Annotated in this window: 94 protein-coding genes (1 of these 94 cut by a window edge); 26 read left to right on the top strand and 68 right to left on the bottom strand. The window is 42.9% G+C overall.

Annotated elements, in window-relative coordinates; genetic code table 11:
- The 13 genes from NSQ99_RS21125 to NSQ99_RS21065 form a co-directional block, all read right to left on the bottom strand.
- Positions 1-496: the 5' portion of an MBL fold metallo-hydrolase gene (locus NSQ99_RS21125; RefSeq protein ID WP_340839225.1), read on the bottom strand. It extends 338 nt beyond the left edge of the window; the window shows 496 of its 834 coding nt (coding positions 1-496); it begins with the start codon at positions 494-496; the stop codon falls past the left edge of the window.
- Positions 497-579: 83 nt separating this feature from the next.
- Positions 580-933: a DUF2512 family protein gene (locus tag NSQ99_RS21120; protein WP_340838988.1), complete on the bottom strand. Its 354-nt coding sequence runs from the start codon at positions 931-933 to the stop codon at positions 580-582.
- A gap of 77 nt (positions 934-1,010) precedes the next feature.
- The gene (locus NSQ99_RS21115; RefSeq protein WP_340838987.1) at positions 1,011-1,223 is read right to left on the bottom strand and encodes a DUF378 domain-containing protein; all 213 of its coding nucleotides are present in this window, start codon (positions 1,221-1,223) and stop codon (positions 1,011-1,013) included.
- Between the two features lie 115 nt (positions 1,224-1,338).
- Positions 1,339-2,016 (bottom strand): ABC transporter permease, encoded by a 678-nt coding sequence (locus NSQ99_RS21110; RefSeq protein WP_340838986.1) that lies wholly within the window; start codon positions 2,014-2,016, stop codon positions 1,339-1,341.
- On the bottom strand, positions 2,009-2,932 hold the full coding sequence (locus NSQ99_RS21105; protein WP_340838985.1) for an ATP-binding cassette domain-containing protein: 924 nt from the start codon (positions 2,930-2,932) through the stop codon (positions 2,009-2,011). Before NSQ99_RS21105 ends, NSQ99_RS21110 begins: the two co-directional genes overlap by 8 nt.
- 135 nt (positions 2,933-3,067) lie before the next feature.
- Positions 3,068-4,003, bottom strand: a complete 936-nt coding sequence (locus NSQ99_RS21100) for a sensor histidine kinase (protein ID WP_340838984.1) — start codon at positions 4,001-4,003, stop codon at positions 3,068-3,070.
- Positions 4,003-4,716, bottom strand: coding sequence for a response regulator transcription factor (locus NSQ99_RS21095; protein ID WP_340838983.1), 714 nt, complete (start codon positions 4,714-4,716; stop codon positions 4,003-4,005). Before NSQ99_RS21095 ends, NSQ99_RS21100 begins: the two co-directional genes overlap by 1 nt.
- Positions 4,717-4,786: 70 nt before the next feature.
- Positions 4,787-5,185 (bottom strand): 8-oxo-dGTP diphosphatase MutT, encoded by a 399-nt coding sequence (gene mutT / locus NSQ99_RS21090; RefSeq protein WP_340838982.1) that lies wholly within the window; start codon positions 5,183-5,185, stop codon positions 4,787-4,789.
- A 204-nt stretch (positions 5,186-5,389) separates the two neighbouring features.
- Positions 5,390-5,926, bottom strand: coding sequence for a nitroreductase family protein (locus tag NSQ99_RS21085; protein WP_340838981.1), 537 nt, complete (start codon positions 5,924-5,926; stop codon positions 5,390-5,392).
- Positions 5,927-5,973: 47 nt separating this feature from the next.
- Positions 5,974-6,864, bottom strand: coding sequence for a hypothetical protein (locus NSQ99_RS21080; protein ID WP_340838980.1), 891 nt, complete (start codon positions 6,862-6,864; stop codon positions 5,974-5,976).
- A gap of 189 nt (positions 6,865-7,053) precedes the next feature.
- Positions 7,054-8,325: a stalk domain-containing protein gene (locus NSQ99_RS21075; RefSeq protein WP_340838979.1), complete on the bottom strand. Its 1,272-nt coding sequence runs from the start codon at positions 8,323-8,325 to the stop codon at positions 7,054-7,056.
- Between the two features lie 185 nt (positions 8,326-8,510).
- Complete coding sequence (locus tag NSQ99_RS21070; protein WP_340838978.1) at positions 8,511-9,443, bottom strand: GGDEF domain-containing protein; 933 nt, start codon at positions 9,441-9,443, stop codon at positions 8,511-8,513.
- 59 nt (positions 9,444-9,502) lie between these two features.
- Positions 9,503-10,318, bottom strand: coding sequence for an EAL domain-containing protein (locus NSQ99_RS21065; protein WP_340838977.1), 816 nt, complete (start codon positions 10,316-10,318; stop codon positions 9,503-9,505).
- Between the two features lie 214 nt (positions 10,319-10,532).
- Here NSQ99_RS21065 and NSQ99_RS21060 point away from each other — a divergent pair, with 214 nt between their 5' ends.
- Positions 10,533-11,159: a spore coat protein gene (locus tag NSQ99_RS21060; RefSeq protein ID WP_340838976.1), complete on the top strand. Its 627-nt coding sequence runs from the start codon at positions 10,533-10,535 to the stop codon at positions 11,157-11,159.
- A gap of 67 nt (positions 11,160-11,226) precedes the next feature.
- On the opposite strand, the gene NSQ99_RS21055 is transcribed toward NSQ99_RS21060, so the two are convergent.
- Both NSQ99_RS21055 and NSQ99_RS21050 read right to left on the bottom strand, forming a co-directional pair.
- Positions 11,227-12,396: a DUF2974 domain-containing protein gene (locus NSQ99_RS21055; RefSeq protein ID WP_340838975.1), complete on the bottom strand. Its 1,170-nt coding sequence runs from the start codon at positions 12,394-12,396 to the stop codon at positions 11,227-11,229.
- Between the two features lie 28 nt (positions 12,397-12,424).
- Positions 12,425-13,297, bottom strand: coding sequence for a LysR family transcriptional regulator (locus NSQ99_RS21050; RefSeq protein WP_340838974.1), 873 nt, complete (start codon positions 13,295-13,297; stop codon positions 12,425-12,427).
- A 115-nt stretch (positions 13,298-13,412) separates the two neighbouring features.
- Here NSQ99_RS21050 and NSQ99_RS21045 point away from each other — a divergent pair, with 115 nt between their 5' ends.
- The gene (locus NSQ99_RS21045) at positions 13,413-15,038 is read left to right on the top strand and encodes a carboxylesterase family protein (RefSeq protein WP_340838973.1); all 1,626 of its coding nucleotides are present in this window, start codon (positions 13,413-13,415) and stop codon (positions 15,036-15,038) included.
- 53 nt (positions 15,039-15,091) lie between these two features.
- Complete coding sequence (locus NSQ99_RS21040; RefSeq protein ID WP_340838972.1) at positions 15,092-15,889, top strand: sulfite exporter TauE/SafE family protein; 798 nt, start codon at positions 15,092-15,094, stop codon at positions 15,887-15,889.
- A gap of 9 nt (positions 15,890-15,898) precedes the next feature.
- On the opposite strand, the gene NSQ99_RS21035 is transcribed toward NSQ99_RS21040, so the two are convergent.
- Positions 15,899-16,990 (bottom strand): sensor histidine kinase, encoded by a 1,092-nt coding sequence (locus NSQ99_RS21035; RefSeq protein ID WP_340838971.1) that lies wholly within the window; start codon positions 16,988-16,990, stop codon positions 15,899-15,901.
- A complete protein-coding gene (locus NSQ99_RS21030; RefSeq protein WP_251668239.1) occupies positions 16,987-17,682 on the bottom strand; it encodes a response regulator transcription factor in 696 nt (231 codons plus the stop codon). The genes NSQ99_RS21035 and NSQ99_RS21030 overlap by 4 nt, the downstream gene beginning before the upstream one ends.
- 199 nt (positions 17,683-17,881) lie before the next feature.
- On the opposite strand from NSQ99_RS21030, the gene NSQ99_RS21025 reads away from it, so the two are divergent.
- Both NSQ99_RS21025 and NSQ99_RS21020 read left to right on the top strand, forming a co-directional pair.
- Entirely contained in the window at positions 17,882-18,940 is a 1,059-nt protein-coding gene (locus tag NSQ99_RS21025; protein WP_251668399.1) for a DJ-1/PfpI family protein, read from the top strand.
- Positions 18,941-18,983: 43 nt separating this feature from the next.
- The gene (locus NSQ99_RS21020) at positions 18,984-19,616 is read left to right on the top strand and encodes a DUF2306 domain-containing protein (protein ID WP_340838970.1); all 633 of its coding nucleotides are present in this window, start codon (positions 18,984-18,986) and stop codon (positions 19,614-19,616) included.
- 142 nt (positions 19,617-19,758) lie between these two features.
- On the opposite strand, the gene NSQ99_RS21015 is transcribed toward NSQ99_RS21020, so the two are convergent.
- From NSQ99_RS21015 to NSQ99_RS20995, 5 genes are all read right to left on the bottom strand, one after another.
- Entirely contained in the window at positions 19,759-20,490 is a 732-nt protein-coding gene (locus NSQ99_RS21015) for a class I SAM-dependent methyltransferase (RefSeq protein WP_340838969.1), read from the bottom strand.
- A 13-nt stretch (positions 20,491-20,503) separates the two neighbouring features.
- Positions 20,504-22,114: a glycosyl hydrolase family 18 protein gene (locus NSQ99_RS21010; protein ID WP_340838968.1), complete on the bottom strand. Its 1,611-nt coding sequence runs from the start codon at positions 22,112-22,114 to the stop codon at positions 20,504-20,506.
- A gap of 198 nt (positions 22,115-22,312) precedes the next feature.
- Positions 22,313-23,128, bottom strand: a complete 816-nt coding sequence (locus NSQ99_RS21005; protein WP_340838967.1) for a DUF2935 domain-containing protein — start codon at positions 23,126-23,128, stop codon at positions 22,313-22,315.
- Positions 23,129-23,367: 239 nt separating this feature from the next.
- A complete protein-coding gene (locus NSQ99_RS21000; RefSeq protein ID WP_340838966.1) occupies positions 23,368-24,252 on the bottom strand; it encodes a sugar phosphate isomerase/epimerase family protein in 885 nt (294 codons plus the stop codon).
- Entirely contained in the window at positions 24,224-25,033 is an 810-nt protein-coding gene (locus tag NSQ99_RS20995) for a phytanoyl-CoA dioxygenase family protein (protein WP_340839224.1), read from the bottom strand. The genes NSQ99_RS21000 and NSQ99_RS20995 overlap by 29 nt, the downstream gene beginning before the upstream one ends.
- A 138-nt stretch (positions 25,034-25,171) precedes the next feature.
- Here NSQ99_RS20995 and NSQ99_RS20990 point away from each other — a divergent pair, with 138 nt between their 5' ends.
- Entirely contained in the window at positions 25,172-25,999 is an 828-nt protein-coding gene (locus NSQ99_RS20990; protein WP_340838965.1) for a helix-turn-helix domain-containing protein, read from the top strand.
- 43 nt (positions 26,000-26,042) lie between these two features.
- Here the strand turns inward: NSQ99_RS20990 and NSQ99_RS20985 are convergent, their stop codons facing one another.
- From NSQ99_RS20985 to NSQ99_RS20890, 20 genes are all read right to left on the bottom strand, one after another.
- Positions 26,043-27,344 (bottom strand): TIGR02679 family protein, encoded by a 1,302-nt coding sequence (locus NSQ99_RS20985; protein ID WP_340838964.1) that lies wholly within the window; start codon positions 27,342-27,344, stop codon positions 26,043-26,045.
- Position 27,345: 1 nt separating this feature from the next.
- Positions 27,346-31,443, bottom strand: coding sequence for a TIGR02680 family protein (locus tag NSQ99_RS20980; protein WP_340838963.1), 4,098 nt, complete (start codon positions 31,441-31,443; stop codon positions 27,346-27,348).
- Positions 31,443-32,609 (bottom strand): TIGR02678 family protein, encoded by a 1,167-nt coding sequence (locus NSQ99_RS20975; protein WP_340838962.1) that lies wholly within the window; start codon positions 32,607-32,609, stop codon positions 31,443-31,445. Before NSQ99_RS20975 ends, NSQ99_RS20980 begins: the two co-directional genes overlap by 1 nt.
- Positions 32,610-32,612: 3 nt before the next feature.
- Positions 32,613-34,091 carry a TIGR02677 family protein gene (locus NSQ99_RS20970; protein ID WP_340838961.1) on the bottom strand — a complete coding sequence of 493 codons (1,479 nt, stop codon included), beginning with the start codon at positions 34,089-34,091 and terminating at the stop codon, positions 32,613-32,615.
- Between the two features lie 545 nt (positions 34,092-34,636).
- Positions 34,637-35,764 (bottom strand): NAD(P)/FAD-dependent oxidoreductase, encoded by a 1,128-nt coding sequence (locus NSQ99_RS20965; RefSeq protein ID WP_340839223.1) that lies wholly within the window; start codon positions 35,762-35,764, stop codon positions 34,637-34,639.
- 139 nt (positions 35,765-35,903) lie between these two features.
- The gene (locus NSQ99_RS20960) at positions 35,904-36,470 is read right to left on the bottom strand and encodes a DUF4256 domain-containing protein (protein ID WP_340838960.1); all 567 of its coding nucleotides are present in this window, start codon (positions 36,468-36,470) and stop codon (positions 35,904-35,906) included.
- A gap of 152 nt (positions 36,471-36,622) precedes the next feature.
- Positions 36,623-44,443 carry an endo-1,4-beta-xylanase gene (locus NSQ99_RS20955; RefSeq protein ID WP_340838959.1) on the bottom strand — a complete coding sequence of 2,607 codons (7,821 nt, stop codon included), beginning with the start codon at positions 44,441-44,443 and terminating at the stop codon, positions 36,623-36,625.
- 535 nt (positions 44,444-44,978) lie between these two features.
- Positions 44,979-46,064: a Gfo/Idh/MocA family protein gene (locus NSQ99_RS20950; protein ID WP_340838958.1), complete on the bottom strand. Its 1,086-nt coding sequence runs from the start codon at positions 46,062-46,064 to the stop codon at positions 44,979-44,981.
- A gap of 160 nt (positions 46,065-46,224) precedes the next feature.
- Positions 46,225-46,959 (bottom strand): response regulator transcription factor, encoded by a 735-nt coding sequence (locus tag NSQ99_RS20945; protein WP_340838957.1) that lies wholly within the window; start codon positions 46,957-46,959, stop codon positions 46,225-46,227.
- Positions 46,956-48,695, bottom strand: coding sequence for a sensor histidine kinase (locus NSQ99_RS20940; RefSeq protein ID WP_340838956.1), 1,740 nt, complete (start codon positions 48,693-48,695; stop codon positions 46,956-46,958). The genes NSQ99_RS20945 and NSQ99_RS20940 overlap by 4 nt, the downstream gene beginning before the upstream one ends.
- An 86-nt stretch (positions 48,696-48,781) precedes the next feature.
- On the bottom strand, positions 48,782-50,206 hold the full coding sequence (locus NSQ99_RS20935; RefSeq protein WP_340838955.1) for a family 43 glycosylhydrolase: 1,425 nt from the start codon (positions 50,204-50,206) through the stop codon (positions 48,782-48,784).
- 177 nt (positions 50,207-50,383) lie between these two features.
- Entirely contained in the window at positions 50,384-51,736 is a 1,353-nt protein-coding gene (locus NSQ99_RS20930) for a transposase (protein ID WP_340835123.1), read from the bottom strand.
- Between the two features lie 111 nt (positions 51,737-51,847).
- On the bottom strand, positions 51,848-53,431 hold the full coding sequence (locus NSQ99_RS20925) for an extracellular solute-binding protein (RefSeq protein ID WP_340838954.1): 1,584 nt from the start codon (positions 53,429-53,431) through the stop codon (positions 51,848-51,850).
- Positions 53,432-53,504: 73 nt separating this feature from the next.
- Entirely contained in the window at positions 53,505-54,380 is an 876-nt protein-coding gene (locus NSQ99_RS20920; RefSeq protein ID WP_340838953.1) for a carbohydrate ABC transporter permease, read from the bottom strand.
- A 15-nt stretch (positions 54,381-54,395) separates the two neighbouring features.
- Positions 54,396-55,379 carry an ABC transporter permease gene (locus tag NSQ99_RS20915; protein WP_251668166.1) on the bottom strand — a complete coding sequence of 328 codons (984 nt, stop codon included), beginning with the start codon at positions 55,377-55,379 and terminating at the stop codon, positions 54,396-54,398.
- A gap of 288 nt (positions 55,380-55,667) precedes the next feature.
- Positions 55,668-56,711: a Gfo/Idh/MocA family protein gene (locus tag NSQ99_RS20910; RefSeq protein WP_340838952.1), complete on the bottom strand. Its 1,044-nt coding sequence runs from the start codon at positions 56,709-56,711 to the stop codon at positions 55,668-55,670.
- Positions 56,712-56,724: 13 nt separating this feature from the next.
- Positions 56,725-57,447, bottom strand: coding sequence for a ThuA domain-containing protein (locus NSQ99_RS20905; RefSeq protein ID WP_340838951.1), 723 nt, complete (start codon positions 57,445-57,447; stop codon positions 56,725-56,727).
- A gap of 585 nt (positions 57,448-58,032) precedes the next feature.
- Positions 58,033-59,628, bottom strand: coding sequence for an extracellular solute-binding protein (locus NSQ99_RS20900; RefSeq protein WP_340838950.1), 1,596 nt, complete (start codon positions 59,626-59,628; stop codon positions 58,033-58,035).
- A 62-nt stretch (positions 59,629-59,690) separates the two neighbouring features.
- The gene (locus tag NSQ99_RS20895; protein WP_340838949.1) at positions 59,691-60,605 is read right to left on the bottom strand and encodes a carbohydrate ABC transporter permease; all 915 of its coding nucleotides are present in this window, start codon (positions 60,603-60,605) and stop codon (positions 59,691-59,693) included.
- A gap of 16 nt (positions 60,606-60,621) precedes the next feature.
- Positions 60,622-61,524, bottom strand: coding sequence for an ABC transporter permease (locus NSQ99_RS20890; protein ID WP_340839222.1), 903 nt, complete (start codon positions 61,522-61,524; stop codon positions 60,622-60,624).
- 349 nt (positions 61,525-61,873) lie between these two features.
- Here NSQ99_RS20890 and NSQ99_RS20885 point away from each other — a divergent pair, with 349 nt between their 5' ends.
- The 4 genes from NSQ99_RS20885 to NSQ99_RS23295 all read left to right on the top strand — a co-directional run bounded on the left by NSQ99_RS20885 (position 61,874) and on the right by NSQ99_RS23295 (position 65,590).
- Positions 61,874-63,595 (top strand): sensor histidine kinase, encoded by a 1,722-nt coding sequence (locus tag NSQ99_RS20885; protein WP_340838948.1) that lies wholly within the window; start codon positions 61,874-61,876, stop codon positions 63,593-63,595.
- The gene (locus tag NSQ99_RS20880; RefSeq protein WP_340838947.1) at positions 63,573-65,168 is read left to right on the top strand and encodes a response regulator; all 1,596 of its coding nucleotides are present in this window, start codon (positions 63,573-63,575) and stop codon (positions 65,166-65,168) included. Before NSQ99_RS20885 ends, NSQ99_RS20880 begins: the two co-directional genes overlap by 23 nt.
- Positions 65,158-65,352 (top strand): hypothetical protein, encoded by a 195-nt coding sequence (locus tag NSQ99_RS20875; RefSeq protein WP_340838946.1) that lies wholly within the window; start codon positions 65,158-65,160, stop codon positions 65,350-65,352. The genes NSQ99_RS20880 and NSQ99_RS20875 overlap by 11 nt, the downstream gene beginning before the upstream one ends.
- 112 nt (positions 65,353-65,464) lie before the next feature.
- Positions 65,465-65,590, top strand: a complete 126-nt coding sequence (locus NSQ99_RS23295) for a helix-turn-helix transcriptional regulator (protein WP_445670575.1) — start codon at positions 65,465-65,467, stop codon at positions 65,588-65,590.
- 97 nt (positions 65,591-65,687) lie between these two features.
- Here NSQ99_RS23295 and NSQ99_RS20870 read toward each other — a convergent pair whose 3' ends face one another.
- From NSQ99_RS20870 to NSQ99_RS20860, 3 genes are all read right to left on the bottom strand, one after another.
- Positions 65,688-69,428, bottom strand: a complete 3,741-nt coding sequence (locus NSQ99_RS20870) for an S-layer homology domain-containing protein (RefSeq protein WP_340838945.1) — start codon at positions 69,426-69,428, stop codon at positions 65,688-65,690.
- Between the two features lie 275 nt (positions 69,429-69,703).
- Positions 69,704-70,948, bottom strand: coding sequence for an MFS transporter (locus NSQ99_RS20865; protein WP_340838944.1), 1,245 nt, complete (start codon positions 70,946-70,948; stop codon positions 69,704-69,706).
- Positions 70,949-71,149: 201 nt separating this feature from the next.
- Complete coding sequence (locus NSQ99_RS20860; protein ID WP_340838943.1) at positions 71,150-71,329, bottom strand: aspartyl-phosphate phosphatase Spo0E family protein; 180 nt, start codon at positions 71,327-71,329, stop codon at positions 71,150-71,152.
- Between the two features lie 164 nt (positions 71,330-71,493).
- Here NSQ99_RS20860 and NSQ99_RS20855 point away from each other — a divergent pair, with 164 nt between their 5' ends.
- The 7 genes from NSQ99_RS20855 (at position 71,494) to NSQ99_RS20825 (ending at position 80,879) form a co-directional block, all read left to right on the top strand.
- Complete coding sequence (locus NSQ99_RS20855) at positions 71,494-71,739, top strand: helix-turn-helix domain-containing protein (RefSeq protein ID WP_340838942.1); 246 nt, start codon at positions 71,494-71,496, stop codon at positions 71,737-71,739.
- 344 nt (positions 71,740-72,083) lie between these two features.
- Entirely contained in the window at positions 72,084-74,414 is a 2,331-nt protein-coding gene (dptF, locus tag NSQ99_RS20850) for a DNA phosphorothioation-dependent restriction protein DptF (RefSeq protein ID WP_340838941.1), read from the top strand.
- A complete protein-coding gene (dptG, locus tag NSQ99_RS20845; RefSeq protein WP_340838940.1) occupies positions 74,411-75,073 on the top strand; it encodes a DNA phosphorothioation-dependent restriction protein DptG in 663 nt (220 codons plus the stop codon). The genes dptF and dptG overlap by 4 nt, the downstream gene beginning before the upstream one ends.
- A 77-nt stretch (positions 75,074-75,150) precedes the next feature.
- Positions 75,151-76,335, top strand: coding sequence for an IS256 family transposase (locus tag NSQ99_RS20840; protein WP_210178541.1), 1,185 nt, complete (start codon positions 75,151-75,153; stop codon positions 76,333-76,335).
- 143 nt (positions 76,336-76,478) lie between these two features.
- The gene (locus NSQ99_RS20835; RefSeq protein ID WP_340839221.1) at positions 76,479-77,645 is read left to right on the top strand and encodes an iron-containing alcohol dehydrogenase; all 1,167 of its coding nucleotides are present in this window, start codon (positions 76,479-76,481) and stop codon (positions 77,643-77,645) included.
- Between the two features lie 126 nt (positions 77,646-77,771).
- On the top strand, positions 77,772-78,548 hold the full coding sequence (locus tag NSQ99_RS20830) for an aldo/keto reductase (RefSeq protein ID WP_340839220.1): 777 nt from the start codon (positions 77,772-77,774) through the stop codon (positions 78,546-78,548).
- A gap of 216 nt (positions 78,549-78,764) precedes the next feature.
- Positions 78,765-80,879: a hypothetical protein gene (locus NSQ99_RS20825; RefSeq protein WP_251670339.1), complete on the top strand. Its 2,115-nt coding sequence runs from the start codon at positions 78,765-78,767 to the stop codon at positions 80,877-80,879.
- Between the two features lie 169 nt (positions 80,880-81,048).
- Here the strand turns inward: NSQ99_RS20825 and NSQ99_RS20820 are convergent, their stop codons facing one another.
- A complete protein-coding gene (locus NSQ99_RS20820; RefSeq protein ID WP_251670337.1) occupies positions 81,049-81,336 on the bottom strand; it encodes a DUF6171 family protein in 288 nt (95 codons plus the stop codon).
- A gap of 18 nt (positions 81,337-81,354) precedes the next feature.
- Positions 81,355-82,842 (bottom strand): alpha-N-arabinofuranosidase, encoded by a 1,488-nt coding sequence (locus tag NSQ99_RS20815; protein WP_251670335.1) that lies wholly within the window; start codon positions 82,840-82,842, stop codon positions 81,355-81,357.
- 173 nt (positions 82,843-83,015) lie between these two features.
- On the opposite strand from NSQ99_RS20815, the gene NSQ99_RS20810 reads away from it, so the two are divergent.
- The 4 genes from NSQ99_RS20810 (at position 83,016) to NSQ99_RS20795 (ending at position 86,695) form a co-directional block, all read left to right on the top strand.
- Positions 83,016-84,002 carry an aldo/keto reductase gene (locus NSQ99_RS20810; protein ID WP_340838939.1) on the top strand — a complete coding sequence of 329 codons (987 nt, stop codon included), beginning with the start codon at positions 83,016-83,018 and terminating at the stop codon, positions 84,000-84,002.
- Positions 84,003-84,054: 52 nt separating this feature from the next.
- Positions 84,055-84,255: an alpha/beta-type small acid-soluble spore protein gene (locus NSQ99_RS20805; protein ID WP_251670332.1), complete on the top strand. Its 201-nt coding sequence runs from the start codon at positions 84,055-84,057 to the stop codon at positions 84,253-84,255.
- A 158-nt stretch (positions 84,256-84,413) separates the two neighbouring features.
- Positions 84,414-85,604: an enoyl-ACP reductase FabV gene (gene fabV, locus NSQ99_RS20800; RefSeq protein WP_251670330.1), complete on the top strand. Its 1,191-nt coding sequence runs from the start codon at positions 84,414-84,416 to the stop codon at positions 85,602-85,604.
- A 155-nt stretch (positions 85,605-85,759) separates the two neighbouring features.
- Positions 85,760-86,695: a ribose-phosphate diphosphokinase gene (locus NSQ99_RS20795; RefSeq protein WP_251670328.1), complete on the top strand. Its 936-nt coding sequence runs from the start codon at positions 85,760-85,762 to the stop codon at positions 86,693-86,695.
- Between the two features lie 148 nt (positions 86,696-86,843).
- Here the strand turns inward: NSQ99_RS20795 and NSQ99_RS20790 are convergent, their stop codons facing one another.
- Together NSQ99_RS20790 and NSQ99_RS20785 are read right to left on the bottom strand one after the other, a co-directional pair.
- Positions 86,844-87,767, bottom strand: coding sequence for an aldo/keto reductase (locus NSQ99_RS20790; protein WP_340838938.1), 924 nt, complete (start codon positions 87,765-87,767; stop codon positions 86,844-86,846).
- 22 nt (positions 87,768-87,789) lie between these two features.
- Positions 87,790-88,797: a Gfo/Idh/MocA family protein gene (locus NSQ99_RS20785; RefSeq protein WP_340838937.1), complete on the bottom strand. Its 1,008-nt coding sequence runs from the start codon at positions 88,795-88,797 to the stop codon at positions 87,790-87,792.
- Positions 88,798-88,922: 125 nt separating this feature from the next.
- On the opposite strand from NSQ99_RS20785, the gene nagZ reads away from it, so the two are divergent.
- A complete protein-coding gene (nagZ, locus tag NSQ99_RS20780; protein ID WP_340838936.1) occupies positions 88,923-90,173 on the top strand; it encodes a beta-N-acetylhexosaminidase in 1,251 nt (416 codons plus the stop codon).
- Positions 90,174-90,291: 118 nt separating this feature from the next.
- Here nagZ and NSQ99_RS20775 read toward each other — a convergent pair whose 3' ends face one another.
- The 5 genes from NSQ99_RS20775 to NSQ99_RS20755 all read right to left on the bottom strand — a co-directional run bounded on the left by NSQ99_RS20775 (position 90,292) and on the right by NSQ99_RS20755 (position 96,238).
- The gene (locus tag NSQ99_RS20775) at positions 90,292-92,601 is read right to left on the bottom strand and encodes a septation ring formation regulator EzrA (RefSeq protein WP_340838935.1); all 2,310 of its coding nucleotides are present in this window, start codon (positions 92,599-92,601) and stop codon (positions 90,292-90,294) included.
- Positions 92,602-92,685: 84 nt separating this feature from the next.
- Positions 92,686-93,366, bottom strand: a complete 681-nt coding sequence (locus NSQ99_RS20770; RefSeq protein ID WP_340838934.1) for a PspA/IM30 family protein — start codon at positions 93,364-93,366, stop codon at positions 92,686-92,688.
- Between the two features lie 102 nt (positions 93,367-93,468).
- Positions 93,469-94,350, bottom strand: a complete 882-nt coding sequence (locus tag NSQ99_RS20765; protein ID WP_340838933.1) for an ROK family protein — start codon at positions 94,348-94,350, stop codon at positions 93,469-93,471.
- A gap of 73 nt (positions 94,351-94,423) precedes the next feature.
- Positions 94,424-95,200, bottom strand: a complete 777-nt coding sequence (gene murI, locus NSQ99_RS20760; protein ID WP_251670315.1) for a glutamate racemase — start codon at positions 95,198-95,200, stop codon at positions 94,424-94,426.
- Between the two features lie 63 nt (positions 95,201-95,263).
- Positions 95,264-96,238 (bottom strand): 2-hydroxyacid dehydrogenase, encoded by a 975-nt coding sequence (locus tag NSQ99_RS20755; protein ID WP_340838932.1) that lies wholly within the window; start codon positions 96,236-96,238, stop codon positions 95,264-95,266.
- Between the two features lie 360 nt (positions 96,239-96,598).
- Between NSQ99_RS20755 and NSQ99_RS20750 the strand changes: the two genes are divergently transcribed.
- Positions 96,599-97,279, top strand: coding sequence for a Crp/Fnr family transcriptional regulator (locus tag NSQ99_RS20750; protein WP_340838931.1), 681 nt, complete (start codon positions 96,599-96,601; stop codon positions 97,277-97,279).
- 42 nt (positions 97,280-97,321) lie between these two features.
- Positions 97,322-97,795 carry a translation initiation factor IF-3 gene (gene infC, locus NSQ99_RS20745; protein ID WP_340838930.1) on the top strand — a complete coding sequence of 158 codons (474 nt, stop codon included), beginning with the start codon at positions 97,322-97,324 and terminating at the stop codon, positions 97,793-97,795.
- Positions 97,796-98,389: 594 nt separating this feature from the next.
- On the opposite strand, the gene nrdR is transcribed toward infC, so the two are convergent.
- The gene (nrdR, locus tag NSQ99_RS20740; RefSeq protein ID WP_251670307.1) at positions 98,390-98,866 is read right to left on the bottom strand and encodes a transcriptional regulator NrdR; all 477 of its coding nucleotides are present in this window, start codon (positions 98,864-98,866) and stop codon (positions 98,390-98,392) included.
- Positions 98,867-98,961: 95 nt separating this feature from the next.
- On the opposite strand from nrdR, the gene NSQ99_RS20735 reads away from it, so the two are divergent.
- Positions 98,962-99,174, top strand: coding sequence for an alpha/beta-type small acid-soluble spore protein (locus NSQ99_RS20735; RefSeq protein ID WP_251670305.1), 213 nt, complete (start codon positions 98,962-98,964; stop codon positions 99,172-99,174).
- A 123-nt stretch (positions 99,175-99,297) separates the two neighbouring features.
- Here NSQ99_RS20735 and NSQ99_RS20730 read toward each other — a convergent pair whose 3' ends face one another.
- From NSQ99_RS20730 to NSQ99_RS20680, 11 genes are all read right to left on the bottom strand, one after another.
- Positions 99,298-99,924 (bottom strand): lytic transglycosylase domain-containing protein, encoded by a 627-nt coding sequence (locus NSQ99_RS20730; RefSeq protein WP_251670304.1) that lies wholly within the window; start codon positions 99,922-99,924, stop codon positions 99,298-99,300.
- Positions 99,921-100,517: a dephospho-CoA kinase gene (coaE, locus tag NSQ99_RS20725; protein WP_251670303.1), complete on the bottom strand. Its 597-nt coding sequence runs from the start codon at positions 100,515-100,517 to the stop codon at positions 99,921-99,923. The genes NSQ99_RS20730 and coaE overlap by 4 nt, the downstream gene beginning before the upstream one ends.
- Positions 100,518-100,530: 13 nt before the next feature.
- On the bottom strand, positions 100,531-101,250 hold the full coding sequence (locus NSQ99_RS20720; RefSeq protein WP_251670301.1) for an MntP/YtaF family protein: 720 nt from the start codon (positions 101,248-101,250) through the stop codon (positions 100,531-100,533).
- Between the two features lie 95 nt (positions 101,251-101,345).
- Positions 101,346-102,179 carry a DNA-formamidopyrimidine glycosylase gene (mutM, locus tag NSQ99_RS20715; RefSeq protein ID WP_251670299.1) on the bottom strand — a complete coding sequence of 278 codons (834 nt, stop codon included), beginning with the start codon at positions 102,177-102,179 and terminating at the stop codon, positions 101,346-101,348.
- 20 nt (positions 102,180-102,199) lie between these two features.
- On the bottom strand, positions 102,200-104,875 hold the full coding sequence (polA, locus tag NSQ99_RS20710; protein ID WP_251670297.1) for a DNA polymerase I: 2,676 nt from the start codon (positions 104,873-104,875) through the stop codon (positions 102,200-102,202).
- Positions 104,876-105,649: 774 nt separating this feature from the next.
- Positions 105,650-106,309 carry a phosphate signaling complex protein PhoU gene (gene phoU, locus NSQ99_RS20705; RefSeq protein WP_340839219.1) on the bottom strand — a complete coding sequence of 220 codons (660 nt, stop codon included), beginning with the start codon at positions 106,307-106,309 and terminating at the stop codon, positions 105,650-105,652.
- Between the two features lie 37 nt (positions 106,310-106,346).
- Positions 106,347-107,102 (bottom strand): phosphate ABC transporter ATP-binding protein PstB, encoded by a 756-nt coding sequence (pstB, locus tag NSQ99_RS20700; RefSeq protein ID WP_340838929.1) that lies wholly within the window; start codon positions 107,100-107,102, stop codon positions 106,347-106,349.
- 33 nt (positions 107,103-107,135) lie between these two features.
- Entirely contained in the window at positions 107,136-108,011 is an 876-nt protein-coding gene (gene pstA, locus NSQ99_RS20695) for a phosphate ABC transporter permease PstA (RefSeq protein WP_251670294.1), read from the bottom strand.
- A gap of 1 nt (position 108,012) precedes the next feature.
- A complete protein-coding gene (pstC, locus tag NSQ99_RS20690) occupies positions 108,013-108,864 on the bottom strand; it encodes a phosphate ABC transporter permease subunit PstC (RefSeq protein WP_445670574.1) in 852 nt (283 codons plus the stop codon).
- A 200-nt stretch (positions 108,865-109,064) separates the two neighbouring features.
- The gene (locus NSQ99_RS20685; RefSeq protein WP_340839218.1) at positions 109,065-110,090 is read right to left on the bottom strand and encodes a PstS family phosphate ABC transporter substrate-binding protein; all 1,026 of its coding nucleotides are present in this window, start codon (positions 110,088-110,090) and stop codon (positions 109,065-109,067) included.
- 143 nt (positions 110,091-110,233) lie between these two features.
- The gene (locus NSQ99_RS20680) at positions 110,234-111,448 is read right to left on the bottom strand and encodes a methyl-accepting chemotaxis protein (protein WP_340838927.1); all 1,215 of its coding nucleotides are present in this window, start codon (positions 111,446-111,448) and stop codon (positions 110,234-110,236) included.
- A gap of 179 nt (positions 111,449-111,627) precedes the next feature.
- Between NSQ99_RS20680 and NSQ99_RS20675 the strand changes: the two genes are divergently transcribed.
- On the top strand, positions 111,628-112,497 hold the full coding sequence (locus tag NSQ99_RS20675) for an AraC family transcriptional regulator (RefSeq protein ID WP_340838926.1): 870 nt from the start codon (positions 111,628-111,630) through the stop codon (positions 112,495-112,497).
- A 70-nt stretch (positions 112,498-112,567) separates the two neighbouring features.
- On the opposite strand, the gene NSQ99_RS20670 is transcribed toward NSQ99_RS20675, so the two are convergent.
- Together NSQ99_RS20670 and pnpS are read right to left on the bottom strand one after the other, a co-directional pair.
- Positions 112,568-113,290 carry a response regulator transcription factor gene (locus tag NSQ99_RS20670; protein WP_251670287.1) on the bottom strand — a complete coding sequence of 241 codons (723 nt, stop codon included), beginning with the start codon at positions 113,288-113,290 and terminating at the stop codon, positions 112,568-112,570.
- A gap of 73 nt (positions 113,291-113,363) precedes the next feature.
- On the bottom strand, positions 113,364-115,142 hold the full coding sequence (gene pnpS / locus NSQ99_RS20665; protein WP_340838925.1) for a two-component system histidine kinase PnpS: 1,779 nt from the start codon (positions 115,140-115,142) through the stop codon (positions 113,364-113,366).
- Positions 115,143-115,343: the final 201 nt, after the last annotated feature.

Below are 115,343 nucleotides of genomic sequence, written 5' to 3'. Positions count from 1 at the left end.
ATCTCCACTCTGATAGATATGGAACGCTGCCATCAGTAGGGAGAACTTGAACCTGCTTCCCTAGCTGAATTGGCTCGATTGGAAAGGTAAAGCTTAGCTTAGCTACCAGCCCGCCTTCGACGGACGTATCTGGTGCAGGGTAGCTGCTTTTCCCCGTTAGGAACGGAAGCTCCAGCTCATGAGCATAGACAGGCACCTGCCAATGCTCGATGAGCTCAATAATCGCGCCGACATGGTCAAAATGCCCATGGGTTAATATAATACATTTCGGCTTATTGCCAGCTCCAAATTGTTCTTCACAGGCTGCAATAATTTGCTGAGAGGAGCCCGGCATACCGGCATCAACTAGCACCCAGTCCCCACTGTTCTCATCCTTAATTCCGCAAATATTGACGATTTGTATCGTTTTGCACCACACATTGTGTGCAACCTCTTGTTCAGCACCGCTCTTAACCGAGAGCATCGGCAGAGGATGGTAATCGCTACCGTACGACATAGATGCTTCTGTATCCAACTTTTTTTACCTCCAAACATAATTGGCCTTAGCCGTTACTGGTTCTCCGTAATCAATATTGATCATTATGCGTGTTTCTTCGTTAAGCCCTTTTCAATTAAGAAACGGTGCAGGAAATATTCCATAACAGTTAGCAGCACAGCTGTCCAGAAGGCACCCCAAATGCTGACATACGCAGTATTAAACATTAACGAAATCCCAAACACGATAACCCAGCTCACAATTAAATCTGAAAATGTGCTTAGCCATAATGTCTTTCTTCTTAATATGATAAACTCCATAATCAACCCTACGCCTGCAGCAATTAGACCAACGATTATGGGCTGATATAATCTGGTATATTCTACGTTTGGAAAGATCCATGAAGCTATTATTATTCCAATAGGTACGGAAAATAATTTAATAATTAAGCTTGTCATCTTCTAACCTCCAAAAAATAAGGGAGATCCTAATCGCACTTGAACCGATCAGGACATCCCTATTAATAAATATTGAATTATCTTGCGTGTTCTTCTGCTCTTTGATGTCCATAAAACTTGAACGAGTAAATCGCACACAGTCCTACAAGGACATAAATAATTCTAGATAGAACAGAATCTTGGCCACCAAAGATCCCAGCTACCAAGTCGAACTGGAACAGACCAACTAACAACCAGTTAAGTCCTCCTACGATCAGTAAAGTTAACGCGATAGCATCTAGAGTTCTCATCCTTATCAGCTCCTCATTAGAATTATTTATAATATTTCCAACTGGAACAATTTCATACCGTCAAAGGATAAGGTTATCGATATTTATTACTTACCTCATAATTCCAACTGAAACATTACACCTCTCCAAGCTTTTCTGCTGTTGCGATGGAAGCTGTCAGGCTAACTGCACCTAGTACGGCAAGTACGGCAACAACAGTCTCTGGATGAACATGAAGGAAAGAAGAGAAATTAGGTAACTGCATCGAACCAATCGAGCATACGATGGTAGGAACCACTGCTCTTTTCCATATTCCAAATAAAAATAAAGGAACGAAGCTAATGACCGTAATAAGCAAAGAACGGGTGAGCATTGTACCAGCATACTGGATAACATCTGCTGTGCTTAGTGGGCCTTCGATAAATGGAGCGAACAAGTTAATGACATAAGTTGAAAGACCAGATAATATGAAGGAAATAATCGAAGCGGCAAACACAGCAGCAGCTATGAACATGATTTTAGCAGCAAACAATGTTTTACGACTTATTGGGTAACCGAATGATAAGGCCATCGTTTTGTTTTTATATTGCTCGATGAAAACATGATTAATTAATGATCCGCCAAATAAAACAATCCCCATCTGAATATAACTGTTTAGCTCAATCGCTTGTGTAAAGCTTTGACCGTATTCTGGAAGAACCACGTTAATAAAAAATGTCGGTAAAAACATCATAATGATAAAGTAAATCGATAATTCAATCCATACATTTAATCGATCAAGCTTTCGCCATTCTAAACGCATATATTTAATCATGACTTCCACCCCCATGAATAAGCTTATAGAAATAATCCTCGAGCGAGCTATTCCGCTTTTGTATTTCTTCAAGCCCTATATTATGCTCAATGAGCATCCTTGAAATTTGCTGCTGTGTATAGGTCAGATCATATATACGAATACGATCCCCTTGAACAAGCTTCATATTCGAAATGCCGAGCTGATCCTCAAGCAAGTATACCGTTCGCTTGGCATCGGTGGTAAGCAGCTCAATATAATCGGTATGCTGCTTGCGTATTTCCTCCAGAGCAACCTGCTTAATAAGTCGACCTTGCTCAATCACACCAATTCGATCAACGACCTGTTCCATCTCACCTAATATGTGACTAGATAGCAGGAACGTAATGCCGTACTCCTTATTCAGCACTAGAATAAGATCACGAATATCTTTAATGCCAATAGGGTCGAGTCCATTGGTCGGCTCATCTAATATAATAAGCTCCGGCTTAGCAACCATTGCACGCGCTAGCCCGAGACGCTGCTTCATCCCAAGCGAAAACTCCTTGACCTTCTTATTCTCTATGCCCTTAAGCTGAACTAAATCTAATGCATGCTTTATCCCTTGATCATCGTAATATCCTAAATACTCACAGTGCAGCTGCAAGTTTTCCATTGCCGTCAAATGCTCATAAAAGGTTGGATATTCAATTAAGCTGCCTACTCTTCTTAACAATGACTTCGAATGCTCATTAAAGCTTTTTCCAAACAGTGCAATTTCACCGCTCGAAGGCGTAGTCATACCAACAAGCATCTTCATGATCGTCGTTTTTCCTGCCCCATTCTTTCCTAGCAAGCCGTATATTTCACCCTTGTATACATCAAGCTGAATTTTTTCAGCCAGTACTCTGTCCTTTGCACGCTTAGTAAGTCCTGTCGTTTTAATGATTTGATCCATGCGGAACCTCCTCCTTTTCCTTCATATTACAGCTCACTTTCAACATATTTCTTTCGCATTCCTTACAAATTTCTTAAGCTCAACTGAAATGACAAAAAGAGAGGCTGCTCCTATGAACAACCTCTCCTATAACAATTAGTACGTCATGCGCTGAAATGTGCATGTGAACGCTGTTTTTTCATATGGCTTGCTCGAGAGACGAATCGTTCCCTTCATTGCTTCGGTTAATTGCTTCGTAATGCTCAGACCAATCCCGCTCCCTTGAAAGTTAGGATTTCTTGCATCGTCCAGCGTGTAGAGACGATCAAACACACGGCTTTGATGAATCTCATCTATACCTTTGCCTCGATCCCACACTTCGATCTCTACTTGATCTCCCGCTTCCCTTAATGATAAACCAAATACACCGCCGTCACTTCCATAACGGATAGCATTCGATATCAAGTTACTTAAGATGCGTTGAAAGGCCGTCTCATTACCGAGCATGTACAAATTCTCCTCAGGTATGTCGATTTCTACTTTAAGTTGCTTCGACTGCAGCAGCTCATAATGCTCGAGCACACTCTTCCTGCAGACTTCGTTCATGCATAGTCTGCTTAAGGGCATCGTATAATCCTCTGATTCTAGCTTAACGAGCTCAAAAAACTGATTAAGTAGAACAATAATATTTTCGATCTTTCTATGTAACCGCCCGATAATCTCTTCCCTTTGCTCATCGGTCATTCCTTGATCATGCTTTAACCTCTCTACGTAGCCTAATATAACAGTTAGCGGGGTTCTCATATCATGCGACATATTCGATGTCATCTTCTTTAAGCTGTCTTTCGTTCGGTTATAGTCTGCAATTACCCGCTGATTATGATCAAGCAATCGATTGATTCCAATCAATAGCTTCTTAACCACTGTATGATCGGTATGGATTAGCAGCTTTTCCGCACTTTCATTCTCAACAATACGTGCAAGCTCCATCGACATCTGTGTGAGCTTCTTTTTTAAGGTCATGTGAGCTGTATATTGCAAGCCAATAATGATGAGCAGCGCAGCAATAATGATGATGAATACTGTCGTCATTATGAATCACCTAGCTTATAGCCAATTCCCCAGATCGTACGAATATATTGAGGGCTGGATGGGTCCTGCTCGATTTTTTCCCGAAGTCTGCGAATATGAACATTAATAACATTCTCATTACCGTAATAATCTTCTTCCCATATGAAATGAAATATTTGCTCCTTCGTGAAAACTCTTCGCGGATTCGTCATAAATAGCTTTAGAATTTGAAACTCCTTCGAGGTAAGCTGAACCGTTCGAGCCTCTACCTTTGCGGTAAACGTTGCCATATCCAGTGTAAGATCTTTATACTGAAGGCTGTCAACTGCTACTGACTCACGCTGCATTGGTTCAGCTGGTACAGCATATTGCGTAGCTCTGCGAATAGCTGCATGAACTCTTGCAACAAGCTCGATCAGTGAAAACGGCTTGCTTATATAATCATCAGCCCCAAAGCCCAGTCCTAGCGCTTTATCCAGCTCACTATCCTTCGCAGAGATGATAAGCACAGGGATATGCTTAGTGGAACGTATCTGCTTCAGTACTTCTAATCCATTAAGCTTGGGAAGCATTAGATCAAGCAATACTAAATCTATCTCATGCTGCTGCAGCAGGTGTAAGGCATCCTCACCGTTGTATGCTGTTACAACCTTAAATGCTTCCTGCTCCAGCTGACTCTTCACTAACTGATTAATCTCTCGATCATCTTCAACAAGAAGAATTAATTTTTCCACACTCGCACTTCCATTCTTAGGTAATTGCTAGGTATGGATTCATTATTCCAAACTTTTTTGTGATGCACAATCATTTTTCTTCACATTCACCACTTATAAGCTTTTTAACAAATGGAAGATCCGCTGGTGCCAGCTCAAACCTGCTAAGCTCCTGTCGAGCTACCCAAGCATATTGGTCATGATCATAAAGCTGTATATCACCACTCACATAGCTGGCTAGGTAGGCGATTAATGATATGTGGACAGTTCCATAGTTATGCGTATGCTCGCCGAGATATTGATATGGATCGATCACAATATTCATTTCCTCGAGTAGCTCGCGTATGAGACATACCTCAGCTGTCTCGCCCTTCTCTATTTTCCCACCTGGAAATTCCCAAAGCCCGGCTTGTGCTTTTCCTTCCTTACGTCTAGCAATTAATAGCTGGCCCTCATCATTTTCTATAATTGCAGCTGCTACATTTATCATCTGTAATATACCCTTTCATACGCTGACAGTAGATTCATCTTGATTAGTCTTTCTTAATTCATTGACCTTTAATATTTTATCGCTATATATCGATGCAACCTCTTGTATTAAACCAACGATACTTAACCGCTGCATTACACCCATCAGATGACTATACAGCGGTTATTATTTGCATAAAGATTGGACATGACCCTGTCGTTATGCTTACTCGTCTTTCATCTCGTATTGCTCATAGGACACGACTCGCTGTGGCGGATACATTTGCTTAGGGGCTGGCTCGTGTGCTGGATGTCCTACACCTATTATAGCTACCACGCGCAGCGACTCTGGTATGTTAAGCTGCTCACGCACATAGCTTTCTCTCTGCTTAGATTCTTCCGTGTCCTCCGAGTGATATACAGCTCCCCATGCTGCTCCTAGCTGTAAGGAGGTTGCCGCAAGCCATAGAAAGGAGCCTGCAATGGTCGCATCCTGTAGCCAATACTTGCTTAGCGCTGCATTGCCTACGATGACAAAGCCTGCAGCGGCCTGCTCGAGCCATTTCATATAAGGAGTCGTTGAACTAAGCTTACTAAGCATGTCTCGATCTGTAACGACAATCCATTCACGAGAAGGCAGGTTGTTGCCGCTTGGAGATAAGTACATTGCTCGTACTAGCTGCTCCAGCGTTTCTGTAGCTATTGCTTGATCCTTGAACGAAGTAATCTCTCTCCGTTGTTCAATTGCTGACATAACATCCATCTTATTTCCCCTCCATAACTCAACTTCCTTTTACTTCCTATTTTATATTAAAGGTAGCATAAAATCGATTGTTCTATCCAGTAGGTGTAGATCGTGCTTGGACTGAGCTTCTCATACGTCTTCATTTTTAGATACATATCTAAGCCGTCCGAAACATCATGCCATATATCTGCGAATACAACATCGTACCTGCCTTTAGCCATCTCCTGCTCTGCGTATTCAAAAGCATCTGCTTGAACAATGGTAATCTTATGCGCATGCTGAAACTGTGGCAATATATGTGTCTTGAACAGCGAAATGACGTCTTCGTTCATCTCCACGATCGTTACACGGTCAACATTCTCCTTCTCTGACACCATATAGGCATAATAACCAAGGCCAAGCCCATAGGTCAGTACATTGCCAAAGGCTTGCTCAATCGGCTCCTTCATTGTTTCAATCTCATTAGGAGTTACGGTCATCCATATTCGATCATGCTCTAATACTGCCGGGTATTGAAATGCTATATCGAAAAATCCGATCTGTGGAATCTGCCTTCCATTGTTGGTCCGTATAATATCGTTACAAACAAAGCCCTCATAGGGCTCGTAGCTCTCAACCTTCAATTCACTGCTCCCATGCATCACTGAAGGGAACGTGATGTTTTGGTAATAGGGATTATTTCTATACTGCTGCGTATCCAGCTTATGGATCATCGGTTCAAAGTAATCGTTGAACAACTGCTTATCTTCCTCGTTATCAACGATATCTAGGCCGAATGCTGACGCTAATATAACGGCAAATGCGTATTCCTCTGTAACACCTAATTGTACGATCTCCTCAATTTCTTCCTTCTGAATCAGATCAGGTGCATCATTGAGATATCTACTTACATAAGCAAATATTTTATAATTGTCAGCAGTTATTCTCTCGTCAATGCTATGCTGTTCGTTATGCATGAATCTATCATCACCTATCGTTCGTTATAGCTCTATCTTACTACAGAATCCAATGCAGCTCTAATATAGCTCTACAGGGATCATTCAATAAAAAAGCTGATGCTCACAGCATTAAACTGTAAGCACCAGCTGTCCGAGCTATACTGTGCTGCATCTATATCATCGTATTAAACAGTACTCATGAACTGACTAATCGTAGGACACATAATAATTGCGACTGCCGATTTGGATATCATCTGGGTTGTCTTTTAGACTCGTGTTATGAATAAAGAAAAGTCCTTTATATACTTTACCTGTATCTGAACGCAGTGTGATCGTATTGTTCTCGATCGTATAGGTGCCTGATTCTTCTTCATCACTCGTAGCTACATTTGTTTTCGGGTCAACGCCTAGCGAAGCCAGCGAGAATCCACTTTGCTCAAAGGTTCCATCCGCATTAAGCGTTAAATAATAGGTCCATGATTGCGAGGCAGGACTTATGCCAACTAAGCCTCTAAAGCCCATATAGACGAAATCATTGTCTATCTTTATGCCTTTCTTAACGGGGAGTACGGAATCTAGCTGCACACCATTAATGACAAGGAAGCCCTTACTATTCTTCTCTATATCGTATGAGTCGCCATTGCTTAAGTTTAGCTTCCCTTTACTGATCGTGTAGCTATAGCATTCATCTGTTTTACAATCAATTGTTTCTGGTCCACCATTTTCCGGCACGCCGAGAAAGATCTTGTTACCAGCTAAGAAGGTGTACATATCCCAGCATATACCGCCGCATTCATAGCCATCCATATCCATTCTGAAGCCGTAATACATCCCGTCCAGCTTGTTTAGATCGACAGGCTTGCTCGGCTCCTGTGGCTTAGCATTTTGTTCATCTTTTTTCTTTTTTGCTTCTTCCTTCTTCTTCTTTTCCTCTTCCTTCGCCCGCTCTTCTAAATATTCCTTTACTGCGTTTTCAACCTGCTCCTTCGTTAACTGATTGGCAGCTAGATAAGCTTGTGTGATGACCGTTACTTCATAATTATAAGGATCCCAGAAGACTAAAGCTCCCGTGGATTCACTAATAAACCGCAACGGGACAAGCGTTCTCCCTTGTACAACCTGAGCAGGCTCTAACAGTGTAATGGCTTTACCATTTACAATGGCTGTTTTCTCACCAATAGTAAGTGATATCGTTAAGCTGCTATTGCTGCCCGTTACTCTATTGTTAGCCTGATCCCATCGGACCTCCATATCAAGTGCTTCGAATAACGCTCGAAACGGAACAAGCGTGGTCCCTTTTTTAATCATTGGCGGTACTTCGAACGTTAATTCCTCTGTATCCAAGGACACCTTTATGTCAGATTTAGTGGACTGTGCACTTGCTTTTAGCTGCTGTACGCTTAGCACGATCATGATGACAGCGGCAAAGCATATAGCGATTCGCAAGCACTGCTTCAGCGACAAAGGCTGACTATTCATTCATCTACCTCCTTTTTTGTTACAAACAGAACCATTATATCCTTAAAATGTATGTACTATCGAGGGTTATAAGAATCATTTATACAGGGATAAAGCATTAAAAACGCAAAAAAAGCCCAATAGACTAGGACCTTACGTTAGAGCTTCGTCTGTGGGCTTTTCTATATGAGTCATTGTTAATTGCTTTAGGCCGTCACGTAGATACTACCTGATGCATTTTTAGCCTTCTTTTTGAGCTGTGCAGCCGTGATCGATATTGCAGATAAATCCGTATATTGGTTAATGCCAACATTAATAACCGCCATGGATATGCTGATAAACGGGAACTTCTTCAGTCGATGCTCTCGATCTAAGGATACAATATACTGCTTCATATAATCATCATGGGCATAAAACTGTTTTTTCTCAACCTCAAATCTTTCAATTGCTAGATCACAATAATCATGGACATAGGCCTCCGGAATAATCGTTACAAAGTCATCTCCACCAATATGACCGACAAACAGATCAGGTATGGAGAACGAGGTAAGGATTTTACCGACCCATTTGATGACATCATCACCGAATTTAAACCCGTAAACGTCGTTATAGGCTTTAAAGTGATCGATATCCGAATAGATAATTGAGAATGGCTGCTTCATCTCTAGCTTGTGACTAATATATTGCTCGATGCTTTCATTGCCAGGCAATCCGGTTAGCGGACTTTGCTGCATCGCATTTTTCAGCTTATATTCCGTCATAAAGGTTAACAGCTCGTACACAGGTATAACGCCTATAAACCTTCCATTGTTAGTTACGATAATATCATCGTAAATATCCTCATATGGTCTCGCCATCGCAATCCTCGAGAGCTCGTCTACCTGCATCGAGCTGTCTGCAATTAGTATATTCTCGTACATAACATCTTTAAGCTTCTTCTTGTAGTTTAATTCCATGCCGTATTTTGTTCCTAACAATTCATACATATCTACACTGCGTATAATACCGACGGGGACAAGATCTCTTAATACTACATATGTACGCCTGATTGATTTTTGTACTTTGATATGATTAACTAAATCGCCTAACTTCTCATCCTCATCCACAGTATGACCAGGTTGTATATGAAGCTCTTTCAAACACGGAACGACATTCCAGTTAAGCACCTTTGAACACACTCCAATGTTATATTTTTAATCTATTCGTACATCTTATGTTGACCATGCTTTTGATGCTGATGAATAAATTGCACGATGTGAGAAGGAATAACCGGAGGTGTTTGATGTGGCCTTGCAAGTAGATAGCCCTGCGCAAATTGGACTCCCATACTTGTAAGTAAAGCAAGCTCTTCTTCCTGCTCTATTCCTTCTGCGACTAAACCAATGTTCATTCTCTGTGTAAATGTAACGAATGCTTCAAGCAAGTACTTTTTCATGACGTCTTGATGAACGTTTTGAATGAGTGATCGATCGATCTTTATGTAATCCGGATGAATTTGTGCGATGGCATGCAGTGATGAGTAGCCAATACCAGCATCGTCAATCGCTATTCGATAGCCTTGCTTGCGGTACTTATCCAAAAATTTCTTCGCTTGCTCAAAATCCTCAATCGAGCTGCGTTCCGTTATTTCGAACACAATATTAGAGGGTGAGAATCCACAACGCTGCAATAGCTCTAGATGATCCAAGGAAACTAAGTTACTGCTGTTGATGAGCTGCGAGGAGAAGTTAATAAATAATAGCTGCTCATCGGAATCAAATTTTGCATTCACAATCGCCGTTTCCTGTGCTAAACGCTCTAATGCATCAAGCTTCTTAAACTGCTCCGCTGCAGAAAACAGCTTCAGTGGAGAGTGTAGTGCACTATAGCTGGGCCCTCTAGTTAATGCTTCATAGCCCATCACTTTTCCAGAGCTCAAATTAACTAGCGGCTGATATAAAGTATGTATTCTGCGAGCATGTAATATCGATGACAACTCATGCTCTAACTCATTAGACCGTTGTATTTTTTGCATAGCGTAGACTCCCACGTTGTATCATCCTATCAGATCGTAATGTATTGCTTTATGTGAGACTATTGTACCATCTGAAATGTCGGTTATAGTAAAAAGGATGTAAAACGGGTGTAAAACTTGTGATATCCATGCTGATAAACATTAACGCATTATTTCACTGACTAGTGAGCATCATATAACGGATTCAACCAATACATGCTTGGAGGTTTATGCTTTGAAATTAGGTGCACACGAATTATATGACTTGAACGAGCTAACGATGAGCTGCGTTAACTCCATTACGAACATGGGTTATATGCTTCATCATGTTCAAGATCCCGAATTTAAAATGATTCTTGAACGACATCTTCCTCTTCATATTCGAGATTATAATATGAAGGTCGAGTTTCTAACTAAAATGGAAGGTGCTAAAAAAGAACTTCCTTTAATTAGTGAGCAGCAGCATGTGAGTGACGAGCTACTGCAGACGATTCCACCCGCTCCAGCTGTACAGCCTAGAACGATGGTAGAAAATATGAATGATCGAGAAATGGCTACAGCATATCTGTTGACGCTGAAGAGAGCGGGGCGTGAGTATGCGTGGGCAGCTATGGAAATGTGTAATCCAGAGATTCGTTCCTTCTGTCAAACAGCCTTTATGATGAGCTGTGCCCATGCGTATGACATGTGGCAGTATATGGCTAAGAAAGGGTATTACCCTGTTGAGATCGCATCACAGGAACAAACTGCTAAAATAGGAGCAATGTATCAAATCGTCCCTGAAAATTCTGCGCAAATGCAGCAGTATACGGCGAATTATCAAAACCCTATCGTTGGTAATAGCGATCAGCTATATCAATAATATAGATCCCCGTGTATAAAGCTTGACTGCTCTAATGCATAGAGCAAGATCAAGCTTTATACATATGTTATTCCAGCATTCTTACATCCTTCGTTTGCTGCTGAGATTTTTTCTTGCCTGCAGATAGAAATACCTTTCTCCCTTCCTTCAACAGTAGCTTCAACGTTTTAATAAGAACGACCTTGTACTCCTTAGACTGATTCAAAGCGCGGATCATTTCATTGATTTTCTGCCATTTGGCACGTCCTAGATCTTCAAATGTTCTTATATCCCCTACTTCAAATACGTGGAATAGCGCTGAGACAAACTGCTTCCGCTCTGTTTTATCAAGCTGGCTGAGCCAGGACTTCAAGGTGATATCAAGCAGCTCGCTCTTTTTCTCTAGGTTCTCACCTCTGACAAAGCTGCCTCCTAATACCTCCCAAGAAAATGCCTCATGCTGCATTAAAAGCGATACATGGCTTTGCACAATAATATATTCTTCCTCATGCTCCAGCAGCATGCCAACTACGGACGATTGTGGGACAATGGTGCGAATTCGCTCTCGCATTTGTTGATAGGCTTCGCTTTTGAGCATTTTAGTATCGAATCCAGGACCATCGTTGTTATAGACCTCTATAATGCGCGGCTTTATGTCAGCATGGCACATGACTGCAGCATACACTGCCAAATTACCGCCCTTGGAATGACCACCAAGGCGCAGTGCTTCCGTTCCTTCCTCGGTCGTATCCTCCAAGTAGCGAACCGCTTCATATTGTGCGGCAACCGGCGTATTAATGCTCATATTAAAATTCTCTTTCCAGCCGACAATCGTATTATCTGTTCCTCTGTACGCAATAAAGGTAGAGCCATCGCTTAGCTCGATATGCATAGCTGCAAACTGCTTAATCTGATCAAGATCAATTGACTTCTCAAATTTGCACAGCTTTGCCTCTGCAAATCGCGGGCATTGTGCCAGCTTGCGCAGTAAAGGCACTGAGATGCGTACAATATAGCTGAACTGTTCAATCTCCTCCTCGCTATATCGCTCGAAATAACGCTCTGCTGCCTCTCGCACCGTTATCTTCATCGCACTCCATCTAGCGGGTACAATATAATCAAAATTTACATATACGAGCTGAGATAATATAAGGTTGTCTACTTCATTGAACGGTGAGTGCTCAAGTAGAAGATCACCTCTCCAGTCCAAATAATCCATAATATTCCCCATATTTTTCAGTTCCCACCTCTCATTCAATCCGTTCAATTTGCTCTTGACTATATTCTCAGTTTAACTGCTTATAGTACTCTTGTACAAAGCTTTTAAATGCTCTGGCTATGTTAGACATATAACGGTTAGAATACCATGAAATTTCAATTGTTCGTTTGCTCGACACATCTTCGATTGGAAGCAATATGACAGAGGTGCCACCAGAATTTCCCCATGTTATTGCCGGATAAAAGCAAATCCCTAGCCCAGCCTGTACAAGACTCCGTACCATCGCAGGATCATCGCATTCATAAACAATTTGCGGGGTAAAGCCTGCTGTTCTACAGAGTAGATCCGTTGTCTCTCGCAGCCTCTTCCCTGACTTCAAATTAATAAATCCATCCTTCGCAAGCTCATCCAACCGAATGCTTTTTCGTTCAGCATATCTGTGATCGCTTGGTAAGGCGAGCATAATATCCTCCGTCAGCAGCTGCTCTGCAGTTGTGCCCGGTATTCGAAAGGGAGCTGATGAGATGCATAGATCAAATAAAGGATACGTCGCAGCGTCTTGATCATGTAGTAATAGTTTAAATTGAACGCCTGGATGCAGCTCACGGAATTTAGTAATCATATCAGGCAATAAATATGAGCCTACCTGAACTAAAATAACGATCGTGCCAACTGAGCGTTCAGCCAGATCAAGAAGCTCCTGCTTCCCATCCTCCAACGTTTGCAGGGAAAGGTTTACTTTTTCTAGAAAACGTCGCCCATATTCGTTTAATCGAATATACTTTCCTGTTCGGTCAAACAACTCGACCGTCAGCTCATTTTCCAGATGTTTAATCATCTTACTTAGAGCCGGCTGAGATATATGCAGTATTTCTGCTGCCTTCGTCATGCTTTGTACATTAGCGACAACTTGAAAATAACGTAAGGATAGCAAGTCCATTGACTTCCCTCCAATTTATAACCGCTGGGTTATCAATATATATAAAACAATATATTATTTATTATACGAGCAAGCAACTATACTTAAAGAAAAACTAAACGGAGAGGAATATAGAATGAGCAGACAATGGACTGGAAATGAATCGGTTATAATTGCTGATGGACGCCTGCAAGGTATTCGGCCTTCACAGTCGCAAGTTATTGCTTGGCTCGGGGTTCCTTATGCGCAGCCTCCAATAGGGAAGCTTCGCTGGAAAGCTCCACGCAAGCTTGATCCATGGGAAGGGATATTACGTGCACAATCGTATGGCAGCCGTAGTGTTCAATTATTCGAAGGCAGTACAATTGGCAGCGAAGATTGCTTATATCTAAATATATGGCGCCCAGATCATTCTGAACATAACCTGCCTGTTTTTGTGTTTGCACATGGAGGTGGAAATCTAGGTGGCTCCGGTCAGGATTTCTCAGGCGAGCAATTGGCGAGCGCAACCAATAGCATCATTATTTCGATGAATTACCGTTTAGGGGCAATGGGATTTTTTCGTCACCCAGCACTTCGAAGCGGTGATCCGTTAGATGATTCCGGAAACTACGGTTTGCTGGACATCCTTCATGCTTTAAAGTGGGTACAGAGCAATATCGTCTCCTTCGGAGGAAACCCAGACAACGTAACACTCGCAGGGCAATCTGCAGGAGCAAGAAATTCACTGGCTGCCTATCTTTCGCCGCTAGGTGAAGGTCTATTCCATAAGCTATTCGTGATGAGTGGCGGCATGACTACAGCTTCTGCTCAGCAAGGGGACATTAAGGCGAATGAGCTTCTAACAGCATTAGTGATCAGTAGCGGTCTAGCCAGCGAACCAGACGAAGCACTAGCATGGAGCTCACAGCAATCAACAGATACGATTGCACAATTTCTTTACGCTCAGCCAGCAGACTCGTTCTCCAAAGTGCTCATGACTTATGACACTGGCTTACGAATGGAAGGATTTCCTCATTTATTTGAAGACGGAACGGTATTGCCATTGGGGGGATTTGGGCAGCTTCAGCATAGGAGCTTCCCTGCACTGCCAATGATACTCGGCAGCACTTGTACGGAGTTTTCTATCTTTACACTATTTGATCCTTATTTTTCTGCTCCAACGATGGACGAACTGCGTAGGAAAGTGATAGAACAAAAGGACTTGTACGAGGCAGCCATTCAATATGGAAGCGAGCTGAATGCAGCCTTTAATGTAGAGCAGACGGCTCAGGCAATTGCTGAGACTGTGCCTAGCGCACCCATTTTCGCCTATCGCTTCTGTTGGGGAATGCAGGACGGCGTCATTGATCCTACGATCCACTTACTGCTCGGAGCACCACATGGTGTTGATATTCCATTTTTAACTGGTGATTATGCAGGGATGACCAGCATGTTTACTCATGGCATCATTACGGAAGCCAATAAGCCTGGACGTGAAAAGCTCTCGTCATTGCTTCGCAGCTATGTGCAGAACTTCTTACACACGGGAAATCCAAACCACAGCTCGTTACCCAAGTGGCAGCACTGGAGCGGTAACGATGATTCACCTGACATTCTTACCCTTGATGCAGGCTTGGAGGAAGTCATTGTACATAGGAGTTCAAAGCTCGAGCAACAAGAAATTAATTACCGTATGAGCATCGATGAACGACTGCAGCCTCCTCAGCGTAAATGGTTAGAAGACGTATTACTTAAAGGACGCTTTTTTAGGAAAGACTGATCATGTAAATAATAGCTAGCTATTAGTACTTCAATTTTAAGGGAGACATAACGATGCTAATGTACTTCATACTCATAGGAATCGGTCTTGCAGCGGGCTTATGCGGTTCTCTAGTTGGCCTAGGCGGGGGGTTTATCGTTGTCCCTGCACTTGCGTTTTTATTTCCAGACATGTCCCCTGCTCATTTAGCTGGGACATCCATGGCAATGCTTCTGTGCAATTCTATCTCCAGTACTTATGTGTACGCCAAGCAAAAAAGAATTGATTATGAAGCTGCTTTGAAGTTTTTTGCTGCCTCGATTCCAGGATCAATAGCAGGAGCACTTTACGTAAGTCACATCAAAGGGAGCTTTTTCTTCATTAGCTTCGGTATTTTTTTAATACTCGTTTCCTTGCTCCTGCTATTCAAACCTAGCTCCCCAATAGCATGGCCATTCAAAGCGACTGTGCAGCGCAGATTCGTTGATCACAACGGTGTGCAATTTAGCTATAGCTATCATCTTAGTACCGGCATTGTTATTAGCTTTATCGTCGGCTTTGCAGCAAGCTTATTTGGCATTGGCGGTGGCAGTCTAATGGTTCCTACGATGACGCTGCTGTTGAACTTTCCAGCTCATATTGCCGTAGCTACCTCTATGCTGCAGATTTTTCTATCATCCATAGTAAGCACGACTACTCATGCCTTCTCCATGAATGTTGACTGGCTAATGCTGCTGTTTCTAGCACCAGGAGCTATATTAGGCGGACAAATAGGCGCTCGATTAGCTAAACGTGTCCCTGCAAAGCTGTTGTTAAAGCTGCTGGCTGTTTTTCTAATTATCGTTTCTATCCGTATGATGATGAAAGGCTAGATGACTCAATCATCTGTCAACACGGGCTTCATGATTGAATGAATGAATAGGGAGCCAGCCTTCGAGCAGCGCACCACCTCGTGGATGATTGCTCGCTTCAAGCTCACCTCCATGTCTTCTTACAATCGTCTGCGATATAGTCAGCCCTAAGCCGCTGCCTCCTGTTGCTCGATTTCTAGACTGCTCACCACGGTAAAGCGGCTCAAATACATGCGGCAAATCTTCTTCTGAAAAGCCTACTCCGGAATCTGTAACGGAAAATATCAGTTTTTGTTCATCCCTATAGCATCGAACAATAATTTTTCCATCATCCGGAGTATGCCTTACCGCATTGTCCATTAGGTTGTTCATTGCCCGCTCCAATAGGTGAGCGTCACCATGAATGATGCAATGCTCTGTGCCTGCATCCTCACTTACTATAGTAATATTTTTTTTCTGCGCTAACGGCCGTAAGCTATCGACTGACCTCTGTAGTACTCCGTGAAGATCCACTGTCTCGCTGCTTAGATTCCCCTCTACATATTCCATCTTTGTAAATGTGAATAAATCCTCAACGAGCCGATCCAATTGTGCGGACTTTTCCTTGCAGACGGAAACATACTTTGCTGCTTGCTCAGGAGACCGGGCAATGCCTTGCTCCAATCCATCCAAATATCCTCTTAGGGCGAATAATGGAGTACGCAAATCGTGCGCAACAGCAGCGATCACAAATCTCCGATTATTCTCTAGCTCCATCTGTTTTCGATGTGACTTTTGAAGTCCTGTCACCATAGCCTCAAAGCCTTCACGTACTTCAGCAATTTCTGAAATCCTTGATAGAGGAATGTACACGTCTAGATCACCCTCTGCAATTTGCCTAGACGCCAAGCTCATTCCTTCAAGCGGCTTTAGAAGAAGTCTCCTCATCTGTACCCCAATAATAAAAAACGAAAGCAGCAATCCAGCTATTGCCCCGATCATTTGAACGGTATAGCCATTAGCTTGTGAAAGGCTAAAGGATCTCGTATCGATGAAATGTGCGATCACAAAGAATACCCAAGGCATGAGAAGGATTAGCACGAAACAAAGCAAAGTAAATGTGCGAATTCTAACGTTCATCATACGCGAACACCTTCAAAGCGGTAACCTATTCCCCATACATTGATCAAATATTGAGGCTCGTTCGGATCAGCTTCAAGCTTCTCACGCAGTCGACTGAGATGAACCCGAATCGTATGTTTATCGCCTACACCTTCCCAAAACCTATTGAGCAATTGCTCATACGAAAACACCTGTCTTGGATGCTCAGCGAACAATCGAAGCAATTCATATTCTCTTGGCGTGAGCAATACTTCCTTCCCTTCCACTATTACTTCTCGCGTCGACAGATTAAGCTTTAAGCGTCCGTAATCCAGTATTTTCTCATTACTCGACTGACGAGAAGATGTGGATCTCCGCAGCACCGCTTTTACTCTGGCAACAATTTCCCCCGGTGAAGCAGTTTTAACGATGTAATCATCACCGCCAAGCGTCAACCCCCTAATCTTGTCCACATCATCGCTGCGAGCGCTCAGAAAAAGAATAGGTACATCGCTCATCGTGCGAATTCGACGAGCTAATTCAAACCCATTCTGCCCCGGCATCATAATATCAAGAATGATGCAATGAACTGTATACTGCTGACATGCAGTCCAGGCCTCAGTGGCATCATTGGCTGTTAAAACATGAAAATGATCATTTTCCAAAAAGTCTCTTAATAATTCAACGATGCTTTTATCGTCATCTACAACGAGAATTGTCCTTAACTCACTCATTACTATCCCACCTTTACCCATTATTTTAGCACTTTTTGTGCAGCTGCCATTACCTCCTTGCGCTTTGTGATGATTTGTTTATTATTTTGTGACTTTTTTATCGCTTTATTTGAGATATTCAATGACTATCATTCAATTATGACTACGTTCGGCTTATACGTCGGCTTATACAATATCAATTCAATTAGGGGGTTTTATGATGTTAACTGTTCATGTTGTTCTTTTTGATGGATTCGATCTACTCGATGCAATTGCACCGTATGAGGTTTTTTGCGTTGCTGCGATGAAGACTGATAAGAAGTTAAATGTTCAATTCGTTACCGCTGAAGGAGCTAGATTAGTTAGCAGTGGTACGAATGGAGTAAAGCTTGAAGCCGTTGGCAAGCTCGATCCAGAGCTTGCCGATATGATCGTTGTGCCGGGTGCATCTGGGGACGTTGACGGGGATGGTCCTGATTCTGTTCCAATGATTCTAAGTCGAGCGTCGCAGACTGAACTAGCAGAGCTCATTAGAGAGGCACTAGATCGAGAAGACTGCATTGTTGCGACGGTGTGCGGCGGTTCTCTTGTGCTAGCTATGGCTGGCATGCTTGAAGGTCGACCAGCAGTAACACATCATCAAGGGATGGGCTTACTTGAGGCGACTGGAGCGATACCTATTTCTGCCAGAGTAGTTGAAGATGGCAATCTTATTACTGGAGGAGCTGTTACCTCAGGACTTGATGTCGCCTTGTATATGCTAGAGCGTGAGCTTGGTCCTCAAATTGCACACTCGGTGGAGCAATTGTTCGACTATGAACGAAGAGGGACGGTATGGCGGGCGCAGGGCCTTACGCCAACTCATTTTACACATTCTGATACACAACGTGAGAATCAGACGAGCACTGACATTCCTCCAGTAGACGATCAGCAGTTATTTACCATGGGTAACCAACATACACACCTACATGATGATGCAGCAAGATTCGATGGTCAATGGGATACAACCATTGCAACACCAGTAGGAAAGCTGCAGGTCAAGCTCGCCATTGCAATAAATAATGGAGTGATTCAAGGTACAGCTACCCAAGGTGATGAAACGGTGAGCTTTATAGATCCAATGCTGCACAGCAATAAGCTTGTCTGGTTACTTCCAATTACGAAGCCCATGCGATTAAATCTAAAATTTGAAGTGGCTGTACATGGTGATGTTATGAGCGGAACCGCTAAAGCTGGCGTTCTACCTGCTTCGAAATTAACAGGCAAGCGAATAGGCTGAGCCGCCAGATAACATTGATTTAAACAGAGAGGATTGTTAGCAGATGAAGCTTCAAATTTCTTTTTATCGGGCATTAGCTTGTGTCAGCAGCGTATTTATTGTATACGCCTTAATTAAAATCTACGTGGTCGATCCTGAAGCTGTCCATTTTCTAAGCTTCAAAACTGATTTAAAACGCGAGCTTAAGCTGCCATTGTGGTTGAATGTGATGTATGTTCATGTTGCATTCGCATGTATTGCTATGGCTGCAGGGTTGCTTAATTTCTCTAATCGCTTATTTGAAAAGAGCCGCAAGCTTCATCGCTGGAGTGGTTACATTTACTTGCTGTCTGTACTGCTCGTCATACTAACATCAGGTTATATGGCGCCATATGCTACAGGTGGGAAAATAAGCAGCATAGGCTTCAATTTCCTTAATATAGTATGGATGCTTATTACGGCAGTCGCCTTTGTTCAAATTAAGAGGAAACGTATAATAAGTCATCGCAACTGGATGATTCGCAGCTATGCCTTTTGCTTTACGAATATGATCATTCATCTGATTACAGCACTTTTGCATCAGGTGTTTCATTACAGCTATCCTTCTAGCTATACGATCGGCATCTATGGAGCTATCGCCATATTGCTCATAACTGCTGAGCTCATCATTCGAGCCATAGATCACAAACGTACCTAAAACAGTATCGTTGTATAGTAGTAGATAAAAACATATAAGCCAGACCAAGCTTTGAAACTCAATGCTTGGTCTGGCTTATGCTGCTTCAGCCGGCTCATTGGCAATACTCAATATTACGCTGTTTTCATCGTTTTATAAGCATTTACTTTTTCTTAGCAGCGATGATCAGCATCATCGGCCTGCGAAGCTCATCCTTCATACCCTTCACCGTATCAAGTAGATGCTGAGAAGGCTGTGGCTCCACAACTGCTGTTAACTCGAAGCCTTCTCCAATCAGTGCTTGTAGATAGGTCGTAAGTGTTTTATGATACTTAACGACGTTTTCCCCTAGAAAGTTTGTGGTTCGTTCTCCTTCATAAAAGTATCGATCAACTGGAAAATGTGCAATGCTTCCATCTTCAGCATAATACCAATCCTGGCTTCCGTATGCAGTAAAGACCGGGTGCTCTACTGAGAATACGAAATCTCCATTTGCTACAAGACATCGAGCAACCTTTCGCGCAACCTGTTCAAAGGATTCAATATAGTGCAAGGCAAGTGAACTAATAACGACGTCGTAGGATTGTTCGTCGAAAGCAGCCTCTTCAATTGGCATATGAATATAACGTATTGTAGAGCTCGTTTTTTCCTTCGCTACCGTTAGCATCTTCTCAGAACCATCGACTCCTGTGACAGCTTTAGCACCGTGCTCTATAGCATATTGGCAATGCCAGCCGAAGCCGCAGCCTAAGTCCAATACCCGCTTGCCATTAAAATCAGGCAGCAGCTGCTGAAGTGTTTCCCATTCACCAGCACCAGAAAGTCCTTTTGTAGAGCGTTCCATCTGACTATACTTCTCGAAAAACACGTTATCATCATATATATTCCGATTCATTTTCGTATCGCTCCTACAACTTATTAGAATGATCACCGATCAGCTCCCAATCTGAGGAGGTGTAGCTACCCATAAACCACAGTGAAACGCCTTTAAGCTCATAAAACTTCGCAAGCCAAATTTTCTTTTCTATGCTTTGCGTATCCTCGTAATATAGAAGATGACTGCCACGTTCATCTGTAAATTCAGCTTTCGCAAGAAAATATGGCATTGCCCACTCATTCACAACGCCGGGCATTACTAGTCTCTTCTCCACATCAGCAATGGCCGGACTAAGCGGCGCAGCTGTTACTCCATTAGTGGTAATCCATTGGTTCGCTTGCTTGGAAATACCGAGCACTAATTTGTCATTAGGGATGACTTGTAATGCTGTTGTAACGACGTCATTCACAAGTGGCAGCGGTGCTGACGGCAGCTTACTTTCATGATGGGTAAAGTCATACGCCATCAGAATGACCGTATCCGCAAGCTTGCCAATCGCCTCTAGATCATAGCCCTTGTAGTAATAGATCGGCGGGACAGCAACAGACAGCGAATAAGTGCCGAGCTGCTCCTTCAACTCCTTAAGAAATGCAACATAATCGGCAGCATACTCCTCCTCTTTCAGCCCTTCAAAGTCTATACTTACGCCTGTAAAGGAGTAGGAGGGATCATTTAATAGATTCAACAACGATTCGATAAAGGATTGCTGCGCTGCTTTATCTCTTAGGAATTCCTTCAAATTGCTATTGTCGTAAAACACCATCAGCTCCTTCGTAATATGAGCTGAATCAGCTGCAGCCAGTGCCTCTTCATAGCCGCTAGGTATTCGATTAACAGTCACTGATGTGTTTAACGAAGCAGAACCAGCCTCGCTGTATTCCAGGTGAGACCATCCGAATATAACATGAGACAACTTTTTCATCTGATTGATTGCTGAATAGGATTGAATCGCATAATAGCCTGTAAAATCTAGCTTTTCATCGGAAACTCGCATATCAATGAATCGATAAATGACGGCTGCTGCCTGCTTGCGAATTAACGCTTCCTTAGGCTTAAAGCCTACGCGATCCCCTTCCATAATGCCACGCTTCGCCGCGTAGTACACATATGGCTGCAGCTCTGCATCTATAGAAGCGTGATCTTTAAATGCGCGCGCATCCCGCTCCTTTGTCCACTCTGTGCTCAGCCATTGCTGCTGCACCTCTTCCTTCTCCGATTCTAGCAATGCCTTTCCTACCAGCATAGCAACCTCTTGTCTAGTAATCGTTTGCGACGGATTAAAGCTGCCATCTGAATCTAGCAAGCTATCAATCCATTGATTCTCATAAGCAGTAGAAATATAAGAAGCAGACCAACGTCCCTTATCTAATCCAGCAGGGAGGCGCCCCACTGCATCTTCCTCCATCTGATTCGCCATAACAAGCAGCTTAATGAACGCTTCTCTGGACAACGCATCATTCGGACGGTAAGTACCGTCTGTATATCCATTAATAATGCCTAATGCGGACAAGGAATAGATCGACTCCGTTGAATAATCATCCCCCACATCCTTAAATGGCTGAAGCTGAGCTTCGTACGCAAAGGCGCTGCTAGCAAAAAATAACGATAGTATAATGACGATAATGCTTACCCGTTTCATCATAATAATCGCTTCTCACGTCCTTTCTAGTAATTGAATATAGATACAGCTCGTGCTTATTTCTCCTATGTATATTAGACGTATAAAGGGAATAATTAGTTTCGCAATCTCATAGCTGTTACGTCGTTATAGCACGAAAAAATCCTGCAAATCAGACATTGTGATTTGCAGGCTATGTTTGATTGTTTAATATAATTACTATTAATCAAACTGCATATTCTGAACAGGCTTTCCGGTAAGGGTATGCTCGAACATGTCGATAATGAAGAGGAACCGTTCTGCCTCACGGAATACGTGATCTGCTAGTAGTGGATGGATAATACTTTTAATTCGGCATTCTTCAATCAAGTCTCTGGCTGTTTTCTTAAAGTCTCTCAGCGATTGTACTGAAACTCTATTCTGATCAAGAAACTGGTCAAGTAAAGGTGCGGTTTGAGATTCAGGGCGCATCGAATCAAGGTCTCGCGCCTGATAAAGCAGCTTATCGAAGTCCTCACTAAATTCTCGAGCTTGTTCCACTAGCTTTCGTTCGGAAGGATCAAGAAGATGTCCAATGAATTTCGCATGATCTGCCATTATTCTTAGGAAGAATACATTTTCATTAATAATAGCGTCTGGCAGAGGGTCTAAATTCCCAGCATTAAGCTCCTCCAATCTATTTCTAAAATAAAACGCTTCTCTGCTCGTATGATCAACTAGCAAAGGAAAATTATTTGCTCCGGGAAGCTGGCAGCTTAAAATGAGACCTAATATTTTTCTTTTAAATGCCCAAATGTGTGATGCGGCAGTATGGACCTCAACATTAAATCGTTGAATAACTTGCGGATCGGTACCAACATCGAAAGCCTGTGCTCGATGTTCAATAGCTTCAAAAGTTGAGTAATAATGATTGGCTTCATTAATCAATTGAGTGTCTTCACTTCTAAACCCAAGCCGAAGGAATAATGAATGCTCCTTCATGATGCGTGACCAAAACTTTATCTCATCTAATGACCGCACAACAAACCCATTGGACACTTAATCGCCTCCTAGAGTAACCTCATTACTATACATGTATTGCTTACGGTTAGTCTCTATTCCTACAGACAGGGCTTAATATTTTTATAGATATAGGGCGCGCTATGAGCTAGCTCGAACAATATATAACCATACGATACATGCTAGCTCTAATTTATAGTAAAAAAATCCGCTAAGCCTATACTGCTGGCTTAACGGATGATTATTAATTGAGCCTATGACTCTATGAAAAGAACATATTACACCCTTGCTGTCTCTGACCAGATGCGACGCGCTGTACGCAGGAAAAGCAATGACTGCTCCCAGCGATCATTTATCTCCTGCCTCCGCTGCCCGTAATCATCAACCGTTATCGCATATGGTGGTGGGCCGAGCTCGACAACGAACGGAAGTACATCGCCATTACGTGCAGCTTTGCGCCAATGCTTCATACCGCTGCTCCACCATCGTTCAAAATGCTGCAGCATAGGGTGCTCACCTGACGGACCAGCATCAACCTGCACCTGCTCACCATTTGATACCCTTGCATGAATAGCAGAGGTGCGTTCAAGCAGCTTTTGCATCAATGCCTCCGCCTCGTCAGATATGGTGTGCATCTCTCCTGCAACGACGTAATGTGACATATCTATCGTTAATCGAAGCTGCTCCAGCGCTTCAACATACGAGACCGTTCGAAGCAAATCCTGTGTAATGGTGCCGCGATGCGTCTCGATATATGCTGGTATGCCAGCTTTCTCTGATAACTCATGGATTCCTCTCAGCATTTCAATTGCTCCGTGATCAATAAGAAACGGTGTCATTACTTGAACGTTAATGTGCTGGATAGCTCCGTATTGCTTGGCTTGATTAAGCAGTATAGCCATGTCATTACAGGTTTTCGGGTATGCGTTAACACTTAAGCTTAAACGATAGCGCTCAAGCAGCTTGTTCCATCGCTTTGCTTCCTCAGAACTAGGAATAAATCCATTGATACCATCAAATCCAGCCTCCGCAATCATCTCTACCTTCTGTTCTAGAGAATACTCTGCGCTGCGCTCGAGGCCGTTCATCCCCCACCAGGACATATGAACCTCGAGCCTCGGATCATTGAACGTATTAGTGTGGGTAGAATGGTTCGAACTCAACGCCGCATGGTCCTCCATCTGGATTCGTAACCAGCTCTACCTCGGAGCCGTCAGCTCTGTAAAGTGGGCGATAGTATTCACTAATATGCGTAGCAGATTCATTTGCATAATGGCAAATAAATGATCTACGGAAGCGATCCTTCGTTTTATTACGGTAGGAGCCATGAATTAGATTTCCGTTGAAGAACAACACATCACCTGCATCCATCACAACAGGCATTGCCTTCTGATCCTTAGGCGGCTTAACATAATGTGTCGTGAACGATTCCTTCGCATCCGAGTATTCAGGACATACGATCTCGTATTCCTGCGTCTTAGGAACGACGAGCAAGCTGCCATTCTCTTCATCTGCGGCATCAACCGCGGTCCACGCAGCAATGCAATTTCCTGGCTCGACCTTAAGATAAAAGTTATCCTGATGAAGCGCCTGACCTCTAGCTCCAGGTGGCTTATAGTAATACATGCTTTGCGCAGCGAGTGCCGGCTCCTCATACAAATCCTCGAGCACGCGGAGCACAGGCTGATGCAGCATATACTTTCTGGCTGTTTCATTAAAGCGATGTGGATGCATGACTCTCGGATAGCGCTTTAATGGATCCGTTACCGATTCCGATAAGTCTGGCTCAAAAAAGCCTGGTACCGTTGTATGACTGATGGCTTCAAAGGTATCCTCAATCTCCTTTAGCTGCTCTGCCTTGAACAAGCCCTTAACTATTAGGTAGCCTTCGTTCTCGAATTGCTTCTTTTGTTCTTCAGTCAAAAATTTAAGTGTATACACGATACATCCCCCCTCGTTTCATTACTTAAAGTGTAGCTTCTTCACTAATCATAATGTAGTAACAAATCTGCTTTTTTCTCACACAATTCTGCTATTGTATAGAATGCAGCATTGCATTTCGATATAATAAAGCAACAAATAATGGCAAGGATGGTGAGCACCGTGACACAGTTTGATGAGCCTTCTAGCTATGACGGACAGTCTCATGGTCTGTTTATTAGTGGTCACTTTCACGTTAACGACTCGTATAGTACACATCGACCGAGTGGGATGGATGACTGGCTAATTACGTTTACTTTAAGTGGAGAGGGCTATTTCATTACGCCTGAAGGTGAAACAAGATGCTCTCGGGGAGATATTGTACTAATGAGACCCGGTGTGCCGCATAAGTATGGCACGGTAAAGGGAGAGGTGTGGAATTTTATATGGGCGCACTTTTCTCCACTATCCGTTGGTGACAGCCTGCTGCCAGCAGAGCCTTTGTACGTTCACACAATCGAGCCATTCTCAATCTATAAGCGTGTTCATCGTGCTTTCCGCAGAATTCTGTCAGATTCAAGAGAACGTCATGAATATTGGCAAGACCTTTGTCTGAATTCACTGCGTGAAATCTTACTTGTACTTGCCCAGCAGAAGAATCATACGCTCGATCCGCGAGTCGAGGAGGTGCTTCATTATCTATCTAATCATATGAGGCACTCCGTGGAGATTGAGGAGCTTGCTAGAACGATCGGACTATCAGCCTCACGTATGTCTCATCTGTTCAAAGAGCAAACTGGTCAATCCATCATCGATGCATTAAATCAGATGCGAATACGTCAAGCTGCACTGCTGTTAGAGCATACGAATCGCAGTGCCTCGGAGATTTCATTCGAGGTTGGGTTTCATAACTATAATCATTTTATTCGGCAATTTCGCAAATGGATGGGAACAACGCCTAGCTGCTTCAAGCGGCATAATGATAGATAATAGCTGCATCAAAAACAAAAAAAGCGTCACAGAACGTCAACTTTTATTGACGTTCTGGACACCCATCATTCTTCAAATCTTTAATAAGCAATGACAATATTCCTTCTTGATAACCTGCCATTGCGATTTCGTTCATCGCATGTGCTACCTCTTGCAACTCAGAGTCAAGCAGCGGGGCGAGCTTTGCTATTCTTTCCCCTAGTTCCACTGCAGGGGTCGATGCTTTATAATCAGAACTAGACATTCGCCAAATCCTTGCCTGTTCACGATATCTTTGCTTAAAACGAACAGCCATCGCTAAGCCCTCTGGATCAAAATCACCGCTGTAATATAATGTGTATCCGGATGCTGCAAGCAGATCCATTAGCTGCAAGCCTGCAAGCTTGAACTGCCCATGAGTACAAATCAACGGTGCGTTAGGCACTGCATCCAGCAAGGCAGAGAATATTCCCGAGTTTTCAACGACGTACACTTTTGCGGAAGATTTATCAAATGTCTGCTTGGCTACAGTCACCCTATCGACCTTTAATATTTCCCGAATCGGTACATTCAGAACACTCTGTTCATCTACAGCTGACCTCCATACCGGATGTTCTCTCTCTCCTCTATAAGCAATTAGATTAGCTTGGGTTACAAAGTTTTGGATATCGTCTCTTAGCAGGTTATAATGCAGAAGCAGCTCATTCAATGGCTCGGTTTGTGTAGGCAATGCCCCTTTTCTACCCGCCATCACATGCAAAACGTGAATCCACAGCTTCCCCCTCAAACTAGTAATATCAAGAGCATGCGGATCACCTGTAACTCGTTGACTGAAAATCGGATATCGTTCAAATGAGCTCGGCAGGGCTGCATAAGCGAGAGCTAACGTATGGACTTCCTCAGCAAAACTAGGTTCAAGCAGAAGTCTCCAAATCCATTTCGTATCGCTCGTCCTGCCTTCCAAATACACAAACCATAGGGCAAGCTGAGGATATTGCAATTTACAATTGGCTAAGACTTTTCGACGTGCTTCAATTAGCTTATCCCTTTCAGCTTTCTTGGACTGTAAACTCTCTTCAAAATAAGCTTCTAGCAGTTCCTGCAACGTTATCTCTGCAAACTTTGTTTGCATTAATCTCTGTTCAAAATCAGACAGCTTCAACTTTCCTTTTCCCATAAGATGGTGAGGAGACTGCCCCATAAATAAAGCAAGCTCCTCTATGGCATGATCAGATAAAATTGATAAATCGATCGTCCCTCCGAATCTTCCGAACGACTCATATTTTTTGCGAAACAGAATAAAAAGGGAATGCAAACCCTTTTTATTCTTAAAATATTGCAATGCTTCATCAAGCTTCCTGCTCAACTTACTCACCCACTTCATCGACCTTCATGGACAACTTTTGTCCATTCCACGTATAACGAATAACCGTCACATAGTCTGCATTTTTAGGTCTAACAAGCTCACATACAGCCAACGACTGAACCGTTTCGTAATCGCCCCATAGAACTTGGGAGTTCATAATATAATTAAAGTCGAGATGTTCGACGATCTCGAACATCTCGTTGATATTATTTTCATCCACACCGGCAAACGCCTCGTCTAACGATATAATATAAGGAGCACTAGGCGCTGCCTCTTGGTAGCGTGAATAGCAGGCTGTGAAGAGCGGTATATACATCGCCATCGCTTTTTCCCCGCCGCTAAACTTGAAGAATTGATGATTGGTTAGCTCCCGCCTAGGTTCATTTGGACGCTCGTAATATAGAACAAATGAAAACCATTTGCGATAATCGAGTACCATTTTCAAAACCTGAAGCAGGCTTTCCCCCTCGCCTTTTTCCTCAAGCCAAGCTTTCGCTGACTGAATTTTCGATCGAAAATGCCGAGTAATTCGTTCGAGATCATCTTCATTCAATAAATTGGAATCTTGCTTCAACAAAGCGACAAGCTCACTCGTGTCAAGCTCCTGCTCTGAATCGGCCGTTCTTGCTTTCCAGCGTATTGAGAATTTGAGACCTGAAGAAGTATCCCTGCTTTCCATCAACCCTCTCATTTTCTCCGTCCATTGTTCTGCGCGACGAATGCGGGCTCTAAGCTTATGCCCTACTGAATTAAGTAAAATTTCTTCATAGAGCTGCTTGTCCATCTCATCGAGTCTTGTTTCCTGTATCGACAGCTCTCTAGCAACACTTTCGTATAGTGCTGCAGGAGAAATCTTTACTCCGCGTTGGTCAAACTCAATAATATCTCTTGTGTTTTTTGCTTTCCACTGCTCAATAACTGGCTTCCATTCGTCTCGATCGATCTCCTTCATCCAGTCATAAGCATTTGGTGCATCTGTAAATTGAGTAATTTTATGCTCTGTTAAATCAGGCTGTAAGCTAAAGAACAATTTTGATAGTTCTCCCTCTAGGACAGATTTTTCTTTAGCTAGTGGTTTATCTGCGAATTCTTTAAGGTGCTTCTCATCCAACACCTCATTGTCTGAGGCAAAAGTCCCCCGCTTCCATTCCTTTTGCAGAGTTTCCTCCCAGATAACCTTCATTTGACTCCAAAATATATACTCATTTTTCTTCTCAACAAGCTTGTCCTTCTTATTTGATCGCTGGACATCCAAAGTAGGTATTCTGCTAGTTAGTTGACGAAGCTCGGATGTAACCTGCTCTAACTGCATTATTGTTTCACGAATTTCTCGTCTTACATCGTCTGCCCCTTTTAACTGCTGCTGTTGTTTAATATGGTCTATTTCCTGCTGCAGCTTCATAGCTTTTCCATCAAGCACATTCCACTCTCCACGTAGCCTATCAACCTCAAACTGATGTTCATCTAATCTATCTTCTTCTCTTCTAATTTCTTCAAGTAGTCTAACCCAAGACTCATGCTCTCTATGAATATGCTGTAATCGTTTTTCATATTGTCGACTCTGTCCCAATGCTTGCTGATAGCATTCGACCGTTAATTTTCCTAAGGCAAGTCCTTGAGTAAGCTCATTAATCTTTCGCTTGCTGTTTTGGAGCTTTTGCTCTAGGGTAGCCGTCTGATCGGATAACTCCTTAATTATTTTATTGTGATGGGCGAGTCGTCTTTTCGTTTCTTCAAGCTCGTTATTACATGCTTTTACATCTTTACTTGTTGGGAAGTCACTCCAAGCTTCTTTAGAGCGTTCAAACAATTCATCTATTCGATGTCTCTCTTCCTCTAGCAGCGAGATCTGAGCTTGATAGTCCGCTATCTGTTGCTCAAACTCTGCTAACAGCTGCTCTCGATAGCGTCTTCTCGCCTCTCTTCCAATAAAACGAACTTCTTCCAACGGCAACGCATGTCCCTGTAAATTCCCAAAGCGATACCGTCCATCCTCTGTAAAATGTATTGGTGCTTCACCATTCATCTCGATACTTTGCAGTATCGCCTCTATGCGGTCATACGGTATCGTCTTCTGCATGGCATCAGGTTGTAAGTAATCTGCTAACGTCGCTGTGAATAGCTTAGGATCCGCGATGAGCACGCGATCATGCTCATATTCGATCTGCTCTGTCGTCACTAATGCATCAAGTAGGCCTGTTTCACTCAGTGCACTTTCAAGACGCCGCTGTACCTCAAGTGGTATGTCAGGATGAAACTCAACAATTTCATACAATGGTTTATACGCCACCGCTTGCTCATCTAACCGATTGCGTGCCTTTATAGTCGCGACATGACGCTTGGGTTCCGGATCGCGCTGTGCCTGGATTTTCTTCCACTCAACTTGCAATTGCTCCAATTCCTTTTCGCTTTGAGCCTTTTGAGTAAGTATCTCAGCACGACGAATACGAAGTCCATCCTCATAGTTATTAGCGGTGTGCTTGAATAATTCCTTTATATCCTCGTACTCATATTCTGCGAACAACTGCTCCACCATGCGCATCATTCGCTGAATATCTGTATCTATAACCTGATATTGCTGGTTGTTCTCTAGCCAGTTATGAATTTTTCGGATTAAAGACTGTTTTTCTTCGTGTAGAAGAGTTTGCCACTTACGTTCATCGTCCAGTAAGGAATCATACGCTTGCTTCTCCCCGCTGAGCATACGGTGTTTTTCCTCAATTTGCTGAATTATTGAATCTCGATTTCTTAACTCCTGGAGAGCAGCATCTAACTTGGTAGTATGGTCCTCCAGCTCTCTTTTCCAATTATCGAAGTCGAATGACTTCCCTTCATAGCGCTTATAATCGCGTAAGTTTAGCTCATGCTGTGCAAATCCACTTTCTTGAGCTTCAAAATCCAGCTCCTCAATTTCATTGTTCAGCTGCTGCTTCTTCTGATCAATTTTTAGCTCAAGCTCATCTATTCTTTTATGAGTCTCCTTCTCCTTTTTTAATTTTTCATCGACTTGATTTCCTTTCATAATCAAGTCACGCCCCAGCTCTCTCTGCTCGTTTTGTTTCTGCTGTAGCATCTCCTCTAGCTGGAAAACCTCATGCAGCTGAAGTCTTTTTTTATGCTCCTCTAAAGCACCTTCTTCGATCTTCAATTCCTGCTCTCTGGTTATACTATTTTCAAAGTCTGCAGCAAGCTTATCCAGCTCTTTTTCTAAAGCCTCTACTTCACGCATTTCCTTTTCAGATCGGTTTTTCGCCTGGTTCCATTCCTTTACCTGATCTGCGAAAACTCGTTCAGAATAAGCCTCGTAGGCATTTTTAAGCTTCGTTAATGCTTTTACCTCTCTCACGAGTTGCTCCATCTGTTGCTTCGTCTGATCCATCTGTTCAATCGAATCAGACAAGTAACGTAAATCATCATCGGTCAATGGTGGCAGTGCTTCCTCCAATATCTCGTAAATGACCGTTGGTTTGAAATCCTTAGATAGCTTAGGACTTCGCAGCTGTATGAGCAGCTTAATTAGATCATCATATGCCTCAAGCGTTTCAAAACCAAAAACATATCGGTTAACGAGCTTCATATAATCCTGATTAGAGCTTACAACTTCTCCTCCGCTGCCAATGGCCGTTGTTAATTCCGTTTGTGAATACGGAAATTGCTTTTTCTCGCCATTTTGATTAACTAATTTGAAAAGCTCGAAATCATGCCCAATTCGCCTATTATCAGTGATAACAAATCCCCATGATTTCAATGTTTGATTTCGTTTCGCCTGCATCCCCATACCTGTCGTCAAGTATTGGTCGGAGCCTTTCATCTTATATTCTATAAACAGATAACCGGTTCGTTCATCGCGATCGGAAACTTCCTTTTCACCAAGCAAGTAATCGGTCATTCTTCTTGATCTAGAGCCAAATGGATCCAACCGATCTGGAGTTTTTTTACCGTCGAGAAGAACTGGCAGTAAGCTTTGCATCGTTACAGATTTACCAGAACCATTTGTACCTCTAAGCAACAACTTGCCATCTGCAAACTCAAAAATCTCATTATCGTAATACCAAAAGTTAAATAACCCTGCGCGATTCAGCATATATTTTGCAGTCACTAAACACCCTCTCCTTCTATCTCATAATCCTGTGGATAGTAAGCAATCATACGTGCAGCACCCGGTAGGATTGTCAGCATATGTGTTTGTTGCTCATATTTAGCCATATCCCATGACATCCAGAATGCAATTATTTCGTCAGCTAATGCTTCAATTGTCAGATCACGATACTTCTTCGCCCAGCCGTGTCCATAGATTTCTTTCGTTTCATTGACTACAGTTTGGAATCTAACGTATGGCATACGGAGCTCACCAAGTTCATTGATAATAAATTCCTTTAATTGCACTCTAATCATTGCAATCGCATGCAAGACTACATCAGAGATTCCACTAGTGTCAGGAAACAACGTATATCGCTTTTTCGCTTCTGGTAACGTTAGCATGGCTGCATTCTTAAACACCTCTAAGCGAAATGGGCTGTGCTGCTCAATATCTTCGCGCAATCGATTTCTAAAATTCCGAATATATGCAAAATCTTGATCATCCTCACTCTGTCGATAAACAAACGGTGTCATCAACAGCTTGCGATAAACTCGCTTCCTCCGCTGATCCTCTGAATGCCGCCGCCACTCCTGCTCGATGAGCTCTTCAATCGAATCGAATTTGAACAAATCATCTGGATAAGATCTCATGAAATATCGAGAATATACGGTCACTTCGTAAAGAACTTCCTCTTCCTCACTATGTTGAAAAAGCTCTAGATTGCCATCAATCGTTTTTATTAAGCGTAGCTCAATGACCTGCTTCAAAGCTCTTACAAGCGAGCGGCGATGCTGATACAAGGTCCAATCCAGAGGAATATCACCGCTATACAACTCTTGAATTCGCTCTGCCAGATCTGACAGTAAAAACTGCTCATCCACTGCTTTTTGCTCTGTATATGCTAACGCGCAACAAAAAATCGAATAATCCATTTGCTCATCAAAAGCCTGAATACCCATCCAACTGTGTGGCTCGACAGGAATTTTCTCAAGCTTGGCAAAATGCTGATGCACAATTAGATCAAAACCAAACTTTTCCTGGATATATCGCTTAAGTTTAAGTTCACGATCGCGAATCAAACGGTACGCTTCCGGCTCATCATCACGTAGAATCCAAAATTGTTCAAACAATAGAGCTAGCGCTTCTGAGGTTTGCTCGTCAAATACTTCCGCTTGTAAACTCAATTTTTATGCCTTCTCCCTTCCAATGAACAATAAAGTCACCGCTGGCATTTCCAGCTGTCCGTCTTCAGCCGTTAATGTGATCGTTCGACTTCTGTCCAGCTTAACCTTAACGACATCACCATACTCTGTCTTAATCGTACGATCTGCTTTGACCATCGCTTTTCCAATCCATGAAAGCAACAGCTTCCGCACGAAAGGTTGAACAACAGGCAAGCGCTCAATTTCAATCGTATGACCATCCAAATATTGCTCAATTATCTGCTGTTCGTGCTGCCGTCGCTCTAAATAAGCTGCCTTTGTAGATTCTTTCTTATCAGCATGACTTTCTGCCGCATTCGCTCTAAATTTCTCCCGATAAGTCCTAATTCTTGGTACTCTTTCATGAGCCATTGGCGCTTCATCCCACACATCTGTATAAATATCATCCGTTGGGATATGGTCGGAATACAAATGTTTCGTGTGCGACAAGCCGAAAACAATTGCAGATAGCTTATGCGCCTCTTCGATGGAGGGTAAGTTAGAAAACCATCGTGCAAGATGAAGATAGTCGTCCTTCCTGCTACGATGAAGCATGCTGCGTTCACCCAATCGTTGAATAATTCTTGTCATTCTGCGAATGGCTTCATTGGTTTGCTCCAGTACATTTTCGTATTGGCTCTCCCCCATCTCATCACCGATAAACCAAGCCTTCACATTAAACCATGTCGCTTCTAGTTCACCTACATGATCGACTTGTTCACCTAACCGTTCAAAACGGAATACGCTCTCCTCGTGCCGTGAAACCTTTCTTAAAAATTCACGCATCTCCTCACGATGCAATGAAAGCATAATATCCTGAATAGAGGCTGCCGTTCGTTGCAAGTTAATAATAAAATCACGCAAATATCGCGTAAATTGATCTTTATATAAGAAGAACGCTTCAGATTTCATTTGCTCCGAAGCATCTTCACTACGCAAATAAGCAAAATAATCAGATGTATTTTGTGTGATTTTTTTGAAATAGGTTAGCAAGTCATCCCACAACTGAGCGCAACTTTCGGCCGATTTGTCGGAGGAGTGTTTAATACTTTGCAATGTTCGATACATTCGCTCAAAATGAGATTTTTCTAAAGATCCGCCAAATTGTTCCGATTGATGTTCGAATTGAATAAGCATCCGTTCAAATTCGACCGTGTAAGGAGTAATCTGATATCTGAATCTTTTTTTCTTAAATTCATCGATTGTTTTCACTTTTCCACTTTCCTGCTGGGCACGCAGGTTGCGCCACTTCACTAGAGATGCAAGATCACTATGCAATTCTTCCATCTCATACTTTTCAAAATATGGCGACACTTTCAAATGAATATAAACCTCTTCAGGCATTAGGAACTCTCTCAACCGTTCATGCTGAATATAAAAGTAGCGAAGAATCGCTCGGTACTTATCACTCTTATCTGTCGCTAAATAAGTAGCTTCCGTCACACGTTTAAATGGTCCTTCCATTATTCAACACGCTCCTACATTCTCTTATAACTTATAAGTTCTATTCTAATTGAGTTAGGACTATCAGACTACTATAAAAGTATGGATATGGAAATTAAGCAGTCCAAAAACAATGAAAACTCACTTCGCAAGTCTATCCAATATCAATACGCACATGCTATAATCGACCCAGCAATAGAATAGGCTTATGGCTACCTCTCTACAGAAGGGAGGGATGCCTAATGACAGTTTTTGAATCAATGATATTAATGCTTACCTTCGGTACGCTTATCGTGATGATGCTGTCCTCTAACGACAAATAGACTGCCCGTGCAAAGGTAGCAGTCTATTTGTTCTATTTATCCTTGTATTGTGAAGCCTATCGCCCTTAAAAGCGACTATTGCAGTGGGAGTCGTGTTAGCCGCACGGCTCCTTTTTTGCAGTATACACAGAAATATATGTAAATATTCTGTGTTGGCAGTCAAGCCACATTTACATATTGTATAGTTATTTTACCATGCGTGACTTCGTACTTACAAGAGCCAACAACACCCTTAGGTAGAAATTAATGAGTCATCGCTTGCTCTACGGCATAGTCCTCAAGCGGAATATCAACCTGCTGATCCATCGCCAGCTTAGCTAGCTGCTGTCCAAGATAAGGGCCCATCGTTAGCCCAGAAGCGCCTAGCCCATTGGCTACGATCAGTTTATTCCATCCCGCTACTCTGCCTAACACAGGTAAATAATCAGCCGTAAACGGACGGAAGCCTACTCGAATCTCCTTTAAGCTGCATTCTGACAGACCAGAAGCTGTCTGCAGACCTTTGCTAAGCACCTCATGCATTCCTCCAGCAGTTACAGACGTGTCATAGCCCACGACATCATTTTCATGCGTAGCACCGATGACAATACGCCCATCAGCAAAGGCAAGCAAATATTGATCCGTAGGAGGCATAACGACCGGCCAATGAGCTGTATAAGCCCGACCTTCTTCATGCTGCAGGTGCATAATTTGTGCCTTCTGATACGAAACCTGCATGTTAATTCCGAGTGGATGCAGCAAAGCATTCGACCAAGCACCTGCGCATACGATGACCTCGTCTGCGGTCCATGTATCCTGACCCACGCTCACCCCCGTAACCGCAGCATGATCGTGCATAAGCACGGCATCTCCCTCTATATAAACCGAACCGTTGCGCTGTGCCGCGCGCAACAGGGCATCCCTTAGCTCACGTCCATCGACTCTAGCTGCACCCGATACATGAAGCGCATAATAGCCCTCAGATAGCAAGGGGAACATCTTCCCCGCTTCCTCTTCTGTCAGCATCGTAAGCTCACCAATCTCAGGTGCTTCAGCTTTGCGCTGCTCCGCTCTTTTTCTCATCGCCTCTAGCTTTGATATATCATGATGGAGACAGACCGCCCCAACCTGCGCATAGCCTGTATCTGCTTCCCCAGCTTCCTGAAGCTCTTGAATAAGAGAAGGATAATAGCCCGCTCCCGCTTTAGCCAGACGATACCATCTCTTATTTCTACGCTGCGATAGCCATGGGCATATAATACCTGCCGCTGCATCCGTTGCTTGTCCCTCATCTTTGCGATCGATAATGATGACTTCAGCCCCGAGCTTGCTTAGCTGATAGGCAGTTGAAGCCCCTAATATTCCTGCACCGATGACGATAACCTTTTTCATCACAAATTCCTTTCTATACTAACCTTCTAGCTTATTCTATTAGCTATATTATAGCTTAAGTAGGCTCGCAATAAAAAACAGACCGACTCTCATTAAGGAGTCGATCTGTAACAGATAGAGTAAACAGTTGTTGTAGCATTTAGACGCGCAGCGTTCCACGGAAACCTCTAGCACCATAGTAGGAATCCGCACCGTTATGATACACAAACACTTGACCATAGCGATAATCTCCGAAGATCGCGCCACCGAGCTTACGAATTTCTGGAGGAGTCGTTAGCCAGCTCGACGTTTTCGTATCAAACTTTCCAAGCTTCTGCAGCTCACGATACTGCTCTTCATTCAGCATCTCGATCCCCATCTCAGCTGCCATATCCATCGCACTGTTCGCAGGCTTATGCTGTTTTCTTGCTTCAAGTGCAGCACGATCATAGCATACGCTTCTGCGGCCCTTCGGGCTCTCCGGTGAGCAGTCGACAAATATGTATTCGCCCGTCGCTTCATCATAGCCTACGACATCCGGCTCACCCTCGGTTCTCTCCATCTCGTAAAGCGACCACAGCTTTGCAGGGTTAGCTTCAAGCTTGACTTGAACGCTTGTCCATTCCAACCCTTGGTGACGGTCCATATTTTTCTCAAAGCGTGCCTTCAATAATGTAAATATCTCATCACTTAGATCAGGCGCCAGCACTCTTGTTTCGTTTGACATATGATTACCTCCTAAAACCGACTATTTCTATAAACAATAGTATATCTTATTCTGTCCATGTTTTATAGGTTTCAGAATTTGAATGCAAAAATAGCACCCTGCAAACCAAATGGTTTACAGAGTGCTTTGTTCATACCCTAGCTAGATCAATATTATAGTGTCTCCATTAGCAATTGGTATAGAATAACCGCTGCCTGAGCACGAGTTGCCGTGTCTTGTGGAGCGAACTTACCGTTGCCAACGCCATTAATGATGCCAGCTTTCTGCATAGCACTTACTGCTTCCTTAGCGTAATTTGCAATGTCTTGCTCGTCGCTGAAGGCTGTTAACGCCTGCTCATTCAACGTAAGCCCTGCTGTTTGGATGGCACGGTAAGTCATTGCAGCCATCTCTTGACGTGTAATCTTATCGCTCACACCGAACGAACCATCTTTGTGGCCGTTCACGATGCCTAGCTGCTGTGCAGCTGCAACTGAGTGGTAATACCAAGCATCCTGCTGCACATCGGAGAAGGAGCTTGTCGCATTCGCTGCATCTAGGTCAAGTGCAAGCATTAGCATATGAATGAACTCTGCTCTTGTCACTGAATCGTTAGGTGCAAACGAGTCCTTCGTAACTCCATTTACGATTCCACGCGCTGCTAGACCTTCAATGCTGTCACTTGCCCATGCAACTGCTTTCGCATCTTGGAATTGTACAGGGTTAGCGATCGGTGCATATTTACTGAAATGCTTCGTTTTGAATACAACCTTACCTGTATCCTTGTTGTAACGAGCATTTTTAATCACTTCGATGCTGCCCTCATCAGATAAGTAATAAAGCACGATCTGATGTGGATTTTCTCCTGTCTTCAGCGTGTAAGGGATCTCGACTTTTACTTGCTGTCCTGGTCCGAAGTCACTAATATTTTTATCGTTCACGCTTAGTGTGAAGTCATATACCGTGTTCGCCCCTACAAGCTCTCTTGCTTTTTCTGACAGCGTGCTGTTGTCTACGATCGCAACACTTAATTGGATATTGTCAGTGTCTGCAATTCCTTCGAGCAATGCAATAGGCAGCTCTACAGTCGCAAGTCCTAAGGAAAGCTCAATCCGCTTAATGCCGGCCTCTTTTGCTTCCTTCACTTGCTCAGCAAGGATAGAGACAGTAATCTGCTTAGCATTGTCGACACCAGCAACTGCAAGCTTCAACGTGCCCGCCTTTGCTTCAGACAACCCTTTTTTCAAATGCTCAGCTTTAACAGTAGCTTTTGCAAGACCGTTCGAATCGACTTCTGCTTTAAGTTCGTCAGATTCAACTGGTGCTGGCGGTGTTGTTGGCGGAGTACCTGGACCTGTGTAGATGATATCTGTCACTGCATGCGCTGCTGAAGATAGCAAAGATTCACCAGCATCATTAACAGATTTCACCTTATAGTAATAGGTTGTTGATGCCAATAAGCCACGATCAAGGAACTTCGTATCATTAATTAGCTGCGTGTTTACTTTGACGTAGCTGCCATCTGCGGTAGTAGAACGATAAACGTTATAACCGCTTGCACCCTCAATTGCTGTCCAGCTTACTTCAATCTCGCTGCTGCTTTTTGATAGCGCCGTAACACCAGTCGGTGCTTCAATGACCGGCTCCATATTCAAGTAGCCCTCTGGATCGATCACTGCATAGTAGGCAGGCTTTGCAACCAACGCTCGATCAAACAGTAACGGACTTCCGGAAGCACGCCAGCTTTGAGAATCTGCCTTGCCCCAGATCGTAACACGTTCAATGTCGCTTGCGTATTTTTTGAAGATGACGAATAGCTTCGCATATAGCTCTGCCTGCTTAGCCTCATCTTCCTCCGTCAGTGTGCCTGTTGATGATGGAATATCTAGCTCCGTGATACTAACCTTCACCCCTGCTTCAACAAAACGAGCAATACTTGCTTCGACCGTAGCTGGGTCCAAGCTTTGAATCCAATAATGCGCCTGCATACCGATTCCTTCTACTAATAAGCGCTCAGGATCTGTATTACGTTCATCAGTCTTCCACTTTTCATTAAGCTCTTCAGCCATCAGCGCCATCGCTTCGCGCTTCCAAGGCTCATTCTCGTTGTAGTCGTTGTAATAAAGCGTCGCATCAGGGTCTGCTAGTCGTGCATACACGAACGCATCGTAAATATAGTCAGCGCCGCTTTCTCCCTTGCTTTCATCAGCACCATTTTCATAGGCTAGGTACCAAGGTGAATTTTTACGGAGAACTGTTTTCCAGTCCGTAGGAATACTTCTTCCACCGTCAAATGCCTCGTTTACAACATCCCATGATGCAAGTTTACCCTTGTAATGCCCAGCAACATTGCTAATATACTCTTCCATATTCGCCTTAGCCTCTGCACGAGTTAGCGGCTGATTGTCCTCGCCATTCGTCAGCCAAGGTGCCGACTGAGAATGCCAAACGAGTGTATGACCATGAACATTGATATCGTTCGCCTCAGCCCATTCAATGAGTGTATCAGCATTGCGATAGTTGTACACACCTTTAGCCGAGCTCAAATATTGCGGCTTCATCTCATTCTCTGGTGTCATGCTATTGTAATGATGCTTATACATCGCCGTATTCTCGTCATCCGTTGTCTGACTCGGACTCATTACGTTACCGATTAGGAAATAATCCTTATACGTATCGGCGATGGAAGTAAGTGATAGATCCCACTTAGGGATCTCCTTAAGATCACCAACCTGATGGATGACGATTTGGTCGATGTACCATACATCCGCATGATTAGCAGCATCGTTCGTCACCAAACGGAAATCAATCGTTTCTAAAGCTCGATCCATTAGAGGTGTTTGAACGTTAACCTCTTTCCACTCACCGATTGGCAAAGTGCCAGGATTGCTTGGAAGCTTGCTTGCGCTGTTCGCATAATCCTGATTGAGTACGATACCAGGTCCGGTCAGAACACCCTTGCCCTCGTTACCTTCAGCAGGAGCAAAGAAGGATACGGAGATGTTATAGACCCCGCCCTCAGGTAGCGGATTAGCAAGCGTCAGCCTTACAGCGTTATCGGCACTTGTGTAGCTTGTGTCCGCAATATGCGTAACCTTCAAAGCAGTGCTGTCGTTCATTCCAACACCAGCTTCATCGATCCACTCAATAGCGGAGGAAATCTCTGAAGTAAAGAGAGCTTCATGCTCAGCTTTGTTGTCGAATGCAATACGCAGTACTTCTTTTAGCTCTGGCTCCTCTGGCTCACCTGGCTCTTCTGGTACAGGCGGGCTGATAAGCTGCAGCGTGACCTCATCTAGATAGAATGTGAAATCACTGATCTGTGCATCATTGTGGAACACGATGGCACTAACTGACTGATGCTCTGTCGGTACAGTGAATTCTAGCGATATATCTGCCCACTCACCAGCAGTCAAATTAACGGTTGCTCGCCCAACGGTTCCGTAGGTATCACCGCCCGCTGCATCCTTCGTTTCTACACGCACACCCAACGTTGCATCCTTCGCACTCAATGCTTTAGCTGTTAGCTTATACGTACCGCCTGGAAGCATTGGCTCTGTAAGCGCACTATTGCGAAGAGCAACACCGCTATAATTGTTTGCAGCAGTCGGTGCTACACTCAAACTGCTAGTGCCTGCAGCAGCGTGTTCCTCTGTACGATTGATTGTTGCATCGCCGTTCTGTTGAAGCGTGTTTCCGTTTTCGAAGCCCTCATAGTACATCACACTACTTGCACCACTTGTTGTTGCCGCTACATGATCGGACTTTTCAGATTCCTTTTCCCCGCTCACAGCAGTTACTTTATAGTAGTATGTTGAGTTAGCCTCTAGACCTGTATCCACGTATGTCGTTTCAGTTACCGTCTCAGTGTTGATCTTATTGTAAGCTCCATCCGCTGCATCTGAACGATAAATGTTATATCCAGTAGCACGATCCGAAGCTTTCCAGCTAAGCTCAATTTCGCTTGCGCCTTTCGCTTGCGCAGAAACCTCAGCCGGTACTGCAGGTGCTAATCCATCTGTATTTGGCCAATTAACGAGAAGCTCTTCGACTTCTCCCTCACTGTCCAGCTTCTCAATCTTGAGCCAGTTGATGGAGTAGGCATTCCCGCCGCCACCGCCACGAATGGCAATGTTACCGATAAGACCATTTGCCGGCTCTGAGCCATCCAGCTTGATCTCCGTAACTAACGTGTAGCTTCCACTATTAACCATGCCGCTGTTGAAATATGCAGGAATCTTAGTAGCTACATCGCCCGCTGCATATTGATGCTCATTAACGAGAGCTCCATCTGCATCGGTATAGCCACCATTGGAATCATCCTTAACCCAGCGGACACGGATCGCTGTTGTTCCTTTTGCCGTGTAGTTAAAGGAGAGTCGATACGTTGCATCCTTCTCTGGAGTAAACGCTACTTTGCCGTCTCCTCCTGCGGTCGACCATGGCCATTCGTCAGCGCTATCGCCTAATATAATGTTGGCACCAGTCCATGCATCGCCTTTGCCTGCGTCATACACATATACACCATCAACAGGAGTGAGCTCAGGCTCAGGCTCAGGTTCAATGTATTGATGTGTCTCAAGATACGCTTCAGGATCAAGTACAGCCACTAACGCTTCCTTCGCCAATCCGTTCGAATCGAACAGCAGGGCGAATTCCCCAGCTCTCCAGCCAGTGACCGCGTCTCTTACACCACTAATGGCTATACGCTCAATGACCTTTGGATTATCCGTCACGTTCGCTGGACCAGCAGCGTACTTCTTATAGATATGAAACAGCTCAGCATATTTCATCGCTTGATTGTTCTCATTTTCAGGTGTAAGGGTGCCGATTGGCGGCGTACCGATATCCATTTCAGTAATGTTAAGTGTTACACCTGGAAGTGTAGCAAATAGCTTAATATTATTCTCAACGTTTTCAGGATTCGTCGTTAGATTATAGTGTGCCTGCATCCCAATAACTTCGATGAGTGGTTTGCCGTTCGGCCTTACGTCCGCATAACGCTCATTAATGTCCTTGACCATCTCGTACACGACGCGAGCCTTATTCGGTGAGTCTAAACCGAAGTCGTTGTAGATTAATTTCGTATCCCATCCATTACTGTCGACCACTTCAGCTGCCTTCAGGAAAGCAAGCTCAACCCATTCCCAGCCGAGTGCCATATACCAGCCTTCGCCTTTGGCAAGCGACGCCTTCCAATCGTTCGGATTCGCCGTACCGACGGCTTCATTGACCACATCGACGCCTACTAGACGATCACCATAGTATCCAAGCACATTTTCGATATGATGATTAAGATTTTCCAGCGCGGTATCTCTGTCGAACGTACCCGGCTGGTCATATCTCGCTGGCGGTGCATCCCACATCCAAGTAGGTGACTGTGAATGCCATGCTAGTGTATGTCCATAGAACAGCATATCCGGGTTCTTGCTAGCAAGATTGTTGAACGCATTGTCTGCGCTAGTATAGGTGAAGTTTCCTTTTTCTCGTTGCGTGCTTTCCGGCTTCATCTCATTACCAGGCGCGTACGAGGCGTAATTGTGAATTAATGCATTGTTTTCACCCGCTCCGAATATCCCCACTGAGAAATAATCCTTGTAGACGTCCTTCAGCGCAGGATAGTTTTCATAGGTCTGTCCTGCAGGTGGAATATCCAATCCAGGCTCTTCAGGCTCTGGCTGAGGTACTGGCTCATCAATCCCCTCTGGCCAATTGACGAGCAGCGTATCAGGTGCACCGTCAGTGCCGAGCTTCTCCACCTTGATCCAGTTAATTAAGAAGCTATTGCCCCCTGCTCCACCACGGATCGCGATGTTGCCAATTAAGCCATCTGCAGGCTGTGAGCCGTCAAACTTAATCTCAGTATTTAACGTGTAGGTTCCTGCATTGACCATGCCGTTATTGAAGTATGCAGGGATCTTAGTAGCTACTTCGCTGGCCGAATACTGGTTATCATTGACCGATTGACCATCTTGTGCCGTGTAGCCGCCATTGGAGTCATCCTTTAGCCAGCGCACACGGATCGCACTTGTACCCATGGATGTGTAGTTAACGGCGATTCTATACGTTGCATCCTTCTCAGGGATGAATGCTACTTTACCGTCCTCGCCTGCTGTTGACCATGGCCACTTGCTTGCATTATTGCCTGTAATAATGTTGGCACCAGACCAGCTGTCTCCGTCAGTTACGGAATAGACATGAACCCCTTCCGTTCCAGCTTTCGGTAGTCCTTCTGGCCAGTTAACCAGCAGCGTATCCTCCTCGCCTTCAGCGCCGACCTTCTCGACGATCAGCTCATTAATCGAGAAGCTGTTGCCTCCAGCTCCGCCGCGGATCGCAATGTTACCGATTAATCCATCAGCTTGCTGAGCTCCGTCCAGCTTAATTTCTGTAACGAGCGTGTAGCTGTTGCCAGCCGACATGCCGCTATTAAAATAAGCAGGAATCATGGTTGCCACTTGATCTGGAGTAAGTGAGTTGCTATGAGGTGCAGTACCGACAACCTGACCGTCCTGTGCCGTATAGCCACCATTGGACTCATCCTTGATCCAGCGGACACGTAATGCACTCGTACCTAGTGACGTATAGTTGACCGTAATACGATACGTTGCATCCTTCTCAGGAGTAAACGCTACTTTACCGTCTTCGCCTGCTGTCGACCAAGGCCACTGATTAGCGTCATTGCCTAGGATGATGTTCGCACCAGAATAAGCATCGCCTTTGCTTGTATCATAGACATACACTCCGTCTATGGGAGCTATTGGCTGCTCTGATCCTGGATCATCCACGATTGGATTATCTGCGAGATACGTATCTGGATCAAGCACGGCTACGAATGCTTCCTTAGCCGTTATCTCATCTCCGCTTACTGGGTTGAAAAGCAGCGGACGACCTTCGCCTTTCCAGCTGTTGCCGTCATTGGTGCCCCAGAGTGTCACGCGCTCAATTACCTTCGGATTGGACGACGCATTCCCTGATCCTGCAGCATAATTTTTGAAAATTTGGAACAGCTGCGCATACTTTTGCGCTTGCTCTACTTCCTGCTCTGGAGTAAGCGAACCAAGATTAGGCCACTCCAGATCCAGCTCCGTAATACTTACGCTAACTCCAGGCAGAGTCGCGAACAGTTTAATCGATGCCTCCACGTCCTCGGCATTCGTGCTGCCATTATAATGCCCCTGCATGCCGATTCCTTCGATTAATGGCTTGCCATTTGGACGAGTGTCAGCATACTTTTCGTTGATTTCCTTGACCATCTCATAAACCGTCTGAGCTTTGGCAGACGAGTTAAGACCGAAGTCATTGTAGTACAGCTTCGTGTCCCAGCCGTTTTCGTCAACGATTCTAGCTGCCTCTAAAAATGCAAGCTCAACCCAATCGGAGCCAAGCGCTAATACCCAGCCTTCTCCTTTATTCAAGGAGGCTCTCCAATCATTCGGATTGGCATTACCGATCGCTTCGTTAACAACATCCATGCTATGAAGCTGCTCGCCATATTCGCCTAGAACGCTTTGAATATGCGTATTAAGATTGTCTAAAGCAGTCTCTCGATCGAAATTAGGGGAGTCCCACATCCAATTGGGCGACTGCGAATGCCATGCTAATGTGTGCCCGATCAGCTGTATATCGTTAGATAATGCAGTAACATTACCGAGTAAGCTGTTCAAGTTGTCAAAGGTAAACACGCCCTTGACGCTCTGCACACTTTGCGGCTTCATTTCGTTCTCGGGTGTGTATGAATTGAAGTGATGTGCGATCAGTTCAGATCTAGGACCACTCAACGATCCGACCGTACCGACCAAAAAGTAATCCTTATATACGTCTTTTAGTGAAGGGTATTGATCATAATTAAGACCAGCTGAAGGAAGCTGCGACTCCGTTGAAGGTAGCTCTGATGGATTTGGAGCAGCCTCGTTAGCCGTTGCAGAGATGGAGAATGAAAAAACCAACACAACTGAAAGCAAGATAGAAAGGTACCTTTTCATATTTCGCATGTTCGATTTAGTCTCCTTATACCAGATATTTTAGGCACTTTACATTTCTGGACTGACCGGAGGCACATTCACCATACCCTATGCTGCTAGTTGCATAGGCAAAACCATACTAGCATACAAGTATAGACACAAAACATATTAGCATAAGTAAAATACATACTAGCATACAAGTACTATCGGAGTTGATGACATTTATTATTTCAAGCTGAGCACCGCCAGTACTTATCGAATTGGCAAACATGCATCTCTTGTTGAGGATAATGAGCACTTACTACGTAGAGGTGAAAAAATCGAGGTATCAACTATTGCTTTAATTAAGCTTATATCACACTACTTTCGCATTCCTCCCATCCTTTGAAATGGTTGAAGCTAGAATACTAGGTTAAGTCCCCTCTCGGTGTGTATACGCTTACATTAAGTCAATATCATTTTACAAGCCCCTACTGTAACTGTAAACCCCTCTAATCACAGTTATTGCTCATTATATGCAAAAAACATAAAAAAAGCCTGATCTCTCAGGCTTTTCTGCATTTTACTATTCTTCGAAATAAACCGCCTTTCCCGTTCTAGAGGACTCGTAGATCGCTTCAAGAATTTCTGACACGACGCAGGCTTGCTCAGGAGTGACAAGCGGCTCAGTGTCATTCTCAATCGACTGAAGCCATAGTCGAGCTTCGACCTCCGCAGGGTCATCCTTACTGCCCTCATAGAAATCAACGCCGCTTGCATCAAGCTCAATGCGGTTTGTGAATAGCTTGCTATGCTTCTCACCATTAATACGCAAGCCATCTTCCATATCCGCACCACCTTCGGTGCCGCATAGCGTCGTCTTCGCTTCTCCTGTCTGAAGCATGTTAATCGCCCAGCTCGATTCAAGCATAATCGTAGCACCGTTCTGCATTGTGATCATTCCCATCGCCGCATCCTCTACGGTGAACTTTTCAGGGTCCCAGGAGCCCCAAGCGTTAGCGGCATTTGCTCGCTGTGAAAGCTTATGAAATGCTGTGCCGAGCACAGCCTTAGGCTTATAGTTATTCATCATCCATAGCGTTAGATCGAGTGCATGAGTACCGATATCGATTAACGGACCTCCGCCTTGCTTTTCCTCATCAAGGAACACGCCCCAGGTCGGCACTGCACGACGACGAATCGCATGAGCCTTCGCGTAGTAGATATCACCAAGCTCGCCATCCTCGCAAAGCTGCTTCAAATATTGAGAGTCTGAGCGAAAACGATTCTGGTAGCCAATCGTCAGCTTTTTCCCTGATCGCTTTGCTGCTTCGACCATACGACGCGCATCTGCTGCCGTCTTGGCCATCGGCTTTTCACACATGACATGCTTATTAGCTTCAAGCCCTGCAATCGAAATCTCAGCATGAGAGTCATTAGGCGTACATACATGTACGATATCAATCGTTGGGTCGGCTAGCAGCTCATGATAGTCGGTATATACTTTCGCATCTGGTGCACCAAATGCTTCGCGAGCCTTAATGGCACGCTCTTCGTCTACATCGCAGAAAGCGACCATTGCAGCGTTTGGCTGCTTTTGCAGTGCGGGCATATGCTTACCCGTCGCGATTCCTCCACAGCCAATGATTCCAATACGATAAATGTTAGACATAGAAGCAGCTCCCTTACTGAAAATTTACTTAAGTTGATTGATTGTTTGTTCATTCTCGCTCGATGTTATCTTCAATAGGTAATTTCGTATACTGCTGAGCAGTTAGCTAATTATAACAAAGTTAAGCCCATGGTTTCATCCTTCAAACGAAAAGGTATCATCAGCAATTACGCTCCCCTTCAAGCACACTCTTCCGGTATGCACCGGGTGTAGTTCCAGTATATCGCTTGAATACTTTCGTAAAGTAATGCTTATTGTCATAGCCAACCATTTTTCCGATGGCGCTCACAGAGGCATCATGCTCATTTTCCAGTAAATTTTTCGCCTCACGAATGCGCATCGCATTTAAATAATTGACGAAGGTATCTCCTGTTTCTTTCTTAAACAAGCTGCAAATATAATTAGGATGAAGATCCATCATCTCGGATAAATGATCAAGCGAAAGATCCTTTCTAAAATGTATCTGCATATAGGTAAGAATTCGATTAGCATGAGAAGTATAATCAGCATCAAGCGCAGCAGGGAGCTCCTGCTTAATACGCTCGAGCAGTATGCCAATTTCAGCTTGATCGATCGGCTTCAATATATAGTCAACGACACCAGCGCGCAGAGCGGTACGTACATATTCAAATTCATCGTAACCCGTCAACACGATAAAGCGGTTACATAACTCCTGTGCTTTAGCCTCTTCCATCATTTCAAAGCCGTTCATTTCAGGCATATTGATGTCCGTAATCGTCACATCTGGCAAATATTGCTGCATGACCTTAAGCCCTTCGTATGCATTCAGAGCTTCACGAATCTCCGTTCCTTCAGGAGCTACTTTTCTGACAACCTTGACCAGTCCATTTAGAATCAATGGTTCATCGTCTACAATCAATAGTCTCATACTCATTCAGCTCCCCTTTTATCAATGACGATGCACAGACAGGTTTGAAGCCCCGGCTCACTCTTAAGCTCTAATCGGGACGCTCCACCGAAGTAAGCCTTAATACGATCATGAACATTGATTAAGCCTACACCTGTTATTAATGTTGATTTATCTTGCTTCGTTCCTCCCGAAAGTGTGGATTGAAGCTGGATTAGCTTTTCCTTCGCGATCCCGTCACCGTTATCAATGACCGATATGCGAAGCTCCTGCTCATTCTCCTCAGCAACAAGGCGAATGTGTACAGGACGTATAACCTTTGACGCTCCATGAATAATGCTGTTTTCTACTAGCGGCTGTATCATAAACCGCGGACATACAACCTTCGCCGCATCATCAATGGATACATCAAATTCATACGTTAATCTATGCTGAAGCCGCATCTTATGAATTTGTAAATAAAACTTAGCCATCTCAATTTCCTGAGCGAGCGTAATCTCCTCATGCTCAGAGGATAAGCTATACCGCATTAATTTACCGAACCATAACGATATATCCGCAACCTCATGATCGTTGTTCGTTTCGGCAAGCATCCTAATTGTCTCCAGCGTATTGTACAGAAAATGCGGCTTAATTTGCGCTTGTAAAACCTTATATGCAGCCTCTTTGTTAAGCATTTCAACACGATGAACATTATTGATCAGTTCATCCATTCGTTGAAGCATCGAATTATACGTTTCGATGAGAAATCCAATCTCATCGTTCTCTTTGAGCTTATCTTGCTTGATGATGTTCTGTCGTAAATTATCATTATCCAATGTACGCATATGTCTAGCTAATCTTAAAATGCGCTTCGTAATGGTAGAAGCAAACATATAATATACGAAGGATAGACCAACTAATAAGAAGACGATAATAATAATGACTACGACCTCTGAACGTGTAAGGGAATGGAACACATCGCTTACCTTACCTGTTACAATGACACGAAGCCCAAGCTCCTCTAGCTTTAATTGATTCATAATATTTTTATGATGAATGACAAATTTGTTATGCTCCTGCTTTAAGTCTGCTAGTGTCTGTTCATCAATGGCTGCTTCAGTAGGAAATTCTCCTATAAGCTCATCCTGCTCGGTTAATAAAACAACATGCCACGGCTCTTCTACGCCGGCAGCATCATAAAACTTATCAATTAACGTATCGTTGATTTTAATTTCTAGCAATCCGATTTTCTCGGTAAATTGCGTATTATAGATATGCTGGTAATATATGAGCTCCGAGTGAAGGGAATCGGGATTAACTCGAACCCACATGCCAGATCCAGGCTTTAAATGACGAGTAGCTTCTTCTATATGCGGATCAAGATTTGTCGAATCAACAAAATGCTCTGTTATCGTAAATACATCATCCTTTAGCTTGTAGATGACGATCGAATGAATCTCGGAATTGGCGAAATACGACTGAGCATATAACGGACTGATGTAGCGAATGAATGAATATACACTCTCCAGCTCCCTGTCATATACACCGTCGAGATAGTCAGTAACGTACGAATTGTATTGCAGCACCCGGTGCACGGACTGAATACGGGTAAAATCCATCTTCATATTCGCATAGGCTTGCTCTAAAATCTTCTGTCTGCTTTCGGCAAACTGCTTCGTCAGACTTCCGTGGATCTGAGAATAATAATGGTAACCAAATGCGATAACAGGTATTAGTATGAGAATAATATAACCTAGCGTAAGTTTCCGAGTAATATTCATACTTTCCCTCCTAGCTACTCTAATAAGCTACCTCAGTATCCACGGATGTACGCTGACTGTGAATCAGCTTCTTAGACGATATGATATTAAGCTAAGGTGAATGATGCTAAGCTAGCACTGCCCATTCCTGTAAAGGTTAAATAAATCGCATGCACGCCGTCAGGCAGGTCAAGCTCTGTAGAATATTCCTTCCAAACATTCGTAAATCCAACTGGAATTTCGGCCAATACCGGTCCATCCCACGTCGTTTTCACCTGGAAGCTGCCTTGACTGTACCCGCGTACATTAATGCTTATTTTTTTAACGCCCTTGCAATCAAAATACTTAAAGCCAGCGGTAGCCGAATCCGTTAAATTCGCAATGTATCCAACCTCTTCGTCTCCGTCCTTTCCATCCTGTGTTACTTTAGGGAATCTACTGTCCATCCATACTCCAGCTCCAAAGCCTCCAGTATAGATCGCTTGATCCTTATAGAACAGGTTACAAGCCAAATACGCAGGATACTCACCAAAGCCAACAAGAGGCCCGCCGTTAGGACCGCAAGAGGTCATCTCAACCTGAGGAATGGTGCCATTCTCTTGAAAAGTAATCGGCTCTAAGCATCCCTGACGACAAAACGCCGTTCCGTTCGTATGTCTATGGTAGAAGATATACCACTTATCATTAATTTCTACGATGCTTCCGTGATTATTTCCTCCATAGTACATCGGTTGATTTGCCGGCTTATAGGAATCAATATGAAGATCACTGTTGCTTATAATAACTCCCTGATACTGAAATCCACCTGTTGGGGATGAGCTTGTCGCGTAGCACAGCTCATGCATCGCAACAGAAGAGTAGATAAGGTAGTAAAGATCTCCCTTCTTTCTAATGGAAGGCGCTTCAAAAAACTCATGTCCTTCGAAGCCACTGCCTTTACTATAAGGCTCACTTGGCAGTACAAATACAGGCTCCTCGACAATCGTTAGCATGTCTGGACCGAGGACAGTCGCCATCGCACCCTTTCTCGATTTATCACCAACGGAGCAAAATCCGGTATACAGGTACGTTACATCCCCTTCTGTCAGTACGCCAGGGTCGAATTGAGGCTGATCTCCTTCTCTTTCTCCCAGACGAGTACCGTCCGCATACTTTACATAACCATAAAATTGATACTTTCCAGCCGGCGTATCGCATACTGCAACAGATACAACCGGTACCTTATCCAAAACATAATATAAATAATAACGTCCATCGGGACCTACTGTGACATCTGGCGCATACAGGCACATACTGCCATCTGGGTTGAGAGGATCATCGGTCTTCGCATAGATTTCTCCCTCATAGCGCCAATCGGCTAGATCATCTACAGGTGCAGACCAGCATGCGTAATCATTCAAACAAAAGACATGTCCATTGAAACGATCATGTGAGCCGTAAATATATACTCGACCGTTGAAAACGTATGGTTCACCATCTGGAATGTACTCCCACGATGGGAGGTAAGGATTAAGGCCTTGCTTTTTACTCATCACTAAATAACCTCCGTCTTATATTTTATGTATCACTACAGTAAGTTCGAAAAATCCGGCAGAGTTCCTTCTTTCTCTACCGGATTTTGATAAATTATTTAAATGAATCAATTTCATAATGCACTTATCTAAACAAAGTCAGACGAACAGAATTTATTAACTCCTGTTTTTTGAAGCTTAAGCTGCTTGATGTTTTAATCTTTTATTGATGCGGTCTACTGCTAATTTCGTTGCATTGTATACTAAAGAAACCAGCGTCAAATGTGCTTTTGCTTTTTGACCTGAACGATGACGAATATGATTCAGTTGAAAATACCCCTTCAAATAGGCATTCACACGTTCAACAGCGGTTCGGCGTTTAGCTATATGATCCCAAGATACCGTTCCTCGTGCAGGTGCCGTATACTTGCGAAGACTGGATGTTATTTTAATTTTGTACACCTTTTGACACAAACTATCTTTTTTAAGCGGACATTCTTCACATGCTTTCGGACGGATATACTTTAGCGTCTCGTATTTCGCATCGTAGCTATCATAACGATAGGATTGTTCTCTTACACAGGTTGGAGCAAAATGCTCATCGAATCCGATATATTCGGGTTCTCGTCGACGGTTGTAGGCGATAATCGCATGAGCTTCTGCTTTTCTTACTTGCTCATAAATTGGTTCATGGTCATACCCAGCATCCATTGTTGCATAGCGATACTTAAAGCACGGATGATGAAGGGCAAGCCCCTTTAATAAAGGAATAGCAGCTTTTCCATCATTTAAATTACCTGAAGATAGCAACGCACCTAGAATATATTGACTACTTGTGGCAACCGCCAAATGTGCCTTGTAGCCATACCAAAAGACGTTGTTTTGTTCACTATTTTTCTTGATGCCCCACTGTGGGTCTAGTGGCATCTGTTGGCTTAGCTGTTCGTAGGATGTTGTCAATTGATCAGCTATTTCTCGTTGGTAAATCGTTTTTGTTGCTTCTTCAGCTTGTTTTTGTGCGAGCCAAATCTTATGTTCTTCTTTCGACTTACGTCCACGTTTTTTAGGTTCAGGCTTTTCTTTCGCTTGCTTCTTAGGTGCTTGATCACGAGCGACTACATGTGTAGCATCGATGGCAATCGTATCGTCGAGAATAAATCCTTCTTGCAGTGCATGAGTAATGACTTGTTGTTGCATCTGCTCTAGTGCGTTGCTCTGACTAATTTTCTGAATAAGCCGAGAGTAGGATGCTTCAGAAGGAATGGAATCTGACAGCATAAAGCCACAATCCAGACGAAACAAAAGATCCTCACGGAGCCTTTTGATTAAATCTTTAATTGTCGGGATGCGTGAAATGAGTCTAGCGATTAACGAGTAAATCATCGCCGAGTAGTGAACTTCAACGGGAGCACCAAGCCTTGATTTTTTACTGACCACGGACAGTAAAGGTTGAATATCTATTGCACTAAATATGGCTTCAAAACGAAATTTTTGCTCCATAGAAAACAAGTCTTGCAAGGAAAACAGACTTTCGTGTCGAATATATGGCATAGGGGTTCATCCTTTCATCTCATTGTTTTGGTGGTACTTAACAATTTCGAGATTTGGGGAGGTTCTCCTTTTTTCATGCCTTAGAAAGCTAGTCATATCGGGGCTTTAGATTTATGAAATTGATTCAAATAAATCTTTTTTCTTTTGATAGGTTTCGTTTGCCCAGTCCACTAGCTTTTGTAGACCGATCTGCTCAGCCGTTTTCAGCATGTTCTCATAGTTTGCAATTGCTTCTTCCTCTGAGCTTGCTAGATAGATCTTTACCTTCTCATTTTTAATCATTTCATCGATCTTTGTTTTGATCGTTCTTTCCTCAGAATCTGGCTCAGTTTGAATCAATCCGATTTCTGGTTTATAGATGGTGATTGCCTTTCGTTCGAGCAATGCTTGCGTCTTTTGCGTACCAGGCACATAGCCCTGCAGCCCTTCCGTTACGCCATCATTGTACAGGTACCACCATTTGATTCCATTACCATTTACAAAATCAGCATCCGATGGATCGTAGTTTAAGTTCGGGTATCCTTCTTCATTCCACGTCCAATGCTCTCCTTCAATACCAAACATCGTTAGCTTCTTGCCCTCATCACTCGCCAAAAACTCAATAAATTTAATGGAAGCCTCTGGGTTCTTGTTGTTCTTCGTAATGAAAGTTCCTGCAAAGCCTAGCCCTGAGCTTACGATTTTAGCATCCTTGGACAATGCACTTGGCAGCATCTTAAAGCTATAATCAGCACCATTGTTTTTAATTTTGGCATTGTCTGAATCGGCAACGCTGACCGTATGACTATGAGCAAATGCTTTCCCGCCAACCGCATATTCATCATCGATTTGGTCATTCGTATAGGCGAAGTTTTCAGCAAGAATATATCCGTTTCGATACAATAGATTCATAAACTTGAAGAACTCTAGCATTTCTGGCTGCTTGATTGCATAGTCTATTTTCCCATCGCGCTCGTACCATCCGTCCAGCAGCGCCTCAACGCCGAATTGCTGTATGAAATATTGCTCCATCCAGTCTTTATCCATCGTGAGCGGCACCATATCAGGATATTTCTCCTTCACCATGCCTAATACATTGACGAAATCCTCCACCGAGTTCAGCGATGGATTACCAAGCTCAGCTAATATATCCTCACGTACAGCAATTCCTGGGTTACCATCGCTGCCAATCGCATATTTATGCTCGGCCATCTCCTCTTGTGTAGCGAAGGAGTTTCTTACCGTATAGAAGTTCCCATCCTCCATCGTATGAATAGCTTTTCTCGTATCATCTATGACGAAGTTAGGGGCATATTGCTCAATTAGCTCATTCCATGGATAGGACAGCTTAGAATCAGATAGTCGAGTGACCTGAGAGTAAGTAAAAATAAGATCCGGTAAATCTCCAGAGGAGATCATCAGTGGAAGCTGCTTATCATCAGCAGCCACCGTTACCTTTAATTTCACACCTGTTTTTTCAGTGATTTTCTCAGCAATAGGTCCCTTCCATTCATTCACTGGATACCATGATGCATCGATAAAAAGTGACAGCTCTGTAATTTCATCCTTCGTTGTTGCCACTTCTCCGTTATTACTAGAATTCGTGCCGTTATTACCCTTCGGGCTCGCATCTTTTCCCCCACAAGCCGATAATAAGGACACCATCAATACCGTTACCAAGGCTAGCAATAGACCTTTTGTTCCCTGTATCTTCATCCTTAAACACCCCTCCATCAAACTAATATATATTAAAGCACATTTCTGCTCTAATACCGCACTTAGATCAGCATTAACCCTTCACCGAGCCTAGCATAACGCCTTGAACAAAGTATTTCTGTAGAAATGGATACACGCATACGATCGGAGCTACTGATATGACCATCGCAGCAAGCTGAAGCGAATAGCTTGTAACTCCTGCTGAAGAGCTGTTTGCAATAGCAAGCGAATCCATTGGAATATTACTTTTGTTGATGACCTCCATCATGCGGAAGGCAAGTGTTCTTAAGTTATCCGACTGGACAAAGTAAGCTGAGTCCAGCCAGGAATTCCATTGACCTACACCTGTAAATAATGACATCGTGGCGATAAGCGGCATCGATACAGGAAGAATCACCTTATAAAAGATAACCAGCTCGCTCGCTCCATCCATATGTGCAGATTCCTTCAGCTCTCCTGGAATATCGCGAAAGAAGGAGATCGCGATCAATAGGAAAAACGTGCTGAGCATCGAAGGAATAATATAAACGCCAAAGGTGTTAAGTAATCCGATTGAACGTAGCACGACGTAATATGGAATCAAGCCGCCTGAGAAGTACATTGCAAAGATAATGATGGTGAAGTAGGTTTTGCGGAACAACAACTGTTGATGCGATAGCCCGTAAGCGACAATGCTCGTAAGGAGCACTCCCAGCACAGTGCCAGAAAGCGTTCTCATAATCGTCACCAAAAAGGCTTTATACCAATGAGGATCACTCAAAAATCGTTCATAGTTTTCAAATGTAAAGGATCTCGGCCAGAAGTAAATGGCTCCCGTGAGCGAGTCCGTTCCCTTATTAAATGAGAGAATCAAAACATAATAGAATGGATAAAACATGACGATAAAAATAAGAAACAGAATGACCGTAATGAAGCTATCCATAATTTTGTCCTTTTGTTTTTGACCCATCTCCACGCCTCCCCTCTAAAATAAGCTAGATCCTGATGCACGCTTCGCAATAAAATTACTAGAAAAGATCAAAATTACAGCAATGATGGACTGAATCAAATCTATCGCTGCGGCATAGGAGAAACGACCATCCCTTAGTCCGACCTTAAAGGCATACGTCTGTACAATTTCTGAGGTGGAATTGTTAATGCTGTTGCCGAATAGAAATGCTTGTTCGAAGTTAGAACCGACCAAGCCTCCCCCTAGGATGCTTCCGATCGTAAGAATAAGAACTACGACGATGGTACCCTTCATCCCTTGAAACGTAATATGACGAATTCGCGCCAGTCTCCCTGCTCCGTCAATTTGCGCGGCTTCATACAGCGTCGGATCTATTCCAGCTATAGCTGCTAAGAAAATAATCGTCCACCAGCCGACCTCTTTCCACACCGCGCTTCCCACGGCTAGCCCCCAGAAGTGATCTGCGTTCGTCAGAATATCCATTGGCTTGTCTATGAGCCCCAAGCTCATTAAAGCTTTGTTGATCATGCCAATATCTGCAGATAGAAAGGAGAACGCGATTCCTGCCACGACAACCCACGATATGAAATGTGGTAAGTAGCTAACGGTTTGCACGATTTTCTTGAAGCGTAGATTTCTTGCTTCGTTCAATAGAATCGCAAGTAGTATTGGAGCAGGAAAAGTGAATAGTACCTTTAGAAAGCTTAGAACGAGTGTATTACGAACAATCTCGCCAAAACGATAATCGCTAACAAACTCATTAAAATGCTTAAGTCCGACCCATTCGCTCGTAAAGATTCCTTTAATTCCACTCGAAATGGAGTACTCCTTAAAGGCCATCAATATCCCGAACATCGGAGTGTAGGAGAATATAAGTAAAAATATCATACCCAATCCAACAAACAGATGAAGCACCCTTTGCTTCTTTAATTGCTTGAAAAACTGTGCTCGGCGATGACTCCATTGGACACTGTGACTGACTTTCGTTTCAACCTCCATAATAGCGTCCCTCCTTTGTAATCATTATATCTGCCACGATCAGGCACTATAAGCCAACGATATTAAGAAAGCGTTGTCAATTATTAAGATACTGTCGGTTTTCAATATTAAAAGGAACGCTCAGTAGTAGCGTAGATGCTTAAACACAAAAAAGACTTTTATGATTATTCATAGTGAATAATTATAAAAGCCTTTAGTATTAAAGCTCGTTCTTAGATCCAATGCTTAGATCCAATGCTTAGATCCAATGCTTAGATCCCTTGCTCAAATCCCTATCAAGTTATTACATTATAACGAGACAACAGACTTATTCTCGCTCGACGTTACAATTGCATCGAGCACCTGCTGATTACGGTAGCCATCCATGAAGCCCGGCAGCAATCCCCCGGACTTTCCATCCAGCATGGCTAGAAAGTCGTTATACTGCTTCACCTTACAATGGCTAGGCACATCAAGTGTAATCCTCGACAGCTGGCCGGAGGCTTCCTCTCGAATCCATACGATCTGATCTGGATTCAAGGTCGAGGCGTGAAGCGTGCCAGTATCTCCATAGATCGATACCTCGTGCTGATTGCCCGAGCCAACAGCATTGCGTGAGGTGTGAAATATGCCCATCACATCACCAGACATTCGAGCTTGGAAGCTTGCATAATCATCCACCTCTATCTTGACCTTCGCTCCGCTTTTAGCGTCTAACCGCTCAGGAATAATCGTCTTCAGCTGTGCCGACAGCTCCTCGAATTCGCCAAACAGAAAGCGTGCCAGATCAATCATATGAGAGCCGAGGTCACCGAGCGTGCCTGTACCGGTAATCGCTTTGTCGTATCGCCATATATAAGGGTGATCGGCCTTGCCCCAGCCTTGCAGATATTGCAGGGAGAAGCTCCTTACTGTGCCGATGCTCGCCTCCTGTATCAGCTCCCGTACATAACGGAAAGCAGGCGTGTAGCGATAGCTGAAGCCAATCATCGCAGCAACGGGCTGTCGCTCATACAGCTCCAGCAGCTGAGCGGCCTCCTCGAGGGTTCGCGTAAACGGCTTTTCTCCAAGAAACGGCTTGCCCGCTTCGATACAAGCTCGCATGATATTCGCATGAATGTTGTTCGGCGTAACCGATACGACCGCTTCAACATCAGCATCCTGTATAAGCTGCTGAAAGTCGGTGTAGCGCTTCTCCTCATTAATCCCAAGCTGATCACCGAATCGCTGCAGCGCCTCTTCGTTCACATCACTGACAGCAACAATATCAAAGCGTCCAGTTTCCTTCATCCATTGCCGGTGAGCATGCGCCATTCCGCCTAAGCCTATTAATCCAATTCGATAGATCTTCATATTGTAATCCTCCTTATTTCGCGGAAATATGCTCTAGTGGCTTTGCGTTGCCATAGATTGGTCGCTCACGATCTACTGGTGCAGCCCAACGGACAGCATTGATGATGACACGCTGAATTTGCTCGTTGTGATAGGTCGGATACGTCTCATGGCCCGGCCGGAAATAAAACACCTTTCCACTGCCTCGTGTATAGGTACAGCCACTACGAAACACCTCGCCGCCCTCGAACCAGCTCGTAAAGATCAGCTCATCAGGCGCTGGTATATCAAAATGCTCGCCGTACATTTCTTCCTGCTCCAGCTCGATATACTCGCCAATGCCTTCGACAATCGGATGACTTGGTGCTACGACCCAGAGCCGTTCGCGCTCATCCGCCTCGCGCCACTTTAGCTCGCAGGACGTACCCATTAATGCTTTGAAGATTTTAGAAAAATGTCCGGAATGCAGTACGATTAGCCCCATGCCGCTGAGTACACGCTGCTGTACCTTACGAACAATGTCATCCTGCACTTCGCCGTGGGCTAGATGTCCCCACCAGATTAGAACATCGGTATTGCTTAACACGTCATCAGTTAAGCCGTGCTCCGGCTCGTCTAGCGTCGCAGTTCCTGCTTCAAAGCCTGCCTGCTTAAGAAAGGAGGCAATCGCACCATGAATGCCTTCTGGGTATATCTCTCTTACGGCTGGATTGTGATGCTCATGACGGTTCTCATTCCATACGGTTACCTTTAACATGTTGGCTCAACACTCCTTGTTCGTTTCCTGTATTAGATTAGGGTTGTCTAAAAAGTTCTGTGGACGCGTATGAAGCCGCTACGGAGCAAAGAGTTCTTACACTCGCGTTTAAAGCCTGATTCTCTTAGAGTTAATAAGGTAGAATCAGGCCTTAAAGGCGAGCCACTGTCGTTTTCCAGAATCTCTTTGCTCCTTCGCTCACGGTGAGCGTTGAGCAAGCGGCTTATGAAGCTTACTTATTAGACAACCCTTGCTCCACACTTATTCAGCACTCATTCAGCGCTCATGTAATACTCATTTAACGGTTATTCAACGATAATCAACATTCATTCAATGCTTGTTAATCGCATATGCAACGTTAATCCACTTTCGCTAGTGCTTACTTCAGGCTTATTCACACTCATCAATATTCGCTCGCTGCTTAATCAACTCTTTATCAGCAACAATTTACCAGGCTTGTTGCGAACATAATCAGCCAGTACTTGTTGTTTGCCTGTGCTTTTTTGCTTCTTGTTGCTCGTTTCTTTATCAAAAGTCGTAGCTTATCAACAATCATTTAACTCTCATACAAGATTCATTCAATACCTACTCCACGCTCATGTAGCGGTTGTACGCATCCTCGTAGATTTTGATCAGCTTCGGAAGTCCCATATCATTTAGCTGCTTGACATAAGCATCCCAGTTTTCATCAATCTCGCCCTTCGACACCCATTGGGCGCGTGTGCTGGCAATGTAGCTATTAATGTCGGTCGTCAAAGTCGGCAGCTCCTGGTATTCCTCAGCCGTGTACAGCACATCCGGATAAGGAACCGTGACATACTCTGCGCCTAGCTTATCGAGCTCCTGCTTTAAGCCGTCACCCGTAGTAGGATCAAGCTTGATCTTTTCCTCAAAGCTTGGGCTTACGTATTTCGGACCGAAATCGCGCAGCGACTTCTCCCAGTACCATGCGTCTGCACTCGTACCCTCAGGCGGTGCCATTAACGAGTACGTACCATCCTCACTTTTCTCGATGGAGGTGCCAATCGCGCCCCAGAAGTTTTGGATACTTGCTTCACCCGTATAGAACTGGTCAATCCAACGAGCCGTCACCTCAGGATATTTATTGAAGGTTGTAATTAATACCTCGTTGCGTCTAAAGCTTAAGCCATCCGGCTCACCTAGCTGATAGCCTTTGCCATCTGGCCCTTTGATTGGCGCAATTGTAATATATTGATCACTCCATTGACCGAAGACAGCATCAGGAATCCATTGATAAGAGAAGCCGATAAGCGGTGCATCTGGGTTTTGACGCTTAGCACTAAGCATCGTCTCATCCTGTGTGAACGACTCACGATCAATGATGCCCTCATCGTACAGCTTATGCATCCATTTCAGCGCCTCTTTATATTCCTCAGAGGTCGGATAATAGACGAGCTTATCATCCTTAACCATCATGTTGTTGCCTCGCAGATCGGTAATGCCGAAGATGCTTAGCATATTGACATCGATATCACCCGAGTTACTGACCGGAATCTCATCCTGCTTGCCATTATTGTTCGGGTCCTGCTCCTTGAACGCCTTCAGCACGGTATACAGCTCATCGATGTTCGTCGGCACCTTCAGTCCTAATTGATCAAGCCATGCTTTATTGATGACCGGCTGAGCGCCAGACTTCGGACGAGCTGGCAGCCTTGCAGGCAAGGAGTAGATTTTATCGTCAGGGAAGGTACTAATTTTCTTCAGCAGCGGTGTTTCCTCCATCGCGGCCTTCAGGTTCGGCATATGCTCGTCAATTAAGTCATCCAGCGGTCGGAAATAGCTTACGTTATTAATAATGTCAGAGGCTCCGAATGCCTGGTCGCCAATAATGACATCTGGAAGCTTGCCGCTTGCCAGCATAACCGATCTCTGCTCGCCCCAGTCATTGGAGGACATGACCTGCCAGTTAATTTTTACGTTGGTGTTCTTCTCTAGCTCCTGCAGCCAGGTGTTAGTCGTGAAGCTATCGCCCATATTGCCCCAGCGAACCGTCAGCACATCAAGTGTAATCGGCTCGTTGACAATCGGAAGGCCCTCCTTGTTGAAGTTTTCTGTAGCACTTGTTCCTCCCGTATTTTCCTTCTTGTTATCGCTGCTGCAGCCCCATAGTACAGTGCCCAGCATCGATAGCAAAGTTAGATACAGCAATGCTCTTTTCATCGGAAGCAATCCCCCTTCATTGGTTAATTACAAATTCGTTCAATTAGGCGCAAACCCCTTGTCTATGACTTGACGGCTCCGATCATCACCCCCTGGTTAAAGTATTTTTGAACAAAGGGATAGATACACATAATCGGGATCGTAGCGACAATGATCACGGAGTAGCGCAGCATATTGGCTAGACGCAGTGCGACCTGTGCCGCTTCACCCGTTCCCATATCCGACTGCATTTGGTTCGTAATTAAGATATTGCGAAGCACGAGCTGCAGCGGATACAGCGCATCATCCTTAATGTAGATCAAGGCGTTAAAGTATGAGTTCCAGTGACCGACCGCAATCCATAGCGCCAGTACCGAGATGATCGCCTTCGACAGCGGCAGAACAATCATGAAGTAGTAGCGCAGATTGCCGCAGCCATCCACCTGAGCTGCTTCCCATAGATCGGCAGGGATACTATTCTGGAAAAATGTGCGCGCCACGATAATATCGAACACGCCTACGGCGAATGGAAGCACTAGCACTAAAAAGGTGTCATATAGACCGAAGTCGCGAATCGTAAGAAATGTCGGGATTAATCCGCCATTAAAGAACATCGTAAATATAAAGAATAACGTAATCGTTTTTCGCCCGAACAGATCCTTCCTCGACAGCGCATAGGCTGCGGAAAGATTAACCGCCAGCCCGATAAGCGTTCCGACGATTGTATAGGCAATCGTATTGCGATAACCGATCCATATACGGGGATGATTCAGCAGTTCCTTATAGCCGTCGAACGTAAACCCGCTTGGTAATAGCCAAACCTTCCCATTGCCAACCGCATACGGATCGCTAAAGGAAGCGATTACAATAAAGTAAAGTGGATACAGCGTAACGATCAGTACAAGGACCGTCCACACATATAGCATGATTTCGCTTATGTTATCGGAGGACCACCGTTTTCGCTTGCTGCCTACGTTTAGCTGTGCAGTGCCTGCCATGCTTAGGGCCCCCTTTCTACCAAATGCTATTCTCGCTATATTTTCTTGAGATCTGATTCACCGTAACTAATAGAATTAAATTGATGATCGTATTAAACAGATTGATGGCAGAGGAGAAGCTGTACTGGGCGCTTAATAGACCGATTTTGTACACGTAGGTCGACAGCACCTCGCTGCCCGAGATATTGAGATTGTTCTGCATGAGATATACCTTCTCGAAGCCAACACCGAGCAGTCCGCCAATACGCAGAATAAGCAAGGTAATCGCCGTCGGCATGAGCATCGGCAAATCGATCATCCGTACCATTTGCCATCTGCTCGCACCGTCTACCTTCGCTGCCTCATACAAGCTCGGGCTTATTGCTGACAGTGCTGCAAGATAGATAATGCTGTTCCAGCCCGTCTGCTGCCACACATCGGACCATACATACAGGCTGCTGAACAAGCCAGCCGATCCCATCAAATTCGGCGCTTCAGCTCCGAACAAGCGATAAATATTGCCGATCAGTCCGTTGCCTGGAGACAGTAGAATCATCATGATGCCGACGAGTACAACGGTAGATATAAAGTGAGGCATGTACGTTACCGTCTGGAAGAACCTTCGGTACATATTGTGCCGCAGCTGATTGACCAGCAGCGCGAAGATAATCGGAATCGGGAACGTTGCAAAGCTGTACAGGCTAATGTATAGCGTGTTTTTTAGCGTGACCTCGAATTGATAGGAGTTAAAAAACTTCTCAAAGTACTTGAAGCCGGCCCACGGACTTCCGGTAATACCTAGGGAAGGATTGTAATCCTTGAAGGCAATGATCACGCCGTACATCGGCTTATACGTAAATAGCAGGAGCAGCACGACAGCTGGCAGCAGCAGCAGGTATAAGCCCCAGTTTTTACTGATTCTCGCAGCGGTGCGCTTCATGCGCAGTGTATATGGACTCAAGACCAAGTCGCCTCCCTTCTTGGAGAATTTCTTCTTGAAAATGTCTTCGAAAATATTTTCTTGGAAAATGTCTAACCGCTAGCTATAGCTTCATTATAGAACCAGCGCTGTCAAAGATCTGGACATTATGAGCTCATAATTCGGACTTCATCACTTATAGGCTCGGGCGCTGCACGCTGCAGCCCTCCTGAATCCGGACTTTATGTAGCACTTTTCGGACATATTTGCTTGAAACGCTCTAGCTGTGATCTATTCCTGTGTATTTCGATTTATAATGGGGGTAGCTAGATAGGCTTTATATATGAAGTCATGCATAGGGGGCTCGTGAATGGAGACGAAGGAAGCTAGCCGAAATTTTTCGATTAAGCATTACGTCAAGAGACTGCTCTTTATTTCTTTCATTATATTAATTCTCGATCTAATCATTAGCCTTGTATCGATCTCTCTCGTCCAGCAGCAATCTGCTCAGTACCTGCGCAATACGGCTGAGCTGTATATCGATCGGATTAACAATAACTTCTCCTATCTGAATCATTTTATGGGTTGGACGCTTGCGAACGATGAGGATCTGGAGCTCATGAATGATGAAACGACTAGCGATGCTGCGTTTATTAAATCCAACCGTAATCTGTTTAGGCGCTATGCCGAGCTGCAAAAGAGTCTTGGTGCAGAGTACAACTTCTTCGTCTATCTTAAGGAGAAGCAATTCTTCTCCAACTTCGCACCGATGGACCTAACCTATCCTGATTATCAAGCCTTCAAGAAGCAGGTTATCGAGCTTGTGGAGGACAAAATGCTATATGAGCAATATTACTCCGAGTGGACAACAATCGAGATCAACGGAAGCTACTACATTATTAATATCGTGCCATTCTACGATAGCTACTTGATCAGTCTCATATCCGCAGACAAGCTGATCTCTCCGCTGCGCGAGCTAGACCTTGGCGGAGAAGGCTATGCGACGTTAATCGGCAGTGATGGCGAAAGTATAACTGATCCGATCCCTGAGCAATCCAAGCTGCTGAAGCTATTCCAGTTCGGCAAAACGGTGAACCAGCCGTTCTCGAATGCGACCTTCCATGTGAAGCTGGTCATTCAATTCGGTACCTTTGAGAAAATTATGATCGCGCAGCTGCTCGTCGTACTGCTTGCGGTGACGATTGCCTGCTACCTATGCTTCATCATGCTGTACTTCCTGAAGAAGGTGCTCATCCCGATTAAGAACTTCTCTAAAAATTTAACCGTACTGACGAGCACGGGAGAGCCAATCGACTTTGAAAACAGTAGAATTATAGAGCTAGAGAAGGCCAATAAGCAATTCATCGATCTCGTGAAGCAGCTGAAGGATATTAAGATTGAGATGTATGAGCGCGAGCTAGAAAAGCAAAGTATGCAGCTGCGCTACATGAAGCTGCAAATTAAGCCTCACTTCTTCTTGAATTGCCTAACGACGATTTACAGTATGTCGCAGATGCATATGCATGAGGAAATTCAGCGGATGACGATGTCGATCTCCAATTACTTCAGATATATTTTTCAAAATGATCAGGAGTTCGTTCGTCTAGAGGATGAGCTGGAGCATATAAGGGTGTACTTTGATATTCAGCGACAGCGCTATCAGAACGCATTTACCTATCAGATTGTCTCTACAGAATTAACAGCTAATGTGTGCATCCCACCTCTTATCCTACAGACGTTCATTGAAAATGCGATGAAATATGCGGTCTCTCGCGATAAAAAGGTCGAGATCAGCCTTGAGGTCAGTCAGCAGTTCATCGAAGGAGAAGAGCTAACCATGATCCGCATTGCCGATACGGGACCTGGCTTTCCACCGGATGTACTAGAGAAGCTGAGAAAAGGTCTGCCGCTCGATCAGTCGGAGGGACAGCATATCGGCATTATGAATACGCTGCAGCGGCTAGCGTATCTGTATGACAATAGAGCTAAGGTGCACTTTTCAAATTCAACCGGTGGTGGTGCATGTGTTGTGCTTTACTTACCAGCTACAGAGAAAGGGGATTTGGAGCATGAACGCATTGATTGTGGATGACGATTACTTTGTGATTAAGGCGCTGGAAACGAGAATGGATTGGCGAACGCTGCAGATTGAGCAGGTGTATACGGCCGACAATATCGCCCAAGCGCGAGACATTATTACCCATCACCCGATTCATATCCTGATCTCAGACATTGATATGCCCCAAGGCAGCGGTCTAGAGCTGCTCGCGTGGATTCGCGATCAAGGCTACGATATACAAGCGATTATTCTAACAAATTATGCTGATTTCAACTATGCGCAGAAGGCGATTGAGCTGCAAAGCTTTGAATACTTCCTTAAGCCGATCGAATTCGACAAGCTGATGCTTATTATTCAGAAGGCGGTAGCCAGAGCGAAGGAGCATCAAAGCAATGAGCTCGCCAAGCAGGAAGGCTACTTCTGGAAGAAGAATCAAGTGAAAATATTCGAGCATTTCTGGCGGCAGCTCATTAACAGCAGTCAATCGTTCCCGATGAAGTCCTCGGATATTGCGCTTGCGATTGATGAGCAGCAGCTGCCATACCGGATGGAGGATACGTTCCATTCGCTATTGATTCATCTGTTTCCGTACAACAACAGTATGGGCATTACCGATAAGGGCTTGTTCGACTATGCACTCATCAATGTGTGGAACGAGACGTTTCAGAGCGCCTCTTTTTCTGTCGAGGCAATGATGGAATATAAGGAATATAACTGGATCGCGATTGTGAGATGGAGCGACTCGCCGGATCATCAGATCATGGAGGAGCTGTGCGCTTCATTCATTGTAAAGGCGAATCAGTATTTGAAGGCAGATGCCAGCTGCAGCATTGGCATAGCTGTTGCTCTGGGCCGTATCAGTCAATCGATAAAGCAGCTAGTAAGCATTAATGAAGAGCTGGCAAAGTCTCGCAATCAGATCTTTTTCGTGGAGCAATATGAGCGTCAGGTGAAGAGAGATTATGAGCCACCTAATCTGCAGCGGTTAGAGGAGCTGCTCTATCAGAACAAGCCCGCTGAGTTTGTTGAGGAAGCGTCGAGCTATCTTCGAGGCTATGTCGAGCATCAGGTACTCGACAAATCGATCCTAAGCCTGTTCCGCCTAGACATCACGCAGCTTGTCTATTCGTTCCTGAAGTCTAAGGAAATACTGACACATAGGCTATACTCCGGCAAAAGCTATGAGCGGCTATTCGCGCATGCCCTCCACTCGATTGAAAATATGGAGGAATACATCGCCTATCTCGTTGAGACAGCTACGGAATATCGGGAATTCACCAAGCAATCGAAGTCCGTCGTGGAGGAAGTTAAGCAATACATCCATTCCCATATCGGCGATGATCTATCGAGAAACAGCCTGGCAGAAATTATTTATCTTAATCCCGATTACTTAGCGAGAGTATTTAAGAAGGAAACGGGCATCTCCTTAGGGAGCTATATTACGCAGGCTCGTATTGCGGCAGCTAAGCATTTGCTAGAAACGACGACGCTTTCGGTGTATGCTGTTGCTAAGAAGGTAGGCTATGCGAATTATTCATACTTCTCCAAGCTATTCAAGCAGGATGTTGGGCTTAGCCCGAATGAGTATAAGAAGGGTGTTGTTTGATATAGAAAAACGTGAAGTTATGAGCTCAGTACTATTGATAATCGGTGGGATTGGTATTGGCTTGTACAAGGCTACGCAGCAGGAAGGCTTTCATTTTGGGGTGGGAATCGTCTTTATCACTATAGCAGCAATTATTTTGGTTGATTTTTTATTTAAGCTAGGAAAGAGAAAGAAAGAAAAATAAGGCTTCGGAGTAAGCATTCCTGCAGTCGCTTTTTAAATGCTAATGCACCTTTTTTAGTTGAACATTAATAGGTTGCATTAGCACTTAAGGGCGACACACTCCGTTTTCCGGAATTGCTTTTTCCCTATTAGCTCTCTATCAGGTCGCTGTCAAAGCTCTCTTCTTAAAACCCAGGTACTTCTCGAAGCTGTTCAAGCAGGTTGTTGGGCTTAGCCCGAATGAGTATCGATCTCACTAAAAAGTTTATCAGTTTACAAAAAAAACAGGGGTTCTGTAATCAACAGAACTCCTGCCTCCAAGCTTTGATCGCCCAATCTCACTTAAGTTTAATTCTATTATTCAGAATCAGGAATGTTATTCTCTTTAACCTTAATGTTGCTGTCAACATTCCCTGTTCCTGAAATCTTACTTTCATAAATGATTCCAGTTACTGTTTCTTCTGGATCAGTTACAAATTGGTAACGACTATAATTACTAATCGTCTCATCACCTTCAACATACACATACTCGATACCATTTACGTAGTTAGCTGCTGCATTTACACTCTCTGTCAGTACAATGGATCCTGTGCCTGCAATCTCTCCGTTATTCACTAATGTAGTGCCCGGTAATTCCACGACTGCATTTTTAGCAATGCTAATCACTCCATCATTATTAACAGCAAATTCAACATTAGATAATGTTAAAATTCCTTCAGTAACGGTAATCTTACCAAAGTTGTAAGTTTTACCGTTTAAGCTTGTGCTTCCTTTACTTACGCGAAGCTCGCCATCTTCATTAATGGTATTCATGCCGGATACGGATAACATACCATTTTTGCTAACCTCAAGTAAACCATTGATTGTAACATCACCGTAAATCGTTGCTCTACCTATAAATGCGTTAGTATAATTACCATCTGAACCAACAATGCTCATTGTACCATGAATTTCTATATCGCTATGCTGATCCAGCATACCTGTAACATTCAAAGCACCATCTTGTTCAATAACTACACCATGATTACCATTAAGACTTAATAATCCAGTTTGTGGTATAGTAATCTCTCCACCTGAAGCTACTGTTATTTTTCCAGAGGAATATACACCTGAACTATGGTAAAGTCTTTGCGTTGTTGACTGTGAGTTTGTTGTTATCTTGCCGCCATCAGAAACAATAATATTTTCACTTACATGGATATGACCTCCACCGAATTGGTCACCAATTATACGCAGCACTCCGCCTGAACCAATGGTAAAGTCAGAATTATTAATAGATAGCGATTGATGCTGCTTCAGCTCTAACAACGTATTCAACTCTACAGCTTCTCCATAGTAATGAACATAAACTTTGGAATGCTCTGCAAGTGCAGAAACTACTTCTGACCATTGGTCTGTATTAATATGTTGATACTCTTCTTCCGTACGCTCCGTTACATCATGCATGTTAATATTGATTTGTTGTGAACGGCCGCCTACTTCAACTGTTACGTAGAAATATAGATAGTTTGCAGTTCCAGCTATTTCTTTGAAGTTATAAACTGATGGAGTTGTAACTTCTAGAAGCCCTTCATCATTTAGCTTCGTCTCTAGTTTAATATCTTGTCGCGTTCTATTGTTGTCCATATAGTATGCGCTAGCCTTAGTTGCAGTACCTTGATACGATTCACCCTCGAAAGGAGTAAAGATTAATTTAAAGCCGGAAAAATTTGAAAAATCAACAATTACATCTTCATTTATAAAGTATTGTCTTCCAGCAAACGAAGCATTTAAATCCAAGCTATAGTTGTTAGCAATAGCATCACCTGATAAGTAGCCATTGAGGTATGAGTAATAATCCTCATCTTCTTCGCTTTTAGCCGTTAGCAATACCTCTACCTTACCAATGCCTCGATTTACATTAAACGTTTGCTCTCTCGTTGCTGAACGTTCATTCGTTTCAACCGAAACCGTTACTGACTCTAGTACGATAGCAGCACCTTCATCATCAAACCATTTAATATAAGAATAATAGTTACCAGTAATCACTTTAGCATCTTCATCGGAAACTAGAAGATTAGGTAACTTAATCTTGCCATCTACTACTGCTTCAGCATGTTCTGCGCTTGCAGCAGCTGCTGCTTCAGCCGAATCACTAAGCACATATTGCGTTGCATTTTCAGGAGCTGCGATATTTACATAATATTCAAAATTAGGTTCTATTTCATTCGATTCATCAAACGTGATCTTAACTACACCCTTGTCATTCACCGTGTAGTTGAAAACTTCCATCTCATACCAAGTTACAATAGATATACGATTTTTAGGAATGTATGCTCCTTCAAGCCAAAGAGCATCTATCGTCATATTCATATATATCGGTGAATTATTCAGATCAACATTCCAGCCGATGAAGAAGTAACCCTCTTTCGTTGGAGCCTCAACTGCTGGCGTGATTTCGCCTAGCTTCACTTTTACAGCAGGAATTTCGCTTCCGCCGTCTGTGTTAAAGCTAATCGTAAGTGGAGGGATATTTCCAATATAAATCGTACTCAAGCCATTCAGTATAACGCGAACAAATTGTTCCCCGTTAATCGTAACAATTTCACCTGGTACACTTTCTTGCTCGCCATTCTTGTTGGTATGACCAATAAGGAATACGTGCTTACTAATATCTTCCTCTGCGCTGAATCCTAGGCTCGTTTTAGAAAGTGTTAATGTCGTTTCACCTACTGGGTGAATAACCGACGCGTTACCATCTTCTGACTCTACTAATAGTGCCGCTTCGATGGCAACATATTTAACAAGCTCTTCAATATTGAGTTCAGTGCCTTGATATTGATCTTTAAGGTTTTTCGTTACATTTTCTTTTTCTTCTGCTGAAATTTCTACCTCAGAAGCTTTTACAGAAAAAGAAAGTGAATCTGTTTCTGCTAGTGTAACATCGTTTCCTTGCTCATCCTTGAATGTCACACCATCTGCAATAACTACTGGCGTGTTGTCTGCATCTTTATTAGTAAGGTCTACCTTCGCTAGAACCTTACCCGTTGCAGCACTTGTAGCTGTACCAGAATACTTGCCAGTACCCGTTGCTTCAGCAGTAATCACTGCGCCTACATCAAGAGCTCTAACCTCGTATGTTTCAGTTTCTGAGACTAGTACACCATTAGCAAACCACTTCACCGTTGTTTGTGCATTAGCTGGTTTCACTACAACTGATAGCTGATCGCCAGAACGAAGCGCTTCGTTAGCTACGTTAGTAGTGCCGCGTAGAATCGTAACTTCCTTCACTTGAATAGTGGAATTACCTCCACCGCTATTGCTTCCACCACTATTACTTCCACCACTATTACTTCCACCGCTATTGCCAATGTTGTCACTTGGCTCAGGCGTTGCTGTTGGTTCTGGAGTTGCTGATGGTTCAGGAGTTTCACTCGGTTGCTCAACTACAAGCTCTGCTGATTTTTCAAGGAAACGCTCAGTAATTACCGCTACAACTGCGCGACTTGCTGTCCCTTTTGGATTAAAGACATTTCCTTTTTCACCTTCTACTAGTCCAAGCTGTACAGCCTGATAGACTGCTTCTTTCGCCCATGAACTAATCTGTGCATCATCAGCAAACAATGAACTAGATTCATAGCTACTTAGATCGTATTCCATGTATACACTCAAAAATCTAATCATAAGAACAGTAATTTGTTCACGATCCAATAGATCATTAGGACCAAATGTACCGTTACCATATCCTTCAGTCAAGCCTGCGCTTACAGCCCAGTTGATCGCCTCAGCGTACCAAGCATTTTCGGGAACGTCCGAAAAGCTATGTATTTGTTCTTCTACTGCTGGAGTCTCTAGCTTTTCTGCTAGTCTATGCAGTACAGTTACAAACATTGCGCGTGTCATCGTGCCTTGCGGATCGAATGTACTCTCTGTACTTCCTTTAAACAGTCCACTTTCAACTACTTTATTAATAGACTTCTCTGCCCAATGACCTTCGATGTCTGAAAATCCTGTTGCTTCATTAGCAAAAACCTGCGCTGGTACGAGTCCTACTAGCAAGAAGCATACCAAAAACATAGCCATGTTTCTTTTTAATCTTAAACCAAATCTACTACTCACTCTTCTTTCATCTCCTCTAAATAATTTCAAAATATACTATTTTGTTACATTAGTCCTCCTCAATAGTACCTAATAATCCAAGTCTTGTAAATCAGGAAACACAACTATTTACATAAATAATCATATTAAATAGTCCGATGGTCACTATCAATTTATTTTATATTATAAAAAAAATTCGGTATAATAACCGAATTCTTAATAAACTGCTTATATCGTAATACTATACTAGTTAGTATTAATTCAAATTATCTCTCGAAGATTTCATTGATGTCTTCCTAGCTCAGTGTTTTAATCTTCTTTTCCTTAGGTAGGGCTAGAAATACGAGTAAGCCAACAATAAACAACGGAATAATCGAAAAAATACTTACTCTAGCGTTACCTGTTAAGGTTGTCGTTAAGGACATTAACAGCGGGCCAATGATCGCTGCGAATTTGCCGAATATGTTGTAGAATCCGAAAAACTCATTGGAGTTTTCCTTCGGAATGATTCTCGCGTAATACGAACGGCTTAGCGCTTGTATTCCACCTTGTGCCGAACCGATCATGGCACCAAGGATGAAGATATGCCATACCGAGGAAATAAAAAACGCTGCAATACAAGAGATGATATACGTGACGATCCCGACAGTAATTAATGCGCGAGTTGAGTACTTCTTAGCTAAGTTGCCATACAGGATCGCACAAGGAAAAGCGATGATTTGAATGACCAGCAGAATACCGAGCAGCGAGAACGTATCTAGCGCATCGGCCCCTAGCACAGAGGTCGCATAAGGAACGACCATCTTAATAATCGTATCTACTCCATCTATATATAAGAAGTAAGCGATAAGGAAGATCACGACCGTACGATAGCTGCGAATATGCTTAATCGTTGAGCCTAATCGCTTGAAGCTGTTCATAATAGGTCGAGGCTCAGGCTGTACATAGTAGCGCTGCTGTACATCTCTAATCATTGGTATCGTTAGCAAGCCCCACCATAGCGCTGTAATAATGAAGCCAAGCTGGTAGCCAATCGCCTTGTCCATGCCTAGGAAGAAGATTAACACTAGACTGATACCGAACGGAATTACACTAGATATGTAGCCATAAGCAAAGCCTCGCGATGAGACCTTATCCATGCGATCATCCTTCGTAACATCTACTAGGAACGAATCATAGAAGATATTAGCCCCTGAGAACCCGATGGCCGATAGCACATAGAAGACAATCAATAATTGCCACTGTCCACTATCAGGTGAGATAAATGCAAGTGATAGAGTGGATAAAATACCTAGAAAAGCAAAAAACATAAAGAAGCGCTTCTTCTTGTCCTTATAATCTGCGATGGTCCCTAGGATCGGACTTAATACTGCGATCACAATGCTTGCTAAGGAATTAAAATAACCAAGGTCCATACTGGTGCCAACGTTATCAAACATGCCAAACACAATCGGCAGCAAAGCCGTAGCCACCGCCATCGAATAGGCTGAATTCCCACAATCGTATAGAATCCAGGATTTCTCTTCTTTCGTCAGCTTCATAGTCACACCCTCATCTATAATGGTTTGCGGTCATTATATCATAGGAAGCTTCCAGTAAAATCATCGCGGTGTAAATTTTTTCTAGAGTTAAGAGAGTGTTAGACCCGGCTATGTCGGGTTTTTGTTTGTTTAAAGGATTCGTGATGGGAAAGCTGGAGGTGAGTTTAACATGGTGGTTGTTAAGAAATAATAATATGTAGATTATGTGTTATGCTCCCTAGATATGAGGTGATGTAGCTTTATTAGTAGCTCGTCTACTCGCCTGCTTTGCAGCTGGAGCTCTTTGCTGCTACATAGTGGGATGGATTGTTCTATTAAGGCTTGTCCAAGCTCATTGAGCTTGCGCCTTTCTCTTTCTAGTTCACTAAGCAAATCGTTCATACTGTACCCCTCATTTCCGTCACTAGTACATTCTATATACCCAAATTTTTGATGTTCCAATCATTTTTTAATGCGAATATCGGTTTATTTCATTTTAATCCGATATTCGCATTAAAACAACCTAATGTTCTCGTACAATGTGGGTAAATTGAGAGGTGTACGTTATGAAGCATAGAAAAGACCCGCCAGGAACAAAGAATATTATAGGTATAAAAGTTACCGCAATACGAAAAGCCCAAGGTATGAAGCAAAAGGAATTCTTAGCTCGCTTACAGACACTTGGCTTAGATATTAGTCCGACAAGTCTTTCACGATTAGAGGGACAGGATAGGTTAGTACAGGATTATGAGGTTGTTATAATAGCTAAGGCTTTGGAGATATCGGTTGGGGAGTTGTTGGGGGAGGAGTGAGAGATGAAAATTGACTCTCGTTTAATGAGAATAACCTAGTTGTCATTTAATATGATGACTAGGTTATTTACTAGCATGGTCCATATACAATTACGGAACCTTTTTTTGATCTCCTTATGTCCATCGAGATATGCTGTAACCGAACCTAAGAACGTTCTAAAATTATATTTATTTAATACACTGCAAAAAATCCAAATATAAACCTGTTTTATTGAATTGCTTAGATAATAGAGGATAACATTACTATAGACCTATTAAATAAGACATTCATAATATTACCAAACTAGATGTATAATCGAAATTATAGTAGAATTATAGTAAAAATGGTAAGGAGTGAATTTCGATTGTCTTCAGAATTTGTAATTTTTTTAAATAATATCAATAAAGAGTTAGCATTAATTGTAGGACAAATGGAGCAGTTGATATTTACTAGTCCCGCAGCTTCTGTGACTGAAGGGAGAAAACTTCTAGAAGTAATAATAAATGATATTTTACAAAAAGAAGAACTGGTCATTTCTGAACGTAGTAGTCTATCAGACAAAATTTACGCCCTAAATCAAGAAGGTTATTTTACAAAAGAAATTCATTCTATCTTAACTTCTATTAGAAAACTTGGTAATGAAGCTACACACTCACCAAACTTTAACGATATATCAGAAGCTTTGAGATGCCATAAGCTATGCTATCAAGCCATAACTAACTACATTGAAAGTTACCATAATCCAGAACTAAGAGTACCTGAATATAATCAACCACGTGTTCTTAACAACTTAGATGATAAGATTGGCATTATAGATCAAAAACTTGCACATTTATCTGACCTAATTCAAAAAACTAACCCTACTAAATCTTCAGTAAATCCAGAAGACACTATTAATCTTATAGAAAATAACTCGGCTAGTCATCATAAGTTAACACAAGATATGCCTAAATATAGTTTTTTATATGATGCCTTACGAAAGCTAAGTAACTCTTCTAAAGAAGCTATTGAAAATATCAATCTTTTCAATGAGATGAAACAGTATCTGCATGTGGAGCGACATATTCAAACTGATTTAGAAGATTTGCTACACAAAAAGGCTAGTGAAAATAGTCCATCTTTAATACTACTAGCTGGTAGTGTTGGTGATGGTAAATCTCATCTACTTTCATATCTAAGGAAAAATCGACCAGATCTTATGAAACATTTTACTATTCATAACGATGCTACTGAAAGTTTTTCTCCATCTCTTAGTGCACTAGATACATTGAAACTTGTACTTAAACATTTTTCAGATCAGCATATAGACCAAAATAGTAATACAAAGTTAATTTTAGCCATTAACTTAGGTGTACTACATAACTTTCTTTATTCAAATTTCGTTGACTTAAGTTTTACAAAACTTAGAGATATTCTTGATGCTCATCACATCTTTGAAGAAAAGTCGATTGAACAAGTAGATACTAAATTTGTTTCACTGATTAATTTTTCTAACTATCAATCATTTGAACTAAGTGCAGACCATGTATCTTCATTATTTTATAGTAACCTGCTAAAAAAAGTCTTCTCTATAGAAGCAGATAATTTATTTTATAAAGCTTACCTAGAGGACAAGAAGTATCAACTAGCAAACTCTTTATTACATGAGAACTTTATCTTCATGTGTAATCCAATAGTACAAAAGCACATTGTACGTATGCTAATTGAACTAACTTTACAACATAAAATTAACCTTAGTGCCCGTTCGTTTTTGAATTTCTTAGCAGATATCGTAATTCCCCAAGAAATTCATCTACTAGAGAATAGAAATCATCATATTTCTGTATCTGAATTAATAAAACATGGTACTCCGAATTTATTATTTAACCGATCTGAACGATCTAATATTCTCGACTTATTTGTCTCAAAAGATCCATTAACGTATCGAAGTCTTGAAATAGATTCCTATTTAGTCAAATTCAACACCTCGAATTCATGGAGAGAAATATGTGAACAACTTAACATTAAGCAATTAAATTTGCCTTGGATCGAATTAATTCTTACGCATTACGAAAGAAACTTTAACGAAAAAGATGAAGATTTTCTTGAACTATATAGTTTTATTATTCGTTATCTATTTTTATCAGATTCTAGTTTTTTCAATAACTTTCAGGATCCTACATTTGATGAATTTATCAAAGTCTTATATGGATACAACATCAATGATCAAAAGACTTTAAAATCGATGTACTCTCACTTCGAAGATAGTATATTTAGCTGGAGGAATTCTTCGAAACCATATTTTTATCTAGATGCACACCGTAATCCAATTCGACTCGCTCAAAAATTGAGATTAACTAAAGTACCCTCTGGTGTTGATAATCGTAAGAAAAATACGAGTGATTCGCTCACACGCTTTATTACACAGATTAAATTTGTGTACAGAGATAAAAAAAATCAATTATTCCATTTAGATTGCGATTACAATCTATTCAGCTATCTAAATAAGGTTAGATCAGGTTACGTTTCAACACCAACTGATCAAGAAAATTTTGTTTCTTTTGTTGAATTTATCGATAAGCTTATTCAAAATGGTCATAAAGATAGTGAACTGATTATCTATTTCACGCAATTAAATGAAAGTTATGAGTTAGTTAAAGAATCGTTTGGAGACGATGAAACGTATAGCTTTAGAAGAAAGGGGCAATATGAATGAAATTACATGTTGATTTTCTTAAAGAACATCTTGGGAAATTAAAACGCCACGATAAGGGACATGTGAATGAACTTCTACCTTTTATCAGTACTAAAGATATAAAACTAGAAAGTTTCTCAAATTCAATTATCGGTTCTTTCACAAGACATACATCAGGTTTTAGTGAACTAAAACTGAAAAAAAATGATGATTTATTCCAAGAAGACATCATTCTTAATAAGCTTCTATCGGTAATAGATCATGAAGAAGACACTACTATCGCACTTAAGGATTTTTTAAGTAATTTTTTATATAACCAAGAGAAACAAATTAAAGTATTTCACCCGTTCATTTTTAATTTACTATCATTAAATGAATCAGAATATAATAAAAAACTAGCTATTTTTTTCTCTCATGTACTGGTTAGCAACAACGATGATGTCAAACGTCTATTTCTAGATAAAACTACTGACGATTTACTTAGTAAATTAATCATTAATAATATCGAATTAAAGCCAACAAATTATTTGACTACAGACAACAATAAATATGAGAATATATTGCCTGTTTTAAGCAATCTTTATCAGGAGGATCTATTGTTTATTAGTCAACATACAGACTTCTTTATAAAGCATTTTTCTCAATTAACGCATTATGAGAGTATAAAATATTATGTGTAAATGAATAAATGCAAAAGGAAGACCTTTTCTTGTAGAATTGAGTTACCACACAAAATTCACAGAGAGAGGTCTTCCCTATGAATCATTTTACAACAGATTTAGTCCAAGCTCTAGTTACAAAACAAGATGTGACTGAAATTTTTCGTATTCACCTCGAAAGAGCGATGAATCACTTGTTAACAACCGAGTTAACCGCCTTCCTAGATTACGAAAAGTATGATCGTGCAGGCTTCAATACAGGCAATTCTCGTAACGGCAGCTATACACGTACGCTCCATACGGAATACGGCGATCTGCACCTTCAAATCCCTCGTGATCGTAATGGAGAGTTCAAGCAGCAGACCGTAGCGCCCTACAAGCGATCCAACGACACGTTAGAATCGTTTGTCATTCATATGTTCCAAAAGGGCGTAACCATGACTGAAATCGCTGATCTGATCGAGAAAATGTATGGGCATCATTACACACCACAAACCATATCTAACATGACGCAAGTGATGGTAGAGCATGTTGATGCGTTCCTAAAGCGCCCATTAGCCCAGCGCTATGTCTGTGTCTATTTGGATGCAACCTACATTGCTGTAAAGCGTGAGACTGTTTCGAAAGAAGCCGTTTACCTAGCTGTAGGCATTCGTGAAGACGGTTCTAAGGAGGTGCTTAGCTATGCCATCGCTCCAACTGAGTCTGCCTACGTATGGAAAGAGCTTCTGCAAGACCTTCGAGAAAGAGGCACAGAAGAAGTGCTACTCTTTATTTCTGATGGGTTAAAAGGTATGGTTGATGCCATTTTCGAGGTCTTTCCAAGTGCCAAATACCAAACCTGCTGTGTTCATCTTGCTCGCAATCTTGCTCATAAAGTGCGTGTGTCTGATCGTGCTGAGATCTGTGATGATTTCAAAACAATATACCGCGCAAAGGATGAGCAAGCTGGTCGTGAAGCGCTAGAACGTTTCTGTGATAAGTGGAAAACTGCTTATCCTAAAGCAACGAAAGCTTTAGTGGAGAATCCGTATATCTTCACGTTTTACAGCTTTCCACAGTCGATTTGGAGAAGCATTTACTCTACGAATCTTATTGAATCTTTTAACAAGCAGATCAAGAAATACACGAAACGGAAAGAACAATTTCCTCACGAAGAAGCACTAGAGAAATTTTTAGTTTCACAGTTCGAAGGCTATAACCAACGCTTTGCTACAAGATGTCATATTGGCTTTGACCAAGCTCGTGCAGAACTACAAGCCATGTTCAAAAGCAACACGTAATTCAACTGCTACAAGTAAAGGTTATTTTTATTTACACAAAATTCTTGACGCTACCGGTATTTTCCATGAAATACAATAAGACATAGGCAATAAACACGTATTCATTAACTTTATAGTTAATGTTAATTAAGGAGGGAACTACAATTTTACCTTTCACATTCCATAATCCTACTCGCATCATTTTCGGTGAAGGCAAATCAAGCGAGGCAGGCGCAATAACGGCTACATACAGCAAAAACGTACTATTAGTGTACGGCGGCAACAGCATTAAGCGAACGGGACTATATGATTCCATCACTTCTCAGCTAAAGCAACAAAACATTAACTTCGTTGAGCTTGGTGGAATAGAGCCTAATCCTCGTTTGACGAGTGTTTATGAAGGCATTAAGCTTGTACGCGAGCATCAGCTTGATTTTATATTAGCAGTCGGTGGCGGCAGTGTAATTGACGCAGCCAAAGCTATCGCAGCAGGCGTACCTTACGAGGGTGATGTTTGGGATTTCTTTACGAATAAAGCTAGAATTCAGTCTGCCATCCCTATCGGTACAGTGCTTACATTATCTGCTACAGGAACAGAAATGAATGGCTCGATGGTTATAAGCGACTGGGAAAACAAGCTAAAACGCGGCTCTGGAAGTCCACATGTATATCCACGCTTTTCTATCCTTGATCCGTCGCTTACGTACACCGTTCCAGCAAATCAAACGGTATATGGCTCGATCGATATTATGTCGCATGTATTCGAGCAATACTTCAGCCTAACACAAGATACGCCGCTACAGGAGCGCTTCTGTGAGTCGATCCTACAGACGGTTATTGAGAATGTAGAGCTTGCTCTTGAAAACCCTGAGCATGCTGCAGCGCGTGCTAATTTAATGTGGTGCAGTACGATGGCACTTAATGGTGGTCAAATTTCAGTTGGTATGCAAAATGACTGGGCCTCTCACGGAATCGAGCATGAGATTAGTGCAATCTATGACATTCCACATGGCGCTGGCTTAGCCATCGTATTCCCTAACTGGATGAAATATGTTTATAAGGAGCGTCCAGAGCGTTTCGCTCAATACGCAACAAGAGTTTGGGGAATTTCTGCAGAGGGTAAATCAACAGAGGAACTAGCACTCGCTGGTATTGACGCAACGCAATCCTTCTTCAAGCGAATCGGCTCCGAAACAACGCTAGCAGAGTTTAACATCGACGATAGTCAGCTTGAGCGAATGGCTGAGGAAGCTGTGCGCTATGGCCCAATCGGATCATTCAAGCAGCTCCACAAGGTCGATGTGCATGCAATTCTAAAAAATTGCCTATAACTTCTAAGAGCTAAACTAGCACAAAGGAATTACTGCAGGCAGATGCAGCAATACTCTATAACGCAAGCAAATTTGAATGGAGGGTTTTGTGTGATTGAAAATGTAACGTTAAACAATGGTGTGACGATGCCGATGCTAGGTCTCGGTGTATGGAAGGTTAGTGACGATGAAGCGGAACGTGTAGTAACGGATGCGATTGGCAAAGGCTATCGCGCCATCGATACTGCAGCAGCATATGGTAATGAAGAAGGCGTAGGACGTGGGATCGCTAAAAGCGGAGTAAGCCGCGAGGATATTTTCGTTACGACGAAAATTTGGAATAGCGATCAGGGCTATGAGCAAGCACTAGCAGCATTTGATGTAAGCAGACGCAAGCTAAACATGGATATCGTTGACCTTGTTCTTATCCACTGGCCGGTAAAAGGCAAGTACCAAGACACTTGGAGAGCACTTGAGGAAATTTATAGCAAAGGCTATGCACGTGCAATCGGTGTAAGTAACTTCCATCAGCATCATCTTGATGATATTGCAGCTGTCAGCAGCCTTACACCTGCAGTGAATCAAGTCGAATATCACCCGCTACTTACACAGGAGCCACTTAGAGCATATTGTGAGTCCAAAGGCATTCGTATGACAGCTTGGAGTCCATTAATGCAAGGTAATCTTGATGTGCCTATCTTAAAGGAAATTGCAGCTAAGCACGGAAAGTCTCCTGCTCAAGTAGTCCTTCGTTGGGACATTCAGAATGGTGTCATTACTATTCCAAAAACAACAACCTCTTCTCGCCTTGTAGAAAACAGCCAAATTTTTGACTTTGAGCTTAGTGCAGAGGAAATGCAGCAGATCTCAGCACTGAATCAGAACCGACGCTTTGGCTCCGACCCTGATAACTTTAATTTTTAATTTAGAAGCCAATGATTGGACAAATTCGTCTAATCATTGGCTTTTTCAATTCCTTGAGATTCAACGCTGTTAGCCTAATATCGACACGATTACTAACGATACTACATAGGCTCTAGAGCAATTTTAAGGCTATTTACCTACAGGAATCATTTGCCTTTACGTCGAATATTTTTCTAGAAGAATATTATAAAGCAATATAACTGAAGGGGTGATAGCTTGAAAGTAAATTCAATAGCAGGTGGTGTCTATGAGGACACAAGAAGTACAGAAGTTGTTACGAAGTATAAAAATAATATGGAAGTTCATGTAAACCGACCTTTCCCGCAGCACAGCTTAATGCAATACGTACGCTCGATATCCAATTACGATAAGCTCATGCTAGCGATAACATTAAAATTACCATTTACGAGAAAAGATCTAAAGCAGTGGCCCGAGCTTCTCTTCTACAAAAAATTAAATTTCGTCCTTAAAAAAATAACAAGTGATCGAAAATTAAAAAAGCAACTGCTTCTCTTTTTAATAGATAGAACGATACAAGAACCACCCTCACTTAGTACCATTAAGTATCAACTGCCACAGCTTACCGCTGAGCATGGCTACTGGACAGTATATTGGACGCTTTATTTTCATCAAGAGCACGCTGAGCAAGAGGAGCTATACCTGTCTATACTAAAGGAGCTTGAAGATCTACAGGATAATTCAGAGCTGCAGGAAACGTCAGAAGTAAAAAGTGCTGTCGCGGCCAGCAGTGAACTCATCGAAATAGATGAGCTGGACACGAAGCATGAAAAGCTCAGGCTTGAGAAGAAAATATCCGTCTTAGAAGATAAGGTTAGTAAAGAAATTTCAACAAGGCAGCAAATAGAGCTGGCAAGTGTACAAAAGGACAAAACCATTCGTCAGCTGCAACAGGAACAAGAGAAGCTTCAGCAACAAGCTATGCTGTTAAAGGAGCAGATTGCTATGTATGATATGAAGGTAATTAATCTTGAACGTATGCAGCAAGAGACAACTCTACGCCGTAAGGAAGATGAAGACCGTTGGCTTTCAGAAAGAGCATCCTTGCTAAGCCAAAACAAATTAAATCTTGACGATATCCGCAAGCTTAATCTACAGCTTGAGCAGCTGCAAAAAGAGCTGGACGATAGCAAACGCCAAACGGCAAATTGGCAGCAAATTGCCCAGCAGCGTCAGGAGGAGCTTCAATCGCTTGCTAACAGTAAGCAACCACTTGAAGAGCAGCTCAGCGAGATCACTACGCATATGCATAGCAAGCTAGATATGTATAATCGAGACCTACTCAACCTAATGAAGGATGAGCATGCAACCTACGAGCAAAGGCTTTACTATCGTCAGCAAATGCTAAATATGCTTCAAATCGTTGAATCCATTGATAAGTTCCAGCATGAGCAGCAGCAGCAAAATATGGACAATAAGCAGCCGAACAAGGAAGCTCCGATCGATGTAGAACAGCTATTTACACCTGACGAGTTGAAAAATGTAACCGCTGCTAATAAGCAACAAAACCAGCGCTACGGTACCTTCTACCGTCGTGATCATGGCGGATACATAGAGCTAGAAAACGGAGAAATATTTAATATTACAGAATCACTCGTGCAACAGCTTGAGCTGCAGCATGAAGCAGAGGTTTTATGCACACCAACAGCTCATCCTGGCAGATCAAACCATTATACTATTGAGCTACTATTCCAGGGTGATGACAGCTACTCACCGATTGAAACCTATGATGGGTTTGTTATTTTCGATCAAGATCAGAAATGGTATTGCGTCGATCTTAACGATGAAAGCAACCGATTCCCTATTCATTTCAAGGATATCGAAATTCAAAAGCCGAATCATGGAGATCCTTGTACCTTTAACGTCGCTGAGGATGGTCATATTGCTAGGCTAACGAAGCTGTATCGCGTACAAGGTGAGATGACAGAGACGCATCCTGGACGCAAAAAGAACGAATCAAGGCCTAAAGCTACGGCTCGTAGAAAGATTGAACCATACCTCGAAGATTGCACAATTACAATTATAGGCGGTCAAAGAAAGTGGTTTGAGTCTGTAGTAAAAGAAACTGGTGCTGCGCTTGTTCATGATGGAGGCGAGCATCCTGATCGCATCGCATCAGAGCTAAGTCGTTCCCAAGCACTGTTTATGATACTGACCTCTACGTCACATCGAGCAACCTGGGAAGGTATAGAAATAGCAAAAAGCAATCAAATTCCTCATTATATTATTCAAGGCTCTAAATCTAACCTGCGTAAGCTGCTATGGGATAATCAGGAGGTCATTCGAAGCTCCAATCGCCCTGTAGAAGCATAAACAACAGTAATTTCGCTCGATAACAGACCTATATCATAGCTTATAAATATAAAAATAAAGAGACAGTAGCTGCGTGGATGGTTATATCCTAATCGCAGCAACTGTCTCTTCTTATTTCATTGGCATCAAACGATGAAGCTTTTGATGTTACTTAAACAATCATGCGGAATTACGTTGTATAAGGTCCCCATCTCCGACTCTTCACATTAGGGCAGCTCTTATTGCGATAATAAGCTGACACCCGTACAAAGCAGCCGCACAACAGACAGGTTTGTCCTTGAAGTAAATGCTCACAGTCTCTGCAGGCAGCGAGCCTTTCCTCGTAGATTGAAGCTGGAACTACAACACTAGGATCCTTGAACATTGGCGCTTGTAGAATACGATCTATTTGCGCCTCTGTCACCTCGTATTGAGGCCCACAGCCTCGGCAGCTGCGATTGCGATCCACTGCTTCCATTTTACTCATCTCCAGCCCTTAGCGAATGCTTAGTGTTGTAACAGACATTGGGGACAGTGTTACTTTAAGCTGATGACCATTAACCTCAAATGCAGAGAATGCACTTGGCTTAACTGTGTCAGGAGCTTCAAACGTATTGTGAGCATCCAGCGAAGAAGCCGTTAGCTCAACTGCATCAATTGAGAATTTTTCGTTTGCTAGACCGCGAAGATCAATCTCAATAGTTGCAGATTTAGTAGGATCGACATGAGCTAAGCTAATATGAACAGCACCTTCAGCATCTACAGAAGCCGTAGCACTAACTGCCTTCATTGTTTTGCCATTGCTCGTGTAGTCCTCAGATTGTAGATCTAGCTGAAGCAGCTTCGCATCCTGATGCACCTTGTACATGTTAAAGACATGATACGTAGGTGTCAGGATCATTTTCTCGCCCTCTGTTAAAATAACCGATTGCAATACGTTGATAACTTGAGCAATATTCGCCATACGAACACGATCACTATGCGCATGGAAGATGTTGAAGTTAAGCGCAGCAACTAGTGCATCACGAATGCTGTTCTGCTGATAGAGGAAGCCTGGATTCGTGCCTGGCTCAACATTATACCAAGTGCCCCACTCATCGACAACTAATGCTACACGCTTACTCGGATCGTATTGATCCATAATAGCAGAATGACGTGTAATCAGCTCATCCATATGCTGAGTCTTGATCAACGTTTCAATCCATTCATTCTCTGGGAAGCCTGTTGCAGAGCCTTTGTTCTCCCATGTGTTCGGAACCGTATAGTAGTGAAGCGATAGCGCATCCATGTGGCGACCTGCCTCACGCATCAATACCTCTGTCCAACGGTAGTCGTCTACGTTCGGTCCACATGCAATTTTGAAAATTTTATTTTCTCCATAATTACGTACATATGTACTGTAACGACGATATAGATCAGCATAATATTCTGGGCGCATATTTCCTCCGCAGCCCCAGTTCTCATTGCCCACACCGAAATATTTTAGCTTCCATGGTTTTTCACGACCGTTTTCAGCACGAAGCTCTGCCATAGGGGACACGCCATCGAATGTCATATACTCTACCCATTCTGACATCTCTTGAACGGTACCACTGCCGACGTTACCGCAAATAATTGGTTCACATTCAAGCAGCTCACAAAGCAGCATAAATTCATGTGTACCGAAATGATTATTCTCAACAACTCCGCCCCAGTGCGTATTAATCATACGCTTGCGTGTTTCTCTAGGACCGATGCCATCCTTCCAATGATATTCATCAGCAAAGCATCCGCCTGGCCAGCGCAGACCTGGAATTTTGATTTCCTTAAGCGCTTTCAGCACATCGTTACGAATACCATTCGTATTTTCAATTGGAGAATCCTCCCCAACCCAGATTCCTTCATAAATACAACGTCCCAAATGCTCTGAAAAATGACCATAAATTTGACGATCAATCGTTGATAATTGCTGATCCGCATTAATTGTTAATTTGTTTGCAGCCATGGTTATCACCCTTCTCATAAAAATGTTGGATTAATACATATATAAATCGAGAATTAAAATGTTAATTCTACTGCTATCATAATGTTTATTTACTATTTTGACAACACCTCGTGCTCAATTTGTTATAATAATTTTGAGTTGAAATAAATGGAAGAAGAAGGGAGAGATTTCTAATGAAGGACATACCACTTCAAGGTCACGGAATTCCAGCAAGCAGGCTCGCCATCGGGTGTATGGGTTTTGGCGGGTCCTGGGATGAAACAGAGCCTTATACGGCTGAACACAAAAAGCAGCTTGAAGCTGTGGTCGATGCAGCACTTTCTATCGGAATTAACTTCTTTGATCATGCGGATATCTATACAAGAGGTAAGGCTGAGCGAATATTTGGCGAGCTGTTAGCTGCTAGACCTGCTCTGCGTGAGCAAATTATTATCCAGTCAAAATGTGGAATACAACTGGCAGATGGCACTCTCCCCGTCCGTTATAATTTTTCAAAACAGCATATACTGCAGTCGGTTGACGGTATATTAAAGAGACTAGGCACCGAGTACATAGATATCTTACTTTTGCATCGTCCTGACCCTTTAATGGAGCCTGAAGAAGTTGCAGAAGCTATCGATCAATTGAAAGCAAATGGCAAGGTTAAGCATTTTGGCGTATCGAATATGCATAGTGCTCATATCGAATATCTCCAATCAGCGATTCGTGAGCCTCTTATCGTCAATCAGCTGCATCTAAGTCTAGCTCATCGGCACTTTATCGATCAGGGGCTGAATATCAATCGTGACGAAGGTGCTGCAACCAGCTTCGATCCACAATTAATGACGTATATGCAGCAGAAGCGAATGCAAATACAAGCCTGGGGGCCACTTGCGCAAGGGCGATATACTGGAGCTATTCGTTCGGATGCTACAGAAGCTGAGCTGCTTACTGCACAATATATTGAAAGACTAGCAGCTGATAAAGAAACGAGTAAGGAAGCTATATTGCTTGGCTGGCTGTTGAAGCATCCCGCAGGGATACAGCCTGTGCTTGGAACTACAAATGCCTCGCGCGTCATGGCATGTCAGGATGCCGCTTACCAGGCTGAGCAGATGACGCGTGAAGAATGGTGGACGCTATACGCTACCGCAGGAGGCAGCCACAAACCTAGCAAGTAATGTATACTTGCTCCACTTTCTACTCATAATAGCTTAAAAGGAGTGATAGATTATGAGTAAAAAGCAGAAGTTCTCTATACACGAGCTAGCAATTGAGCAAATGAAGCTCGAAATCGCTCATGAGCTAGGTATTCCATTACCAGCAGACGGTTATTATGGTCATATCTCTACTAAAGAGATTGGTACCATAGGTGGCAACCTCACGAAACGACTCGCTCTACTCAGAGAGCAAAGTCTTAACAGTGGCATGTAGTTAAAGCCAGTTAACTTTCAGGCTGCTTTCGCAAGAAAAACCTGATCTTCGAGGGCGCCTGTTAGTTTGCCCTTCCATTATTGCGCAATTATAAGTAAAATAGAGTAATGAACAAGGATATTCATAGAGAATATAAGGAAGAAAGGAATATCTAACCTATGATCATTCAACCAAAAACTAGAGGATTTATTTGTACGACAGCACATCCTGTTGGCTGCGAAAAGCAGGTAGAAGAACAAATCAACTTTGTAAAGCAGCAGCCTGCATTAAATGGACCAAAAAATGTATTAGTAGTCGGCGCTTCAACTGGTTACGGCTTAGCCTCTCGCATTGTCGCAGCCTTTGGATCTCGTGCCAATACGGTTGGCGTGTACTTTGACAAAGGTGCAGAGGGTGTACGTACTGCAACGGCTGGTTGGTACAACTCTGCTGCGTTTGAAGCAGCTGCCGCTAAGGAAGGTTTGAAATCCTTCAGTATCGTCGGTGATGCTTTCTCAGACGAAATTAAAAGCAAAACAATCGATCTGATTAAAACACAATTAGGCAAAGTTGATTTAATCGTATACAGTGTCGCATCTCCACGTCGCGTTCATCCAAAGACTGGAGAAGTGTTCTCTTCCGTTATTAAGCCGCTACATGAAGTTTATACGAATAAAACCGTTAACTTCCATACTGGTGAAGTAACTGAAGCGACGATTGAGCCTGCTACAGAAGATGAGCTAAGACAAACGATCGCCGTTATGGGCGGTGAGGACTGGAAAATGTGGATTGATGCGCTTCAAGCAGCAGATGCGATTACTGAAGATGCGACAACCGTAGCCTATTCTTACATAGGACCTGAAATTACGCATGCCGTCTACCATGACGGAACGATTGGTGCAGCTAAGCAAGATTTGCAGCAAACAGCAGACGTCTTGCATGACCAATTAAAACAAAACGGCGGACGAGCATTTATTTCTGTGAACAAGGCGCTTGTTACTCAATCAAGCTCAGCAATTCCAGTTGTACCGCTTTATATCTCAGCTCTATACAAGGTGATGAAAGAAGCTGGAACGCATGAAGGCTGTATTGAACAAATGTACCGTCTATTCTCAGAACGCCTCTACATTGAAGGTGAAATTCCAGTAGATGACAAACGCCAAATTCGTATTGATGATTGGGAAATGCGTCCTGAAATTCAAGAAGCGGTAAGTAAAACATGGGAGCAGCTCACAACGGAAAACGTATATGAGCTAACTGACCTTGAAGGCTATCGCAATGAGTTCTTTGGCTTATTCGGATTTAACCGCGAAGATGTCAACTATGAAGCCGACGTAGACCCTAGCGTCGATATTCAAAATCTAAAATAAAGAAAGACAACAGTCATAGTAGCCTCCTGCTATTATGACTGTTGTCTTTTTCTTGTTTTTAGGCACCGTAATTTGTTAACCTATTATTAATCTGATAAGATGGAAGTAAATGCAACGTCACATGACGCTCGAATATACAAAGCTTGGAGGATAACATGGCTCAAATAAAAATTTTCTCTGGTTCTTCTAACCGCCCACTTGCACAATCCATATGCGAACAATTGAATGTTCCATTAGGTCAAGCCAACATATCACGTCAACAAAGTGGCGAGATCCATGTCTCCTATGAAGAAACCGTGCGTAACCATGATGTTTTTCTCGTACAGGCACTCTCTCACCCCGTCAATGAGCATTTGGTTGAGCTGCTCATCATGATTGATGCGGCAAAGCGTGCTTCAGCACGATCGATTAATATCGTGATGCCTTATTACGGCTACGCACGTCAGGAACGAAAAAGCAAACCTCGTGAACCGATCTCGGCAAAAATGGTCGCTGATGTATTAACTACAGCGGGTGCTCAAAGAATTATTACGATCGACCTGCATGCCGATCCTATCCAAGGTTTCTTCGACATAACCGTTGACCATCTCACCGCACTGGACATTATCATTAATTACATATGTGAGAAGAGAATAATTAATCCGGTCGTTGTATCACCAGATGCTGGACGAGCTACTGTCGCAGAAAAGCTGGCTGGCTTAATTGATTGTCCCTTTGCCATAATGATTAAAAATCGCCCCGCACACAATCAATCCGAGATTACGCATATTATCGGTGAAGTTGAAGGCATGACGCCAATTATTATCGAGGATATGATTGATACGGGCAGTACAATCGTTAATGTCGTCGAAGCGCTAAAGAAGAAAGGTGCAAACGACGCGTTTATTTGTGCGACCCACGGAATATTCTCAGGCGAAGCGTTACAGAAGCTGGATCACCCGAACATTAATGAGATCGTTATTACGAATACAATACAGCTTGATGAGAATCACTCCGATAAATTCGTCGTTCTAACCGTAGCCCCACTCATCTCCAAAGCGATTCAAATCATTACGGAGGGTGGATCCATTGCGACGTTATTTAAGTCGTAAGCTTAAACTAGATCTCTAGCTTGAATTGAACACGAAGTTATTAACCAATGCTACTCTAAGCTTATTATCTACGCTGCAAAAAAAAGGACCACTCCATCGAGTGGTCCTTCTTTCAATTATATTAATTGTCATACTTTGACGGATTTCATTACGTGCTCTGTGATCCCTGCTCCAGCCAAGCAACCTCTTCAGTCGATAGCTTCAGCCCCATCGCACGAACGCAGGATTGAAGCTCCTCCATCGTCCGTGCGCCCGCAATAATAGCTGTTGGATAGCTCTGATTAGCAACATAAGCTAAAGCAATTTCTGCAGTAGACAACCCCTTCTCTGCAGCGAGCTTCTCAGCACGATCATACTTCGCCCAATTATCATCACTATAAAATACTCTAGCAATATCCTTATCTGTTATAGCGTCTGGAGAGAAACGTCCAGAGAATAAGCCTCTTGCTAGCGGAGACCAGGACAAGCAAGGAAGCATTGTGTTTTCATGCATAGAAGCCATTTCTTCGTCGACATATAGCACACCGTTCCAATACGGCTCTTTGGGCTTAGCAAGACTGAGATTAGGAGAATTGAACGTAAATCCAACTAGTCCATGCTCAGCAGCATAGCGATTCGCTTCAAGTAATCGAGTAGGAGTCCAATTTGATACCCCTATCGCGTGAATCGTGCCTGAATCAATATATTCATTCATCATCTCAACAATTTCACCAACCGTCAGCGAAGCATCATCACGATGCAGGGCATATAGGTCGATGTAATCTGTTCTAAGGCGCTCTAGACTAGTTTGTATCTCAGCATGCAATACATCCCGCTTCAAGCTTGAGATGCCGCCCTTAGTGAATATAACGAGCTCCTGTCGTAAATTTCGCTCTTCCACATAGCGGCCTAATACTGTCTCGCTTTCTCCCCCCGTATAAATATGAGCGGTATCAACCGTATTGCCTCCGATTTCAACAAATTGATCCAGCTGCTCTCTGTTCAGCTCATAGGTAGCAACCTGTAAATAATCTGTACCTTTAATCACTTTAGAAATTGGCTTTGAACAACCTGCTATGCTCATATATTGCATGAAAACACACTCCTTGTTCACGTTATCCGTTTAGTGTGACACGAGTTCCATTCTCAGCTGATTGTAAACATGCTTCAAGCACCTTCATATTAGCAATAGCGTCCTCTAGCGGGAACGGCAAAGGCTGCTCCCCATAAATCGCACGAGCGAACGCATCGGCTTGCAAGGAGTATGTATCCAAGCTCTCAGCCTTCATTTCCTCTACTCCTTGATCAGTATGAAGATAATAATTGCCTTCATTTTCATTTTTACCTAGAAATGCATGAGGAATCTCAATTCTTCCCTTCGTGCCGAGAATTTCCATCGGGTTGCGGAAGGCCGCCCACATGCCGCAATCGAACAATAGCGAGACATCACCAGGAAACTCTACTAGGCCTGCAGCCATCATATCGACGCCACCATGCTTCTCTGAGAACATAGCCTGCATCGTAGCCGCTATTGGTTCAAGATCTAAGAAATATCGTGCAGCGCTGATTGGATAGCAGCCAACATCATATAACGAGCCGCCTCCCCATTCCTTAACAAAGCGGACATTGTCAGTGCTATCACCATTATTGAACGTAAATGAACCTTTAATTAGACGAAGATCTCCGATCGCTCCATCTGCGATGAGCTGCTTAATCCGTTCATAGCGAGGATGATAACGGTACATGAATGCCTCCGCGGCGATAACCCCCATCTCCTTCGACACAAGCAGCATCTCCTCTGCCTCCTTGTGTGTTAAGGCAATTGGCTTCTCGCACAGCACGTGCTTTCCTGCTTTCATCGCTTTAATGGTCCATTCCTTATGCAGCTGATTCGGTAATGGTATGTAAATCGCGTCAAGCTCCTGATCATTTATCAGCTCTTCATAGCTGCCATAAGCTACTGGAATATTTAATTCCTTAGCTGTCTCTAGTGATTTTTCAAGAGAACGACTTGCAATTGCACGGACTTCATTAAGCTGTGAGCCTTGTATACCTGGTACTACTGAACGCTTTGCGATGGAAGCGCATCCAAGCACGCCCCAACGGATTTTTTGATTACTCATTTGTTTCCACTCCATTTCCCATTTGCTTTAGTTGCTTCTCTACGCTAGTGCAGTTATGATGTAAAGGTAAATATTGTTAAGCTAGCTCTTGCTTTATTATACCACTTGTTTGAGAGGTGCGGACATTGAAACATAAGCGGCTGCTTATTTTTTTTAGCACAGCATTAATGCTAGTCATCGTCATCTATGCAGTAACAATGCTCTATAACATAAAACCAGCAGCTCCGACTATTGTGGATACACCGATTGTAGAGCATAAACCTTCCATAGAGCTTGATATCGAGGAACCTATACTCATTGATGAAGAGATTTACGAGGATTCGTATACAGAGCAGCAACCGGATGAAGATATTATTCAACAGGTTGAGGATCGTTTGGCACAGTTAACGTTAGAGGAGAAAATTGGGCAGCTTCTTATTGTTGGTATTGAGGACCGAGCTTCTTCCGTAAGTACTGACACGAGGAAGCTAATTGCTGAGCAGGGCATTGGCAACATTATATTGTTTAAGCGAAATATTGGCTCAGAGCAGCAGCTCACAGCGTTCATCCATGAGCTGAAAAAGCTGCCTTCGAACGATATACCATTGTGGGTAACAATTGATCAAGAAGGCGGAAAGGTTAACCGATTGCCTGAGCAGTTCCCCTCGGCAGGTGAGCTAGGAGAGCTGAATGACACGGCCATTACGCAAGCAAATGGCGACCTAATCGGCAAAGCGTTAGCAGATTTATCCATTGATATGAACTTTTCCCCCGTGCTTGATATTAACAGCAATCCAAACAATCCCGTTATTGGGTCGAGAGCATTTGGAGCAACTGCGGATAGTGTCACTACACATAGCACTGCCATGCTAGAAGGTTTAGGCAAGCATGTACTAACCGTCGGCAAGCACTTTCCTGGACACGGCGATACAACCATTGACTCACATATCGAATTACCTGTCATTGATAAAAGCTGGGATGAGCTTGAACAGCTAGAGCTCCTTCCATTCCGAACAGCAATTGATAATGACATTGACGCGATAATGGTCGGTCATCTATTAGTACCGAAGCTGGATGCAGACTATCCTGCCTCCTTGTCGGAAACGATCATCTCTTATTACTTACGTAAGGTGCTGCAATTTGATGGTCTTATCATTACTGATGATTTAATCATGGGAGGTATTACCGAGCAGTATGAACTGTCTGAAGCAGCTGTTAAAGCCATTCAAGCAGGTAACACGATGCTCATTATCGGACATAAACCTAAGCAGCAGCAGCTCGTTAGACAACGTTTAATCGAAGCAGTCGAGCAGGGTGAAATAGATGAGGCGCTTATCGACGAGCGTGTAAGACTTGTGCTGAGCATGAAGCTGAACATGCAGGCTTATCTTCAATAACCATTGTAAGCTGAGCGAAGAGACAACATTAAACATGGTAAACAGCGACAACGAATGTTTCTAGAGAATAAAAAATAGCCTGTTGAGAAAACTCAACAGGCTATTCAAGTTCAATGGATTACTTAAACCTACCTCCACCGCCTCGAGAGCCGCCGCCTCTGAAGCTGCCGCCACCACCTCGAGAACCGCCGCCTCTAAAGCTGCCGCCGCCGCCTCGAGAGCCACCGCCGAAGCCGCCACCCCCAAAGCCACCACGGCCACCACCTCTGGAGTTGCGATTGGATTGATTCATCACTCTTCTCATCATTTCCATTTGAGCCAATTGACGAAGTCGTTCCTGCTCTGCACGCTCTCTCGCTTCCTTTGCGGCGATTTCTTGAGCTGCAATTTGTCTAAACTGTTCAAACTGATGCTGAGCCTGGATCATATCCTGTCCTAGCTGATCCAGCTTGCGAGGTGTTGCAGATAGCTGTTGTTGAATCTTTAATAGTAGTTCGAGCCCGTTGCTCTCCACACCAGCCATCATACCTTGAATCCGAATACCATTAAGCTGAAGCTGATGTCGAACCTGTTCGTAGCTATGCTTAAGCTGATTAACACGGTCACCATACGATTGATAAGTGCGGTTCAGCTCATAGATGAGCTGTTCGTGCTCCAGACTTTGTGCCTCAAGCTCATTCAATTCGTTCTGTGCTTCCTGCAACAGCTTCTCCGCTTCAAAATAACGCTGTACTTTGATGTCATTGTATTGCTGAGCAAGCTTAACCTTTTGCTCTACTCGAACTAGCTGCTCTGGAATTTGCAGCTGCTTCTGCTCAGCCTCATGCCAATGGAGTCGATCATATTGCTGCTTTGCCTGCTCAATCGCCCGCTCAGCTTGTGGCAAGCGCTCTACACGTAGATCCTTTAAGCCATCCTCTAGCGCTCGCGCGTGCTCAAGATTGCCATCTCGTGCATCAATCGATTTGGTGACATCTGTAAGTGCAGTTTGCAGCCATTGCTCAATTCGGTTTGCACATTCTCTTGCCGACGGTACATCACCAATTTTTAAAGAACGTTCTATCGTAAGCAGCTGCCCGTTCATTGAATCAAACCATTGATAAGGGGAAATTTCCTGCAAAGTCAGCTGCTCCTGCTGGATAAGCAGATCAATTTTGCTCTTTGTTTGTTTAATATGCTCCGGCAGCTTACGCAATGTATCGATGAGATGCTCGTATGCATTTACGTCATCCACCCAGCTTTGTATCGTTGCTTCCTCACTGCTTAGTCGTGTGCTTGCTTCGATGGGGTCGAATGCAAGCGTAGCGTCGATTTGCTCCAGCAGGGTCTCAATATCACGTTGTCTTTCAAACAGCGCTTGAAGCGTTGTTTCTGCATCTGTTGCAATCGACAATAATGCTTGCTTCCCTTGTTCAAAGCTGGATTTTCGCTCTTGTAGTAGTTTTACAGCAGCTGCTTCAATATTTTTATACTTATCAACTACTGCCTGAAGCTCCTCGATCGTTTGATCAATCTGATGTAGCGAACGTTCAAGCGATCTTAAATCTTGCTCTTTCCGCTGTAGCTGGGCCGGACTTAAGCCTTTCCATGCACGAAGCTGCTCAGGATAAGTAGATAGCTGCTGCAGTAAGTCATAAAGGTCATCCTCTACATCTCCTACAATCTCTCGCGATTTACCTTGAGAAAACTTTTTGATCTCATTCATCTCATGGTCTAGCCGCTGCAGCTTCTCTGAAATTTTTTCGTAGTGATCCTCCAACTGTAGCAGAAGCTCTTTCGCGCGCTTACGCTTTTTACGTTGTACGACAACAATCATAATTAACGCAACAACAATAAGTAATCCAAACATGACTAGCATCGCATAGCCCGAGCCCTTACTGCTTGAAGTTGCTGCAGTGTCACCAGCTGGAGCTGCTGGGAGGCTGCTATATTGCTCGAGATAATATGCCAGACCATTGATCGTATCGTCTATCGCTTTGTAATAATTACCTTCTGCAGCATAAGGGTAGAACTGCTGCTCCAGAAAGGTGGTCACGGGATTTCTACCATCCAGCTGCGCATATATTGCCTTCTCCAGCCGAGAGTCGATTTGCAGCTGAAGCTGAACTAATCCATCTCGGTCAGCGATTACAAGCAGGCCTTCATCCGCCCCAAGTCCCCAATCTGTAAATAGCTGCTCACTATAGCCTTCTATTCCTCTTCCATCAAGCGTCTCTACAAGCAATACATTCAGCTTCACACCCTGACGGTACATGCTTGTTTCCAGCGCATTCTTTTCTTGACTAGAGAGTGCCTCGATTTCATCCTGAATATATGTACCATTAGGAGTTATAGCTTGAACAGGCAGAACAAGAATAAGCTGAATACATATGAATACTGCGACTGTTAATAAAACACGAATTAAGCCTTTATTTTTTCTCCTTCTCATCGAGCGACCTCCATAAAGAAAAAGCCTGGTTTTCATAACCTGGCTTTTCCCCCTCTTCCTTCATAGCTATATGAATGGATGACCTTATTTATTTCCATTAAGCTCAGCTTTTAATGCAGCGAGCTCATCATCTATTGCATTAGCTTTAGATGATTTTAGCTGTTCCTCGAACTTCTGATCTAACGATTTATCTTCATTAGCTAATTCGAAAGCAGCGTCCGCCTCGTCATGCATTTTTTTAATTTTTTCCTCCATACGATTGAAGGTAGCACCTACGTCGTTTTTCCCTACACCCTTCATCGTAGAATTAATTTTTTGCTGTGCCTTAGCGGCCTCCGCTTGTGCAATAAGCGTGCTGCGCTGGTCCTTCATCTCGTTAACACGTGCCTTCAAATCACGCAGCTGATCGCGCAGTTTATCCGAAGTAGCCTTCGAACGATTATAGCTATCCTGCACCTTGTCACGTTTCTCCGATTGCTTAGCTTTATCAGCCAATGCTTCTCTAGCGAGCTCCTCGTTACCTGCAAGTAACGCTTGACGGGCTTGAGAGTCACGTTTGGCAACTAGCTCCTCAGCTTCCTTCAATTCACGCTCAAAGCGCTTCTCTACTGCCATCTGAGATGTTACCGCAGCCGTAACTTTTTCAACGTCCTCATCTAACTCGCGTAATACCTGGTCAATAATTTTAACCGGATCCTCCATCTTATCTATCGCAGCATTCACATTTGATTTACCAATACGAAACAATCGTTCAAAAATACTCATTTCAACAACCTCCCCGATTTTTACCGATATTAGTCATACGAAGCTGCTAGCCTTTCGTTTCAAGAAATTACATTAATGGTTTCTTTATGGTTACATTGTTTGTTATTTATTCGCGTTATATTCTAACAAACCAAGGGCAATTGCACCGCTTAACCCCGCATTATCCCCAAGACCTGGCGGAATAATATATTGGTCAATATGCTCAAGTATCATTGAATGCTGAACATATCCATTTAAGTTCCGCTTCACTTCCTCACGAATTAATGGAAACAGCTGTTCTTGATGCATGACACCTCCACCAAGAATGATTCGCTCAGGTGAAAGCAGCAATATTGTCGACATTAGTGCTTGTCCTAAATAGTACGCCTCAAGCTTCCATGCCTCGTGATCCTTGCCTAGCTCATGTCCCTTTACTCCGAAGCGTCGTTCGATAGCTGGACCAGCTGCAACGCCTTCTAAGCAGTCGCCATGGTATGGACAGAAGCCTTCGTATGAATCCTCTGGATGACGTCTAACCGGAATATGTCCCGCTTCAGGGTGTAACAAGCCGTGCACCAGCTTCCCCTCCGTATAAACGCCAACGCCAACTCCTGTGCCGATCGTATAATATACACAGCTATTGAGCCCCTTGGCGCTACCCCAAAGTGCCTCTCCGAGTGCTGCCCCATTAACATCGGTATCAAAACCAATCGGAACATGAATGTACTGCTTAAGCTGACCTACAAAATCTACATTTCCCCAGCCTGGCTTTGGCGTCGAAGTAATATAACCATATGTTTCGCTGTTGCGATTAACATCGATTGGACCAAATGTACCCACACCAAGCGCATCAATTTGCTCTCCTTCGAAAAATTCACGAATTTTAGGAAAGACAATATCCGGAGACTCCGTCGGAAAATTGATTTTTTTCTCAATTACACCATGCTCATTGCCAATTCCACAAATAATTTTAGTTCCACCAGCTTCAATTGCACCAATTCTCACAAAGTGAACCCCCTAGGCTAAATATTAATGTATGATATAAATTGAATAAAAACATGAACAAAGGATGCACTTATCATTCCTGTTGCTGTAAATGATGTAATGCGCTTTCCATTCTTTTATTGTAATCATCTTGATGGGCTGTATTGATAAAGGTAACCTTCCCTGATCCTTTCCCTCTAGCTAAGCCATAGCGATGAAGCTGCGCTGCTAATCTTCGGACCGTGCCCACGCTACCATCAACGATACCGACATGCGACGGTAATATTTCTTGAAGAAGAGGCTTAAAGAATGGATAATGTGTACAACCTAAGACAATCATTCCGTAATGCTCCAAGTTATAGGGAGCAAGCTTATCCATAAAGTACTGCTTAACTTCCTCATCGTGAAACTGCATTCTTTCGCAGTACAACACGAGCTTTTCCATTGGCAGGGAATCTACAATGCCACTATCATCAACTCTTGTGACAAGGGCATAGTACTTCGGCAGTGAGAGTGTTAGTGGTGTGGCAAACACAAGCACTCTTCGTCCAGTGGATGCATTCATCTCTACTGCTGGCTTAACAGCTGGTTCCATTCCTATAATCGGAATGCTTGGGTACCGTTCTCGCAGCAGCTCTACTGCAATACTAGTAGCCGTATTGCATGCTATTACAAGTGCATCAATATCAAGCTTCATCATCTGATGAACCGTTTCAAGAATATAGCCTTGTACATCCTCTTGACTTTTCGTTCCATAGGGAACATTCAGAGTATCCGCCATATACACGTAATCCTCAGTTGGAAGCCTTCTTAGCGCTTCATTGAGAACGGTTAACCCACCTATGCCTGAATCAAAAATGCCTATTGTCATAATTTATCGTTCCCTCTTACATCATCATAAAGTGTTCTCTCTCATCTTTATTCAATTAGTTGATTATTGTGCTAGCTCCGGCACGATATGTGCTTCACCAGTTCCTAGAAGTGCATGCACGAGATTTCTTGCAGCTAGCATCGCCATTTGATCACGTGTTGCCTCGGTTGCAGATCCAATATGAGGAGTCATAACAACTTGATCCATATCTAATAGCGGATGCTGAGCGGGTAGTGGCTCTTGCATGAACACATCTAAACCAGCACCTGCAATAGTATGACTTTGCAGCGCGTGAATGAGTGCCTGCTCATCAACTGTCGCACCTCTAGATGCATTTATAAATATAGCACTTTGCTTCATCATTGAAAACTGCTCAGCGCCTATTAATCCTTTAGTCTCAGGTGTCAATGGAGTTAGCAGCACGATAAAGTCTGAATCACGAAGCAGCTGCTCCATGCTTTTATATTCAATTCCTAGTTCTTGTTCTAATGCAGGCTTGCGAGAACGATTGTAATAGGAAACCTCCATATCAAAGCCAAACTTAGCACGCTTAGTAACTACCTCTCCAATTCTACCCATTCCAATAATTCCAAGCTTTCGATGATGTACATCAAGTCCAAACAGCTTTCTGCCTTCATTTCCTTTCCATTGGCCTTGACGAATAAAGCGATCCAGCTCTGTTATGCGTCGTGCTGTAGAGAGTATTAATCCAACAATAAGATCTGCAACTGTATCATCAAGCACATAAGGCGTATGTGTACCAATCACTCCACGGGCACGCATAGCCGGTATATCAAAATGGTTATAGCCGACACTCATTGTGCTTATAACCTTAAGCTTAGGAGCAGATGTTAGAAGTTCTTCCGTTACTTTCATTGCGCCACTTGTAAAATAGCCTTCTACATCAGTCAAATAAGCTTGTAATCTCGTCTCATCTCGTTTTTCATCGGGCTTCCAAGATAAAACTGAACAGTGCTCCTCTAAATAACTCTTAACGTCCTCAGGCAGTCTACGATCAACAAAAATAAGCGGTTTCATCCCATTCCTCCTCAAAATAGCTACGTTAAGTATATTGGCATTTCGTCATTCTTTAACTAAGTAAAATGTACTAATTTAATCATAGCGGTATCATTTAAGGATTACAACGAAAAAGAGCCCTTTTTTGCCTCAGAGAAGCAGAGAAAAAGCGCTAATTCTTTGTTGATCTATTTTTTTATTGAATAGATTGATAAACGGCGAGCTTATCGTTATCATGAAGATAGTGCGTAGCTAAGCGTTTTCTTAACATTCAATCCTCAAATTCGACCTATAGATATTGCAAAAAGAACGAAGGAGTCGCAAGCACGATTATAAATTTTTAATATAAAAGTGAGGAATCATGGGTTGAAAATTATTGATATGAATAAATTAAGAGCAAATATCCCGTTCTTTAAAGATATTGACCAGGTTTTGCTAGAAACACTTGTACCTTATATGCGTGAAGAAGCTTATAAGAAAGGGAGCGTTATTTTTCATGAGGGAGACGAGGGAAATCAAATTTTCTTCGTACGCTCTGGTATGGTAAGTATCTATACCTCTAACAAAGCTAAACGAATCACGCTAGCGTATCTAGCTAAAGGGGAATATTTTGGAGAGATGGCATTAATGCAGCCAGGTCTATCTCGTTCTGCTACTGCTGAAGCACTGACAGCTGTAAAGGTATATTCACTTCACCGTTCTGATTTTCACCAGCTCGTAGAAAAAGATCGCAATGTTCCGTTTCTTTTGCTGAATTACACAATGGAAAGATTGCGTAAGGCCAATAATCAGATCTATGATTTGACCTTTCTTACGGTACAAAACCGTATCATCCGCCGCTTATTAGATCTAGGTAAAGAGGTCGGATCAACACGCGAGGATGGTACCTGTCATATTCCTGTAAAAATTACACATCAGCAGCTTGCTGATACGGTTGGCGCTGCTAGAGAAACAGTGTCTAAAGTGATGATCGAATTACAAGATCAAGCGCTTATTGAATTAAGCAATAAAAAACTTACACTTCTTAATCCAGAGGCACTCATATCGAAGCTCCATGATTAATTAACTGACACATATTATGCTTAAAATTTAGGAGAGTATACAATGGCTTTAATGATGAATGATAAAATAAAAGCAGCGGAAGTAGAGCTGCTTGATTTAGAAGGACAAAACCTAGGATATCTTGCTACAAAAAAAGCGCTACAGCTTGCTAGAGAACAGCAAGCTGATTTAGTGTGTATCAACATAATGAGCAGCCCCCCACAATGCCAGCTCATCGCTCGCGGAAAAGCGAAGCAGGTCGTTCAGCCCAAATCCTCCGCTCCAAAAAAGGAAAAGGAAATCAGACTGACACCGACCATTGAGCAGCACGACTATGATACGAAGCTTAAGCAATGTGAAAAGCTGCTGCAATCCGGACATCCCGTAGCCCTTGTTATCAAGCTAAGCGGAAAGCAAGGCCCTCAAGCAAAGGCATTGCTAGAGCAAGTCATTATAGACCTGAAAGCTTATGGAAAGGCAGCAACGGGCATTCAACTCAGCGGCAAACAAGCAGCCGTAACAATCCTGCCATCATAGCGGTTGCCCGAAGGCGCCCAGCGGAGTAATCGGTGAGGGGCACCTTCACAGCTACTACCCACAATCGCTCCAGCGGAGTAAACGGTGAGAGCACTTCACAGCTACTACCCACAATCGCTCCAGCGGAGTAATCGGTGAAGGCACTTCTAAGATACTACCCGCAATCGCTCCAGCGGAGTAAACGGTGAAGGCACTTCTAAGATACTACCCCAATCGCTCCAGCGGAGTAAACAGTGAGGGACACCGAAGCAATTACCCAAACAACGCTCCAGCGGAGTAATCGGTGAGGGGCACCTTCACAGCTACTACCCGCAATCGCTCCAGCGGAGTAAACGGTGAGGGCACTTCACAGCTACTACCCTCAAAGACGCCCAGCGGAGTAAACAGTGAGAGTGAAAAAGCGAAGCGGTTGCCTTTGTCCTCTGATTTCTACAACAGATGATTATTCGAGAAATCAGAGGACAACAGCAATTGGAACCTCACTGTTTACGGAGCGATGAAATCAGTGGACAACAGCAATTAAAACCTCACTGTTTACGAAGCACACAAAAGGGGTCTCAAAGTCAAAAGTGACTTTGAGACCCCTTCATATTTTTATTCCTCAGAAGAAGGAATTCTAGAGTTAGACAGCAATGTATTAAGCTCCTTCATGAACATGTCAATATCTTTAAACTGACGATATACAGAAGCGAATCGTACATATGCAACCTCATCAACTGGATACAGCTGCTTCATAACACTAGCTCCAATTGCACTGCTATCTACCTCTGCAAGAGCTGTCGTTCGAAGCTCTTTCTCAACCTCAGACACGATCACTTCTAAGCGTTCCACTGGAACTGGACGCTTTTCGCATGCTCGAATCAAGCCTCTAAGAATTTTATCACGGCTAAATTCTTCACGGCTGCCGTCTTTCTTAATAACGATAAGCGGCGTTTCCTCGATCATCTCAAATGTTGTAAATCGTCGACTGCACTTCTCGCATTCACGACGCCTACGAATGGATTTGTTTTCGTTAGCAGGACGGGAATCTAAAACTTTAGTACCTGAGTAATCACAGTATGGGCACTTCATCTATAACCCTCCTTTCTTTTTGCCAGACGTTTCCTGTAATAAATCATTAAATCTCGCACATAATACTTTTACCAACCGCAAGGAGGTGAAACAATATGTCACGAAATCGTAACAGCAACCAATTGCTAATTCCTCAAGCAATCGAAGCTATTGATCGATTGAAATTCGAAGTAGCGCAAGAACTTGGTATCGCGATTCCACAAGACGGTTACTACGGTAATGTTCTTACAAAAGAGACTGGTTATATCGGTGGTAACATCACTCGTCGCCTTGTCCAAATCGCGGAACAATCTTTAGCAGGTCGTTAATTTATAATTTAGTGTTCTAGAAGTATGATGCAATGGGTCTGCCCTACTTAGGGCAGTCTCATTGCTTATTAACGCCTCAATTGTTAATCATATTATAATATTGCAGCTTTATCTCAGTCCAGCTTAAAGTTCTGATTTGCCGACTGCATCAATTTCCATTTGAGCATGATGAGCTTCGTGCTTTAGCTTAGGATAAAGCTCTTTATACTTATTGTAGTAATAAATAACCTTCTGTACATATTTCCGTGTTTCTCCAAATGGGATTTGATCTGCAGACTCATAGCTTCCATCCCACGTGCCTTCCTCCAGCCACCTTATTACGTTACCGGGTCCAGCATTGTAAGCGGCGACCGATTTAATAAGATCTCCATCAAATCGATCTAATAGATGCTTAATATACCATACCCCTAGCTCTATATTCGACTCAGGATTAAACTTGAGCTCTTGAACTGTAAATTTATCCATATCAGTTAGCTCGATAATCCATTCTGCAGTTGTAGGCATTAGCTGCATTAATCCAACGGCTCCCTTATGGGATTCTCTTCCTGTTTGAAAATTGGATTCGACACGTATAATGGCTGCAATCAGATGCGGATCAACCTCATATTTATCCGACATTTCAACAATAATTCCTTCGTATTTCACAGGGTACATCCATTTACTTAACCAGCTCGACTGAATAAATAGAATTGCGATAAAGCATATGATGACTAACAGCAGCAGTTTACGGCGCGTTCGTTTTTTCTTCATTCGCTACCTAGCCTTTTCATAAGCGATTCAACCTGTTGCCGGGTGTATTCTAACGTTGAAGAGTTATCGATAACCCAGTTGGCTCGACTTTTCTTCTCTTCAATATCCATTTGGGATGCAATTCGTGCTTCCGCCTCATCCTTTGTTAGACCATTTCGCTTCATTAAACGTTCAAGCTGCAGCTCACGAGGGATATAGACGACAAGTACCCCTTCATATAAATGAGCCTGATTCGTTTCATACAATAAAGGGATATCTGCTACGATTAACGCATGAGGCTGCTGCTGCTTGTACACCTCAATGGTTTGAAGCATTCGTTCTCGAATCGCTGGATGAGTAATCTGCTCCAGCTGTTTAAGCTTGTCCGAGTCAGAAAAAACAATAGACCCTAGTTGCTTTCGATTTAAGCTACCGTCTGGATAGAGTACTTCCTTACCAAAGCTTTTCGCGATTTGTAGTAGAGCAGGCTCTCCCGGCTCCACTACTTCGCGAGCAACCTGATCCGCATCAACAAGCAAAGCATTATGCTCAACTAGCATTGCGCTGACTGTACTTTTACCACTAGCAATTCCGCCTGTTAATCCGATCAGCATTGCATTCACCTCACTAAAATAATTTCATTACACCTAATAAAATGAGCAGCAGTCCCGGCAAACCACTTATATAATGTACCATCGGTAAATGTGAGAGCTTACGGCCGAGCATCGTACCTACTATAAGAAACATCGCACTAAAGCATGCAATGATTAATGGCGTATAAACGGCTGGAAGCCCAAGCATAGCCGCTCCGAGTCCTGCCCCAAGCGCATCCAGAGACAGTGCTATGCCAAGCATCAAGGCCTCAGAGGAGGATATCGTTCCAGAATCATCAAAATCTGCCGTCTGTGGCTTACGTAAAATCTGTATGACCACTCCAAGTCGCTTAAATTCAATTGTAAACAATGTAGAATTAATCATCTCAGGCTTCGCATGCTCGTTGCTAAGCTGTGCTTGCTGTCCATGATCATCACCATCTTGCACTAGCTCAGTATGAACTTCCTTTTGCTCACGTAGATTTCGATAAAATTGATATAAAGCCCAGCATCCAATTGCAATTAATATGACTGCACCGATTCGACTTGCTACAATTGGCGGTAAAAAAGAGGTAAGCCAAGTACCCGCCTGCATGGAAATAGCAATAACACCGCCGGAGCAGCAAGCTATAATTACTATTGAAAGAAACGGAATCGTTATTTTACGCAAACCATAGGTTATTCCAACACCGAAGCTATCAAGACTCACTGCAATGGCTAATGCCGCAATAGACGCAAAATGTATGAATAACATGTTCGAACTCCTTCCTACATCAGTACAATACGTCGTAGACAAATGCCTACAAGCGTAACGTATCATATGCGTAGGTAAGGATATCCGTGATTATTCTATTTTTTCATTCGCTGACATTTGGGACAGATATGCGTCCCTCTACCACCAACTACGAATTTCTCAATTGGGGTCCCGCAGCTGCTGCACGGCTCATTTACTCGACCATATGCAAGCAACTGCTGCTGGAACATCCCCATTTCACCTTGTCCATTAACATAGGACTTAATCGATGAACCTCCTGCTTCAACAGCACGACTTAACGTATCCACAATAGCTTGATGCAATCTTTTCCATTCCTGAGTTGTTAACGTATCTGGCGTACGCTCCGGGTGTATTTTAGCAGTAAACAGCGCTTCATCGACATATATATTCCCTAATCCAACAATTAATTCTTGGTTTAATAGGAGTGGCTTTATTTTGGATGTACGTTTTTCCAGCTTACTGCGAAGCAGCTCGAACGTAAATTGATCCGATAACGGCTCAACACCCAGCTTTCTCAGCGGGAGCTCGAGCAGCTCCTCACCCTCCTTGAATAAATGCATCGTACCAAATTGACGAACATCCTTATATCTTAACTGGGTTCCATCCGTAAAATCAAATATAACATGGGTGTGCTTCTCCACAGGCTCATCATCGACATATACCCCGTAGCGGCCCTCCATACGTAAATGGGAAACAAGAACCAAACCATCTAATATAATTCGAAGAAATTTTCCTCTTCTTGCTACATCGACAATGCTGTGTCCGATCAAAGCATCGCAAAATTGCTCAATTTCCTCTGGTTTTTGAATAATTCTAGGCAAAAACACTTGAACATTCTCGATTGTTTTTCCAACAACAAGCGACTTTAATGTTCTAGCAACCGTTTCTACCTCTGGTAGCTCTGGCAATTTCCGTCACCTCAATTTAATTATTTCGCTTCATACCAGCTATCGCCATAGCTTACTTCAGCAACGAGAGGAACGTCAAGCTTGATTGCTTCTGCCATAACCTGCGGTACAAGCTCCTTCATAAGCTCAAGCTCATTCGGTGGCACTTCGAAAACAAGCTCATCATGCACCTGCAGTAGCATCCGACTTTGTAGATTGCGCTGCTTAAGCTCATCATTCATGCGAACCATAGCCAGCTTGATAATATCTGCCGCTGAGCCTTGAATTGGTGTATTCATCGCTATTCGCTCTGCAAATGAACGTATATTGTAGTTCGAGGCATGAATATCAGGAACATAACGACGACGCTCCAGCAATGTAACGATATAGCCGTTTTGCTTCGCCTCAGCTACAATATCATCCATGTATTTGCGAACACCGCTAAACACATTAAAATACTGCTCAATAAACTGTGACGCTTCCTTACGTGTGATTCCTAGATTTTGTGATAGTCCAAAATCACTAATGCCGTATACAATACCAAAGTTCACTGCTTTCGCCGATCGGCGCATATTGCTGTCCACCTGATCAGCTGTAACTCCAAAAACATCCATTGCTGTTTTCGTATGAATATCGAGGTTATGATTGAACGCTTCCTTTAACCGTTCATCACCCGAGATATGAGCAAGAACACGAAGCTCAATCTGAGAGTAGTCTGCAGCAACAATACTCCAGCCTGGCTCAGATGGAACGAATGCTTTTCTTATTTTTCTTCCCTCTTCCAAACGAATTGGAATGTTTTGTAGATTAGGGAATTGAGAGCTTAATCGTCCTGTCGCTGCTATCGTTTGACGATAGTACGTATGAATATGCCCCGTTTCCTCTCTGATCTCCTTCAACAAACCTTCAATGTATGTAGATTGAAGCTTAGACAGCTGTCGGTAATCAAGAATATGCTGAACGATCGGATGATACGGAGCCAGCTCTTCAAGCACTTCAGCATCAGTAGAATAGCCTGTTTTTGTTTTTTTCTTGGCAGGCAATCCAAGCTTTTCAAACAGCACTTCACCTAGCTGCTTAGGAGAGCTAATCTTAAATTCCATGCCAGCAAGCTCATATATGCTAGTTGTAAGTCGGGATAAGGCGGCCTCAAGCTCCACACCTTGCTGCTCCAGCTCTTTGCGCTCCACACTGATGCCTTGTCGCTCCATAGTCGCCAGTATCCGAGATAATGGTCCTTCAAGATCATAATAAAGTGAGGTCATTGACGTATCCTCTAGCTGCTTATTCAGCTTTGGTACAAGCTGCTGAACGATGCTCGCCTTCACCGCCAAATGATTAAAGAGCACAGACTGCTCTGGAAGCTTTAGCTTTGCTCCCTTACCATAGACTTCATCGTCTGAACGCAGTCCAAGCAGACCATTACGTTCAGCTATCGTATGTAAAAGCTGATTACCGTCTGTTGGGTCTAATAAATACGCAACAAGCTGTACATCAAAGAAACCCCCACCTAGCTTAATACCGTGCCAATGCAATACAAGCTCTATCTTATGTAAATCGTATCCATATTTTTTGATCTGTTCGTCGCCAAGCCAGTTAACAACTTCAGCTAGCTCCTGCTGCTTTAATAATGTAGGCGAGATGACAAATACCTCATCCCCAAACGCAATTGCTAAACCATTGAACGTTGCATGATGCGGATTGTCTCCGATCGCTTCGATGTATAAGCCATGCTCCTGTTCTTTGCCCAAGTAATCGATTAGCTGTGGCAGCTGGTCAAGGCTATCTTCAGTCAAATGATGAATACGAAGAGCTTCTAGCGCTTGCTTTGCTTCCTCTTGATTGGAGCTGCTGCCCACACTTACATCAAGACGTTCTAGCAATGACTTAAACTCGAGCTTACGCAGCTGTTCGGCTAGTGTCGATGAATCATAACCGCTATACGACATCTGCTCCTCAGTCAATGTAATCGGAACTTCGCGGAATATCGTCGCTAGCTGCTTGCTCATTAAAGCAGATTGCTGGTGATTCGTAAGGTTTTCCTTAAGCTTCCCTTTTTGAGCATCTAAGTTTTCGATGACTTCTTCGACCGTTGGGAACTGATGGAGCAGCTTAAGCGCTGTTTTTTCTCCTACTCCTGGAACGCCAGGGATATTATCGGAGGTATCTCCCATTAAACCTTTAAGATCTATAATTTGCTTCGGCTCTAGTCCGTATTTTTCCTGAATCGTTGCGGGAGAATAAAGCTCAACCTCGCTAACACCTTTGCGTGTAACAGCGATTGTTACGTTAGACGAAGCAAGCTGCAGCATGTCCTTATCACCAGAGATGACAAGGGTTTCAACATTTTGCTTGTCCGCTTCGGCAGTAAGTGTACCGATAATATCATCAGCTTCATATCCTTCGATCTCGTATTGAGCAATACCAAACGCTTGAATAAGCTCCTTCAGCATTGGAAACTGCTGTGATAGCTCAGGAGGAGTTTTCTGTCGTCCGGCTTTATATTCTGTAAATTGTTCGTGTCTAAAATTCGTTTTCCCAGCATCAAAGGCTACTAATATATGCGTTGGCTTTTGCTCTTCAATCAGCTTCAATAGCATGGTAGTAAATCCGTAGATCGCATTCGTTTGCATACCTGAAGAGTTTGTAAGAGGCGGCATAGCGAAAAACGCACGATATGTAATACTATTCCCATCTATAAGCATCCATTTTTTCATTTGAAGCTGCACCTCATTCTTTTTAACTTAACATACTCTATTATGATACCACAAAAAGGACCTTCCCTAATCATTTGATCTAGGGAAAGTCCTTTTTCGACAAAACAATACATGTATGATCACCAAGCTCAGCTTTCAGCAGGGCTGAATTCAAAATTCAACGTCGATTAAGCTTCCAGTTTAACTTCGTGATCAAAGCTGAATCTTTTTGAACTACCTCTTCAATAAAGGTTCAAAAAGTTCAGCTTTCAGCACCGAGAAGATTGGATGAAGCTAGAGATTGAGAAGCGCAGCGTACGTTTTGGGTACGTGAGCATCGGAAAGCTCGGCTGAATTCAATATTCGACGTCGAATCAACTTCCAGTTTAACTTCGTGATCAAAGCTGAATCTTTTTGAACTACCTCTTCAATAAAGGTTCAAAAAGTTCAGCTTTCAGCACCAAGAAGTTTGAATAAAGCTAGGGACAGAGGAGCGCAGCGTACGAATTATGTACGTGAGCACCACAAGGCCCGGCTGAATTCAAAATTCGACGTCGATTAATCCTTCAGTTAAACCTCGTGATCAAAGCTGAATCTTTTTGACTTCCACTTCAATAAAGATTCAAAAAGTTCAGCTTTCAGCACCGAGAAGTTTGAAAGAAGCTAGGGACAGAGGAGCGCAGCGTACGAATTATGTACGTGAGCACCACAAGGCCCGGCTGAATTCAAAATTCGACGTCGAATCAACTTCCAGTTCAACTTCGTGATCAAAGCTGAATCTTTTTGAACTACCTCTTAAGCGTTTAGGTCTGGACGTTTGCCTGTCACGAGGTAGACAACACTCTCACCAATATTCGTTGCATGATCACCATAGCGCTCGATATAGCGGCCAACGAAGCTTAACACTTGCGCTTGTGCGATATTGCGTGGGTTTTCCATCATAAGCAAAACGAGCTCGCGTGAAATTTGACTATATAGCGCATCGACTTGATCATCGTCTTTTGCCATTTTATAAGCAAGGTCCACATTCTCATCCACATAAGCCTGTATCGCTTCATACGTCATGTTACGAGCAATCTCACCCATACGTGGCAGGTCAATAATCGGCTTAATAAGAGGCTCTCCTTGCAATCTTAGCACCGCATTAGCAATATCACGAGCCAGGTCTCCCATACGCTCAAGATCGTTGGCAATTCGGAATGCTGCAATGATTCTACGAAGGTCCTTAGCAACTGGCTGCTGCGTAGCAATCAGCTTTAAGCCAAGCTCTAATATTCTTTCTTCCATCTCATTGACTTTAACGTCATCTGCAATAATCTTTTTTGCCTGTTCCTGATCATTATCCTTCAGTGAGTTAATTGCTTTTTCAACTGATTGTTCAACAAACTCGCCCATTTCTACAAGCCATTGATTCAATTGCTCAAGACCTTGGTCAAATTCTTTACGAAACGTCATCATGATGGAATCCTCCCCAATCGTTTTCTATTTTTATTTAACCGAAGCGACCGCTAATATAATCCTCTGTGCGTTGATCCTCAGGATTCGAGAATAGCTTCTCTGTATCATCATACTCAACAACTTCACCATTTAGGAAAAATACCGTTTGATTAGATACGCGAGCTGCCTGATGCATGTTGTGCGTAACCATAACAATCGTATATTTATCTCGCAGATCCTGCACAAGCTCTTCAATCTTCAGTGTTGAAATCGGATCAAGTGCTGATGTTGCTTCATCCATAAGAAGAATATCAGGATTTACAGCAAGTGCTCTTGCAATACATAGACGCTGCTGCTGACCACCGGAGATAGATAAAGCTGAACGCTTAAGATGATCCTTTACTTCGTTCCACAGCGCAGCTGATTTCAAGCTCGTTTCGACGATCTCATCGAGCTTTTGCTTGCTTTTTATACCATGCAAGCGAGGTCCGTATGCAATATTATCGTAGATTGATTTCGGAAATGGGTTAGGCTGCTGGAATACCATCCCTACCTTTTTACGAAGAGTTTCAACGTCGACCTCCTGAGAGTAAATATCAGTCCCGCTAATCGTTAGTTTACCTTCGATACGCGTTCCAGCTATCATATCATTCATTCGATTCAACGTACGAAGCAGCGTCGATTTACCACAGCCAGAAGGTCCAATAAAAGCTGTAACTGCTTTTTCGGGTATTGTAAGGTTAACGTTTTTTAGTGCATGAAAGTCTGAATAAAACAAATTTAGGTCTTTTGCTTCTATTAAAGTAGACATTCATAATTCCTCCATATCTATAGGTTCAGTAAGTTAGATGTTCTTCTGATATTTGTTCCGAATGATAACCGCAGTAATATTAAGCAAAATTAGAATCGCTAGCAAGATGATTATCGCACTTGCTCCCAAATCCTTGAATGCTACCTGTGGTCTTGAGATCCAGTTGTAAATCTGAATTGGCATCGCTGTAAATGCGTCCGTCAAGCTCTTCGGTAAAAATGCAACATAGGTTGAAGCACCCACGATAATAAGTGGAGCCGTTTCACCGATAGCGCGAGAAGCAGCTAGAATAACTCCAGTTAAAATACCTGGCAACGATGAAGGCAATACAGAACGAGATACTGTTTGCCATTTTGTTGCGCCTAGTGCGAAGGATGCATCTCTTCTTGAACGCGGCACTGCACGAATCGCTTCCTGAGCCGCTACAATAATAATTGGCAGTACGAGAAGCGTCATGGTAAGTGCTCCGGAAATCAAGCTTTTTTGGAGACTAAGCATACGAACAAATAATGCCAAACCTAAAATACCGTAAACGATAGAAGGAACGCCTGCCAACGTACTAATATTTAATTGAATTAAACGTGTTAATTTATTTTTTGGTGCATACTCCTCTAGATATATTGCCGCACCTACTCCAAGAATAAAAGATAGAGGAACTAGGATTAACATGATATACATAGAGCCGACTAAGCCTGATTTCATACCCGCATCTTCCGCTTTTCTTGATGGGAAATTCGTGAATAGATCCGGTGATAAATTCGACCAGCCATCGATGATAATGTCAACCAATAATACGGTAAGAGCGATAATCCCAACCGATGTCGCAAGTAAGAAGATCATATGAAGCGATTTATCTTTTACGCGGCGATTCGCAATTTGCTTACGGTTCGCATCATGGAAAATATTCATCCTAGTACTCCTCTCTGAAGCGTCTTGAAATGTATTGCGCTAAAATATTTAGTAGGAATGTAAATACGAACAACGTCATTCCAACGGCAAAAATTGATCCATATTCAATACTACCGTGAGCGATATCTCCTAAGCTCACTTGAACAATATAAGCCGTCATCGTCTGAATACTATCTAACGGATTAAACGTTAACGTCGGTGTTGAGCCTGCTGCTAATGAAACGATCATCGTTTCACCTAACGCACGTGAAAAGGCAAGCACCGCGGAAGATACGATACCAGAGAACGCAGCTGGAACGACGATTTTAAGTGCTACCTCAAAGCGAGTTGCACCAAGCGCATACGCACCATCACGCAATGAACGCGGAACAGCACTCATTGCATCCTCACTTAAGGAACAGATCATTGGAATGATCATAATACCAACGGCAATCCCTGCACTTAATGCGTTATATACGCCGGCACTAGGGAAAATAAACTGAATTACTGGTGTAATAATACTAATGGCAAAGTAACCATATACAATCGTCGGAACACCGGCAAGCACCTCAAGGATAGGCTTTACAATTCTACGAACCTTGTCTGGTGCATACTCAGATAAATAAATCGCACTCGCCAAACCGATTGGAAGAGCGACAATAATAGCGATTGACGTAATCATTAACGTTCCTGCTAAGAGCGGCAATATTCCAAATTGCTTAGGCTCAATGAGCGCCGACCACTTCGTTCCGAATAGAAAATCAAATATAGGGATTTCTCTAAAGAAATTTACTGTTTCCGATAATAATGTTATTACGATTCCAATTGTCGTGAAGACCGATACAATCGCACATAAAAATAGTAGTATAGGCATGATTTTATTGAGTATGCTTACACGACTATTTTTAAATGGATTGCTGCTTGATTTCGTTTTATCTATCGTTGTCTCTTGCTTGTTCGGCATCCTTTTTGCCTCCCCTATTGTTTACAATTCTTTAACATATTAGGAGAAAAAAAAGTGATGCCGAGAGACACCACATTTTTCTCTTTTACTGACTACAGACTATGAATCATTTATTTAAGAGCATCGATTTTAGCTAGTTGCTCGTCATACGCTTCTTGAGGCATACCTACGTAACCAACCTCGCCAGCAAGCTCACCAGCATTTTCAATGTAGAACTTAACGAATTCTGCTACTTCAGGGCGAGCCATTTCCGCGTTGTTAACGTAGAAGTAAAGCTCACGAGAAAGCGGAGTGTAAGAACCATCTTTAATTGTGTCAAACGTTGGAGTTACAGCACCACTGCCACCATCGATCGGAACAACTTTTAATGTATCTTTGTTTTCTTCATAGTAAGCATATCCAAAGTAACCAATTCCATTCGGTGTACCAGCAACTCCTGTTACAAGCGTATTATCATCCTCAGAGAATGTAACACCCTCTGTTTTCATGTTTGCATCTTCAAGAACTACTTCTGCGAAGTAATCATAAGTACCTGAGTCAGCACCTGGGCTGAAGATTACGATTGGCTCTGAAGGCCATTCTGCACGAATGTCAGACCAGTTTACTGCATTGCCTTCAACAGAGAAGATTTTTGTAAGCTCTTCAACTGTCAGATGATCGATAAAGTCATTTTGTTGGCTCACAACTACAGATAGACCATCATAAGCTACATCGATTTGGGTAAATTCAATGCCTGCTGCTTTTGCAGCTTCTGCTTCAGAATCCTTCATTGGACGAGAAGCGTTGGCAATTGGAATTTCACCAGCTGTAAATTGCTTCATACCGCCGCCTGTGCCAGAAACTCCGACTGGAACACGTACGTCAGGATGTACTTTTCTGAACTCTTCAGCAACGGCTTCTGTTACAGGGAATACTGTTGAGGATCCATCGATTTTGATTTCACCGCTAAGCTTAACTTCTGGCTCAGTAGACTCAGTTGGTGCATTTGCACTGTTTGTTGCTGCAGGTGCATTAGAGTTACTTGGTTGATTTGCTTCCTTATTGTTATTGTTGCCACATGCTGCTGTAAATACGAGTACTGCAGCCATAACTAGTGTTGCGAACCCCTTAATTGTTTTGCTCTTCAAAATAACCACTCCTCTTTTCATTTCCCTATTTGTTTATTCTCTTATTTGTCTTACATGTTTATAGTAATCATTGTTTGTTAATCTCATATTTTTATAATGTAAACACTGTGTAAAATAATTTTATTTGTTTAAAGGTTGTGTTTACATAAATATTACTTGTGAAGCTCTGAAAGCTTATTAAGCTCATTCATCGTTGCTTGTGCCTGTTCATTGGCCAGTTGAGCCTGTTGGTCGATATGCTGCAGTTCCTGTTTGTTTTGAGCAACCATCTTAAAGAGATCTTGAAAGATGGATTCCGCATTAGTAATCATTTCATCACTTTGTATACTAAAAACAGCTCCTCGCTCCGTTAAGTGCTTTGTGTCATGTATGGCTGTAACGATTTGCTCAATAGTATCTTTAATTTGAACAGCGTAACGCTTTGTTTGTGAGGCGAGATTCATCATCTCCGACGCTACGACGCCAAAGGATCGTCCATGCGCTCCAGCACGAGCTGCTTCAATCGAAGCATTAATAGCAAGCAAGTTGCTTTGCTCACTCAATTCCTGCACCAGCTTTGTCACGTTCTGAATGGTTGCTGCACCCAACTGCAGCTGCTCCATCTGTGACTGCTGCTGCTTAGCATTACTGCTTATGATCGCCACGGTATCAGTAAGCTTTTGCAGAACATTTTTCCCTTCTAACGTCATGTCGACCATCGTCTCGGATTTATGCTCACTCACCTGAACAGCAGCATGAACCTGTTCTACCTCTTCCACAATTCTTTTAATTGTACGCTTGGAGGAAGAGATCAGATGATATTGCGCCTCCTTCGATTGATTTTGCAGCGCTGTTGATAGCTTCAATAAGTCAGACATCGTTAGCACACCTTGTACACGCTTGCCATCACAGACGATGACACAATCATACAGATGTGTGCCTGTACGACCTAAGGCTTGCTTAACAATGTCATAAAGCTCTGTATGTACATCCACAATTAATGGGTTAGTATCCGTTAGCTTTATGATTGGTCGTTGACTATACAGCTCTCTAACTAATGGCAAGCTTAGCTTAATGAATAAAGCGTTACGCATAACTAGTCCAATTGGCTGTTGCTCTTCGTCGACGATGACGATGCATTCATGCTCAGGCTGCTCTCTGAACAGCTCAAGTACTCGCTCACAATTCATGCTCGGTGAAATAAAGGGAACACTCGTTACCGATTGAATAAGTATGTCATCAGCTTGTTCGAATGTTTGAAGAAGGAACTCTGCCTCCTTATCTTCATTAGAATACACACTTTCATTCATCTCTTTATGCTTAAGTTGGGTTGTCTTGGATGTGAATGATTCATGCTGCATCTTCTCTTTTTCATGTAATGCCTGCATTAAGATCATCTCCTATCACTGTATCTTAAGACCTACTATAGGAGATAAGCATTAGCTAACATGCAATGCTTTGTAAAGTTAATATTAAATTTCGTCCACATAAACGATATCTTTGTCATAGGACAGCTTTATAATGTTGTATATCCGCTCTATAATAAGAGTGAAGGGAGGAAGGCTCTATGGAGGCAACTCACGAAATCGTCCCGTATGACAATCCTTTGCTAAGTGTCCGTATTTTTCAAACACATCGAGATCAAAACACTCGCACAGAATGGCATTACCATAAACAGCTTGAACTGCTGCTTATACTTAACGGCAAGCTAGATTTGTATATGGAAGATGAATCATTGCAGCTTTGCAAGGACGATGTCGTCATTTTAGGGGCTTCAGAGCTTCATCGTGATTATTGTTCTGAAGCGCTTGAATATATTGTTGTGCAGTTTGATCTGGAGCATTTTTTCGATCAGAGCTCAATCTCTTATATGCGTTACTTTTCCGATACTCATGCTCCTTTAAGTAAAGCCAATTATATTTTTAATGAGCATCCACACATAAAGGCTGAAATCGCACGCTATATTCGCAGTATTCTAGAAGAGGCAACAACGAAAAATATAGGCTATGAAATCGCAGTAAGTATATTAATTAAGCAAATTTTATTAATGCTGCTTCGTAATGACAGCAAAAACATAATAGCCGAGCAGGAGCCTTTTGATAAAATTAGGCTCAAGCCTGTACTCGACCATGTCGAGCAGCATCTCGATGATCGTATTCAAGTAGAGGAAGTATGCCGCATTGCCAATATGAGCTATTATTATTTCGTCAAATTTTTCAAGAAAACAATCGGACTTTCTTTTACTGAATATGTAAACTATCGAAAAATAAAACGGGCCGAACGCCTATTGTTAACGAAGGATTTAAGTATAATGGAGGTGGGAGAAAAAATTGGCATGCCCAATATGGCCCACTTTTACAAAATGTTCAAAAAGTATAACGATTGCTCTCCAAAGCAATACCAAAAGAAAATGCTGCTTTGGAAATCTGAGGAGTAGATTGTGGTGGATGCACGATATGAAGCTCAACTATTCTATAGCATCTTTAAAATGTAAAAACTCGCAAGTCCTATGTGTTAGGGCTTACGAGTTTTTTTGGCATTACGAGCTTGTAGCCGACGCCTCGAATCGATTCAATACGTACGGACTGCTGTTCAAGCTCCAGCTTTTTCCGAAGAGAGCTTACATGGACATCAACGGTGCGCTGGCCTCCGATATAGTCAAAGCCCCATACGACATTCATGAGGTCATCACGACTAATGACCATACCTGGTCTCTGAACAAGATATAGCAGTACTTCGAACTCCTTCGGACGCAAGGAAATGGGCTGTCCTTTAACACTCACTTCATACTTCTCAGGATAAATAGACAGCTCACCAGCCTGAATCACCTTCTCATCAGAAAGTAGTGGTTTGGGATCCTCATTTTGCGTGCGACGAAGAACTGCTGATACACGGGCAAGCAATTCTGCTACACCGAAAGGTTTTGTTATATAATCATCAGCTCCATGCTTCAAACCTTGTACCACTTCTTCCTCTGCATTGCGAGCCGTAAGAATAATGACAGGCGTTCTCACTCCATTCTGGTGAAGGCGATTAAGAATTTCAAACCCGTTCATGCCAGGCAGCATAATATCTAGAATAATGAGATCAAACTTGTTCTGCAGCGCTGTCTGCAGCCCCTCACCACCATGCTCGATGACAGTAGTGTCATATCCCTCTTGTGTCAAATTGTAAGATAATAACCTTGAAAGTGTCGGCTCATCTTCAATGACCAGTATTTTATTCGACATTGCTTGACCTCCATACGAAACAATAATTCAATTAAGCATAGTGTAACACTAATATTAAAAAAATGTAAAACAATTAATGCATTAACGGAAGCTCTAGTGTAAAGGTTGTCCCTTCTCCAACTGCACTCTCCACAGTGATCGTCCCTTTATGCATCTCAACTAAATGCTTAACGATCGATAGACCTAGTCCCGTCCCGCCTGAACCTCTGGAACGTGCCTTATCCACACGGTAGAATCGCTCAAAGATACGTGGAAGATCTTTCTCTGGAATACCAATACCCGTATCTTTAATCGTAATTTGTACCTTCTCTTGCTCAGTAAGTGATATGTTAACGAAAATTTTCCCGCCTTCTGGTGTGTAGGATATTGCATTACTCAGCAGGTTCACAAAAATTTGTCTTAATCGATCCTCATCCCCCTCCATATAAAGCTCCTCAGGAGAAGTAAGATTTACTTCGATTTGCTTTTGATCTGCACTAACCTCAAGGATGGCAATCGTATTAGTCATAAATTGCTTAATATCTACAGGAGATAATATAAGCGGAGCACGACGAGATTCAATTTTAGACAGCTCCAAAATATCACCAATCAAGCGATTTAGACGTTCACTCTCATCGTAAATAATCCCAAGAAACGCCTTAGTCGTTTCTTCATCCTTAACAGCACCGCCCAGCAATGTTTCAGCGAAGCCTTTTACTGCTGCAATCGGTGTTTTTAGTTCATGAGAAACGTTAGCCACAAACTCACTTCTCATTCGCTCTAATCGGCGAATGGCCGATACGTCTTGCAATACAAGCAGTACCCCTCCGAGATCAGAGCTGCTGCCTTGATAGATTGGAACAATATTCAGCTCCAGCAGTCGTTCCTCTGGGTAATAGAATGTAATCTCCTCATGAATATGACTTTTCGTTTCAAAGCCTTCTATTATGAGCTGGGACAGCTCAAATTGCTGTTTCATTTCACGATAATGTCTACCTATGAGCTTGGCTGCAGAAATCCCTAGAATCTGCTCAGCACGTTCATTCATGATGAGAATCGAGCCGCTTGCATCCATCATGACAATGCCGTTAATCATATTGCTAAGCACGCTTTGCAGATGATTTTCATTCTGACGAATGCGGGTCATTTGAATCTGAAGACTCTCTGCCATTGCATTGATCGCATGTCCTAGCTCACCGATCTCATCATTCTTTTGCACATCAACACGGGCACGATAGTCCATATTTTTAATTCGTTTTGCAACCTGTGTAATTTTCTCAAGCGGTCTTGTCAAACCAAGCGCTATACGATAGCTTATTAGAGCTGCTACTACAAATAAAATAATTAAGCCTGCAACGAGTACGACTGTTAAGCTGCTTATCGATTGCTCAACCTCCTGCAGGCTGATTGCGAGCCGCAGCACGTAGTTTTCGTTACTAACCGTATTCGTCACTGGAATAGCAACGTACAGCATGCTTTGTTGTAGAGTGTCACTCGAGCGTGTTGATTTTCCAATTCCATTTTCAATCGCACCGATTATTTCCTCACGATGGCCATGGTTGTCCATATCGCGTGGATTATAATCTGAATCTGCAATGACGGTGCCGTCACCCTTGATAAGGGTAACTCGTGTTTCCATCAGCTCCTTCAGCTGTTGTACATGTGGCGTATAAAAATCAATAAGGAGCTCATCACTTCCGCTAATCCATTCCATCTGCGCGGCAATCAATCTCATTTCACGTTCCAGTGTATCTTCTAGTACATTAATATGGTTTTCCTTAAATGTTTTAAGCATCAATAAACCTGAAGCGATAACAGATAATGCGACCATAGAAATAATAATCGTCGTCAATCTCGCACGAAAGCTTAACACTACGCGACCTCCTTTGTCATTCGATCATGTCCTTATTCATCGTACTCTCGTCAGATCGCTTTGACTAGCTTCCGATTGTAAAAGTTTTGTAAACTTTTTTCATGAATGGCCTACTGCGCGCTAGTGAAGTAGGCTCGCAATCCCTTGAATCCACTAGTTGTTCCTTACAATTAACTGTATAATATCATAAATACATATGTA

Source organism: Paenibacillus sp. FSL W7-1287 (assembly GCF_038004245.1).
Lineage (GTDB): Bacteria > Bacillota > Bacilli > Paenibacillales > Paenibacillaceae > Pristimantibacillus > Pristimantibacillus camelliae.
Note: the sequence above shows the minus strand (reverse complement) of the source record. Positions and strands in the feature narration are given on the sequence as shown.

Bases quoted from the DNA above. Each gene is read 5' to 3' on its own strand.
- infC (WP_340838930.1), top strand. From the start codon at position 97,322: ATGGCTTTAATGATGAATGATAAAATAAAAGCAGCGGAAGTAGAGCTG.
- NSQ99_RS21065 (WP_340838977.1), bottom strand. From the start codon at position 10,318: ATGCAAAAAATACAACGGTCTAATGAGTTAGAGCATGAGTTGTCATCG.
- NSQ99_RS20830 (WP_340839220.1), top strand. From the start codon at position 77,772: ATGCCGATGCTAGGTCTCGGTGTATGGAAGGTTAGTGACGATGAAGCG.
- NSQ99_RS20735 (WP_251670305.1), top strand. From the start codon at position 98,962: ATGTCACGAAATCGTAACAGCAACCAATTGCTAATTCCTCAAGCAATC.
- NSQ99_RS20670 (WP_251670287.1), bottom strand. From the start codon at position 113,290: ATGTCGAATAAAATACTGGTCATTGAAGATGAGCCGACACTTTCAAGG.
- NSQ99_RS21120 (WP_340838988.1), bottom strand. From the start codon at position 933: ATGACAAGCTTAATTATTAAATTATTTTCCGTACCTATTGGAATAATA.
- nrdR (WP_251670307.1), bottom strand. From the start codon at position 98,866: ATGAAGTGCCCATACTGTGATTACTCAGGTACTAAAGTTTTAGATTCC.
- NSQ99_RS20750 (WP_340838931.1), top strand. From the start codon at position 96,599: ATGAATAAATTAAGAGCAAATATCCCGTTCTTTAAAGATATTGACCAG.
- NSQ99_RS20910 (WP_340838952.1), bottom strand. From the start codon at position 56,711: ATGAAGATCTATCGAATTGGATTAATAGGCTTAGGCGGAATGGCGCAT.
- NSQ99_RS20965 (WP_340839223.1), bottom strand. From the start codon at position 35,764: ATGAAAAAGGTTATCGTCATCGGTGCAGGAATATTAGGGGCTTCAACT.
- dptG (WP_340838940.1), top strand. From the start codon at position 74,411: ATGAAATTACATGTTGATTTTCTTAAAGAACATCTTGGGAAATTAAAA.
- NSQ99_RS20820 (WP_251670337.1), bottom strand. From the start codon at position 81,336: ATGGAAGCAGTGGATCGCAATCGCAGCTGCCGAGGCTGTGGGCCTCAA.
- NSQ99_RS20930 (WP_340835123.1), bottom strand. From the start codon at position 51,736: ATGCCATATATTCGACACGAAAGTCTGTTTTCCTTGCAAGACTTGTTT.
- NSQ99_RS20905 (WP_340838951.1), bottom strand. From the start codon at position 57,447: ATGTTAAAGGTAACCGTATGGAATGAGAACCGTCATGAGCATCACAAT.
- pstC (WP_445670574.1), bottom strand. From the start codon at position 108,864: ATGCCTATACTACTATTTTTATGTGCGATTGTATCGGTCTTCACGACA.
- NSQ99_RS21035 (WP_340838971.1), bottom strand. From the start codon at position 16,990: ATGATGAACGTTAGAATTCGCACATTTACTTTGCTTTGTTTCGTGCTA.
- coaE (WP_251670303.1), bottom strand. From the start codon at position 100,517: ATGCTGATCGGATTAACAGGCGGAATTGCTAGTGGTAAAAGTACAGTC.
- polA (WP_251670297.1), bottom strand. From the start codon at position 104,875: ATGAAAAAATGGATGCTTATAGATGGGAATAGTATTACATATCGTGCG.
- NSQ99_RS21045 (WP_340838973.1), top strand. From the start codon at position 13,413: ATGAGCAGACAATGGACTGGAAATGAATCGGTTATAATTGCTGATGGA.
- NSQ99_RS20920 (WP_340838953.1), bottom strand. From the start codon at position 54,380: ATGGGTCAAAAACAAAAGGACAAAATTATGGATAGCTTCATTACGGTC.
- NSQ99_RS20880 (WP_340838947.1), top strand. From the start codon at position 63,573: ATGAACGCATTGATTGTGGATGACGATTACTTTGTGATTAAGGCGCTG.
- NSQ99_RS21115 (WP_340838987.1), bottom strand. From the start codon at position 1,223: ATGAGAACTCTAGATGCTATCGCGTTAACTTTACTGATCGTAGGAGGA.
- NSQ99_RS20680 (WP_340838927.1), bottom strand. From the start codon at position 111,448: ATGCAGGCATTACATGAAAAAGAGAAGATGCAGCATGAATCATTCACA.
- NSQ99_RS20950 (WP_340838958.1), bottom strand. From the start codon at position 46,064: ATGTCTAACATTTATCGTATTGGAATCATTGGCTGTGGAGGAATCGCG.
- NSQ99_RS21085 (WP_340838981.1), bottom strand. From the start codon at position 5,926: ATGGATGTTATGTCAGCAATTGAACAACGGAGAGAGATTACTTCGTTC.
- NSQ99_RS20675 (WP_340838926.1), top strand. From the start codon at position 111,628: ATGGAGGCAACTCACGAAATCGTCCCGTATGACAATCCTTTGCTAAGT.
- NSQ99_RS20990 (WP_340838965.1), top strand. From the start codon at position 25,172: ATGGCAAGGATGGTGAGCACCGTGACACAGTTTGATGAGCCTTCTAGC.
- NSQ99_RS20860 (WP_340838943.1), bottom strand. From the start codon at position 71,329: ATGAACGATTTGCTTAGTGAACTAGAAAGAGAAAGGCGCAAGCTCAAT.
- NSQ99_RS20790 (WP_340838938.1), bottom strand. From the start codon at position 87,767: ATGCAATATATGAGCATAGCAGGTTGTTCAAAGCCAATTTCTAAAGTG.
- NSQ99_RS21020 (WP_340838970.1), top strand. From the start codon at position 18,984: ATGAAGCTTCAAATTTCTTTTTATCGGGCATTAGCTTGTGTCAGCAGC.
- NSQ99_RS20970 (WP_340838961.1), bottom strand. From the start codon at position 34,091: ATGGAAGGACCATTTAAACGTGTGACGGAAGCTACTTATTTAGCGACA.
- NSQ99_RS20840 (WP_210178541.1), top strand. From the start codon at position 75,151: ATGAATCATTTTACAACAGATTTAGTCCAAGCTCTAGTTACAAAACAA.
- NSQ99_RS21040 (WP_340838972.1), top strand. From the start codon at position 15,092: ATGCTAATGTACTTCATACTCATAGGAATCGGTCTTGCAGCGGGCTTA.
- phoU (WP_340839219.1), bottom strand. From the start codon at position 106,309: ATGACGTTTCGTAAAGAATTTGACCAAGGTCTTGAGCAATTGAATCAA.
- NSQ99_RS21025 (WP_251668399.1), top strand. From the start codon at position 17,882: ATGTTAACTGTTCATGTTGTTCTTTTTGATGGATTCGATCTACTCGAT.
- NSQ99_RS20895 (WP_340838949.1), bottom strand. From the start codon at position 60,605: ATGGCAGGCACTGCACAGCTAAACGTAGGCAGCAAGCGAAAACGGTGG.
- NSQ99_RS20955 (WP_340838959.1), bottom strand. From the start codon at position 44,443: ATGCGAAATATGAAAAGGTACCTTTCTATCTTGCTTTCAGTTGTGTTG.
- NSQ99_RS20770 (WP_340838934.1), bottom strand. From the start codon at position 93,366: ATGAGTATTTTTGAACGATTGTTTCGTATTGGTAAATCAAATGTGAAT.
- murI (WP_251670315.1), bottom strand. From the start codon at position 95,200: ATGACAATAGGCATTTTTGATTCAGGCATAGGTGGGTTAACCGTTCTC.
- NSQ99_RS20945 (WP_340838957.1), bottom strand. From the start codon at position 46,959: ATGAGTATGAGACTATTGATTGTAGACGATGAACCATTGATTCTAAAT.
- NSQ99_RS21050 (WP_340838974.1), bottom strand. From the start codon at position 13,297: ATGGACTTGCTATCCTTACGTTATTTTCAAGTTGTCGCTAATGTACAA.
- NSQ99_RS20815 (WP_251670335.1), bottom strand. From the start codon at position 82,842: ATGGCTGCAAACAAATTAACAATTAATGCGGATCAGCAATTATCAACG.
- NSQ99_RS20915 (WP_251668166.1), bottom strand. From the start codon at position 55,379: ATGGAGGTTGAAACGAAAGTCAGTCACAGTGTCCAATGGAGTCATCGC.
- NSQ99_RS20720 (WP_251670301.1), bottom strand. From the start codon at position 101,250: ATGTTATTCATACATTTTGCGTCTATTGCGGCATTAGCCATTGCAGTG.
- NSQ99_RS20935 (WP_340838955.1), bottom strand. From the start codon at position 50,206: ATGAGTAAAAAGCAAGGCCTTAATCCTTACCTCCCATCGTGGGAGTAC.
- NSQ99_RS20885 (WP_340838948.1), top strand. From the start codon at position 61,874: ATGGAGACGAAGGAAGCTAGCCGAAATTTTTCGATTAAGCATTACGTC.
- NSQ99_RS20755 (WP_340838932.1), bottom strand. From the start codon at position 96,238: ATGAAACCGCTTATTTTTGTTGATCGTAGACTGCCTGAGGACGTTAAG.
- pstB (WP_340838929.1), bottom strand. From the start codon at position 107,102: ATGTCTACTTTAATAGAAGCAAAAGACCTAAATTTGTTTTATTCAGAC.
- NSQ99_RS20810 (WP_340838939.1), top strand. From the start codon at position 83,016: ATGAAGGACATACCACTTCAAGGTCACGGAATTCCAGCAAGCAGGCTC.
- NSQ99_RS20785 (WP_340838937.1), bottom strand. From the start codon at position 88,797: ATGAGTAATCAAAAAATCCGTTGGGGCGTGCTTGGATGCGCTTCCATC.
- NSQ99_RS20900 (WP_340838950.1), bottom strand. From the start codon at position 59,628: ATGAAAAGAGCATTGCTGTATCTAACTTTGCTATCGATGCTGGGCACT.
- NSQ99_RS21010 (WP_340838968.1), bottom strand. From the start codon at position 22,114: ATGATGAAACGGGTAAGCATTATCGTCATTATACTATCGTTATTTTTT.
- mutT (WP_340838982.1), bottom strand. From the start codon at position 5,185: ATGATAAATGTAGCAGCTGCAATTATAGAAAATGATGAGGGCCAGCTA.
- NSQ99_RS21100 (WP_340838984.1), bottom strand. From the start codon at position 4,003: ATGACGACAGTATTCATCATCATTATTGCTGCGCTGCTCATCATTATT.
- NSQ99_RS20865 (WP_340838944.1), bottom strand. From the start codon at position 70,948: ATGAAGCTGACGAAAGAAGAGAAATCCTGGATTCTATACGATTGTGGG.
- NSQ99_RS20925 (WP_340838954.1), bottom strand. From the start codon at position 53,431: ATGAAGATACAGGGAACAAAAGGTCTATTGCTAGCCTTGGTAACGGTA.
- NSQ99_RS21080 (WP_340838980.1), bottom strand. From the start codon at position 6,864: ATGCATAACGAACAGCATAGCATTGACGAGAGAATAACTGCTGACAAT.
- pstA (WP_251670294.1), bottom strand. From the start codon at position 108,011: ATGAATATTTTCCATGATGCGAACCGTAAGCAAATTGCGAATCGCCGC.
- NSQ99_RS21105 (WP_340838985.1), bottom strand. From the start codon at position 2,932: ATGGATCAAATCATTAAAACGACAGGACTTACTAAGCGTGCAAAGGAC.
- fabV (WP_251670330.1), top strand. From the start codon at position 84,414: ATGATCATTCAACCAAAAACTAGAGGATTTATTTGTACGACAGCACAT.
- NSQ99_RS20795 (WP_251670328.1), top strand. From the start codon at position 85,760: ATGGCTCAAATAAAAATTTTCTCTGGTTCTTCTAACCGCCCACTTGCA.
- NSQ99_RS20890 (WP_340839222.1), bottom strand. From the start codon at position 61,524: ATGAAGCGCACCGCTGCGAGAATCAGTAAAAACTGGGGCTTATACCTG.
- NSQ99_RS21110 (WP_340838986.1), bottom strand. From the start codon at position 2,016: ATGATTAAATATATGCGTTTAGAATGGCGAAAGCTTGATCGATTAAAT.
- NSQ99_RS20940 (WP_340838956.1), bottom strand. From the start codon at position 48,695: ATGAATATTACTCGGAAACTTACGCTAGGTTATATTATTCTCATACTA.
- NSQ99_RS20730 (WP_251670304.1), bottom strand. From the start codon at position 99,924: ATGAAGAAAAAACGAACGCGCCGTAAACTGCTGCTGTTAGTCATCATA.
- NSQ99_RS20775 (WP_340838935.1), bottom strand. From the start codon at position 92,601: ATGAGAAGGAGAAAAAATAAAGGCTTAATTCGTGTTTTATTAACAGTC.
- NSQ99_RS21030 (WP_251668239.1), bottom strand. From the start codon at position 17,682: ATGAGTGAGTTAAGGACAATTCTCGTTGTAGATGACGATAAAAGCATC.
- NSQ99_RS21075 (WP_340838979.1), bottom strand. From the start codon at position 8,325: ATGAATAGTCAGCCTTTGTCGCTGAAGCAGTGCTTGCGAATCGCTATA.
- NSQ99_RS20855 (WP_340838942.1), top strand. From the start codon at position 71,494: ATGAAGCATAGAAAAGACCCGCCAGGAACAAAGAATATTATAGGTATA.
- NSQ99_RS20960 (WP_340838960.1), bottom strand. From the start codon at position 36,470: ATGTCAAACGAAACAAGAGTGCTGGCGCCTGATCTAAGTGATGAGATA.
- NSQ99_RS20805 (WP_251670332.1), top strand. From the start codon at position 84,055: ATGAGTAAAAAGCAGAAGTTCTCTATACACGAGCTAGCAATTGAGCAA.
- NSQ99_RS21015 (WP_340838969.1), bottom strand. From the start codon at position 20,490: ATGAATCGGAATATATATGATGATAACGTGTTTTTCGAGAAGTATAGT.